The 111,324-nt window shown below is 74.5% G+C and carries 103 protein-coding genes, 4 tRNA genes, 1 pseudogene and 1 riboswitch (2 of these 109 only partly in view); of the genes and pseudogenes, 57 read left to right on the top strand and 51 right to left on the bottom strand.

The window, feature by feature from the left end; genetic code table 11:
- Both purQ and ACQP6G_RS17295 read left to right on the top strand, forming a co-directional pair.
- Window positions 1-468, top strand: partial view of a phosphoribosylformylglycinamidine synthase subunit PurQ gene (purQ, locus tag ACQP6G_RS17300; RefSeq protein WP_429766101.1) — the 3' portion only. 252 nt of this gene lie to the left of the window's left edge; the window shows 468 of its 720 coding nt (coding positions 253-720); its start codon lies beyond the left edge, outside the window; the stop codon is at window positions 466-468.
- On the top strand, window positions 465-989 hold the full coding sequence (locus ACQP6G_RS17295; protein ID WP_429766099.1) for a GNAT family N-acetyltransferase: 525 nt from the start codon (window positions 465-467) through the stop codon (window positions 987-989). The genes purQ and ACQP6G_RS17295 overlap by 4 nt, the downstream gene beginning before the upstream one ends.
- Window position 990: 1 nt before the next feature.
- Here ACQP6G_RS17295 and ACQP6G_RS17290 read toward each other — a convergent pair whose 3' ends face one another.
- From ACQP6G_RS17290 to ACQP6G_RS17245, 10 genes are all read right to left on the bottom strand, one after another.
- Window positions 991-1,374, bottom strand: coding sequence for a VOC family protein (locus ACQP6G_RS17290; protein WP_429766097.1), 384 nt, complete (start codon window positions 1,372-1,374; stop codon window positions 991-993).
- Between the two features lie 35 nt (window positions 1,375-1,409).
- The gene (locus ACQP6G_RS17285; RefSeq protein WP_429766096.1) at window positions 1,410-2,315 is read right to left on the bottom strand and encodes an LLM class flavin-dependent oxidoreductase; all 906 of its coding nucleotides are present in this window, start codon (window positions 2,313-2,315) and stop codon (window positions 1,410-1,412) included.
- 56 nt (window positions 2,316-2,371) lie between these two features.
- Entirely contained in the window at window positions 2,372-3,142 is a 771-nt protein-coding gene (locus ACQP6G_RS17280; RefSeq protein WP_429766094.1) for an MBL fold metallo-hydrolase, read from the bottom strand.
- Window positions 3,139-3,564, bottom strand: a complete 426-nt coding sequence (locus tag ACQP6G_RS17275) for a type II toxin-antitoxin system VapC family toxin (RefSeq protein ID WP_429766092.1) — start codon at window positions 3,562-3,564, stop codon at window positions 3,139-3,141. Before ACQP6G_RS17275 ends, ACQP6G_RS17280 begins: the two co-directional genes overlap by 4 nt.
- The gene (locus tag ACQP6G_RS17270) at window positions 3,561-3,821 is read right to left on the bottom strand and encodes a type II toxin-antitoxin system Phd/YefM family antitoxin (protein WP_429766091.1); all 261 of its coding nucleotides are present in this window, start codon (window positions 3,819-3,821) and stop codon (window positions 3,561-3,563) included. Before ACQP6G_RS17270 ends, ACQP6G_RS17275 begins: the two co-directional genes overlap by 4 nt.
- Window positions 3,822-3,923: 102 nt before the next feature.
- Window positions 3,924-4,997, bottom strand: coding sequence for an LLM class flavin-dependent oxidoreductase (locus ACQP6G_RS17265; RefSeq protein WP_429766089.1), 1,074 nt, complete (start codon window positions 4,995-4,997; stop codon window positions 3,924-3,926).
- Window positions 4,998-5,101: 104 nt separating this feature from the next.
- Entirely contained in the window at window positions 5,102-7,048 is a 1,947-nt protein-coding gene (gene recD / locus ACQP6G_RS17260; RefSeq protein ID WP_429766088.1) for an exodeoxyribonuclease V subunit alpha, read from the bottom strand.
- The gene (locus ACQP6G_RS17255; protein WP_429766086.1) at window positions 7,045-10,563 is read right to left on the bottom strand and encodes a UvrD-helicase domain-containing protein; all 3,519 of its coding nucleotides are present in this window, start codon (window positions 10,561-10,563) and stop codon (window positions 7,045-7,047) included. The genes recD and ACQP6G_RS17255 overlap by 4 nt, the downstream gene beginning before the upstream one ends.
- A complete protein-coding gene (gene recC, locus ACQP6G_RS17250; protein ID WP_429766084.1) occupies window positions 10,560-13,979 on the bottom strand; it encodes an exodeoxyribonuclease V subunit gamma in 3,420 nt (1,139 codons plus the stop codon). The genes ACQP6G_RS17255 and recC overlap by 4 nt, the downstream gene beginning before the upstream one ends.
- Before the next feature lie 104 nt (window positions 13,980-14,083).
- Window positions 14,084-14,617, bottom strand: coding sequence for a DnaJ family domain-containing protein (locus ACQP6G_RS17245; protein WP_429766082.1), 534 nt, complete (start codon window positions 14,615-14,617; stop codon window positions 14,084-14,086).
- Between the two features lie 71 nt (window positions 14,618-14,688).
- Here ACQP6G_RS17245 and ACQP6G_RS17240 point away from each other — a divergent pair, with 71 nt between their 5' ends.
- The 5 genes from ACQP6G_RS17240 (at window position 14,689) to ACQP6G_RS17220 (ending at window position 19,217) form a co-directional block, all read left to right on the top strand.
- The gene (locus ACQP6G_RS17240) at window positions 14,689-15,288 is read left to right on the top strand and encodes a TetR/AcrR family transcriptional regulator (RefSeq protein ID WP_429766080.1); all 600 of its coding nucleotides are present in this window, start codon (window positions 14,689-14,691) and stop codon (window positions 15,286-15,288) included.
- Window positions 15,289-15,455: 167 nt separating this feature from the next.
- A complete protein-coding gene (locus ACQP6G_RS17235; RefSeq protein WP_429766078.1) occupies window positions 15,456-16,172 on the top strand; it encodes an ABC transporter ATP-binding protein in 717 nt (238 codons plus the stop codon).
- A complete protein-coding gene (locus tag ACQP6G_RS17230; protein WP_429766076.1) occupies window positions 16,172-17,098 on the top strand; it encodes a hypothetical protein in 927 nt (308 codons plus the stop codon). The genes ACQP6G_RS17235 and ACQP6G_RS17230 overlap by 1 nt, the downstream gene beginning before the upstream one ends.
- Before the next feature lie 140 nt (window positions 17,099-17,238).
- Window positions 17,239-18,561 carry a sensor histidine kinase gene (locus ACQP6G_RS17225; RefSeq protein WP_429766075.1) on the top strand — a complete coding sequence of 441 codons (1,323 nt, stop codon included), beginning with the start codon at window positions 17,239-17,241 and terminating at the stop codon, window positions 18,559-18,561.
- A complete protein-coding gene (locus ACQP6G_RS17220; RefSeq protein WP_429766074.1) occupies window positions 18,558-19,217 on the top strand; it encodes a response regulator in 660 nt (219 codons plus the stop codon). Before ACQP6G_RS17225 ends, ACQP6G_RS17220 begins: the two co-directional genes overlap by 4 nt.
- Window positions 19,218-19,288: 71 nt before the next feature.
- On the opposite strand, the gene ACQP6G_RS17215 is transcribed toward ACQP6G_RS17220, so the two are convergent.
- Window positions 19,289-19,867, bottom strand: coding sequence for a TetR/AcrR family transcriptional regulator (locus ACQP6G_RS17215; protein ID WP_429766073.1), 579 nt, complete (start codon window positions 19,865-19,867; stop codon window positions 19,289-19,291).
- Window positions 19,868-19,966: 99 nt separating this feature from the next.
- Here ACQP6G_RS17215 and ACQP6G_RS17210 point away from each other — a divergent pair, with 99 nt between their 5' ends.
- Complete coding sequence (locus ACQP6G_RS17210; RefSeq protein WP_429766072.1) at window positions 19,967-20,353, top strand: DUF1304 domain-containing protein; 387 nt, start codon at window positions 19,967-19,969, stop codon at window positions 20,351-20,353.
- Between the two features lie 32 nt (window positions 20,354-20,385).
- The gene (locus ACQP6G_RS17205) at window positions 20,386-21,402 is read left to right on the top strand and encodes an NADP-dependent oxidoreductase (protein ID WP_429766070.1); all 1,017 of its coding nucleotides are present in this window, start codon (window positions 20,386-20,388) and stop codon (window positions 21,400-21,402) included.
- 7 nt (window positions 21,403-21,409) lie between these two features.
- Here ACQP6G_RS17205 and ACQP6G_RS17200 read toward each other — a convergent pair whose 3' ends face one another.
- The 3 genes from ACQP6G_RS17200 to ACQP6G_RS17190 form a co-directional block, all read right to left on the bottom strand.
- Complete coding sequence (locus ACQP6G_RS17200) at window positions 21,410-22,366, bottom strand: class I SAM-dependent methyltransferase (RefSeq protein ID WP_429766068.1); 957 nt, start codon at window positions 22,364-22,366, stop codon at window positions 21,410-21,412.
- Window positions 22,367-22,430: 64 nt separating this feature from the next.
- Complete coding sequence (locus ACQP6G_RS17195) at window positions 22,431-23,696, bottom strand: O-succinylhomoserine sulfhydrylase (RefSeq protein WP_429766066.1); 1,266 nt, start codon at window positions 23,694-23,696, stop codon at window positions 22,431-22,433.
- A complete protein-coding gene (locus tag ACQP6G_RS17190) occupies window positions 23,693-24,184 on the bottom strand; it encodes a rhodanese-like domain-containing protein (RefSeq protein ID WP_429766064.1) in 492 nt (163 codons plus the stop codon). The genes ACQP6G_RS17195 and ACQP6G_RS17190 overlap by 4 nt, the downstream gene beginning before the upstream one ends.
- A 302-nt stretch (window positions 24,185-24,486) precedes the next feature.
- Window positions 24,487-24,603: riboswitch (SAM riboswitch) on the top strand.
- A gap of 34 nt (window positions 24,604-24,637) precedes the next feature.
- Here ACQP6G_RS17190 and ACQP6G_RS17185 point away from each other — a divergent pair.
- Window positions 24,638-26,080: an aminotransferase class V-fold PLP-dependent enzyme gene (locus ACQP6G_RS17185; protein WP_429766063.1), complete on the top strand. Its 1,443-nt coding sequence runs from the start codon at window positions 24,638-24,640 to the stop codon at window positions 26,078-26,080.
- A gap of 73 nt (window positions 26,081-26,153) precedes the next feature.
- On the opposite strand, the gene ACQP6G_RS17180 is transcribed toward ACQP6G_RS17185, so the two are convergent.
- From ACQP6G_RS17180 to ACQP6G_RS17170, 3 genes and pseudogenes are all read right to left on the bottom strand, one after another.
- Entirely contained in the window at window positions 26,154-26,327 is a 174-nt protein-coding gene (locus tag ACQP6G_RS17180) for a CsbD family protein (protein WP_429766061.1), read from the bottom strand.
- Between the two features lie 110 nt (window positions 26,328-26,437).
- Window positions 26,438-26,821, bottom strand: coding sequence for an imine reductase family protein (locus ACQP6G_RS17175; RefSeq protein WP_429766292.1), 384 nt, complete (start codon window positions 26,819-26,821; stop codon window positions 26,438-26,440).
- 27 nt (window positions 26,822-26,848) lie between these two features.
- Window positions 26,849-27,250, bottom strand: a pseudogene (locus ACQP6G_RS17170) (NAD(P)-binding domain-containing protein); the annotation flags it as partial.
- 20 nt (window positions 27,251-27,270) lie between these two features.
- Here ACQP6G_RS17170 and ACQP6G_RS17165 point away from each other — a divergent pair.
- Window positions 27,271-27,678 (top strand): MerR family transcriptional regulator, encoded by a 408-nt coding sequence (locus tag ACQP6G_RS17165; protein ID WP_429766059.1) that lies wholly within the window; start codon window positions 27,271-27,273, stop codon window positions 27,676-27,678.
- Here ACQP6G_RS17165 and ACQP6G_RS17160 read toward each other — a convergent pair whose 3' ends face one another.
- Window positions 27,679-29,157 carry an amidase gene (locus ACQP6G_RS17160; protein ID WP_429766058.1) on the bottom strand — a complete coding sequence of 493 codons (1,479 nt, stop codon included), beginning with the start codon at window positions 29,155-29,157 and terminating at the stop codon, window positions 27,679-27,681.
- Between the two features lie 86 nt (window positions 29,158-29,243).
- Between ACQP6G_RS17160 and ACQP6G_RS17155 the strand changes: the two genes are divergently transcribed.
- From ACQP6G_RS17155 to ACQP6G_RS17145, 3 genes are all read left to right on the top strand, one after another.
- Window positions 29,244-29,816, top strand: coding sequence for a GNAT family N-acetyltransferase (locus tag ACQP6G_RS17155; protein ID WP_429766056.1), 573 nt, complete (start codon window positions 29,244-29,246; stop codon window positions 29,814-29,816).
- Window positions 29,817-29,949: 133 nt separating this feature from the next.
- A complete protein-coding gene (locus ACQP6G_RS17150) occupies window positions 29,950-31,449 on the top strand; it encodes a peptide MFS transporter (protein WP_429766055.1) in 1,500 nt (499 codons plus the stop codon).
- Window positions 31,450-31,477: 28 nt separating this feature from the next.
- On the top strand, window positions 31,478-33,592 hold the full coding sequence (locus ACQP6G_RS17145) for a CocE/NonD family hydrolase (protein WP_429766053.1): 2,115 nt from the start codon (window positions 31,478-31,480) through the stop codon (window positions 33,590-33,592).
- Window positions 33,593-33,595: 3 nt separating this feature from the next.
- Here ACQP6G_RS17145 and ACQP6G_RS17140 read toward each other — a convergent pair whose 3' ends face one another.
- The 4 genes from ACQP6G_RS17140 to ACQP6G_RS17125 all read right to left on the bottom strand — a co-directional run bounded on the left by ACQP6G_RS17140 (window position 33,596) and on the right by ACQP6G_RS17125 (window position 38,431).
- Window positions 33,596-34,516 (bottom strand): LLM class flavin-dependent oxidoreductase, encoded by a 921-nt coding sequence (locus tag ACQP6G_RS17140; protein WP_429766052.1) that lies wholly within the window; start codon window positions 34,514-34,516, stop codon window positions 33,596-33,598.
- Between the two features lie 232 nt (window positions 34,517-34,748).
- Complete coding sequence (locus tag ACQP6G_RS17135) at window positions 34,749-35,771, bottom strand: MaoC family dehydratase (protein WP_429766051.1); 1,023 nt, start codon at window positions 35,769-35,771, stop codon at window positions 34,749-34,751.
- Window positions 35,768-37,123, bottom strand: a complete 1,356-nt coding sequence (locus ACQP6G_RS17130) for a 3-oxoacyl-ACP reductase (protein WP_429766049.1) — start codon at window positions 37,121-37,123, stop codon at window positions 35,768-35,770. Before ACQP6G_RS17130 ends, ACQP6G_RS17135 begins: the two co-directional genes overlap by 4 nt.
- Before the next feature lie 9 nt (window positions 37,124-37,132).
- On the bottom strand, window positions 37,133-38,431 hold the full coding sequence (locus ACQP6G_RS17125; RefSeq protein ID WP_429766290.1) for an acetyl-CoA C-acetyltransferase: 1,299 nt from the start codon (window positions 38,429-38,431) through the stop codon (window positions 37,133-37,135).
- Between the two features lie 157 nt (window positions 38,432-38,588).
- Between ACQP6G_RS17125 and ACQP6G_RS17120 the strand changes: the two genes are divergently transcribed.
- Both ACQP6G_RS17120 and ACQP6G_RS17115 read left to right on the top strand, forming a co-directional pair.
- Window positions 38,589-39,368, top strand: coding sequence for a TetR/AcrR family transcriptional regulator (locus tag ACQP6G_RS17120; protein WP_429766047.1), 780 nt, complete (start codon window positions 38,589-38,591; stop codon window positions 39,366-39,368).
- Window positions 39,365-41,452: an acyl-CoA dehydrogenase family protein gene (locus tag ACQP6G_RS17115; protein WP_429766045.1), complete on the top strand. Its 2,088-nt coding sequence runs from the start codon at window positions 39,365-39,367 to the stop codon at window positions 41,450-41,452. The genes ACQP6G_RS17120 and ACQP6G_RS17115 overlap by 4 nt, the downstream gene beginning before the upstream one ends.
- Before the next feature lie 88 nt (window positions 41,453-41,540).
- Here the strand turns inward: ACQP6G_RS17115 and ACQP6G_RS17110 are convergent, their stop codons facing one another.
- Together ACQP6G_RS17110 and ACQP6G_RS17105 are read right to left on the bottom strand one after the other, a co-directional pair.
- Window positions 41,541-41,885 carry a hypothetical protein gene (locus ACQP6G_RS17110; protein WP_429766044.1) on the bottom strand — a complete coding sequence of 115 codons (345 nt, stop codon included), beginning with the start codon at window positions 41,883-41,885 and terminating at the stop codon, window positions 41,541-41,543.
- A 98-nt stretch (window positions 41,886-41,983) separates the two neighbouring features.
- Window positions 41,984-42,505, bottom strand: coding sequence for a hypothetical protein (locus ACQP6G_RS17105; protein WP_429766042.1), 522 nt, complete (start codon window positions 42,503-42,505; stop codon window positions 41,984-41,986).
- A gap of 264 nt (window positions 42,506-42,769) precedes the next feature.
- On the opposite strand from ACQP6G_RS17105, the gene ACQP6G_RS17100 reads away from it, so the two are divergent.
- Window positions 42,770-43,387 carry a hypothetical protein gene (locus tag ACQP6G_RS17100; protein WP_429766040.1) on the top strand — a complete coding sequence of 206 codons (618 nt, stop codon included), beginning with the start codon at window positions 42,770-42,772 and terminating at the stop codon, window positions 43,385-43,387.
- 13 nt (window positions 43,388-43,400) lie between these two features.
- On the opposite strand, the gene ACQP6G_RS17095 is transcribed toward ACQP6G_RS17100, so the two are convergent.
- Window positions 43,401-44,423 carry a LacI family DNA-binding transcriptional regulator gene (locus ACQP6G_RS17095; RefSeq protein WP_429766038.1) on the bottom strand — a complete coding sequence of 341 codons (1,023 nt, stop codon included), beginning with the start codon at window positions 44,421-44,423 and terminating at the stop codon, window positions 43,401-43,403.
- 157 nt (window positions 44,424-44,580) lie between these two features.
- Between ACQP6G_RS17095 and ACQP6G_RS17090 the strand changes: the two genes are divergently transcribed.
- The 4 genes from ACQP6G_RS17090 (at window position 44,581) to ACQP6G_RS17075 (ending at window position 49,800) form a co-directional block, all read left to right on the top strand.
- A complete protein-coding gene (locus ACQP6G_RS17090; protein WP_429766036.1) occupies window positions 44,581-46,503 on the top strand; it encodes a glycoside hydrolase family 127 protein in 1,923 nt (640 codons plus the stop codon).
- A gap of 114 nt (window positions 46,504-46,617) precedes the next feature.
- Window positions 46,618-47,940, top strand: a complete 1,323-nt coding sequence (locus tag ACQP6G_RS17085; RefSeq protein ID WP_429766035.1) for an ABC transporter substrate-binding protein — start codon at window positions 46,618-46,620, stop codon at window positions 47,938-47,940.
- A complete protein-coding gene (locus ACQP6G_RS17080) occupies window positions 47,937-48,845 on the top strand; it encodes a carbohydrate ABC transporter permease (RefSeq protein WP_429766033.1) in 909 nt (302 codons plus the stop codon). The genes ACQP6G_RS17085 and ACQP6G_RS17080 overlap by 4 nt, the downstream gene beginning before the upstream one ends.
- Window position 48,846: 1 nt before the next feature.
- Complete coding sequence (locus tag ACQP6G_RS17075; RefSeq protein ID WP_429766031.1) at window positions 48,847-49,800, top strand: carbohydrate ABC transporter permease; 954 nt, start codon at window positions 48,847-48,849, stop codon at window positions 49,798-49,800.
- A 19-nt stretch (window positions 49,801-49,819) separates the two neighbouring features.
- On the opposite strand, the gene ACQP6G_RS17070 is transcribed toward ACQP6G_RS17075, so the two are convergent.
- On the bottom strand, window positions 49,820-50,338 hold the full coding sequence (locus ACQP6G_RS17070) for a putative immunity protein (protein ID WP_429766030.1): 519 nt from the start codon (window positions 50,336-50,338) through the stop codon (window positions 49,820-49,822).
- 350 nt (window positions 50,339-50,688) lie between these two features.
- On the opposite strand from ACQP6G_RS17070, the gene purL reads away from it, so the two are divergent.
- On the top strand, window positions 50,689-53,040 hold the full coding sequence (purL, locus tag ACQP6G_RS17065; protein ID WP_429766028.1) for a phosphoribosylformylglycinamidine synthase subunit PurL: 2,352 nt from the start codon (window positions 50,689-50,691) through the stop codon (window positions 53,038-53,040).
- A gap of 191 nt (window positions 53,041-53,231) precedes the next feature.
- Window positions 53,232-54,569 (top strand): NADP-specific glutamate dehydrogenase, encoded by a 1,338-nt coding sequence (gene gdhA, locus ACQP6G_RS17060; protein ID WP_429766027.1) that lies wholly within the window; start codon window positions 53,232-53,234, stop codon window positions 54,567-54,569.
- Window positions 54,570-54,681: 112 nt separating this feature from the next.
- Here gdhA and ACQP6G_RS17055 read toward each other — a convergent pair whose 3' ends face one another.
- Both ACQP6G_RS17055 and ACQP6G_RS17050 read right to left on the bottom strand, forming a co-directional pair.
- Window positions 54,682-55,167, bottom strand: a complete 486-nt coding sequence (locus ACQP6G_RS17055; RefSeq protein ID WP_429766026.1) for a Dps family protein — start codon at window positions 55,165-55,167, stop codon at window positions 54,682-54,684.
- 101 nt (window positions 55,168-55,268) lie between these two features.
- On the bottom strand, window positions 55,269-56,204 hold the full coding sequence (locus ACQP6G_RS17050) for a CE1 family esterase (RefSeq protein WP_429766024.1): 936 nt from the start codon (window positions 56,202-56,204) through the stop codon (window positions 55,269-55,271).
- A gap of 66 nt (window positions 56,205-56,270) precedes the next feature.
- Between ACQP6G_RS17050 and ACQP6G_RS17045 the strand changes: the two genes are divergently transcribed.
- Window positions 56,271-56,669, top strand: coding sequence for a hypothetical protein (locus ACQP6G_RS17045; RefSeq protein ID WP_429766023.1), 399 nt, complete (start codon window positions 56,271-56,273; stop codon window positions 56,667-56,669).
- 110 nt (window positions 56,670-56,779) lie between these two features.
- On the opposite strand, the gene ACQP6G_RS17040 is transcribed toward ACQP6G_RS17045, so the two are convergent.
- Window positions 56,780-59,011, bottom strand: coding sequence for an NADP-dependent isocitrate dehydrogenase (locus tag ACQP6G_RS17040; RefSeq protein WP_429766021.1), 2,232 nt, complete (start codon window positions 59,009-59,011; stop codon window positions 56,780-56,782).
- 164 nt (window positions 59,012-59,175) lie between these two features.
- Between ACQP6G_RS17040 and ACQP6G_RS17035 the strand changes: the two genes are divergently transcribed.
- Window positions 59,176-60,681: an RNB domain-containing ribonuclease gene (locus ACQP6G_RS17035; RefSeq protein WP_429766019.1), complete on the top strand. Its 1,506-nt coding sequence runs from the start codon at window positions 59,176-59,178 to the stop codon at window positions 60,679-60,681.
- Between the two features lie 32 nt (window positions 60,682-60,713).
- Here the strand turns inward: ACQP6G_RS17035 and ACQP6G_RS17030 are convergent, their stop codons facing one another.
- A complete protein-coding gene (locus ACQP6G_RS17030; protein ID WP_429766017.1) occupies window positions 60,714-61,151 on the bottom strand; it encodes a YybH family protein in 438 nt (145 codons plus the stop codon).
- A gap of 296 nt (window positions 61,152-61,447) precedes the next feature.
- Between ACQP6G_RS17030 and ACQP6G_RS17025 the strand changes: the two genes are divergently transcribed.
- From ACQP6G_RS17025 to purM, 10 genes are all read left to right on the top strand, one after another.
- Window positions 61,448-63,196 (top strand): ABC transporter substrate-binding protein, encoded by a 1,749-nt coding sequence (locus ACQP6G_RS17025; RefSeq protein WP_429766016.1) that lies wholly within the window; start codon window positions 61,448-61,450, stop codon window positions 63,194-63,196.
- A 130-nt stretch (window positions 63,197-63,326) separates the two neighbouring features.
- Window positions 63,327-64,319 carry an ABC transporter permease gene (locus ACQP6G_RS17020; RefSeq protein ID WP_429766014.1) on the top strand — a complete coding sequence of 331 codons (993 nt, stop codon included), beginning with the start codon at window positions 63,327-63,329 and terminating at the stop codon, window positions 64,317-64,319.
- The gene (locus ACQP6G_RS17015; protein ID WP_429766013.1) at window positions 64,312-65,337 is read left to right on the top strand and encodes an ABC transporter permease; all 1,026 of its coding nucleotides are present in this window, start codon (window positions 64,312-64,314) and stop codon (window positions 65,335-65,337) included. The genes ACQP6G_RS17020 and ACQP6G_RS17015 overlap by 8 nt, the downstream gene beginning before the upstream one ends.
- Window positions 65,334-66,254: an ABC transporter ATP-binding protein gene (locus ACQP6G_RS17010; RefSeq protein WP_429766011.1), complete on the top strand. Its 921-nt coding sequence runs from the start codon at window positions 65,334-65,336 to the stop codon at window positions 66,252-66,254. Before ACQP6G_RS17015 ends, ACQP6G_RS17010 begins: the two co-directional genes overlap by 4 nt.
- Window positions 66,251-67,078: an ATP-binding cassette domain-containing protein gene (locus ACQP6G_RS17005; protein WP_429766010.1), complete on the top strand. Its 828-nt coding sequence runs from the start codon at window positions 66,251-66,253 to the stop codon at window positions 67,076-67,078. Before ACQP6G_RS17010 ends, ACQP6G_RS17005 begins: the two co-directional genes overlap by 4 nt.
- Window positions 67,079-67,152: 74 nt before the next feature.
- Window positions 67,153-67,527 (top strand): sterol carrier family protein, encoded by a 375-nt coding sequence (locus ACQP6G_RS17000; RefSeq protein ID WP_429766008.1) that lies wholly within the window; start codon window positions 67,153-67,155, stop codon window positions 67,525-67,527.
- Window positions 67,528-67,775: 248 nt separating this feature from the next.
- Entirely contained in the window at window positions 67,776-70,583 is a 2,808-nt protein-coding gene (locus ACQP6G_RS16995) for an ExeM/NucH family extracellular endonuclease (RefSeq protein ID WP_429766007.1), read from the top strand.
- Window positions 70,584-70,625: 42 nt separating this feature from the next.
- Window positions 70,626-71,075 (top strand): hypothetical protein, encoded by a 450-nt coding sequence (locus tag ACQP6G_RS16990; protein ID WP_429766005.1) that lies wholly within the window; start codon window positions 70,626-70,628, stop codon window positions 71,073-71,075.
- Window positions 71,076-71,123: 48 nt separating this feature from the next.
- The gene (gene purF, locus ACQP6G_RS16985; protein ID WP_429766003.1) at window positions 71,124-72,671 is read left to right on the top strand and encodes an amidophosphoribosyltransferase; all 1,548 of its coding nucleotides are present in this window, start codon (window positions 71,124-71,126) and stop codon (window positions 72,669-72,671) included.
- A 58-nt stretch (window positions 72,672-72,729) separates the two neighbouring features.
- On the top strand, window positions 72,730-73,836 hold the full coding sequence (gene purM, locus ACQP6G_RS16980; RefSeq protein ID WP_429766001.1) for a phosphoribosylformylglycinamidine cyclo-ligase: 1,107 nt from the start codon (window positions 72,730-72,732) through the stop codon (window positions 73,834-73,836).
- Between the two features lie 131 nt (window positions 73,837-73,967).
- Here the strand turns inward: purM and ACQP6G_RS16975 are convergent, their stop codons facing one another.
- Window positions 73,968-74,168, bottom strand: coding sequence for a DUF3073 domain-containing protein (locus tag ACQP6G_RS16975; RefSeq protein ID WP_429765999.1), 201 nt, complete (start codon window positions 74,166-74,168; stop codon window positions 73,968-73,970).
- A 398-nt stretch (window positions 74,169-74,566) separates the two neighbouring features.
- On the opposite strand from ACQP6G_RS16975, the gene ACQP6G_RS16970 reads away from it, so the two are divergent.
- The gene (locus ACQP6G_RS16970) at window positions 74,567-74,773 is read left to right on the top strand and encodes a BldC family transcriptional regulator (RefSeq protein WP_079575713.1); all 207 of its coding nucleotides are present in this window, start codon (window positions 74,567-74,569) and stop codon (window positions 74,771-74,773) included.
- A gap of 44 nt (window positions 74,774-74,817) precedes the next feature.
- Here the strand turns inward: ACQP6G_RS16970 and ACQP6G_RS16965 are convergent, their stop codons facing one another.
- The 5 genes from ACQP6G_RS16965 to ACQP6G_RS16945 form a co-directional block, all read right to left on the bottom strand.
- Window positions 74,818-75,135, bottom strand: coding sequence for a DUF3618 domain-containing protein (locus ACQP6G_RS16965; protein WP_429765998.1), 318 nt, complete (start codon window positions 75,133-75,135; stop codon window positions 74,818-74,820).
- Complete coding sequence (locus ACQP6G_RS16960) at window positions 75,132-75,548, bottom strand: phage holin family protein (protein WP_429765996.1); 417 nt, start codon at window positions 75,546-75,548, stop codon at window positions 75,132-75,134. Before ACQP6G_RS16960 ends, ACQP6G_RS16965 begins: the two co-directional genes overlap by 4 nt.
- Before the next feature lie 124 nt (window positions 75,549-75,672).
- Window positions 75,673-75,748: transfer RNA gene (locus tag ACQP6G_RS16955), tRNA-Phe, on the bottom strand.
- 50 nt (window positions 75,749-75,798) lie between these two features.
- Window positions 75,799-75,872: transfer RNA gene (locus tag ACQP6G_RS16950), tRNA-Asp, on the bottom strand.
- 148 nt (window positions 75,873-76,020) lie between these two features.
- Window positions 76,021-76,093: transfer RNA gene (locus ACQP6G_RS16945), tRNA-Glu, on the bottom strand.
- 58 nt (window positions 76,094-76,151) lie between these two features.
- Between ACQP6G_RS16945 and ACQP6G_RS16940 the strand changes: the two genes are divergently transcribed.
- Window positions 76,152-76,514: a metallopeptidase family protein gene (locus ACQP6G_RS16940; RefSeq protein ID WP_429765994.1), complete on the top strand. Its 363-nt coding sequence runs from the start codon at window positions 76,152-76,154 to the stop codon at window positions 76,512-76,514.
- An 84-nt stretch (window positions 76,515-76,598) separates the two neighbouring features.
- Here the strand turns inward: ACQP6G_RS16940 and ACQP6G_RS16935 are convergent, their stop codons facing one another.
- Window positions 76,599-77,822 carry a M15 family metallopeptidase gene (locus tag ACQP6G_RS16935; RefSeq protein ID WP_429765992.1) on the bottom strand — a complete coding sequence of 408 codons (1,224 nt, stop codon included), beginning with the start codon at window positions 77,820-77,822 and terminating at the stop codon, window positions 76,599-76,601.
- 269 nt (window positions 77,823-78,091) lie between these two features.
- Here ACQP6G_RS16935 and ACQP6G_RS16930 point away from each other — a divergent pair, with 269 nt between their 5' ends.
- Window positions 78,092-78,667, top strand: coding sequence for an antibiotic biosynthesis monooxygenase (locus tag ACQP6G_RS16930; protein ID WP_429765990.1), 576 nt, complete (start codon window positions 78,092-78,094; stop codon window positions 78,665-78,667).
- A 17-nt stretch (window positions 78,668-78,684) separates the two neighbouring features.
- Here ACQP6G_RS16930 and ACQP6G_RS16925 read toward each other — a convergent pair whose 3' ends face one another.
- A complete protein-coding gene (locus ACQP6G_RS16925; protein ID WP_429765988.1) occupies window positions 78,685-79,449 on the bottom strand; it encodes a glycerophosphodiester phosphodiesterase in 765 nt (254 codons plus the stop codon).
- Between the two features lie 46 nt (window positions 79,450-79,495).
- Window positions 79,496-79,568 (bottom strand) — tRNA-Lys (locus ACQP6G_RS16920).
- 271 nt (window positions 79,569-79,839) lie between these two features.
- Here ACQP6G_RS16920 and ACQP6G_RS16915 point away from each other — a divergent pair.
- A complete protein-coding gene (locus ACQP6G_RS16915; RefSeq protein ID WP_429765986.1) occupies window positions 79,840-80,124 on the top strand; it encodes an iron-sulfur cluster biosynthesis family protein in 285 nt (94 codons plus the stop codon).
- Between the two features lie 194 nt (window positions 80,125-80,318).
- A complete protein-coding gene (locus ACQP6G_RS16910; protein ID WP_429765984.1) occupies window positions 80,319-81,134 on the top strand; it encodes a DUF1206 domain-containing protein in 816 nt (271 codons plus the stop codon).
- 21 nt (window positions 81,135-81,155) lie between these two features.
- Here ACQP6G_RS16910 and ACQP6G_RS16905 read toward each other — a convergent pair whose 3' ends face one another.
- Window positions 81,156-81,902 (bottom strand): M50 family metallopeptidase, encoded by a 747-nt coding sequence (locus ACQP6G_RS16905; RefSeq protein ID WP_429765982.1) that lies wholly within the window; start codon window positions 81,900-81,902, stop codon window positions 81,156-81,158.
- A gap of 171 nt (window positions 81,903-82,073) precedes the next feature.
- On the opposite strand from ACQP6G_RS16905, the gene ACQP6G_RS16900 reads away from it, so the two are divergent.
- The 3 genes from ACQP6G_RS16900 (at window position 82,074) to ACQP6G_RS16890 (ending at window position 84,858) form a co-directional block, all read left to right on the top strand.
- Complete coding sequence (locus tag ACQP6G_RS16900; protein WP_429765980.1) at window positions 82,074-83,555, top strand: DEAD/DEAH box helicase; 1,482 nt, start codon at window positions 82,074-82,076, stop codon at window positions 83,553-83,555.
- Between the two features lie 60 nt (window positions 83,556-83,615).
- Window positions 83,616-84,020: a peptide-methionine (R)-S-oxide reductase MsrB gene (msrB, locus tag ACQP6G_RS16895; protein ID WP_429765979.1), complete on the top strand. Its 405-nt coding sequence runs from the start codon at window positions 83,616-83,618 to the stop codon at window positions 84,018-84,020.
- Between the two features lie 61 nt (window positions 84,021-84,081).
- Entirely contained in the window at window positions 84,082-84,858 is a 777-nt protein-coding gene (locus tag ACQP6G_RS16890; protein ID WP_429765977.1) for a tyrosine-protein phosphatase, read from the top strand.
- Window positions 84,859-84,940: 82 nt separating this feature from the next.
- Here the strand turns inward: ACQP6G_RS16890 and ACQP6G_RS16885 are convergent, their stop codons facing one another.
- From ACQP6G_RS16885 to ACQP6G_RS16870, 4 genes are all read right to left on the bottom strand, one after another.
- A complete protein-coding gene (locus tag ACQP6G_RS16885) occupies window positions 84,941-85,426 on the bottom strand; it encodes a MarR family winged helix-turn-helix transcriptional regulator (protein ID WP_429765975.1) in 486 nt (161 codons plus the stop codon).
- Between the two features lie 112 nt (window positions 85,427-85,538).
- Window positions 85,539-87,164: an MDR family MFS transporter gene (locus ACQP6G_RS16880; protein ID WP_429765973.1), complete on the bottom strand. Its 1,626-nt coding sequence runs from the start codon at window positions 87,162-87,164 to the stop codon at window positions 85,539-85,541.
- Window positions 87,161-87,637, bottom strand: coding sequence for a MarR family winged helix-turn-helix transcriptional regulator (locus tag ACQP6G_RS16875; RefSeq protein WP_429765971.1), 477 nt, complete (start codon window positions 87,635-87,637; stop codon window positions 87,161-87,163). Before ACQP6G_RS16875 ends, ACQP6G_RS16880 begins: the two co-directional genes overlap by 4 nt.
- A gap of 221 nt (window positions 87,638-87,858) precedes the next feature.
- Window positions 87,859-89,298, bottom strand: a complete 1,440-nt coding sequence (locus tag ACQP6G_RS16870; protein WP_429765969.1) for a sugar porter family MFS transporter — start codon at window positions 89,296-89,298, stop codon at window positions 87,859-87,861.
- A 185-nt stretch (window positions 89,299-89,483) separates the two neighbouring features.
- Between ACQP6G_RS16870 and ACQP6G_RS16865 the strand changes: the two genes are divergently transcribed.
- The 3 genes from ACQP6G_RS16865 (at window position 89,484) to ACQP6G_RS16855 (ending at window position 91,993) form a co-directional block, all read left to right on the top strand.
- Complete coding sequence (locus ACQP6G_RS16865; RefSeq protein WP_429766289.1) at window positions 89,484-90,083, top strand: hypothetical protein; 600 nt, start codon at window positions 89,484-89,486, stop codon at window positions 90,081-90,083.
- A 282-nt stretch (window positions 90,084-90,365) separates the two neighbouring features.
- Window positions 90,366-90,986 (top strand): DUF47 domain-containing protein, encoded by a 621-nt coding sequence (locus ACQP6G_RS16860; RefSeq protein WP_429765967.1) that lies wholly within the window; start codon window positions 90,366-90,368, stop codon window positions 90,984-90,986.
- Window positions 90,987-90,988: 2 nt separating this feature from the next.
- Entirely contained in the window at window positions 90,989-91,993 is a 1,005-nt protein-coding gene (locus ACQP6G_RS16855) for an inorganic phosphate transporter (protein WP_429765965.1), read from the top strand.
- Window positions 91,994-92,009: 16 nt separating this feature from the next.
- Here the strand turns inward: ACQP6G_RS16855 and ACQP6G_RS16850 are convergent, their stop codons facing one another.
- The 5 genes from ACQP6G_RS16850 to ACQP6G_RS16830 form a co-directional block, all read right to left on the bottom strand.
- Window positions 92,010-93,005 (bottom strand): NUDIX hydrolase, encoded by a 996-nt coding sequence (locus tag ACQP6G_RS16850; RefSeq protein ID WP_429766288.1) that lies wholly within the window; start codon window positions 93,003-93,005, stop codon window positions 92,010-92,012.
- Between the two features lie 58 nt (window positions 93,006-93,063).
- On the bottom strand, window positions 93,064-95,439 hold the full coding sequence (locus ACQP6G_RS16845; RefSeq protein WP_429765963.1) for an RNA degradosome polyphosphate kinase: 2,376 nt from the start codon (window positions 95,437-95,439) through the stop codon (window positions 93,064-93,066).
- A 49-nt stretch (window positions 95,440-95,488) separates the two neighbouring features.
- On the bottom strand, window positions 95,489-96,484 hold the full coding sequence (mshD, locus tag ACQP6G_RS16840) for a mycothiol synthase (protein WP_429765962.1): 996 nt from the start codon (window positions 96,482-96,484) through the stop codon (window positions 95,489-95,491).
- A 332-nt stretch (window positions 96,485-96,816) separates the two neighbouring features.
- Window positions 96,817-98,832 (bottom strand): acetate--CoA ligase, encoded by a 2,016-nt coding sequence (gene acs, locus ACQP6G_RS16835; RefSeq protein WP_429765960.1) that lies wholly within the window; start codon window positions 98,830-98,832, stop codon window positions 96,817-96,819.
- Window positions 98,833-99,356: 524 nt separating this feature from the next.
- On the bottom strand, window positions 99,357-100,193 hold the full coding sequence (locus tag ACQP6G_RS16830) for an HAD family hydrolase (RefSeq protein ID WP_429765959.1): 837 nt from the start codon (window positions 100,191-100,193) through the stop codon (window positions 99,357-99,359).
- Between the two features lie 105 nt (window positions 100,194-100,298).
- Between ACQP6G_RS16830 and ACQP6G_RS16825 the strand changes: the two genes are divergently transcribed.
- The 9 genes from ACQP6G_RS16825 to ACQP6G_RS16785 all read left to right on the top strand — a co-directional run bounded on the left by ACQP6G_RS16825 (window position 100,299) and on the right by ACQP6G_RS16785 (window position 106,966).
- Window positions 100,299-100,946 (top strand): winged helix-turn-helix domain-containing protein, encoded by a 648-nt coding sequence (locus ACQP6G_RS16825; protein ID WP_429765958.1) that lies wholly within the window; start codon window positions 100,299-100,301, stop codon window positions 100,944-100,946.
- Window positions 100,943-102,265: an MFS transporter gene (locus tag ACQP6G_RS16820; RefSeq protein WP_429765957.1), complete on the top strand. Its 1,323-nt coding sequence runs from the start codon at window positions 100,943-100,945 to the stop codon at window positions 102,263-102,265. The genes ACQP6G_RS16825 and ACQP6G_RS16820 overlap by 4 nt, the downstream gene beginning before the upstream one ends.
- Window positions 102,266-102,355: 90 nt before the next feature.
- Window positions 102,356-103,171, top strand: a complete 816-nt coding sequence (locus tag ACQP6G_RS16815) for a P-loop NTPase (RefSeq protein ID WP_429765955.1) — start codon at window positions 102,356-102,358, stop codon at window positions 103,169-103,171.
- Window positions 103,168-104,328, top strand: a complete 1,161-nt coding sequence (locus tag ACQP6G_RS16810; RefSeq protein ID WP_429765954.1) for a TadA family conjugal transfer-associated ATPase — start codon at window positions 103,168-103,170, stop codon at window positions 104,326-104,328. Before ACQP6G_RS16815 ends, ACQP6G_RS16810 begins: the two co-directional genes overlap by 4 nt.
- Complete coding sequence (locus ACQP6G_RS16805; RefSeq protein WP_429765952.1) at window positions 104,316-105,023, top strand: type II secretion system F family protein; 708 nt, start codon at window positions 104,316-104,318, stop codon at window positions 105,021-105,023. Before ACQP6G_RS16810 ends, ACQP6G_RS16805 begins: the two co-directional genes overlap by 13 nt.
- Complete coding sequence (locus ACQP6G_RS16800; RefSeq protein WP_429765950.1) at window positions 105,020-105,673, top strand: type II secretion system F family protein; 654 nt, start codon at window positions 105,020-105,022, stop codon at window positions 105,671-105,673. The genes ACQP6G_RS16805 and ACQP6G_RS16800 overlap by 4 nt, the downstream gene beginning before the upstream one ends.
- A gap of 146 nt (window positions 105,674-105,819) precedes the next feature.
- Window positions 105,820-106,086, top strand: coding sequence for a DUF4244 domain-containing protein (locus ACQP6G_RS16795; protein WP_429765948.1), 267 nt, complete (start codon window positions 105,820-105,822; stop codon window positions 106,084-106,086).
- A gap of 83 nt (window positions 106,087-106,169) precedes the next feature.
- Window positions 106,170-106,487: a TadE family type IV pilus minor pilin gene (locus ACQP6G_RS16790; protein WP_429765946.1), complete on the top strand. Its 318-nt coding sequence runs from the start codon at window positions 106,170-106,172 to the stop codon at window positions 106,485-106,487.
- Window positions 106,484-106,966 carry an Rv3654c family TadE-like protein gene (locus ACQP6G_RS16785; RefSeq protein ID WP_429765944.1) on the top strand — a complete coding sequence of 161 codons (483 nt, stop codon included), beginning with the start codon at window positions 106,484-106,486 and terminating at the stop codon, window positions 106,964-106,966. Before ACQP6G_RS16790 ends, ACQP6G_RS16785 begins: the two co-directional genes overlap by 4 nt.
- A gap of 29 nt (window positions 106,967-106,995) precedes the next feature.
- Here ACQP6G_RS16785 and ACQP6G_RS16780 read toward each other — a convergent pair whose 3' ends face one another.
- Entirely contained in the window at window positions 106,996-107,865 is an 870-nt protein-coding gene (locus ACQP6G_RS16780) for an HpcH/HpaI aldolase/citrate lyase family protein (protein WP_429765942.1), read from the bottom strand.
- Window positions 107,862-110,456 (bottom strand): DEAD/DEAH box helicase, encoded by a 2,595-nt coding sequence (locus ACQP6G_RS16775; protein WP_429765940.1) that lies wholly within the window; start codon window positions 110,454-110,456, stop codon window positions 107,862-107,864. The genes ACQP6G_RS16780 and ACQP6G_RS16775 overlap by 4 nt, the downstream gene beginning before the upstream one ends.
- Before the next feature lie 323 nt (window positions 110,457-110,779).
- On the opposite strand from ACQP6G_RS16775, the gene ACQP6G_RS16770 reads away from it, so the two are divergent.
- Together ACQP6G_RS16770 and ACQP6G_RS16765 are read left to right on the top strand one after the other, a co-directional pair.
- Window positions 110,780-111,037, top strand: coding sequence for an LPXTG cell wall anchor domain-containing protein (locus ACQP6G_RS16770; RefSeq protein ID WP_429765938.1), 258 nt, complete (start codon window positions 110,780-110,782; stop codon window positions 111,035-111,037).
- A 154-nt stretch (window positions 111,038-111,191) separates the two neighbouring features.
- On the top strand, window positions 111,192-111,324 hold the 5' portion of the coding sequence (locus ACQP6G_RS16765) for a transglycosylase family protein (RefSeq protein ID WP_429765936.1). It continues 659 nt past the right edge of the window; 133 of the gene's 792 nt are visible here — the first part of the coding sequence; it begins with the start codon at window positions 111,192-111,194; its stop codon lies beyond the right edge, outside the window.

Genomic DNA, 111,324 nt, shown 5'->3' with positions numbered 1-111,324 from the left:
GGCGGCATGCCGGTGCTCGGTATCTGCAACGGCTTCCAGGTGCTGACCGAGGCGCACCTGCTGCCCGGTTCGATGGTGAAGAACGACCACCTGCACTTCGTGTGCCGCGAGCAGGTGCTGTCGGTCGAGAACACGTCGACGGCCTGGACCAACCAGTACCGACCCGGTCAGCACATCACCATCCCGCTGAAGAACCAGGACGGCCAGTTCGTGGCCGACGACCGCACCCTCGACGAGCTCGAGGGCGAGGGCCGCGTCGTGTTCCGCTACCAGGGCTGGAACCCGAACGGCTCGCGTCGTGACATCGCGGGCATCACCAACGAGCGCGGCAACGTGGTCGGCCTCATGCCGCACCCGGAGCACGCCGTCGAGGCCGGGTTCGGTCCGGACGGCGAGGCCGGCCCGCGCTCCGGCACGGACGGCCTCGGCTTCTTCACGTCGGTGCTGGCCTCGCTCGTCTCGGCATGACCGCCACCACGGTCCTCCCGTCGACCGTCGGGCCCGAGGGCCTGACGGTCGACGCCGTGGCGTGGGACGACCCCGCTGCCGCGGGGCTGCGCGCCGCGCAGGAGGCCGAGATGGCCGTGCGGTACGGCGGCGAGGACGAGGCGCCGACGATCGACCCGCGGTCGATCGTCGTCACGCTCGTCGCCCGGCTGGACGGCCGCCCCGTCGGTACCGCCGCGGTGCGCGACGTCTCCGGCACGGACGACCGGCGCGGCCGCGGCACGGCGCACCCGGCCGCGACCGGTGAGGTCAAGCGCCTGTACGTGGACGGCGACGCCCGCGGGCGCGGCGTCGCGCGGCGGCTGATGGCCGAGCTGGAGCGCGCCGCCCGTCAGGTCGGCTTCCGCCGGTTCGTGCTCGAGACCGGCACCGCGCAGCCCGAGGCGATCGCGCTGTACGAGGCCATCGGCTACGAGCCGATCGAGTCGTTCGGCGACCACGCCGGGTTAGAGCAGCAGCGCTGCTACGGCAAGCGGCTCTGACTCAGCCCGCGTTCGCGGACCACGCGGGCAGCTGCTGCAGCGTCCAGGAGTTGCCGTCCGGGTCGGCGAACGTGACGAACCGGCCCCACGGCTGGTCGTCCACCCCCTGTGCCTCGATCCCGGCGCCGCGCAGGTGTGCCAGCGCCTCGTCCGCGTCGGGCACCACCACCTGGATCGCGTCCAGCTGGCCCGGCTGCAGCGAGCCGCCCAGCCCCGTGCCGAACGCGATGGAGCACGCCGAGCCTGGCGGCGTCATCTGCACGAACCGCAGGTCGTCGTTCACCACCTGGTCGTGGTCGGGGTGGAAGCCGACGCGCTCGTAGAACTCCTTCGCCCGGTCCACGTCGCTCACGGGCACGTGGATCAGCTCGATCTTCCAGTCCATGGTCTGCTCCTCGGGTGGGTCCTGCCCTGGGTGGGTCATGCCTGGTCGAGCAGTGGCCGCACCTCGCGGCCGAGCAGCTCGACGAAACCGGCGAGGTCGGGTTCGTCGGCCGTGGGTTGCACGGAGACGGCGGAGGCGCCGGCGGCGGCGAGCCGGAGCACGGCGTCGGCGATGGTGCGGGCGTCGCCGGCCGCGCCGACACCGGCCCCGGGCGCCGCGCCCCACAGGGGGAGCTCCGCGTCGAGCCGCTGCTGCGCGCGGTCGCCCGTCGCGGCGATGAGTGTCGCGTACATGCCCGGCGCGGGCCGGCCCGCGGCCTGCGCGGCGGCGCCGGCGGTCTCCGCGGCGGCGCGCACGTCGTCGGGCGTGAGCGCGTTGGCGAGGATCACGCCGTCGCCCAGCTCGCCCGCCAGGGCGAGGGAGCGGGGCCCGACGCCACCGAGCACCAGCGGGACCTCCGGCGCGGGCCAGTCGAGACGGACCTGGTCGAGGGTCACGTAGCGCCCCGACGTCGTCACCTCCTCGCCGGCGAGCAGGGCACGGAGCGCCTCGGTGTGCTCGCGCAGCAGGGTGAGCGGCGACTTCGCCCGTACCCCGGCCCGCTCCATCCACTCCTGCACGCCGTGGCCGACGGCCGGCACGAACCGGCCGGGGAACATGCGCCCGAGCGTGGCGACCTCCATCGCCGTGACCGCCGTGCTGCGCAGCGGCGCGGGCATCAGGCCGATCCCGACCCGGACCCGCTCGGTCCAGGCGAGCGCGGCCGCGGCCGACGCGACGCCGCTCTGCTTGAAGCAGTCCTCCCACACCCACAGGTCGTCCAGGCCGGCGGCCTCGACGGAGGTGGCGAGGGACCGCAGCGACTCGGGCTTCATCGTCGGGACGAAGGCGACGCCGAGGCGGACGGCGGGGCGGGCTTCCGGGGCAGGCGTGACCGTCATCACGCCATCGTGCCGCGGGACACCGACACCCGCCCGGTCCCGCCGGGCCGCACCGGTCAGGCGGGATCGTCCTGCAGGTACGCGAGCTGCGCGACGACGGACTGCCGCGCCGCGCGGCGCACCGACGGGTCCACGTCGGCGTACACGTGCGCCACGACCGCGTCGGCGTCCGCCGTCGGGCCGAGCGTCGCGAGCGCGGACCGCGCCTGGTCCAGCCGCTCCAGGCGGTGACGCCGGTAGACCCGCACGGCGTCGCCAAGATCCTCGATCCCGGGTCCGTGCCCCGGCAGGCCGACCCGGCCGTCGCCCACCCGTTCCAGCGCGTCCAGGCTGGCGAGGTAGTCCCGCAGGGACCCGTCCGGCTCGGCGATCACCGTGGTGCCCTGCCCGAGCACCGTGTCGCCCGTGAGCACCACGGGCTCGCTCGTCCCGGACGGGCCCGGCGCCGCCACGACGAACGACACGGAGTCGGCGGTGTGCCCCGGCGTCGCGAGGACGTCGACCCGGAGGCCGGCCGCGTCGATCGTCTCGCCGCCGCGCAGCGGCTCGCCGCCGTGGCAGTGCTGCGGGTCGACGGCGCGGACCGGGGCGCCGGTCAGCGCGCGCAGGCGCGCCGAGCCGGCCGTGTGGTCGGCGTGCCGGTGCGTGACCAGCACCAGGTCCACCGGGCCCGCCTCGGCCAGGGTGGCGAGGTGCCGCTCGTCGTCAGGGCCCGGGTCCACGACCACGCACGACGACGAGCCCGGCGCGCGCAGCACGTACGAGCGCGTGCCGTCCAGCGTCATCGGGCCGGGGTTGTCCGCGCGGACGACGGTGACGTGGGTCATCGGGCGGGTCCTCTCTCGGGTCCGTCCGCGCGGCGACCGACGTGGCGGACGGGCCCCTGGTACGCCGCGACGGTGGCGTCGCTGGTGAGCAGGGTCGAGCCCGTCATGATCGCCTGCGCCACCAGCATCCGGTCGAACGGGTCCCGGTGGACGGCGGGCAGGCGTGCCGCCGTCACGGCGTGGGCCCCGTCGACGGCGAGCTCCACGAAGCCGAGAGCCAGGGTGGTCGCGCGGGCGACGTGGGGGTCGAGGTCGAAGTCGGCGCGGCCCAGGGCGGACTTGATGCCGATCTCCCAGATGTTGACGGCGCTGAACCAGATCTCCGGCTCCGGGTCCGCGAGGATCTCCGCGACGTCGTCGGGCAGCCGCTCGGGGAAGCCGAGCGTCCACACGAGGACGTTGGTGTCGAGCAGGTACCTCACCGGGCGCCGCCGGCCGTGTCGTCACCCTCGAACAGAGCGGCCACCTCGTCCTGCGCCCAGTGGTCGAGGTCGTTGGGCATCGTGAACCGGCCGCGCAGCGGGCCGAGCTCTCGCCGGGGACGAGCCGCGGGGTCGGTGCCGACCAGGCGGGCGATCGGGTGGCCCGCGCGCGCGATCACGACTTCCTCGCCCGCCTCGACCTCCGCGAGGAGGCGGGAGAGGTGGGTCTTGGCCTCGTGCACGTTGACGGTCTTCACAGAGATCCTCCTGGACCAGGGTGGACTAAGTCCAGGGTAGTCCGACGCGGCCGCGGACTCCACCTCTGTCTGGTTCGAACGAGCCGTGACGGCCGTCCCGTGTCAGGCGGCGAGCGCCTCGGCGAGCAGCTCGAGGGTGCGGACCCGGCCGGGCGTGGCGTCCAGCGGCTCGGACTCGTAGGAGCCGGCCACGGGAACGACCATGACCTCGTCCACGCCGTGCCGGGCGGCGAGCTCGCGGAGCTGGGCGGCGGCCTGGTGGGGCTCGCCGACGACCCAGCGGGCGCGCATGTCGGCGACGATCTGCTCCGCCATGGGGTCGAGCGGCTCGGCGGCGGCCTGCTCGACGGTCTCCGCGCGGCCCATCGGCTTGCCGGTGCGCAGCCGGGCCATCGACCGGAGCTGCGGCAGGGCGCGCTCGTGCGCCTCGACGGCGGTGGGCGCGACGACGACGTTCGCCGTGAGGAACGTCTGCGGCTCCGGGTGGGCGGGGCTGGGGCGGTAGCCGTCGCGGTAGAGCGCGAGCACCTGGTCGACGCCCGCGCCCGAGAAGTGGTTCGCGAACACGTACGGCAGGCCGAGCTCGGCGGCGAGGCGGGCGGAATAGTCGCTGGAGCCGAGCAGCCACACCGTCGGCGTGCCGTCGGCGGCGGGGGTGGCGTGCACGTCGTAGAGGTTGCCGTCGCCGAGGCGCAGGGCCGCGCCGTCGGGGCTCATGAGGGAGAGGATGTCGCGCACGTGCTGCGGGAACCGCTCGACGTCGGACGTCGGGCCGGACTGGCGCAGCAGCGCGGTGACCACCGGGTCGGAACCGGGTGCGCGGCCGAGGCCGAGGTCCACCCGTCCGGGTGCCAGCGCCTCGAGCGCGGCGAACTGCTCCGCCACGACGAGCGGCGCGTGGTTGGGCAGCATGACCCCGCCCGAGCCGACGCGGATGCGCTCCGTGACGGCGGCGGCCGCCGCGATCATGACGGGCGGCGTCGAGGCCGCCACGGCGGGCATGTTGTGGTGCTCGGCGAACCAGTACCGCTCGAAGCCCAGCTCGTCCGCCCGGCGCACGAGCGCGAGCGAGGCGGCCAGCGCCTGCGGGCTGGACTGGCCCGTGCGGACCGGGACCAAGTCCAGCACGGACAGTCGGGGGGACGTGGGCGCGGGGGCGGGGGCGTCGGCGTTCATCGCCTGGGACAACCCGCGCGACCCGGGGCCCTATTCCGTGACGTGGTGGGCGCTCGTTCGGCGCTCTCCGTGGAGCGAACAGCGCCACAGGAGCGCCCACCACGTCAGGGGAGGGGGTCGCGCAGCCCGCTCGCGCGGCGGACGGGGTGCGCGACCGCCGCGCGCACGGCGTCGGCGGTGCCGACGACGCGCACGAACTCCTGGGCGCGGGTGACCGCCGTGTACAGCAGCTCGCGGGTGAGCAGCGGCGACGTGGGCGGCGGCAGCACCAGGGAGACGCGGCGGAACTGGCTGCCCTGCGCGCGGTGCACCGTCATGGCGTGCACGGTCTCCACGGGCGGCAGCCGGTGGGTGCGCACGCGCAGCGGGGATCGGGGATCGCCGAACGCCGCGACCACCGCACCGTCGGCCGGGTCGCCCTCTGCGACGAGCACGCCGGTGTCGCCGTTGTAGAGGCCGACGTCGGCGTCGTTGGTCGTGACGAGCAGCGGGCGGCCGACGACCCACGGCGAGCCGGGGACCGTCGGCGGCAGGGTGCCGTCCGCCGTCGCCTCCTCGACCCAGGCCTCGACCTGCGCCGCCCAGCGAGCGACGCCGACCGGCCCGCGCCGGTGCGCCACCATGACCCGGTGCGCGCCCAGCGCCTCCAGCGCGCGCGCCGCGTCGCCGGCCCGCGCCGCGGCCACGAGCCGTCGGCCGGCGTCGATCGCGTCCTCGTGCAGGCCCTCCACGGCGGCCTCGTCGAGGCGCTCGGTGTCCGCCTCGACGAGCTCGACGCCGCCCGTGCCGGCGCGCAGGACGTCGAGCACCGCGTCGGCGTCGCCGTCCCGGATGGCGGCCGCCAGGGGCAGGATCGCGGAGTCCTCGTCCTGGCGGTGCACGGTCACGAGCCGGACGACGCCGTTGGCGAGGGTCTCGTCCTCGACGGGCTCCACCACGGCCCGGGTGGTGGTGACGTGCTCGGCAAGGTCCTCGACGACCGCCGGCCGCGCGACGAGGTCGCCGAGCACGGCCCCCGCCTCGACCGACGCGAGCTGGTCCGGGTCGCCGACGAGGACGAGCCGCGCGTCCGGGCGCAGCGCCTCCAGCAGCCGCGCCATGAGGGACAGCGGCACCATCGACGTCTCGTCGACCACGACGACGTCGTGCGGCAGGTGGTGCCCGGCGTGGTGCCGGAACCGGGTGGCGCTGCGGTAGCCGAGCAGGCGGTGGACGGTCGTGGCCTCGGGCCGGCCGGTGCGCTCGCGGTCCTCAGGCGGCAGGGCGCCGACGACGTCGCGGACCGCCTCCTGCAGCCGGGCGGCCGCCTTGCCCGTCGGGGCGGCGAGCGCGACCCGCAGGGCGGGCTCGCCGGCGACGTCCTGCAGCACGGCCAGCAGCCTCGCCACCGTCGTCGTCTTGCCCGTGCCCGGCCCGCCGGTGAGCACCGTGAGCCTGCGGCCGGCGGCGTGCGCGGCGGCGAGCCGCTGCCGCACATCACCCGCCTCCGGGAACAGCCGCGCGAGCGCCGACTCCAGCCGGGCCGCGCCCGCGGGCACCAGGGGAGCTGCCTCCAGCCGGGCGTCGACCAGCCGCCGCACCGTGAGCTCGTCCCGCCAGTACCGGTCGAGGTACAGCCGGCCGCCCACCCAGCGCGCGGGCCGGTCCTCGGGGCCGCCCGCGCCGACGGCCACCAGGGGGCTGGCCTCGATGGCTCGGACCCACGCCGCGTGCTCCGGCCACGGGGGCGGAGTGGCCGCGCCGGGGCTGTCGGCGGCGTCGCCCCGGTCGGCGTCCTCGGGCAGCGCGAGGGTGGCGAGCTCGTCCGGGTCGTCGAGCCGCACGCAGACGGACCCGCCGCGCAGCGCCCGGACGGCGAGCGCGACGGCGAGCAGCACCGTCGCGTCGTCCTCGCCCGTCAGCCGCCCGAGCCGCGTCGCGACGTGCACGTCCGTCGCGGCCACGAGGCCGGCCGCGTTGAACTCCCGCAGCAGCTCGGGCGCCGCGGCGGCGAAGCGGACGTCGCCGGAGGTCGCGACCGGTCCGCCCGGGAACGTGGTGGTGTCGGTCATGCGTCGCCTCCGTCGAGCAGCGCGGACAGCGCCGGCACCAGCCCGCGCGGCGGCACCCACGACACGACGCCGTACGGGGCGCCGTCGGGCCCGGTGGGGGTGCCCGGCCCGCACATGCCGCGCACGAACAGGTAGAGCCCGCCGCCGAGGTGGACGTCCGGGTCGTAGCCCGGCAGCCGCCACGCCAGGTAGCGGTGCAGCGCCACGAGGTAGAGCACGAGCTGCAGCGGGTAGTGGGCGTGCAGCATCGCGTCGACCGTGGCCTCGGGCCGGTAGTCGTGCGCCGTGAGCGGGGCGTCGAACGCGCCGAGGCGGTTCGTCTTGTAGTCGACGACGAGGAAGCGCGGTTCGCCGTCCTCCCCGGGCGCCCGCAGCACCGCGTCGATCGACCCGGTGAGGTAGCCGCGCAGGGGGCGGGCGGTGGGGTCTGCGGCCGCGAGCTCGGCCAGCGCGGCGGGATAGGCGGCGAACGCGTCGTCGTCGCCGAGGTAGCGGCCCAGCAGCGCGGCGATCCCGGCCAGGGTGGCGCCCTCGAGGCCGGGCCCGCCGGCGCCCGTGTCGCCGCCGGCGAGCGGGAGCTCGAACTCCAGCTCGGCGAGACGGTCGCGAGGGACGACGTCCGCGAGCGTGCGACCGCCCGCGAGCGGCCCGAGCGGGGTGCGCGCGACGACGCCCAGCGCGGCGGCGAGCTCGGCCGGGTCGGTACCCGGCACCCGCGTCGTCGCGGCGGCGGCGCACCGGGCGAGCAGCTCGGCGTCGAGGTCGGGGGCCGCGGTGTCCGCGTACTCCAGCACCTCGTGCACGAGGGTGCCGAATCCCGTCCCGGCCGGCAGCCCCGACATCGGGGACGGCAGGTCGGCGCCGGGCACGTCGCCGGTCGCGGCGTCGGCCGGACCGCCCGGCCGGACCGCGGTCGGTGCGGCCTCGGCCGGCTCGTCCTGCAGGCCACCGCCCTCCGGCTCGGACTCGACACCGCCCGGGGCGGGCTCGGCCGTGCCCGGCGCGGGCGTCAGTCCGCCCGGGCGACCGGCGTGCGCCCCGGCGGTGAGCGCGGAGTACGACGCGCGCCGCCACGTCGGGTCCGGCACCCGGTCGAGGTGCGCGACCTCCAGCGCAGGCTCGTCCTGGGCGGGCGGCCGCCAGCGCTCGGCGGACGGCGTGCCCGGCACCTCCTCGACGGCGATCGTGCCGCCGGAACCCTGGGCGAGCGTGCCGAGCGACGCCCGGACGGCGTCGTCGCGCATGGCCTGCTGGGGCGCGTGCGGCGCGGGCTCGCCGCCGAGCGTGCGGTCCCCCAGCACGACGCGGGTCAGGCCCGCCTTCGCGGAGTTCGCCTTCGACGGCGCCCAGTGCGCCACCACCTGGTGCCGGGCGCGGGTCAGCGCCACGTACAGCAGGCGCAGGTCCTCGCCGCCCTCCTCCCGGCGGTGGCGTTCCAGGGCGGCGTCGTACCCGAACGAGCCGGGGCCGCCCACGTGCAGGATGCGGCGCCCGTCGCCGGCGTGGAACCGCAGCACGTCGGGCTGGCGCGGCTCGAACCGGTCCCAGGCGAACGGCACGTACACGACGCCGAACTCCAGGCCCTTGCTGGCGTGCACGGTGACGACCTGCACCGCTGCCGCGTCCGTCTCCAGGCGGCGGCTGCGCTCCTCGTCGTAGTCCTGGGCGGCCTCGCGGATGCGCCGCCGCAGCCACGCCGTGAGCGCCGAGGCACCCAGGCCCTCCGTGACCGCCGCGGCGTGCAGCACCTCGCCCACGTGCCGCAGGTCGGTGAGGTGGCGCTCGCCGGTGCTGGTGCGCATGAGCCGCTCCGCCAGGCCGTCGCGGGTCACCGCCTCCTGCAGCGCGGCGACCCCCCGCGACCACAGCAGCCGCGACCAGCGCCGCACCGTGTCGGCGAGCGCGTCGTGCGCGGCGTCGTCCGCGGTCGCGAGCCGCTCGGCGTCCCAGCCGACGAACGGCGTCAGCGCCAGGGCGGCGGCCCGCCCGTGGGCGCCCGGCTGCTCCAGCGCGGCGAGCAGGGTGAGCCAGTCGCGCGCGGACAGCGTCGCGAACACGCTCGACAGCCCCGAGACGACGGCCGGCACGCCGCGCTTCGTCAGCTCGGACCGGACCGCCTCGGCCTGCGCGTTCGTGCGGGTCAGCACCGCGACGTCGCGCGGCTCGAGCGGACGCCACGCGCCGTCCTCGGCCCCGGTGTCCCGGTCCACCAGCCGGTCGCGGCCCAGGCGTGCGGCGATGTCGGCCGCGACGTCCGCGGCGACGAGCTGGCGCGGCGGACCGACCGGCGGCGTCTCGCCCGGCGACATCCCGAGCGCGGCACGCGTCACCTGCCGCAGCCGCAGCGGTGCGCCGCCGTCGAAGCGCGACCCGCGGCGCGCGGCGTCCACCGGCCGCACGACGATCCGCTCGTCGCCCAGCGCCGCCCCGCCCAGCAGGGTGTCGAGCGCACCAAGGAGCGGCTCGTCGCTGCGCCAGCTGGTGCCGAGCGTGGCGACGGCGGTCGCGTCCTGCTGCGCGTCGAGGTAGGCGACGACGTCGGCGCCGCGGAAGGCGTAGATCGCCTGCTTGGGGTCGCCGATGAGCACCAGGGTGCGGTGCCCGTGGAATGCGGTGCGGAGGATCTCCCACTGCACGGGGTCGGTGTCCTGGAACTCGTCGACCATCACCACGCGGAAGCGGGAGCGCACGCGCTCGGCGGCGACCGGGCCGTGCACCGGGTCGGCGAGCGCGTCGCGCAGCATGACCAGGAGGTCGTCGTAGTCCAGGAGGTGCTGCGCCCGCTTGCGGCGCAGCGTCTCGTCGCGGGTCTCCTGGGCCACGGCCCGGCGCAGCGCGCCCGGGGAGGAGGGTGCGCCCCCGCCCGGTTCTGCGGGCTCGACGACGGCCTGGTGGTCGCTCACGGCGGCGCGGCCCAGGTCGGCGGCCATCGACGGGGTGAGCGCGGGGTGCGCCTCGTCGGAGAAGCGGCGCACGTACAGGTCGTCGGACACCTCGCGCACGAGGTCGGCGACGTCGGCCACGAACGTCGCCGCGGGGTCCACGTCGGCCGCGATGCCGAGCGACGTGAGCATCTGCTGGCAGAAGCCGTGCGTCGTCGTGATCGTCGCGGCGTCGAGCTGCGACAGCGCGGCCGCGAGGCGGGCGCGGCGGCGGTCCAGCTCGGCGGCGTCGACGTCGGCGAGCAGCGCCACGATCGGGTCGTCGCTGGTCGCCGGGTCCGGGCCGCGCAGCGCGCGCTCGGCGCTCACGAGCCGCTCGCGGACGCGGTCGCGCAGCTCCGACGTCGCGGCCCGGCCGAACGTCACGAGCATGAGCTCGCGCAGCTCGGCGCGGCCCTCGGCGACGAACCGCGTCGCGAGCGCCGCGATCGTGAACGTCTTGCCCGTGCCGGCGCTCGCCTCGAGCACCGTGGTGCCGTCCGGCAGCGGCCCGCACACGTCGAAGACCGGGCGCTCGGGGACTCCCGCCAGACCCCCGGTCGCGTCGGTGCCGAAGCCCGTCCCCGCCGTCATGAGGTGCCCTTCTGCTCGTGCGCCAGCAACGGGTCCCACACCCGCCGGGCGAGCGCGCCCAGCCGCGAGGGCTCGTCGGGGAACCGGCGCCGGTCGTCCTCGTCCGGCACGCCGGCGATCGCGTCGAACGACGCCCCGTCCCCCCAGACCATCAGGTGGTAGGCGTCGGACTTCTCGAAGCCGCCGTTCCAGGTGAAGCGGGCCTCGCTGGTCGCCTGGCCGGGGTCGCCCGTGCCGCCGCCGCGGGAGACGGCGTACGCGTGCGACGCGTCCGGCGGCAGGGGGAGCGGAGCGCGGGTCGCCTCGGCACGCAGCGCGACCAGGTCGTCGAGCAGCCGGGCGGCGTCGGCCGGGTCGGGCGACTGGATCAGGCTCCACGCCGCCTTCGCGCCGCGGCCCGGTGCGCGCCCGACCGTCCCCGCGTGCCACCGCTGCCCCTCGGGCAGCCCGCCGTCGCCGCCCGACGCCGCGAGCGCGAGGGTCTGGACCCAGGCGCGGAGCCGGTGCTTCGGGCCGAGCTTCGAGTACTCGGCGCGCACGACGCGGCCGCCGTGCACGCCGGGGACGGTGCCGGTGACGAGGACGCCCGAGGGGAGCGCGGCGGACACGTCGACGGCGCGCGCCGCCTGGTCGGCGCGGACCTGCCGCGCCATCGTCTCCACCGGCTGCACCCGCTCGACGACGTCGCGCAGCGCGGTGCGGCCCAGCTCGCGCGGCGGGGCCTGGCCGCGCCGCCACTCCGCCTGGAACGCCCGGCCGGGGTCGGTGCCCCCGAGCACGGCCGTGAGGATGCGGTCGCCCGCGCCCCACGCCGCGAGCGGCGCCATCGTCAGGGGCAGGCGGTCGTCGACCTCGTCCTCGTCCTGCGCCACGCGCACGTCGAGCGTGGTCCGCAGGAACCACCGGACCGGGTGCTCGAGCATCGCGACGAGGTCGTCGAGGTCCACCTCCGCCGGGGGCGAGGCCTCGAGGGCGAGCGGCTCGGGCACGAGCAGCCCCGGCTCGACGCGCGCCCCGCGCCCGGCCTCCGCGCCCCGGAACGCCGCCGTGTCGAAGCTGAACGGGCCTGGGGCGCCGAGCGCGCCGGCCTCGAAGTTGCGCTCGCCCACCACCTGCAGCGGGTGCCGCACCACGACCTGCCGCCGCACCGACCCGCCGTCCGACGCCTCGCCGACCCGGTCGAGAGCGTCCAGCAGCTCGGCGACGGGCACGGCGGGCGGGCGGGCGGCGCCGGTGCGCTCGTCGGCGCCGGAGTGCAGCACCACCAGGTGCTCGCGCGCGGCGGTGAGCGCGTCGAGGAAGATCTGCCGGTCCTCGCTGCGCCGGTCGCGCTCGCCCAGCAGCGGGTCGCGGGCGAGGAGGTCGTCGCCGTCGGGCGTCGCGGACCGGGGGAACGCGCCGTCCTCCATGCCCAGCAGGCACACCACGCGGTGCGGGACGGCACGCATGGGCTCCAACGAGCACACGGTGAGCGCGCCGGTGCGGAAGCCCGCGCGCGTGGGGCGCCCGGCCAGCCGGTCGGCGAGCAGGGCACGCACGTCCTCCAGCCGCAGCCCGTCGCCCGCGGTGGCCCGGCCAGCGCCCGCGGCCCGCACGTCGCCGAGCACGCGGTGCGCCTGCAGCGACTGCCATGCGTCGTCCGGCGCCGGGTCCGCGAGCAGCGTGACGGCCCGGTCCAGGGTGTCGAGCCAGTGCTCCAGCGGGTGGGTGCCGTCGAGGTCGGCGAGCAGCCCGGTCAGGCGGGAGACCAGCTCGGCGAACCGGCCCGCGACGTCCACGTCGGTGGAACCGACGTCGTCGAGCGGCAGCGCCGGGCCCACGAACCGCGAGTCCTCCTCGGCCATCGCGACGCCCAGCAGCACCCGGTCCAGGGCCGCGTCCCAGGTGCCCTGCCGCACCCGCGGGTCGATGCCGAAACGCTCCCGCCGGGACCCGTCCTCGCCCCAGCGCACCCCGACCTCGACGGCCCAGTCGCGCCAGCGGTCGAGGTCGTCGTCGGAGAGGCGGAAGCGGCGGCGCACGGGCTCGGTCGTGGCGAGGTCGAGCACCTCCGACGCCGTGACGCGCCCGTCGGCCAGCCGCAGCAGGGTCGCCAGCACGCCGAGCACGGGGTTGATGACGCCGGGCCCCCGGTCGGCGAGGCTGACCCGCAGCCGCTGGCCGGGGTGCACCTGGGTGACGCCGTCGGGCGCGGCGCCGAACGTGGCCGTCACGAGCGGGGCGAACGACTCGACGTCGGGACACATGACGATGACGTCGCGCGCCTCCAGCGTGGGGTCGGCGGCGAACAGCCCGGTGAGCACCTCGCGCAGCACCTCGACCTGGCGCGCGCGGCCGTGGCAGGCGTGCACCTGGACGCTGCGGTCGTCGGGGGCGACCTGCACGGGCGCGGCGTCGGGGTCGTCCGCGCGCAGGGCTGCCTGGAGCGCGCCCAGCAGCGTCCCCGGGGGCGGCGGCGCCGGGTGGGAGGAGACATGGACCTCGGGGGCTCCGTCGTCGTCGGCGTCGAGGGCGCCGGAGAGCCTGAGCTGCAGCTCGACCGAGTCGCGCGCGGTCGAGGCCAGCAGGGCGTGGCGTGCGGCCGGGGGCAGGTCGTCACGACGCGCCCCGGCGACGGCGCCCTCGGCGACCAGGCCTTCGACCGACTGCCACAGCGCGGGTGACGGGTGCGGCAGCCACAGGTGGACGTCGCGGTGCAGCGCGAGCGCGGCGAGCACCTCCCGCTGGTCTTCCGGCAGCCGGGTGGGGCCGAAGACGGACAGCCGGGCGGGGAGGTCGACCGCGCCCGGGTCGGTGCGCAGCACGCCGACCGCCTCCGTCAGCACCTCCGCGGGCCCGGGCGCGTCCACCCGCTCGCGTATCCGCCGCCACAGCCGCGGTTGCCACGCGAGGTCGTCAGGGACGGGCGCGCCGGCGCCGTCGTCGTCACGGCCGTCGAGCCAGGCGGCGAGCAGGGCGGGCCGCTGCTGCGCGTACGCGGCGAACAGCTCCGCCACGCGCTGCGCGAGCGCGACGCGGCGCGAGCGCCGCACGCCGTCGCCGTCCTCCCCGACGTACCGCGCGAGCGGCGCGGCCCAGCCCTCGTCGAGGGACGCGTCGATCGTCTCCAGCACCGGCCACACGAGCCGGGCGCGGCGCCACGGGTCGTCGTCGGGGTCGACGCCGGTGACCGCCGTCACCGCGGAGGCGACCAACCGCGACGGCGAGGAGAAGTCCACGTTGGCGCAGATGCCCGCGCCCGAGCCCCCGGGGACCCCGAGCCGGTGCGACAGCCGTTGCGCCAGCCAGCGCTCGATCCCGCGCGTGGGCACGGCGACGACGTCGGGCGTGAACGGGTCGTCCGGCGGCACGGCGAGCACGTCGGCGAGGGGAGCGACCAGCGCGTCGGAGCGCTCGGACCGGTGGACGTGCAGCACGTCGGCCAGGTTACGGGCCCGCGCCGACACGGGCCGCCGTTCCTCCACAGGGCGTCGCCACGGACCCGGCGCACGCCCGACGATCGCCGGGCCGGGCGCCGTCGTCAGCGAGATCGTCGTCGGCGAGCCCGTCGACGGGACCGACGACGGCCGTCCTCGGCCTCCGCCTCGGCCCGCGCCTGCTCGCGCGCCTGGGCGGCCCGCGCCTCGCGGCGGTCCGCCCAGGCGGTGACCGTCGCCTCGACGTCGCGCGGCATGGTGACCAGCGGCGGCCCGGCCGCCGGCTGGTAGCGGCCGCGCAGGACCCGTCGGTTGAACTCCTCGACCTCCTCGCGCACGTCGTCCTCGCTCCACAGCTCGTCGAGGAGCCCGTCCAGCGCGGCGTCGTCCTTGCGCAGCTGGATCGAGGGCGGCAGCACCACGAGCTTCTCGCGGCGCATGAAGGCCTTCAGCCACCAGTCCGGGTCGTGGAGGTCCTGCAGGTCGAGCGGCTTGCCGCTGCCGGGCAGGTCGTCGAAGTCGCCGCGCTCGATCGCCTTCCTGAGGTGCATCTCGGCGAGCAGCGCGATCGCCACCTCGTCGTCGATGGCGACCGCGTACGGGTCGAAGAACGCCGCCGGCGGCTGCGCGTCGGTCATCAGGGCTCCCGTCCTGGCCGTTTTCAGTCAACTGTATTATGTCGAGCGTACGACAACCCGGGAGGGGCACGATGCCGAAGCTGGTGGACCACCAGGAGCGCCGCGAGGAGATCGCGCACGCGCTGTGGCGCGTCGTCGATCAGCACGGGTGCACCAGGGCGACCCTGCGGGAGGTCGCCCGCGAGGCCGGGGTCTCGCTGGGGCAGCTGCAGCACTACTTCGCCTCGCGCGCGGCGATGCTGACCTTCGCGATGGAGTTCGCCGCCGAGCGCACCGCCGACCGGGTCGCGCGGGGGCTCGCCACGCTCGAGGAACCGCCGCACCCCCGGGACGTGCTGCGCCTGGTGCTCACCGAGATGCTGCCCCTGCACCCCGACGCCCGCGCGTCCAGCCGCATGAGCGCCGCCTACGTCCTCGAGGCGCTGCACGACCCGGTGCTGCGCGAACAGGCGGGCCTCGGGCTCCGCGACGGCCGCGCGACGGTCGAGCGCCTCGTCCGCCAGGCGATCGCGCAGGGCCGGATCGCCCCGGACCGGGACCCCGACGTCGAGACGGACCTCCTCCTGGCACTGACCGGGTTCACGCCCCTGCTCGAGCTCGGCGTCATCGAGCCGGAGGCCGCGCTGGCGGCCGTCGACCAGCACCTGGAGCGCCTCTTCGCCGCGGCGTGACCCCGATCCCTCTCCGTCGCCCGGTCGGGCGCCGGGACGCACGGCCTCCCCCGAGAGGCGCAACCGAGGTTCCGCCCTCCGCCCCAAGACCCGGCCACCCCCTCCCCGGAAGGCTCGGGGTACCGGCACGGCGAACGACGGCCGCCGGACGACGAGGGAGGGGACGGATGACCACCATCCGGATCGAGGGGCTGCACAAGTCCTACGGCGGCTTCGAGGCCGTGCACGACGTGGGTTTCACCGCCGAGCCGGGGCGGGTCGTGGGCCTGCTGGGCCCGAACGGCGCGGGCAAGAGCACGACCCTGCACGTGCTGCTCGGACTGGCCCGGGCGGACGCCGGCACGGCGACGTTCGACGGCCGGCGCTACGCCGACCTGGAGCGCCCGGCGCTGGTGGTCGGGGCGCTGCTGGACGCGGGCGGGCTGCACCCGGGGCGCACCGGCCGTGACCACCTGCGGGTGCTCGCCGCGGCGTCGCGCCTCCCGGCCCGCCGGGTCGACGAGGTGCTCGCCGCCGTCGGCATGATCCCCGCCGCCGACCGCCGCGTGCGCACCTACTCGCTCGGCATGAGGCAGCGCCTCGGCATCGCCGCCGCGCTGCTCGGCCATCCCGACGTCCTGGTGCTCGACGAGCCCGCCAACGGCCTCGACCCGGCCGGGATGCGGTGGCTGCGCGAGCTGCTGCGCACCTTCGCCGACGACGGCGGCACGGTGCTGCTGGCCAGCCACGTGCTGGGCGAGGTGGCGCAGGTCGCGGACGACCTGGTCGTCGTCGGCCAGGGCCGCGTCGTCGCCGCGGGCACGCTGCGCGAGCTCGTCACCACCGACCGGAGCCTCGAGGACGTGTACCTCGACCTCACCGCCGCCACCGAAGGAGTCCGCTGATGTCTCTCGCCGTGTTCAGGGCCGAGCTGCTCAAGCTGCGCAGCACCCGGACGCCCTGGGTCATCGGGATCGTCGCCGTCGCGGGCATGCTCCTCGCGCAGACCCTCACGCTCGTGCTGCCGCGCACGCTGCGCACCCTCGAGGCGCTGGGCGGAGCGGACGCCGGGTTCCACGTCGGGCCGCAGATGTCCCCGGCGGACACCAGCGAGCTCCTGTCCGGTCTCGCCGCCGCCACGGATCTCGGGTCCGCCGCCGCCCAGCGGTCGCTGCTCGACCTCATGGGCAACGGGCCCGCCGGGTCCGGCTCCAGCGGCGTCACCGCGCTGTGCGTGCTGCTGCTCGGCGCGCTCGCGGCCACGACGGACTTCCGCACCGGCGGCATCGTGCCCACGGCGCTGGCCGTGCCGGACCGGCTGCGGATCCTCGCCGGCAAGGCGGGCGCGACGGCGACGGCCGCGCTCGCGATCGGGGTGGCGCTCGCGCTGGTCACGGCCGTCGGGCTGGTCCTCGCGGTCGCGACGACGCCCGGCGCGAGCCTGGCGATCGGGCCCGGCGAGGCGCTCGGCGTCTGGGGGCGAGGCCTCACGGCGATGGTCCTGCTCTCGTGGCTGGGGCTCGCCGTCGGTACCCTCGTGCGGGGGCAGGTCGCGGCGATCGTCGTGGTCGTGGCGCTCGCCCTCGTGGAACCGATGATCCAGGCCGCCGCGCTCGTCCTCACGGGCGGCGCGACGACGGCGACGTCGTGGCTGCCGATCACCCTCGGGTCCCTCGCGTCGGCGGGTCAGGGCGCCGCCCAGCTCTTCGGGGCGACGACGGGCGCCGGCCCGGCGCTCGGTGCCGCCGCGGCGCTGGCGGGGCTGGTCGCCTGGGCGGCCGTGCTGCTCGTCACCGCGGGCGCCGTCCTCCGCCGTCGTGACCTCGCCTGATATCCGATCGATATCCGCCTGACCAGCGACGACGGGTCGTGCCCGGCCCCGGACGGCGTACCGTGGGCCGGGCTCGACGGTCACCCCGAGATCGTCCAGAGAAGCATCCAGACAGCCATCCCGACACCGACGGAGGACCTGTGCTCGACGCGCTGCGACGGAGGCTCGACGCTTTCGGCGTCCGGACCGCCACGGGACGCGACGCGCTGCTCGGCGCCGTCATCGCGGCGCTGTCGGTCGCGTTGCTCCTGACGCTGCTGCAGGTGGTGTCGTCGAGCCTCGGAGAGTCGTTCGGGGCCCAGGCGTCGGTGGACGGGATGAGCACCGGTGCACAGGTGACGGCATGCGTCGTCCTCGTCGGGCAGGCGATGGCGCTCACGCTGCGGCGCCGGTTCCCGATGCTGTGCCTCGCGCTCGTGCTGCTCGGGCAGCTCGCGCTGGCACCGCTGCTGCCGCCGTTCGTGAGCTTCCAGGCGCCGGCGACCCTGGTCGCCGCCTACTCGGTGGGCGTGCAGGCCCCGCGACGGCCGGCCCTCGGCGCGGCGGCGGGCGCCGCCGTCGTGCAGGTGCTGCTCGGGTACGTGCTGGGCGGCCCCGCGACGGTGGCGGAGCTCGGCGTGACCGTCGGCACCCAGCTGTGGGGCGGGCTGGTGTCCGCGCTGGTGGTCTACCTCGGCGCGGTCCTCGTCGGCGCGTACGTCGGCACCCGGCGCGAGCTGCTGGCTCAGCTGCGGGCGCGCGTGGCGCAGGCCGAGCGGGAGCGCGAGGCGCTCGCCGCCCAGGCCGTCCTCGCGGAGCGGGGCCGCATGGCCCGCGAGCTGCACGACGTCGCGGCGCACCACCTGTCCGGCATCGTCGTGCAGGCGGCCGCCGCGGAGCGGCTCGTCACGGGAGACCCCGAGCGGGCGAAGGAGTCGCTGCGCTGGATCCGCGGGCAGGGGCGGGAGACGCTCGACAACCTGCGCCTCGTCGTCGGCATCCTCCGCGACACCGGCGAGGGCGACGACGTACCGTCGGCCCCGCAGCCGACCCTCGCCGACGTGCCCGCGCTGATCGACCTCGCCCGCAGCACGGGCACGCGGGTGCAGGAGACGCGGCGGGGCGAGCCCTACGGCCTCCCGCCCACCGTGCAGCTCACCGTGTACCGGGTGCTGCAGGAGTCGCTCGCCAACGCCCGCCGGCACGCGCCGGGCAGCGCCGTCGACGTCGAGACCATGTACGACGAGGACGAGCTGGCGGTCACCGTGCGCAACGGCCCGGCCGACCGGTCGGCGTCGACCGCGTCGCCGCAGGAGGCGGGCCCGGGGCACGGCGTCATCGGCATGACCGAGCGCGCGGAGCTCGTGGGCGGCCGGCTCACCGCCCGGCGCACGTCCGGCGGCGGCTGGCTGGTGCGGCTCGTCGTGCCGCGCCCCGCGGGCGCCGAGGACCGGTCGGTGCGTGTCGGGCAGGGCGCCCGATGACGCGCGTCGTGCTCGTGGACGACCAGGCGGTGGTGCGCGCCGGGTTCACCGTGATCCTGCAGAGCGAGGGCCTCGAGGTCGTGGGGGAGGCGTCGAACGGCGCCGACGCCGTCCGCGTGGCCCGCCGCGAGCGGCCCGACGTCGTGTGCATGGACGTGCGCATGCCCGGCGGCGACGGCATCGCCGCGACGCGGGAGCTCGCCGGGCCGGGCGTCGTCGACCCGGTGCCCGTGCTCGTGGTCAGCACGTTCGACCTCGACGACTACGTGTTCGGCGCGCTGGAGGCCGGCGCGTCCGGCTTCCTGCTCAAGGACGCCGAGCCCGAGGTGCTCGTCGACGCCGTGCGCCGGGTCGCCGCGGGGGACGGGCTGGTGGACCAGACTCTGACGCGGCGCGTCATCGACGAGTTCGCGCGGCGCCGCGGCCCCGTCGTGCCCGACCCGGCCGCGACCGGGCTGCTCACCGCGCGCGAGCGGGAGATCGTCGCGCTGCTGTGCCGGGGGTCGTCCAACGCGGAGATCGCCGCGGCGCTGTTCCTCGAGCCCAGCACGGTGAAGTCGCACCTCAGCCGGATCATGACCAAGACCGGTGCGCGCGACCGCGTGCAGCTCGTGGTGTGGGCGTACGACACCGGGCTCGTGGTCCCGGGCGGCTGACCGTCGGGTCAGCGATTCCCGGCCGCCGCGACGCACCACCCGTCGACAGCCGGGTGGTCGCGCGTGCGGCGTCAGTGGTCGAGCACGTCGACGGCGGTGTCCAGGCAGTGCAGCGCGCTCGGCGGGTCCACGCGCACCAGGGTGAAGGCGCTGATGACGAGGGCCGTGCAGACGTCGGCGAGCCGGTCGGCGTCGGCGGGTGTCGCGTCCGGTCGTCGCGCGACCACCCCGCGCCGCAGGGCGGCGCGCAGCTCGGCGCGGTAGTCGGCGACGGTGCGGCGCACGGCGTCGTCGGCCGCGATGGGGGAGCCCGACGTGTTGACCAGCAGGCAGCCCGAGGTGCCCTGGACCTCGTCCGCGCGGGCGAGCGCCGCGCGCAGGCCGGTGAGGTACTCGACGAGCGCTCCGGGGGCGACGTCGTCGGCCACGAGCGGGCGCAGCCGCGGCCGCACGACCTCGTCCAGGTAGCTCTGCACGGCGGCGTCGAAGAGCCCGCGCTTGGAGCCGAAGGCGTGGTAGATGCTCGACCGGTTCAGCCCGGTGGCGCGTTCGAGCGCGGGGACGGACGCCTCCGCGTACCCGTCGCGCCAGAACACCTCGCGCGCCGCCCGGACCGCCTGCTCGGTCTCGAACCCCTGCGCCCTGCCCATCGTTCCTCCAAGTTGTGTAACGCTCGTTGCAGTATATACAGTGGACCGACCGTTACAGAATCGACCGGCGGGTGCGCCGGCAGGCAGCAGGGAGAACCGATGGTCGTCGCAGGGCTCGTCCTGGCCGGGATCGCCGCGGCGCTCCACGTGGTCATCTTCTGGCTCGAGTCGGTCGCGTGGACCACCCCCCGGGCGCGCGCCACGTTCGGCACGACCGAGCAGGAGGCCGCCGCCACGCGCGAGCTGGCCTTCAACCAGGGCTTCTACAACCTGTTCCTCGCCGTCGTGACCGCGATCGGCATCGTGCTCGTCGCCGCCGGCACCACCGGTGCCGGCGCGGCCCTCGTGCTGGCCGGCACCGGCAGCATGCTCGCCGCCGCCCTCGTCCTGTTCCTCTCCTCGCCCGACAAGCGCCGGGCCGCCGTCACGCAGGGCGCCGCGCCGCTGCTCGCGGTCGTCGCGCTCGTCGTCGGCCTCGCATCCTGATCATCGACCCCGGAAGTAGGCACCACACCCGCATGTCCTCCATCGTCAGCACCCAGGTCCAGCTCGCCGCCCGCCCCACCGGGTGGCCCGCGCCCGACGACTTCCGCACGGTCCAGGTCACCTACGGCGACCTCGAGCCGGGCCAGGTCCGCGTGGCCAACGAGTTCGTCTCCGTCGACCCGTACATGCGCGGGCGCATGAACGACGTGAAGAGCTACACCCCGCCCTTCGCGCTGGGGGAGACCATGACGGGCGGCGCGATCGGGCGCGTCGTCGAGTCGGCGTCCGACGACGTCCCGGTGGGCGCGGTGGTGCTGCACCAGCACGGCTGGCGCGACGTCGCGCAGGAGGACGCGCGCGGCTTCCGCGTCGTGCCCGAGCTCCCCGGGGTGCCGCTGTCCCTCCACCTGGGCATCCTCGGCATGACGGGGCTCACGGCCTACGTCGGCCTCACCGCGATCGCGGGCATGAAGCCCGGCGACACGGTGTTCGTCTCGGGCGCGGCGGGCGCCGTCGGCACCGCGGCCGGCCAGATCGCGCGCCTGCTCGGCGCGGAGCGGGTCGTCGGGTCGGCCGGGTCGGCCGAGAAGGTCGAGCTGCTCACCTCGAAGTACGGCTACGACGCCGCCCTCAACTACAAGGACGCCCCGGTCCGCGAGCAGCTCCCCGCGCTGGTGCCGGGCGGCGTCGACGTCTTCTTCGACAACGTCGGCGGCGACCACCTCACCGCGGCGCTCGACGTGATGAACGACGGCGGCCGGGTCGCGCTGTGCGGGGCCATCGCCGGCTACAACGCCACCGACCGCCTGCCCGGCCCGGACAACATGGCGAACCTCATCACCAGGGGCCTCCGGCTCGAGGGCTTCACGCTGGGCGGCTACCTCCACCACGGCGCCGAGTTCCGCGAGCTCATGACCGGGTGGTTCGCGGACGGGAAGATCGCCTACGACGAGACCGTGGTCGACGGCATCGAGAACGCCCCGCAGGCGTTCCTCGACATGATGGCCGGCGCCAACACCGGGAAGATGGTCGTCCGCACGGCGCGCTGAGACCGCGTCAGCCGCGCTCGACCGCCCGGGCGACGAAGACCCACTCCAGCCCGGGCCGGTCGGGCGCGTCGTGCACCTGCTCGACGACGTAGCCGGCAGTCTCGAGCGACGCCGCCAGCTCGTCGTGCTCCCGGAACCGGAGGGTCGAGTCCGAGCGCAGGACCCGTCCGTCGGCCAGGACGAACGTGCCGCGGAACGTCACGAGCGGCAGCGAGACGTCGACCAGGTCCGTCCACGTCTCGACGACGCCGAACCCCGCCACGTCGGTGCGCCGGTGCGTGCGCTCGCGCGTCCAGCGCTCCCAGGACCGCCGCGCCGGGTCGCGGGTCTCGAACGCGAGGCGACCGCCCGGGAGGAGCGCGGCGTGCACGCCCCCGAGTGTCGCCGCCCAGTTGTCGTCGGTGAGGAAGACCTGCGCGACGTTCCCGGTCATCGTGGCGAGGTCCACCTGCAACGGCGGCAGCGTGGTGGCGTCGCCGTGCAGCCAGCGCACGCGCCCGGCGCCGGGCTTGCCGCGGGCCACGTCGAGCGACGCGCCCGCCGGGTCGAGGCCGACGACGTCGATGCCCTCCGCCGCGAGCAGCACGGCGAGCGCGCCCGTGCCGCAGCCGACGTCGAGCACCTGGCGCGCGCCCAGCTCGCGGGCGAGGGCCAGGTACGGATCGAGGTCGCGGCGGTCCGGGTCGAGCGGGTCGTACAGCCGGGCCAGCGTGGGGTCGGCGAAGATCGGGTCGGGCACGGGGCGACCGTAGGCACGGCCGCGGCGGGCGGCCCAGGGAATTCCGCGGGTGCCGGACGTGTCGTCCGCGTTCCCGAGGCCGTCGAGGATCTGCCCGGCGACGGCCTCGGTGTCGAACTCGGTCCAGGTGCCCGTCGTCGAACCCGGGGCCAGGGGTTCGGTCCAGCGGCGATGACGGACGCGCCACGCGCCGAACAGGAAGTCGACGTCGTGCCGTGTCCCCACAGGTCCTCCTCGTCGGGCGTGCCGGGCCCGAGCATGGCAGGGGCCTCCGACACGTCGCGGGAGCTCAGGCGCGCAGCGCCTGCTCGACGTCCTCCACGATGTCCCGCGGGTCCTCGAGGCCGATCGACAGCCGCACGGTGGTCTCGGCGATGCCGACCTTGGCGCGGCCCTCCGGGCCGAGCTTGCGGTGCGTCGTCGTGGCGGGGTGCGTGATGATCGACTTCGCGTCGCCGAGGTTGTTGGAGATGTCGACGACCTGCAGGGCGTCGAGGAACGCGAACGTCCGCTTCTTCGCCTCCGCCGGCTCGGTGCCCTCGGGCACCGCGAGGTCGAACGTCACGACCGTGCCGCCGCCCGACTGCTGCGCCTTGGCGAGCTCGTGCTGCGGGTGCGAGGGCAGGAACGGGTAGCGCACGCCGGTCACACCGTCGAGCTCCTCGAGCGCGGTCGCGACCTGCAGGGCTGCCGCGTTCTGGGCGCGCACGCGCACGTCGAGCGTCTCCAGGCCCTTGAGCAGCACCCACGCGTTGAACGGGCTCAGCGACGGTCCGGTGTTGCGCACGAACGTCTGCACCGGCCCGGTGAGGAACTCCTCCGAGCCGAGGATCGCGCCGCCGAGCACGCGCCCCTGTCCGTCGATGTGCTTGGTGGCCGAGTACACGACGACATCGGCGCCGAGCTCCAGCGGCTTCTGCAGGACCGGCGTCGCGAACACGTTGTCCACCACGACCACGGCACCCGCGGCGTGCGCGAGCTCCGCCACCCGCCGCACGTCGACGAGGTCCTGCATGGGGTTGGACGGCGACTCGAAGAACACGACGTCGGCCGGCGTGGCGAGGGCCTCCTCCCACTGCGAGGTCACGTGCCCGTCGACCAGGTCGACGCGCACCCCCCACTTGGCGAGGATCTCGTCGTAGATGACGTTCGTGGACCCGAACAGCGCCCGCGCCGACACGATGCGCGAACCGCTGGAGACCAGCGCGGCGAGGGCGTTGAACACCGCCGACATGCCCGACGCCGTGGCGTAGCAGGCCTCGGCACCCTCGATGAGGCGCAGCCGCTCCTCGAACGTGTGCACCGTCGGGTTGCCGTACCGCGAGTACAGGAACTGGGACCGCTCGCCGGCGAACGCCGCCTCCGCGTCCGCAGCCGAGCCGTAGGTGTACCCCTGGGTGAGGAACAGGCCCTCGGACATCTCCTGGAAGTCCGAGCGGCGGTGCCCGCCGCGCACGGCGAGCGTCGCGGGCCGGACCGTGGCGGGCAGCGGGCGCGAGCCGCCGAAGGTCGTGGGGTCGGCGCCGGGGCCGGTCGGGACCTGCGCGTCGCTCATCGGGCCTGCTCCGAGTCCTGCTGGGCTGCCCGCGTCGCGGCGGCGTCGTCGAACGCGCCCCACGGCAGGCCGCGCACCTTCCAGCCCTCGCGGTCGCGGACGCCGTCGAAGCCGGGGCCGCCCTCGAACCCCTCGAGCACGTTGTACGCCGGGCCCAGGCCGGACGCCGTCGCGAGGCGCGCCGCGCCGATCGAGCGCTGACCGGAGCGGCACAGGAAGACGATCGGGCTGTCGGCGGTCACGCCCGCGGCGGCCAGCTCGGCGAGGAAGCCGGCGTTGGGGCGACCGCCCGCCTGCACCCACTCGACGAAGAGGGGGGCCTTGCCGGCGGTGGCGGTGTCCGGCACGCCGATCGCGCGCCACTCGCCCTCGGTGCGCACGTCCACGAGGACGGCGTCGGGGTCGCCGGCGAGCAGGTCCCACGCCTGCTGCGGGGTGAGGTCGCCGGCGTAGCCCTCGGCGGGGCGGGGATCGATCTGGGTGCTCATCGCAGTCCTCCCATCGGTCGTGGCGGTAGCACCCTCGTCCGGTACGGCCGCCGTCGCCGACGACCGGCCCGCGGGTTGCTGCGGCGTCGACGTGCCACGTCACTCGGCCGCTCGGGATGGTCGTGGCGATCGTACGCCCGCCGTCCGCGTGCTGGTCACCCCGTCTCGCGACGCGAACGCCGCGCGTCCCCCGGGTCGCGCGCCGGCGACGCCGAACCCGAGGTGGCCACCCTCGACCGCATCGTGAGAAGGACGCCGGATCCGCTTGACCGCGAGGTGCCGCGCACGCACGATGGGCGGCAGGTCAAGAGCGCCAGCGCGAAGCCCCGGCTCGCTGGCCGGCAACCCTCCTCTCGCGGCGGGGTGCCCCGGGTGACGACCTGGCCCCGCGCCGTCCGGCGTGCGGGCAAGCGCGGGGAGCCACCTCCCCGGCACGACCGAGGAGGACCACGCATGACCACGCTCACCACTGCGCCTGCGGTGCCCGCCGCGCGCGCCGCCGCCGTGCACGACGTCGCCCCCGTGCTGCCCGTCGTCGGCGGCGACACGCTCGTGCCGCTCGTCGACGGCCGCCAGGTGCCGTACGCCAACCTCGACGTCGCGGCGTCGGCGCCGGCCCTGCAGGCCGTGGCGGACCGGGTCGCGCGCGTGCTGCCGCTGTACGCCAGCGTGCACCGCGGCGCCGGCTACCTGTCCCAGGTCTCGACCGCCCTGTACGAGACGGCGCGCCGCACGATCGGCGCGTTCGTCGGCGCCCGCGAGGACGACCTCACGATCGTCACCCGCAACACCACGGACTCGCTCAACCTGCTCGCGGGCTGCGTGCCCGCCGACCCGGCCACCGGCGAGCCGGGCCGCGTCCTCGTGCTCGACATCGAGCACCACGCCAACCTGCTGCCCTGGCAGCGCGTCACCGACGCGACCGTCGTCACCGGCGGGCCGTCCGTGTCCGCCACCCTCGCGGAGATCGAGGAGGAGCTGAGCTCCGCCGCCGCGGCGGGCCGCCCCTACGCCCTGCTGGCGCTCACCGGCGCGTCGAACGTGACCGGCGAGGCGCTGCCCGTGGCCGACGTCGTCGCCGCGGCGCACGGCGCGGGCGCGCGCGTCGTGCTCGACGGCGCCCAGCTGGTGCCGCACCGCCGCTTCTCGCTCGCGGAGACGGGCGTCGACTACGTCGCCTTCTCGGGCCACAAGACGTACGCGCCCTTCGGCGCGGGCGCCCTGGTCGGACGCCGCGACTGGCTCGACGCCGGCACCCCGTACCTCGCCGGCGGCGGCGCCGTGCGCCGGGTCCGCACCACCACCACCGAGTGGCACGAGGGCCCCGCCAGGCACGAGGCCGGCTCGCCCAACGTCGTGGGCGCGGTGGCGCTCGCGGCCGCGTGCGACGAGCTCGCCGCGCTCGACCCGTGGGTCGCCGGCGAGCACGAGGACGCCCTGCGGCGCCGCCTCGTGGACGGGCTGGGCGAGGTCGAGCGCGTCGAGGTCGTGCACGTGTGGGACGACGCCGTCGACCCGGTGGGGGTCGTGACGTTCACGGTCTCCGGGTACGACCCGGGCCTCGTCGCCGCGTACCTGTCCGCCGAGCACGGCATCGGGGTGCGCGACGGCCGGTTCTGCGCCCACCCGCTGCTCGGCCGCCTCGGGTTCGATGCCGGGGCCGTCCGTGCGTCGGTGGGTCTCGGCACGGCGGGCGAGGAGGTCGAGCGGCTCGTCGCCGCCGTCCGCTCGCTCGTGGCCGAGGGGCCGCAGGCGCGGTACGACGTCGTGGACGGGCTGTGGGTCGTCGTCGACGACCCTCGCCCCGTGCCCGAGGGCTCCGGCCTCGAGGGGCTGCTCGCCACCGCCGCGCTGGGCGCCGACGAGGCCTTCGGCTGCCTGCCCGACGACCTCTGAGCCGTCGGTCCCGCCCCGGGCGGACATGACGACGGGGCGCCACCGTGCGGTGGCGCCCCGTCGTGTCAGCGGGTCAGCCCTTGAACGCGTCCTTGACGTCGTCGCCCGCCTGCTTGAGGTTCGCGCTGGCCTGCTGGGCCTTGCCCTCGGCCTCTTTGCTCTCGTCGTCGGTGAGCTTGCCCGTGGCCTCCTTGGCCTTGCCTTCGGCCTCTTCCGCCAGGTGCTTGGCCTTGTCTCCCAGTCCCATCGGGGCTCCTTCCGTCAGACGAACGACCTCGAAGACCGACCGTAGGCGCGTGCCCGCCGGCTCGCACGCCGACGTCTCAGGCCGTGGTCCTCCGGCCGGCGACCGGCAGGTCAGGGCGTCGGGCGGCCGAACTCCTCGATCAGCACCGGGTACTGCTCGTGACCGTGGCCCGCGGCGACGCCACGGTCGGCCACGGCCTTGAGCAGTCTCGGCAGCTCGGTGCTCACGCCCAGCGCCTCGCTCTCCTCGACGAGGTGCGCCATCGCACGCGCGTCCGTCTCGAGGGCCGAGGCCTCGGCCGGGAACCGGCCGCGGTCGACCTGCTCCGCGTAACCGGGCAGCCACGCGGCCACGCCCTCCGCGATCTGCCGGGCGAACGGCGCGAAGGCGGCGGCGTCCACCCCGGCCGTCCGGAGCATGGCGGTGCCGTGCAGCCACGCGTCGAGGACGCTCCACATCATCGTGAGGCCGGCCGCGTCGTAGAGGGACGCCAGCCCGGGGTCCTCGCCGAGGTGGGTGACGGTGCCGAGCGCCGCGAGCGTGGCCGCGTGCGCGTCGAAGTCGGTCCGGGGCCCGCTGTGCAGGACGACCGCGTCCGCCGTCCCGATCGCGGAGGGCACGGCCATGATCGCGCCGTCGAGGTATCGCGCGCCGCGTCGGGCGGTCCACCGGGCGGTCTCCCTGGCCTGCGAGGAGCTGCTGGACGTGAGGTTGACCAGCGTGGCGCCGGCGACGTCGACGCCGTCCTGGCCGATCAGCTCGCGCACGGCGTCGTCGTCGGTGAGGCAGACGACCGTCAGGCCGTCGGGGCGGAGCGCCGCGGCCGCCGAGGGCGCCAGGTGCGCGCCGTCCGCCACCAGCGCGTCGGCCTTGGCGGGGGTGCGGTTCCACACGGTGGTGGGGTGCCCGGCCCTGAGGAACGCGCCGGCGAAGGGGGAGCGGGATGCGGATCGGGGAGCTGAGCCGCCGCACGGGCGTGCGGACGCACCAGCTGCGCTACTACGAGGCCCAGGGCCTGCTGGACGTCGCCCGGCGCTCGAACGGCTACCGCGAGTTCGACGAGGGGGCCGTGCTGCGGGTGCGGCAGATCCGGCACCTGCTCGACGCGGGCCTGTCGTCCGAGGACATCGCCTCCGTGCTGCCGTGCGCGGTCGGCGAGGAGCCGCAGCTGCCCGGCTGTGTCGAGCTCCTGACCGCGATGCGCTCCCGCCTGCGGCGCCTGGAGGACCAGATGGCGAGGCTCGCCCGCTCGCGCTCGGCCCTGGCCGGGTACATCGCGGCGGCGGAGCGGGTGGGCGGCGAGAGCTACCCGCCCCTCGACGGCGCGACGGCGGAGCGGGTTCCCGCCTGATCACCAGGCCGGCGGGTGCCGGTCCGCCCAGAGCAGCCGGTCCTCGAGCTGTGCGGCGAGGGCGAGGAGCGTCGTCTCCCCGCCCGGCCGCCCGATCAGCTGCACGCCCATCGGCAGCCCGTCGTCGGTCCACCGCGTGGGCACGGTGATCGCGGGCAGGCCGGCCACGTTGAGCATCGACGTCCACGGCGTGTACTGGCACTGCTGCTCGAAGTTGCGCTCGGGGTCCTCGGGGTCGAACCAGCCGAGCGGGCGGGGCGTCATCGCGAGGGCGGGGGTGACGACGGCGTCGAACCGCGACACCTGCGCGACCAGCCGGCGCTCGAAGGCGGTGAGGGCGCGCAACGCCTCGGCGAGCTCGCGGGCGGGCACCTGGCGGCCGCGGCCGACGAGCCACCGGGTGAGCGGCTCGAGGCGGTCGAGGCGTGCGGCGTCGTCGATCGGCACCACGGACGCGCCCGCCATCCACAGGGTGCGGAACGCGGGGCCGTACGCCGGGTCGGGTTCGAGGGACAGGCCGTCCACCTCGTGCCCGAGCCCGGTGAGCGTCGCCACGCCGGTGTCGAGCGCGGCGCGCGCCTCGTCCGACGTCGAGATCGCGTAGAAGTCGTCCCAGGCGGAGTCGGTCGTGACGGCGATCCGGAAGCGGCCCCGCACGTCCTCGCCGCCCTCTCCCGCCACCTCGCCGCGGCGGGCCGCGGCCAGGTACTCCCCGGCCCGGGCCGACGGCGCGCGCAGCGTCAGCGGGTGCGCCACCCGCCCGTCGGGCGTCCGGGTGAGCATCCCTTCGAGCAGCAGCGCGGTGTCCTCCGTGGTGCGGGCGAGAGGCCCGTCCACGACCAGACCGCCGAGCGACTCCTGCCCCGACCCCGCGGGGACGAGGCCGCGGCTCGGCTTGAGCCCGACGACGCCGCACGCCGCCGCGGGGATGCGCACCGAGCCGCCGCCGTCCGACCCGGGCGCGCACGGCAGCAGGCCCGCGGCGACGGCGACGGCGGCGCCGCCGCTCGACCCGCCCGCCCCGAGCGCCGGGTCCCACGGGTTGCGCGCCACCGGCCCGGCCAGCGGCTCCGTGTACGCGGGGAAGCCGAGCTCGGGCGCCGTCGTGCGGCCGAGGCTCACCATGCCGGCGGCGTCGAGGACGTCGACGATCTCGTCGCTCACCGGAACCACCACGGCGTCGTCGCCGGCGAAGGCGCGGGAGCCGAACCCGGCGGGCACGCCGGCCCGCAGCCACAGGTCCTTGTCCCCGCCGGGCAGCCCCCACAGCACGCCCCGGGCCTTCGCGCCGTCGCGCTCGAGGCGCGCCGCCCGCTCGCGCGCGGCCTCGGGGGTGACGCTGACGAAGGCCCCCAGGGCGGGGTTGGCGCGCTCGATCCGGGCCAGGAAGTGGTCGGCCACCTCGGTCGGCGTGAGCTCGCCCGCGCGCAGCAGGTCACGCAGCCGGGCGGCGGTCATCTCGTGCAGGGCGTCGTCCATGACCCCCATCCTGCGCCGAGCATGCAGATGTGCTCGGCATGCGGCGCGAGAACGTGCCCAGGTGCAGGGTCGGCGAGGATGGGTGCGTGACCCACGACCTCGTCCTCGCCGGCCACGGCGTGCGCCTGGAGCCCCTCGGCCCGCAGCACGCCGCGGCGCTGCTCCCCCTCGTCGACGCCGACCTCTGGTTCGGCATGACCTCGCCCGTCCCGACGACCGTCGCGGACCTCGAGGCGTGGATCGACGCCGGGGTCGCCACGCCCGGCACGATGGCGTTCGCCGTCGTGGGCGACGACGGCGCGGTCCGCGGGTCCACGCGCTTCTACGAGCTGGCCCCCGGGCCGCGCCGCGTGGAGATCGGCACCACGTTCTACGGGCGCGACTGGTGGGGCGGCACGACCAACCCCGCGTGCAAGCTCCTGCTGCTGCGGCACGCCTTCGAGGAGTGGGGGATGCGCCGCGTCGCGCTGCGCGCCGACTCGCGCAACACGCGCTCGTGCGCGGCCATCCAGCGCCTCGGCGCGAAGCCCGAGGGCGTGCTGCGCAAGCACCGCGTCGCCGCCGACGGCACGGTGGGGGACACCGCGTACTTCTCGATCGTCGACGACGAGTGGCCGGACGTCCGCGACGGGTTGCGGCGCCGGCTCGCGGCGGCCTGACGGTTCGACGGGTCCCACCGGCCGGGCGGTGAGACCCTGGCGGGAGCACGACAGGTAGGGTCGACGGCCGGCCCGGGCCAGGCGTGACGTGGCCGGCTCGCGGCCAGACCTGTCCCCGAACCCTGGAGAGCCTGTGACCACCGAGGACGCCGCCGCCGTCGAACCGACACCCGAGCGCGAGCCGCACGACAGGTCGTTCTTCGGCCACCCGCGCGGCCTGGCCACGCTGTTCAGCCTCGAGGTCTGGGAGCGGTTCTCGTTCCTCGGGATGCAGGCCATCCTCGTCCTGTACTTCACCGCCTCGGTCGCGGACGACGGGCTCGCGATGGAGGCCGGCAACGCGGCGTCGATCGCGGCCGGCTACGGCACGATGGTCTATCTGGTGTCCGTGGGCGGCGGCTGGATCGCGGACCGGGTCCTCGGCTCCTACCGGAGCGTGCTGTGGGGCGGCATCCTCATCGCCGCGGGCCACTACACGATGGCGATCCCGGCGGAGTTCTCCACGTGGGTCGGCCTGGTGCTCATCAGCCTCGGCACCGGGCTGCTCAAGCCCAACGTGTCGACGCTCGTGGGCAAGCTCTACCGGACCGACGACGAGCGGCGCGACGCCGGGTTCGCGCTCTACTACATGGGCATCAACGTGGGGGCGTTCTTCGGCCCGCTGGTCACCGGGTGGCTGGGCGCGGAGGTCGGCTGGCACTGGGGCTTCTCCGCCGCCGCGATCGGCATGACGGCCGGGCTGATCCAGTACGTCGTGGGCCGACGCGGCATCCCCGGCTACGGCCGCGGGGCCGAGGCGGCGCTGCCGCCCGACGTCGCGCGCCGCACGCGCTGGATCCTCGGCGGCTCGGCGGCCGCCGTGGTCGTCGTCCTCGTCGTCCTCGCCCTCGTCGGACGGCTCAGCGTGGACGGCGTCGTCGACGCCCTCACCGTGATCGCGATGGTCGCGCCGATCGTCTACTTCACCGTGATGTTCCGCAGCCCCCGCGTGACGGGCGAGGAGCGTGGGCGGCTGCGTCCGTTCCTCGTGCTGTGGATCGCGTCGGTCGCGTTCAACTTCGTGCTCTTCCAGGCGTACTCGGTGCTCATCCTGCTGGCCGAGGACCACGTGGACCGCACGATCTTCGGCTGGGACGTGCCCTCGTCGTGGTTCAGCTCCTACCTCGGCGCGGCGGAGGTGCTGGTCGCCCCGCTCGTCGCCGCGCTGTGGACCTGGCTCGGGCCGCGGCAGCCGCACGCCTCGAAGAAGGTCGCGTTCGGCGCCCTGCTCGGCGGCCTGTCCTACCTGGTCCTCGTCCCCGCCGTGAGCGGGCAGTCCGGCGACTGGCGGATCGCCGTCTGGTGGATGCTCGTCTCGCTGCTCCTGCTCGGCCTGGGCGACGTGCTGCTGCAGACCACCGGCCTGTCCGCCACCACGAAGCTCGCACCGCTCGCGTTCTCCAGCCAGTCGATGGCGGTGTGGTTCCTGTCCGTCGCGCTGGCCAACGGCATCCAGGCGCAGACGGTCCGCTTCTACGGCGAGGTCCCCGACGGGGTCTACTTCGCCGTCAACGGCGCGGTGCCCGTGATCGTCGCCGTCGTCGTCCTCGCCCTGTCGCCGTGGATGAAGCGCACCATGCACCCCGTCCACTGAGCCCGACCGCGACCTCCCGGAGGACACCATGCGATACGTCACCGACCTGCCTCACGAGACCCGCGTCGAGGACCACTGGATCCCCCTGGCGGACGGCACGCGCCTCGCGGCCCGCGTCTGGCGGCCCGTCGACCCCACGCCCGTCCCGGCGATCCTGGAGTACCTGCCCTACCGGCTGTCCGACTGGACCGCCCCCCGCGACGCCCAGCGCCACCCGTACTACGCCGGGCACGGCTACGCGTCGGTGCGGGTCGACATCCGTGGCAGCGGCAACTCCGACGGTTTCCAGGACGACGAGTACTCGCCCACGGAGCTCGCGGACGGGGTGGCCGTCGTGGAGTGGCTGGCGGCGCAGGACTGGTGCGACGGCTCGGTCGGCATGTTCGGCATCTCGTGGGGCGGCTTCAACTCGCTCCAGATCGCGGCACTCGCCCCCGAGCCGCTCAAGGCGATCGTCACGGTGTGCTCCACCGACGACCGCTACGACAACGACGTGCACTACACGGGCGGCTCCGTGCTGGCCGTCGACATGCACGCGTGGGCTGCCACGATGCTCGCGTTCTGCTCGCGCCCGCCGGACCCGGCGTACGTGGGGGAGGGCTGGCGCGCGCAGTGGCTCGAGCGGCTCGAGCGCACGGAGCCGTTCGTCCACACCTGGCTGGACCACCAGACCCGCGACGACTACTGGCGGCACGGCAGCGTCATCGAGGACTACTCGACGATCTCGGCCGCGGTCCTCGCCGTCGGCGGCTGGAACGACCCGTACCGCGACACGGTGCTGCGGCTCGCCGCGGCGGGGGACGACGGCGCGCTGCGCGCCCCGGTGCGCGGCATCCTCGGCCCGTGGTCGCACCAGTACCCCGACCGCGGCCTGCCGCCCGGGCCGGCCATCGGCTTCCTGCAGGAGACGCTGCGCTGGTGGGACCACTGGCTCAAGGGCGCCGACCGCGGCGTCCTCGACGACCCGCCGCTGCGCGCGTGGATCAGCGAGTCCGTGCCGCCCGCCACCGTCTACGACGAGCTGCCCGGCCGGTGGGTGGGCGAGCCGACGTGGCCGTCGCCGCACGTGTTCGCCCGCGAGCTGCCGCTCGTGGCCGCGGGCGCCGACGACCCTCCCGAGGGCGGCCTGCGGACGACGGCGCCGACGGTCGGGGCGCTCGCCGACGGGCACCCCGTCCCGACGTCGTGGCTGGTGGACTCGCCGCCGCACACGGGCGTGGACGCGGGCCGGTTCTTCCCGTTCGGCAACGACGCCGACCTGCCGCCCGACCAGCGGGAGGAGGACGGGCGGTCCCTCTGTTTCGACTCCGACCCGCTGACCGCCCCGCTGGAGATCCTCGGCCGGGCGCGCGTGCGGCTGCGGCTCACGTGCTCGGCGGCGAAGGGGCAGGTCGTGGCGCGGCTGTGCGACGTCGGGCCCGACGGCGCGTCGACGCTGGTCACGCGCGGCGTGCTCAACCTCTCCGCCCGGCACGGCCGCGACCGGGCCGTGCCGTGGACGCCGGGCGCCACCGAGGAGGTGACGTTCGAGCTCACCGGGACCGGCTACGCGCTGGCGCCCGGCCACCGGCTCCGTCTGGCGGTGTCCTCCGCCTACTGGCCGTGGGTCTGGCCGCAGCCGGGTGACGCCGTGCTCGCCGTCGCGGTCGGCGACGGCGCGCTCGAGCTGCCCGTGCACGACCGCGCGTCGTCGCACCCGCTCGTCGTCTTCGAGGAGCCGGAGCAGACGCCGCCGCTCGGCGTCGTCTTCGGCGAGGCGGACGAGGCCCGCCCGGAGCGCCGTGTGGTGCGCGACGTCGCCGAGGGCCGGTGGCTGCTCGAGGTCGACCCGCGCTACGGCGGCACCCGCACCTACCCCGACGGGCTCGAGTTCACCGAGGACGCGCTCGAGCGGTACTGGATCGGCAGGGAGGCCACGAGCGCGCGGACGCGCTCGGACTGGACCGTGCGGCTGCGCCGCGGCGCCGGCGACCCGCTGCCCGCGGGGATGACCGACGGCTGGGACGCGAGCGTCGTCACCCGGTCGGAGATCACCTGCGACGAGCACGCCTTCCACACCCAGAACGAGGTGGTGGCGCGCGACGGCGACGAGGTCGTCTTCGAGCGGCGGTGGACGCGGACGATCCCGCGCACCGCCGGCTGACGCCTACCGCAGCAGGGGCGCGACCTCCTCGCCGAGGAACGCCGCGAAGCCGTCGAGGTCCGGCTCGTCCAGGGTCGGCTGCGCGACGACGGTCGTGGCGCCGAGCGCGACGTAGCGGCGCAGCCCGTCGGCGACCTCCTCCGCGGACCCCCAGCTGGCGTGGTCGGCGAGCGCCTCGTCCGACGACGCGTCGACGTCCCACCGCGCGAGGGACCGGCGCAGGCGGTCGGCCGCGCCGTCCCCGGTGGCGACCTGGGCGAACGCGACCGTCCGGAACGGGTGCTCGCCCTCGGGCGCGGACTCGGCGACCGGCGGCAGGCCGGCGGCCGCGCGCCCCTCGTCCACGAGCACGACCGCCTGACGGGCTCCGGAGACGCCCGTGTCGCCGTCGATGACCACGCCCTGGGCGACCTCGCCCACCAGCCGCAGCGTCTTGGGCCCCTTCGCCGCCGCGACCACGAGGGGCGCGACGGCGGGCGGCCAGTCGAGCGCGACGTCGTCGAGCGTCACGTAGCGGCCGGACGTCGTGACCCGCTCGCCGGCGAGCAGCGCGCGCAGGGCGCCGACCTGCTCGCGCATGAGCGTCAGCGGCGACGCCACCCGGGCGCCGACCTGGCCCATCCAGCTCTGCACGCCGTGCCCGACGCCCGGCACGAACCGGCCGGGGAACATGCCGTCGATCGTCGCCGTCTCCATCGCCGTGAGGGCCACGTTGCGCAGCGGCAGCGGCATGACACCGATCCCGACGCGCAGGCGTTCGGTGGCGCTCAGCATCGCCGCGGCCGCGGACGGGCCGGACTCGAGGAAGCAGTCCTCCCACAGCCACACCTCGTCGAGGCCCGCGGCCTCGGCGGTGCGGGCGAACGGGACGAACCGCGAGGGCGGGTTGCCGTAGGGCGCGAGGATGCAGCCGAGGGTCACCATGACCCGATCCTGCACCAGCCCCGCGCGCCGAGGTAGTACCGGACCCCGCGAGGTAGTACGGATGCTGCCGAGGTAGTCCCCGATCAGCGACGGCGGACGCGCAGGACGGCGGAGTCAACGCGCCGCGGTGGCCGCACGGCTTGTCCGCCCGGGACGCCGGACAGGCGGTCAACACCTCGGGCCTCGTCGGGCCCGAGGTGTCGACCGCCTGTGCGGCAGCCACGGCGCCCGGTCAGAGCGGGGTGACCGTGCCCCGGAAGTGCTGGCGGCGTCGGCCGCCGTTCCAGCCGACGTACGCGAAGCCGTCGTCGTCCGGGGTCACGGCCACGTCCACAGTGCCGGGCAGCAGGACGGGGGAGGCGAACTCGACCGTCCAGCGATAGGCATCGCCGCGCGCGTGGCCGACGTCGGCCAGGGCGCGCGCCGCCGTGTACATGCCGTGCGCGATGGCGCGCGGGAAGCCGAACGCCTTCGCGGACAGCGCCGACAGGTGGATCGGGTTCCGGTCGCCCGAGACGGCGCCGTACGCGCGGCCGGTGCCCGGCCCGAGCGCCCACCGGCCGGTGGGCAGCGGCGGGGTCCACGTACCTGCGGGGGCGCGGTCCTCGGCGTCGGCGTCCGCCGGCTCGTCCCGCGGGGCGTCCGCCTCGTCGGACCAGGGCAGGTGGAAGCCCTTGGCGAGGTAGGTCGACACGCCCCGCCACACGGGGCCGGCGTCCGGGTCGGCCTGCGGGCGCACCTCGGCGACGAGGTCCACCTGCACGCCCCGCTTGTGCGGGCGCAGGTTCTCGGCCCAGGCGCGCACCTCGAGCACGTCGCCCACGACGACGGGCCCGCGCAGCTCGACGTCGTTCGCGAGGTGCACCATCCCGAGCAGCGGCAGCGGGAAGTCGCCGCGCACCATGACCGCGGTCGCCAGCGGGAACGCCAGCACGTGCAGGTACCCCGCGGGCAGCACGTCGGTGACCGGCTCGTGCAGCAGCCGCTGGTAGTCGTGCAGGTGGTGGGCGAGCTCCGCCGTCGGCACGCGGGTGACGCGGTACGCGACGTCGGGCAGCGTCAGGGGTGCGGGCTCGCCGTCTCCCTCCGACCGGCCCTGGCCGATCACGGGCAGGCCCGGCATCGCGCGCCCCGCCGCGATGCGCCCCGAGGCGGCGGCGCCGCGCGCGTAGAGACTGCCGAGGCCCGGCAGGGTGGGCAGGGTCTCGACGCGCAGCGGCTCGCCGGCGCTGGTGGCCGGCGCGGCCGCCGTCACCGCCCCACCAGGTTCTGGCCGCACACGCGCAGCACCTGCCCGTTGACCCCGGCGGACGCCGGCGACGCGAGGAAGACGATCGCCTCGGCGACGTCGACCGGCCGGCCGCCCTGCTGCAGCGAGTTGAGGCGCCGGGCCACCTCGCGGGTGGCGAAGGGGATCGACGCCGTCATCTCGGTCTCGATGAAACCGGGCGCGACGGCGTTCGCGGTGCCGCCGCGCGCGGCGACCAGCGGGGCCGTGGCACGGGTGTGCCCGATGACGCCGGCCTTGGAGTAGCCGTAGTTCGTCTGGCCCTTGTTGCCCGCGATGCCGGAGGTCGACGCGAGCGACACGATGCGGAGCCCGTCCACGCCCTCGCCCCCGTCGAGGCCGAGCAGCTGGTCGTTGATCCGCAGCTGGGCCTCGAGGTTGACGGCGATGACGGCGTCCCACTGGGCGGGCTTCATGTTGGCCAGCAGCTTGTCGCGCAGGATTCCCGCGTTGTGCACCACGACGTCGAGGCCGCCGTGGCGGGTGCGCGCGTGCTCGAGGATGCGTCGTCCGGCGTCGTCGGACGTGACGTCGAGCTGGAGCGCCGTGCCGCCCACCGCGTTGGCGGTGCGCGCCAGGCCCTCGCCGGCGGCGGGGACGTCCACGCACACGACGGTGGCGCCGTCGCGGGCGAGGGTCTTCGCGATGGCGGCGCCGATGCCCCGGGCCGCACCGGTGACGACGGCGACCTTCCCGGCCAGCGGCCGGTCCCAGTCGGCGGGGGCCGCGGCGTCGGCCGGGCCGACCGGCAGCAGCTGGCCGTCCACGTACGCGGACCGAGCGGACAGGAAGAACCGCAACGTGGCGAGGACGGACGTCGAGTCGACGGCGGCGCCCCCGGTGAGCACGATCCCGTTGCCGGTGGCGCCGGCGCGCAGCTCCTTGGCGAGCGAGCGCAGGAAGCCGTCGACGCCGTTGCGCGCCGCGGCGAGCGCCGGGGCGTCGCCGTCGGCGGCGGCGCGCGAGACGGTGACGACGCGCCCGTTGGTGGCGAGCCGGCGCAGGACCGAGCCCGTGGCCAGCACGGCCGCGGAGACGTCCGTCGGGCGCCGGGTCTCGGTGAGCACGAGCAGGACGGCGCCCCAGCGGGCGTCGTCGCTGGGCTGGCGGCGCACGTCGAGGCCCCAGCCGAGCAGCACCTGGGCGATCCTGTCCGCGTCGCCGGTGGAGGCGTCGTCGGAGACGACGAGCACCGGCCCGACGGTGAGCGGGTCACCCGCGCGGAAGCGGCGCAGGATCGCGGGGCGGGGCAGGCCCAGCTTCTTCGCGAGCGTCTTGGTGAAGCCGGAGTTGACGGCCTTGGTGTAGGAGTCGGTCACGGGTTCCTCTCAGACGGACTCGACGACGGCGGTGGCCCCGAGGCCGCCCGCGGCGCAGATGGAGATCAGGGCACGCGCCGGCCGGCCGGTCTCGGCGGCCTTGGCCGCGACGAGCTTGGCGGCCGTGGCGAGGATGCGGCCGCCCGTCGCGGCGAACGGGTGGCCGGCGGCGAGCGAGGAGCCGTTGACGTTGAGCTTCTCCCGGTCCACGCTGCCGAGCGGCGCCTCGAGGCCGAGCTCCGCCTTGCAGTAGTCGGCGTCCTCCCAGGCGGCGAGCGTCGTGAGGACGGTCGACGCGAACGCCTCGTGGATCTCGAAGAAGTCGAAGTCGTCGAGGGTCAGGCCGTTGCGGGCCAGCAGACGCGGCACCGCGTGCACGGGCGCCATGAGGAGTCCGTCGTGGCCGTGCACGAAGTCGACGGCGGCGGTCTCGGCGTCGACGAGCCGCGCGAGCACCGGCAGGTCGCGCTCGGCGGCCCACGCGGCCGACGACAGCAGCACGGTGGAGGCGCCGTCGGTCAGCGGCGTGGAGTTGCCGGCCGTCATCGTGGGCTCGGCGGGCTCGGCGAGGCCGCGGCCGAACACCGGCTTGAGCTTCGCGAGCTTCTCCAGCGAGGTGTCCGCGCGCAGGTTGTCGTCACGGGTCAGGCCGCGGAACGGCGTGACCAGGTCGTCGAAGAACCCGGCGTCCCACGCGGCGGCGAGGTGCTCGTGGCTGGCGAGCGCGACCTCGTCCTGCGCGGCACGGGAGATGCCCCAGCGCGCGGTGGTGACGGCCTGGTGCTCGCCCATCGACAGGCCGGTGCGCGGCTCGTCGGTGGCGGGCGTGAGGGGCTTCAGGTCGGCCGGGCGGATCTTCGCGAAGGCCTTGAGGCGCGCCTGGAGCGTCTTGGCGTGCGACGCGTCGAGCAGCGCGCGGCGCAGGCCCTCGCTCACGGCGACGGGGGCGTCCGAGATGGTGTCGGAGCCGCCGGCGACGCCGGACTCGATCTGGCCGAGCCGGATCTTGTTCGCGACGGTGATCGCGGCCTCGAGGCCGGTCGCGCACGCCTGCTGCAGGTCGAAGGCGGGGGTCTGGGGCGACAGCGAGGAGCCGAGCACCGACTCGCGGACCAGGTTGAAGTCGCGCGAGTGCTTGAGGACGGCCCCGCCCACGACCTCGCCGAGGCGCTCCCCCTGCAGGCCGTACCGGGCGACGAGCCCTTCGAGCGCCGCGGTGAACATCTCCTGATTGGAGGCGTCGGCGTACTTCTTGCCGGCGCGTGAGAACGGGATGCGGTTGCCGCCCACGATCACGGCGTCGCGCACTCCGGCGGGGGCGGACGGGTTCGCTTCGCGGGTGTTCCGGGAGGTGCCGGACGGCTTGCGTGTAGCCACAGGGGTAGATCCTTCACTCCGTCGGTCAGGTAGGACTCACAGTACCTGATACTCTCAGTCTCGTGAGACGAGTCACAAGGTGCGGCCGATGACGGCCGCGGAACAGCTCGACGCCCGTTCGGCTCCGGATGCTCGTTCGGCCCTCGACGGTCGTTCGACACGGTGGGACGACCATCGTGCCGCGCGCCGGGCGCAGCTCGTGAACGCCGCGCGCAAGGCCGTGCACCGCGCCGGGCCAGGGGTCTCGATGGACGAGATCGCGGGCGAGGCGGGCACGTCCAAGTCGATCGTCTACCGGTACTTCGAGGACAAGGCGGGCCTGCGCCTCGCCGTGGCCGCGCACGTCGTCGCGACGATGCACGACGCCCTCCGCGAGGCCGCCGAGGCCGCGCCCACCCCGCACGCGGCCCTGCGCGCGATGGTCCGGGTGTACCTCGAGATGATCGAGCACTCGCCCAACGTCTACTGGTTCGTCACCCGCACCGCCATCGGCGGCAACGAGCCCGCGCCCGGCACCGCCGGGACGGGACAGGTCGAGGCGCTCGGCGCCTACCTCGACTCGGTGATCGAGCTGGTGGCCGAACCGTTCGCCAAGGCCGTCCAGGTGCCCCCGGCGCTCGCCGCCGCCTGGGCCGCGGGGGCCGTCGGCTTCGTGCGCGGCGCCGGCGAGTGGTGGCTCGGCCACGCCGCGGACGAGGGCGGTCCCGACCGGCTCACCCGGGAGGACCTCACCGAGAAGGTGACGCTCTGGCTGTGGACCGGTCCCGTCGGCGTCCTCCACCACGAGGAGTCCGCGCCCTTCGACCTCGCCGGGTCCTCCCACCCCTTCGAGACCTCCAACCCCGCACAACCGCAGGAGAACCGATGACCACGACGTCCGACCGTCCCGCGACGACGCAGGCCGCGCCCGCCCCCAAGGCGACCCCGCGCGTCGACGTCGCCGGCCTGTCCGAGCAGCTGCTCGGCCGGTGGCCGGAGTGGCGCCGCCACGCCCGCGCGCGCTCGACCGACCCGACCTTCTGGAAGGACGAGTCGCTCTCGATGGCGGAGCACCGTGAGCGGGTGCTCGAGCAGATGAAGCTGCTCGCGACCGACCCGAAGCACCAGGTGTGGCTCGGGTACCCGACGCGCCTCGGCGGGGCGGACTCCCCGGGCGCGAACCTGGCGGGCTTCGAGGAGCTCGCCGTCGCCGACCCGTCGCTGCAGATCAAGGCGGGCGTCCAGTGGGGCCTGTTCGGCTCGGCCATCCTGCACCTGGGCACGCCCGAGCAGCAGGACCGCCTGCTGCCGGGGGCGATGGACCTGTCCGTGCCCGGCGCGTTCGCGATGACGGAGATCGGGCACGGCTCGGACGTCGCGTCGGTGGCCACCACGGCCACCTACGACCCGGAGACGGAGGAGTTCGAGATCCACACGCCGTTCCGCGCGGCGTGGAAGGAGTTCCTCGGCAACGCGGCGGTGCACGCCACGGCGGCCACCGTCTTCGCGCAGCTGATCACGAACGGCGTCAACCACGGCGTGCACTGCTTCTACGTGCCGGTGCGCGACCCGGAGACCATGGAGTTCCTGCCCGGGATCAGCGGGCACGACGACGGGCTCAAGGGCGGCCTGCGCGGCGTCGACAACGGGCGGCTCGCCTTCGACCACGTGCGCATCCCGCGCGCCGACCTGCTCGCCCGCTACGGCGCGGTCGCCGCCGACGGCACGTACTCGTCGTCGATCGACAGCCCGGGCCGCCGCTTCTTCACCATGCTCGGCTCGCTGGTGCAGGGCCGGGTGTCGCTGGACGGTGCCGCGTCGACGGCGTCCAAGCTGGGCCTCGCCATCGCCGTGAAGTACGGCGCCGAGCGCCGCCAGTTCACCTCGTCGTCGCCGATCGAGGAGACGGTGCTGCTGGACTACGCGACCCACCGCCGCCGCCTGTTCCCGCGCATCGCCGAGACGTACGCGACGCACTTCGCGCACGACCGCCTCCTCGACCTGTTCGACGACGTCTTCTCCGGGGAGAAGGACACCCCGGAGAACCGCGAGGACCTCGAGACGATGGCGGCGGCGCTCAAGGCGACGTCGACCACGTTCGTGCTCGAGACGCTGCAGGAGGCCCGCGTGGCCTGCGGCGGCGCCGGCTTCATCACCGAGAACCGCATCACGAGCCTGCACCACGACATGGACGTGTACGCCACGTTCGAGGGCGACAACACGGTGCTGCTGCAGCTCGTCGCCAAGCGTCTCGTGGGCGACTACGCCAAGGCCCTCAAGGGCGCGACGTCGACGCCGGCCGGCATCGCCCGGTTCGTCGTCGACCGTGCCGCGGACGCCGCGCTGCACCGCACCGGCCTGCGCCGGGCCGGCCAGGCCCTCGCCGACGCGGGCGACCCGCGCCGCGCCGCCGGGCACCTGCGCGACGCCGAGACGCAGCGCGAACTGCTGGCCGACCGCGTCGCGACCATGGTCGAGGAGGTCGCGATGGCCCTGCGTCCCGCGCAGAAGGCGGACCCCGTGACGGCTGCGCGGATCTTCGACGAGAACCAGGTGCAGCTCGTCGAGGCAGCCAGGGCGCACGCGGACCTGCTGCGCTGGTCGGCGTTCACCGACGCGCTCGAGCAGATCGACGACCCGGGCACCCGCCGCGTCATGACGTGGGTGCGCGACGTCTTCGGGCTCACCCTCATCGAGCGCAACCTCGCCTGGTACCTCATCAACGGGCGGCTCTCCGCGCAGCGCGCGCGCACCGTGACGTCGTACGTGGACCGCCTGCTCGACCGCCTGCGTCCGCACGCCGTCGACCTGGTCGACGCGTGGGGCTACGGGCCCGACCACCTGCGGGCGGTCATCGCGTCGGGTATCGAGGCGGAGCGGCAGGACGAGGCCCGGGCGTACTACGCCCGGCAGCGCGCCGACGGCACCGCGCCGATCAGCGAGAAGGCGCTGAAGAAGCAGAAGCGCGCCTGACACGGTGAGAAGCCCGGGCCGGGCCGCACCTGCTGCGGTCCCGTCCGGGCTTCTCTGTGTCTCGCGGACCCGCCTTCTCGGCGTCCCGTCAGGCGGCGGCGGGGGTCGGCTGGGCCGCGCGCACCGGCTGCGGGTAGTCCTCGACGACGGCGGGCGGGGTCTCGACCGTGCCCGCCGTCGTGCCCGGCACCGGGGCGGGCACGACGGCCGCCTCCTCGGCCGCCCGCTCGTCACGCAACGGCAGGCCGAGCGTGACGGTGGCCGGTCGTGCGACGCGGGCCGGCGGGACGGACATCGCCACCACGGCCGCACCCCCGAGCCCGGCCAGGAGGGCGGCCCACGCCACCCACGTCCAACCGAGCGCCGCCGACGCGCCCAGCAACGCCCCGTCCATGACCCCCACGACGAGTCCGACGACGAGCACCCGTCTCATGCCTACCTCCCACGGTCCGCCTCATCCGTGCCTTTCCAGGAGACGACACGACGGCCGGTCGTGCATCTGCTGGGCGGACCGTGCAGGTCACAGGTGGGTCACGGTCGCCGGTCGTGCCCTGCCGTGTCCCAGGCGAGGGCGGTCGCGGACATCCGGGGGTCGGCGTGCCCGAGCAGCAGGGGGGACGGCGACGGGTCCAGCGTGGTGCGCAGCTGGTGGTGCATCTCCCCGGTGAGCCGCAGCGCCAGCTCGAACCTCAGCGGTGCCACGTGGTCGGCATGGAGCCGGCCGCCGATCGCCGGGTGCGGGGAGAAGGCGAGCACCTCGTCGGGTCGCGGGTGGATGCCGGCGTCGAGCACCTCCCGGCACAGGTCCTCCAGCAGGAGGTCCGCGCGCCCGTCCGCCGAGTCGAGCTCGGTGTACATCTCGACGGCGGTGGCCCAGCGGAGCTCGAGCGTCCCCTCGATCGTGTCGAGGAACCACCAGCCCTCCAGGGACTCGAGGAAGACGTCGCCGAAGACGGTCGTGAAGCGGGGCGTCTTGCCGTGGACCCCCAGCCACGACCAGGACGCCAACCCGTACGCGAACGCGCCGGGAGCAAAGGTTCTGAGCAGTTCCACGTGCGCATCAAACCACCTTGTGGTAAACGGCGAAACCCCGACTCTGCCGGGGCGCCGCGTGGCCCCGCTCACGCAGAATCATCACCTGGTGATGATGTCGGTCAAGGATCCGAGCGTGCAGGTCAAGAAACGGTCATCCATGCAGGTCGGCGTCGCGCCGGCCCGGAGTCGCGGAACTCTGCCCCGGTGTCGCCCGTTGACCCACGGGTGGCCCGAGGACCTCGGCGTCGCCGTCGCACGAGCCCCCGACCCGGAGGTGGACCCATGGAGACGCCCGCCGCGCGCAGGCGAGTCGACGCCCGGAGCGTCGCGATCACCGGACTCACGACGCTCGCCTGGTACGCCGTGCCCGACGTCGTCGACCCCCGCTGGGCGCGCGCCCTCGCCAAGGCGGGCGTGCTGGCCGGCGGGCTCGGCCTGGGGATGGCCCTCACCGCCGAGGGCCGCTCCGCCGTCGACGGCGTGCGCGAGGCGCGCGACGAGGTCCGCGACCTGCGCGACCTCGCCCGGCGCGTGGAGGCGCCGCCCGAGGGCGACGACGGCGACCTCGGCGACGCGGGCCTCGACGATGCCGGGGTGGCCGACGCCGATCTCGAGGACAACGTCCTCCTGGGCGACGCGGAGCTCGCGGACGCCGACCCGCTGCCGGACCCGGCCGTCGCGGGAGCGGCCGCGGCGGCCGCGGTCGCCCTCGCGGTGACGGTCGCCGTGGCGGGGGAGAAGTGGGCCTACCGGCGCGGCGAGCGGTGGCGCGCCCAGGGGCGGCGGCTGCCGCACACGCGGGTCGGGCTCGTCCTCGGGGCGCTCGCGGCCGTGGCGACCGCCCTCGACCCGTCGATCTCCATGGTCCGGCCGGCCGAGGGCGAGACGCCCGCGAGCTGACGCCGCCCCGGGCTCAGGAGTCCCCGGCCGTCGAGCCCCGCACGACGAGGCGTGGGGGTGAGAGCTCCGTGCCGTGCGCGGGGCGACCGTCGATCGCGGCGAGCAGGAGCTCGGCGGCCCGCTGCCCCAGCCGGTCGAGCTGCGGGTCCACGGTGGTCAGCGGCGGCCTGCTGGCGAGGGCCATGACCTCCCAGTCGTCGTAGCCGGTCACGGCCACGTCCTCGGGCACCCGCACGCCGCGGTCGCGCAGGCGGTCGCAGCCGCCCCTGGCGAGCTGGTCGGAGGCGAACACGATGGCGTCGACCGGCAACGGGTCGCCGGCCCGGTGGTCGCCGAGCACGACGTCGACCGCGAGACGGCCCCAGCGCTCGGACCACTCGCCGAACTGCGGCTCGCCGACGATCCTGGCGCCGTGCGCCGCGAGGGCGGCGGCCAGGGCGGCGTGCCGCTGCACGGAGGCCGCCTGGTCGCCGCGACCGCCGACGTAGGCGACCCGGGTGCGGCCGAGGGAGAGCAGGTGCTCCGCGACGGCGGTCATGCCGGCCGCGTCGTCGGGCACGACGGACGCGTCGTCCGGGTCCTGCGACGGTGCGAAGGCGTAGACGACCGGCATCGGCACCCGGATGGGCGGCCGGGGGTCGGTGGTGCGGCCCGTGACGATGATCCCGTCCACGCGCCGCGCGACGAGGCTGCGGACGTGGTGCTGCTCACGGACGGCGTCGTGCCGGGCCGTGGCCAGCAGCGCCGAGATCTGACCCCCGACGAGCGCGTTCTCGGCGCCGAGCACCACCGGCAGCGAGAACCGGCCGGCCGAGTCCGTGCTCAGCAGGCCGACGGTGAAGCTGCGCCGCGCCGACAGCGACCGTGCCTGCGCGTCGGGGACGAAGCCCAGCCGTTCCGCCGCCTCGCGCACGCGGGCCCGGGTCGCGGGTCGCAGGGAGCCGGTGTCGTTGAGCGCCTTCGACACCGTGCTGGGGGACACTCCCGCCAGCGCGGCGACGTCCGTGATCCGCACGACGCCCGGAGTCTCCGCCATGAGGCCTCCTCGAGGATTCCTGCCGTTCCGCAGGATGGCGGGCGGCGCTGCCGATGGTACGCGATTCCGCCTGTCGGGCAGGTGCTTGACGACTCGCGCAACGCTCCCTACCGTGAGGAAAACGGATTCCTAGTTTCCTTCCTCGAGGGAGAGGTGCATGACGACGACGACGCTCCGGACCGCTCGCGGCCCGGCCGAGCCCACAGATTCGGCGATCAGCAGCCTGCGGCCGCTGCCGCCGGGCAGCGCGACCCTCCATGGCGGGCTGTGGGGCCACCGGCTCCGCGTCAACCGCGACGCCTCGGTGCCCGAGGGCCTCGGGCACCTGCGCGAGTACGGGAACCTGCGCAACCTCGAGATCGCCGCCGGGCTGGCCGAGGGCGAGGCGCAGGGGCCGATCTTCGCGGACTCCGACGTGCACAAGTGGCTCGAGGCCGCGGCCTGGGAGTACGGGCGCGAGCCCGACGAGGCGCTGCTCGCCGACATCCTCGAGGTCACCCGGGCCGTCGCCGGCGCCCAGGCGCCGGACGGGTACCTCGACTCGGTGCCGCAGCTGCGCGGCGTCGAGCGCTACTCCGACCTGCCGTGGAGCCACGAGCACTACTGCGCGGGCCACCTCATGCAGGCCGCGGTGGCGCAGGTGCGGGCGACCGGCCGGCGCGAGCTGCTCGACGTCGCCGTCCGCCTGGCCGACCACCTCGTCGAGACGTTCGGCGACGGCGAGGGACGGCGGCGCGAGGTCGACGGGCACCCGGTGATCGAGACCGCGCTCGTGGAGCTCTTCCGGGAGACGGGGACGCGGGCGTACCTGGACCTGGCGTCGTGGTTCGTCGAGGCCCGCGGCACGGGGATCATCGCGGCCCACGGCAAGCAGCCCACCTACTTCTCGGACCGGGTGCGCGTCCGCGAGGCGACGACGGTCGAGGGGCACGCCGTGCGCGCCGTCTACCTCGGCGCGGGCGCCACCGACGTCGCGGTCGAGACGGGCGACCGCGAGCTCCTCTCGGCGCTCGAGGCGCAGTACGCGGCGATGGTCGACGGCAAGCAGTACCTCACGGGCGGGCTCGGCTCCCGCTGGGACGGCGAGGCGTTCGGCGACGCGCACGAGCTGCCGAACGACCGGGCGTACGCGGAGACGTGCGCGGCCATCGGCGCCGTGCAGTGGGCCTGGCGCCTGCTGCTCGCCACGGGCGACGCACGCTACGCCGACCAGATCGAGCGGATGCTGCTCAACGGCTTCCTCTCCGGGCTCTCCCTGGGCGGCACCGAGTACTTCTACGTCAACCCGCTGCAGGTGCGCACGGGCGCCCACGCGGAGGAGGAGCGGAACCCCGCCGCCGGACGACGGCCGTGGTTCGGCTGCGCCTGCTGCCCGCCCAACATCATGCGGACGCTGTCGAGCCTCGAGGGGTACCTCGCGACGGTCGCCGACGACGCGCTCCAGGTGCACCAGTACGCACCCGGCACGATCGCCGCCGACCTGCCCGGCGGCGTGCTGCGCGTGCGTGTCGAGACGGGGTACCCGTACGCCGGCCGCGTGACGCTGCACGTCGAGGAGGCGCACACGGGAGCCGGGCTCGCGCTGCGGGTGCCGGGCTGGGCCGAGGGCGCCACGCTCGACGGCGCCCCCGTCGCGGCCGGTGGCTACGCCACCGTGGACCGGGCGCTCGCGGCCGGGGACGTCGTCGTGCTGGAGCTGCCCGTGGCGCCCCGCCTCACGGCCGCGGACCCGCGCGTCGACGACTCCCGTGGCTGCGTCGCGATCGAGCGCGGCCCGCTCGTGTACGCGCTGGAGCAGGAGGACCAGGACGCGGGCGCCGTCGTGGACGACGTCCTGATCGACGTCGCCGGGCCCCTGGGCGAGGAGGACCGTCCCGACCTGCTCGGCGGGACGGTCGTGGTGACGGCGACCGGGTCCGTGCGGTCCCGGCCCGCGTCGCCCGCGGGCGACGGCCCGTACCGGCCGGCGGAGACGCCCGCCCCGCCCGTGACCGGCGCGGTGACGCTGCGGGCGGTCCCGTACCACCTGTGGGCCAACCGCGGCCCCCAGGCCATGCGGGTCTGGATCCCCGTGGCCTGACCGGCAGCACCTCACGCGGGGCGCCCGACGCGGGCGCCCCGCCCCCCGCAGGCACCGCCGCCCGCGGGCAGGACACGGAGGACACGGCGCCCGAGGGCGCGGAGGAGGAGAGCGATGGAGCTCACCAGACGGCAGCTGCTCGCGCTGCTCGGCGCGGGCGGCGCCGCCGCCGCCGGCGTGGGACTGGCCGGCTGCGCGACGCCGGCCACCGCCGTCGACGTCGGCGCCCCCGGGTTCGGGGACGGCGCGCGCGGCACGGTGGAGATGTGGTGCCGCTCGGACACGGTCAACGGCGTCCAGGCCGTGGTCGACGCGTTCCACACGGCGCAGGACCGCGTCCGGGTGCGGCTCACGCCGATCCAGAACGGTCAGTACGTCACCAAGGTCGCCACGGCGATCCGCGGCGGCCGGGTGCCCGACGTCATCGACATCGACGACATCTACTCGACGATGTTCGCCTTCCGCGACGTGTTCACCGACCTCACGCCGCTGGTGGAGGACCTGGCCCTCGGTGACGCCCTCAGTCCCGGCCACCTGGCCCTCGCCACCAAGGACGGCAAGCACTACGGGGTGCCCTTCCTCGGCGACTTCTCGGTCCTGTTCTGCAACACCGAGCTGTTCGACCGCGCCGGCCTGGACGTCGACGAGCACACCGCGTCGTTCGAGGGGATCCTCGAGGCCGCCCGCGCGATCGCGGGGCTCGGGGACGACACGTACGGCTGGTCGTTCCCCGGCAACGCGTCCGGTGCGCTGGGGTTCACCGTGCAGCCGCACGTATGGGCCACGGGCGCCGACCTCATCGCCGGCGACGTCGGCGACCAGCGGGGGAACGTCGCCGGCAACGACGCGCTGCGCCGCACGCTCGACCTCGAGCGCACGCTGTGGGAGGAGCAGCTGGTGCCGCCCGGCTGCTTCGCCGACGACGCGTCGCGCTGGTCGGCCGACTACGTCGCCGGGAAGCTCGGGATGTTCCCCGCCGGGTACGGCGTCGTCGCCCCCAACGCGTCGCCCGAGCTCCTGGAGCGCAGCCGCGTCGTGCTGCTGCCCGGGCCGGACGGCGGCCGCGCGTTCTTCGACGGCGGCGACAACCTGTGCATGCCCGCGGGCGGGAAGAACCCGGAGGGGGCGGCCGAGCTCATCCGCTTCGCCGTCGCCCTGGAGCAGCAGGCACGCATGCCCGACGGGTTCTACTCGCCGATCCGTTCCGACGTCGTGACGCCGGAGTTCGCCCGCGAGCACCCGCTCGTCACGCCCACGCTCGAGCAGCTCGACTCGGGGTACGCCCCCACCACGCTCGCCTACAACCTCATCTACAACCAGCAGGACGGGCCCTGGCTGCGCATGTTCCGCAGGGCCGTCTTCGACGGGGAGGTCGACGCCGCCATGGACGAGGCCCAGACCACGTACGACCGCATCCTGCGGCAGGCCCAGGCATGAGCGCCCCGGCCGTCGCCCGGCCCGCACGACGTCACGGCACCCTCACGCATCCCGCCCGCACGGGGGTGCTGCTCGTCACGCCGGCGGTGGCGTTCGTCGTCGTCTTCGTGCTGGTGCCGCTCGTCTCCGCCGTGGGGATCTCGTTCACGAACCTCCCGCTCATCGGGACGTGGCGGTTCGTCGGCCTGGAGAACTACGCGTCCGTGCTCACGGATCCCACGTTCTCGCGGGCCGTCGGCTACACGCTGCTCTACACCGCGATCGTCACGCTGCCGATCCTCGTGCTCGGCTACACGCTGGCGGTGGTCGTGCGGTCCAACCGCCGCGGCGCCACGGTGCTGCGCACGATCTTCTTCGTCCCGTACGTCATCGGCCTCACGACGCTCAGCTTCCTCATGCTGCTCGAGGCGCAGCCGAACAGCGGCATGGTGAACGTGGTGCTCAAGGCCCTCGGGATCACCGACGGCTCGACGGCGTGGCTCGTCGACGGGCCGCTCGCCACCGGGCTGCTGTGCGTCATGGTGATCTGGGCGGTGTCCGGGCTCACCATGGTGCTGCTCATGTCGGGGATGCAGGGCATCCCGCGCGAGGTCTACGAGTCGGCCGAGCTCGACGGCGCCTCGTGGTGGGTGCGCGAACGATCGATCACGATCCCCATGCTGCGGCGCACCATCGCGATGACCGTCGTGCTGTCGGTCATCGGGTCGCTGCTCGCGTTCACGCAGTTCTACATCCTGACCCAGGGCGGCCCCGGCTCCGACACCACCACCGTGGTGATGGCGATCTACCGCCGGGCGTTCGTGCAGCTGCAGCTGGGCGCGGCGACGGCGATGTCGCTCGTGCTGGTCGTCATCACCGGACTGGTCACCGCGGCGCAGTTCTGGCTGCTGCGGGAGAGGAGCTGACATGGCGGTCACGACGAGCGCACCGGGCACGACCGGGCTGGGCGCACCGGGCGGGAGCTCTCGCGGCACGAGCCCGGGCCGCGGGTCCTCGCCCGGGGCGGCGGGGCCGGCGTCGGGCCCCGAGCGCGACACGCGCGTGCGCCGCACGCTGTACGCCGTGGGCGGCATCCTCGCCGCCCTCGTCTTCCTCGTGCCCCTGGCGCTGGCGCTGGTGCGGTCCGGGCAGCCCGGCGACGTCGTCGTGGCCGCCCCGGACGGGCGCTTCCTCGACCTGTCGTGGGTCAACTTCCGGCTGATCCTCGACCAGCCGGAGATCTGGCGCGGCATCGTGAACTCGGTCGTCGTGTCCGTGGCGACGGCCGTGCTCACCGCGGTCCTCGCGACCCTCGCCGGGTACGGGTTCGCCAAGTTCGGCTTCCGCGGCCGGGGCCTGCTGTTCGGGCTGGTGCTGGTGACCCTCATGGTGCCGTTCCAGGCGATCCTCACCCCGCTGTACCTGCAGATGAACGCCATGCGGCTCACGGACAGCCTGTTCGGCCTCGTGCTCTTCTACACGACCGTGAACCTGCCGTTCTGCGTGTTCGTCATGCGCAACGCGTTCGAGTCGGTGCCCGGCGAGATCGAGGACTCCGCGCACGTGGACGGCGCGGGGACCGTGCGCATGATCGTGTCGGTGCTCCGGCCGCTCGTGCTGCCCGGTGCCGCGACCGCAGCCCTGTACGCGTTCCTCGCCTCGTGGACGGAGTTCCTCGGTGCGCTGACGTTCCTCACCGACTCGTCGCTCTACACGCTGCCCGTGTCGCTGGTGAACCTGCAGCAGGGGGCGTACGGGCAGGTGAACTTCGGGCTCCTGGCCGCCGGGTCCGTGGTCGCGATGATCCCGTGCGTCGTGCTGTACGTGGCCCTGCAGCGGTACTACGTGGCAGGGCTCGCGTCGGGGTCGGTGAAGGGCTGACGGTGCGCGCCCGACCGGGCTAGTCGTCGAAGACGTCCCAGCAGATCGCGGAGCGCGCCCGCTGGTCGTCGAGGACCAGGGCGAGCAGCTCGGCGGGCACCCGTTCCCGTTGCCAGTCCCGCTCGGCGAGCCGGGCGGCCTCGGCCCGGCCGGCGGGGGCCGCGGCGCTCGCGGCGCGGATCGCGTAGGCGGCGGCGCCCAGGTCGTGCGCGGCGACGTGGGCCACGGCGACCGCCTGGCCGGCCGCGAGCGCCGCGAACCGGGCGGGGTCGGGACGGCCCTTGCCGGCGGCGTTCGCGACGAACGCGGTGCGGTGCGCCTCGCGCATCGGCACCTCGCCCCGGATCCACCCGCGGGCGACCTCGAGCGCCTGCCGGGGGCGGTCGTCGTCCGGCGCCTCGCGCTCGAAGAAGGGCAGCACGTGGTCGGCGCAGGCCACCGCCCACCCGGCCAGCATCCGGTGGTGGTCGTCGGTGAGGGTCCCGCCCCGGCGGACGGTGATCAGCCGGGGGTCGCGATCGGTCGGCAGGATCGGCACGGCACCATCCTGCCCGCATCCGCGCCTGGCCGGGAGGTCACGACCTGCGCGTCAGCGCGACGACGCCGACGACGGCCACCCCGACGCCCCGTCCCGGCAGGCCGGCGGCCGTCAGCGAGCGCTCCTGCGGCCAGGAACAGCACCGCCTGCACGACGAGCCGCCACGGCTGGCGCGGTCGTGCGCGCACCCTGGCGGCGTCGTCGGGAGAAGCGGCGCGCGCCGGTAGACTGGCGGCGCGCCGCAAGGCGCCCCCGCACGGACCGACGCCGGATGCCGGCACCCCGCGGTGCGGTGATCACCCGGTCCGAGCCCTGAGCTCTGCAGTACTCGCGCGACCCGAGGGAAGTTGATGACCGCCGCTGCCGACCGTGCCGAAGCCGTGTCCGCCCCCCGCCCCCAGCTGGACACCGTCGAGACCGCCGCGTCCACGCCGGACGAGGTCCAGCCGTACGCCGAGCTCGGCCTCAAGCCGGACGAGTACCAGCGCATCCGCGACCTGCTCGGGCGCCGCCCGACGGCCGCCGAGCTGGCCATGTACTCGGTGATGTGGTCCGAGCACTGCTCGTACAAGTCGTCCAAGGTGCACCTGAAGAAGTTCGGCGACCGGGTCACCGAGGAGATGAAGGAGCACCTGCTCGTCGGCATCGGCGAGAACGCGGGCGTCGTCGACGTCGGCGACGGCTGGGCGGTCACCTTCAAGGTCGAGTCGCACAACCACCCGTCGTTCGTGGAGCCGTACCAGGGCGCCGCGACCGGCGTCGGCGGCATCGTCCGCGACATCATCTCGATGGGCGCGCGCCCCGTGGCCGTGATGGACCAGCTGCGGTTCGGCGCCGTCGACCACCCGGACACCGCACGCGTGGTGCACGGGGTCGTGAGCGGCGTCGGCGGCTACGGGAACTCGCTCGGCCTGCCCAACATCGGCGGCGAGCTCGTCTTCGACGGTTCCTACCAGGGCAACCCGCTCGTCAACGCGCTGTGCCTCGGGGTGCTCCGACACGAGGACATCCACCTCGCGAACGCTTCCGGGGTGGGCAACAAGGTGGTCCTGTTCGGCGCCCGCACGGGCGGCGACGGCATCGGCGGTGCCTCGATCCTCGCGTCCGAGACGTTCGAGGACGGCGTGCCGGCCAAGCGGCCGAGCGTCCAGGTGGGCGACCCCTTCATGGAGAAGGTGCTCATCGAGTGCTGCCTCGAGCTCTACGCCGCGCAGGTCGTGGAGGGCATCCAGGACCTCGGCGCCGCGGGCATCTCCTGCGCCACGAGCGAGTTGGCGTCCAACGGCGACGGCGGCATGCACGTCTGGCTCGACGACGTGCTGCTGCGCGACCCCACGCTCAACGCCGGCGAGATCCTCATGTCGGAGTCGCAGGAGCGCATGATGGCGGTGGTCACGCCCGAGAAGCTCGAGCAGTTCCTCGCGATCACCGGCAAGTGGGACGTCGAGACCGCCGTCATCGGTGAGGTCAACGACTCCGGCCGACTCACCATCGACCACCACGGCCAGCGCATCGTCGACGTCGACCCGAAGACGGTCGCGCACGAGGGCCCCGTCTACGAGCGCCCCTACGCCCGCCCGGCGTGGCAGGACGGCCTGCAGGCCGACACCACGGTCGCCGCGGGCCTGGCCCGCCCGACGTCGGCCGACGACCTGCGCGCCACCGCGCTGCGCCTGCTGGCGTCGCCGAACCTCGCGTCCAAGGCCTGGGTGACGAACCAGTACGACCGCTTCGTCCAGGGCAACACCGCGCTCGCGCAGCCCGACGACGGCGGCGTGGTCCGCGTCGACGAGGCCACCGGCCGCGGCGTCGCCCTCGCCACCGACGCCAACGGCCGCTACGGCAAGCTCGACCCGCGCACGGGCGCCCAGCTCGCGCTCGCGGAAGCGTACCGGAACGTCGCGACGGCCGGCGCGAAGCCGCTCGCCGTGACGGACTGCCTCAACTTCGGCTCGCCCGAGCACCCGGACTCGATGTGGCAGCTCGTCGAGGCGATCGAAGGCCTCGCGGACGCGTGCCAGGAGCTCGGCGTCCCGGTCACGGGCGGCAACGTCTCGCTCTACAACGGCACCGGCGAGCCCGGGCAGATCGACTCCTCGATCCACCCGACGCCCGTCGTCGGCGTCCTCGGCGTCATCGACGACGTGCGCACCGCGGTGCCGTCGGGCTGGCGCGCCGAGGGCCTGTCGATCCTGCTGCTGGGCCGCACGGCCGACGAGCTCGACGGCTCCGCGTGGGCCGACGTCGAGCACGGGCACCTGGGCGGCCTGCCGCCGCGCGTGGACCTGGCGGCCGAGCGCGCGCTCGCCTCGGCGCTGGTCGAGGCGCGCGAGCAGGGCCTGGTCGCCGCCGCGCACGACCTGTCCGAGGGCGGCCTCGCCCAGGGGCTGCTGGAGGCGTCGCTGCGCTACGGAGTCGGCGCCGACGTCGCGCTCGACGGCGTCACCGGCCGCGACGGCGTGACGCCGTTCGCCGCCCTGTTCAGCGAGTCCACCGCGCGCGCCCTGGTGGCCGTGGACCCGGAGCACGAGTCCGAGCTCGTCGCGGTGGCCGAGGCCGCCGGTGTGCCGGTGCTGCGTCTCGGCCGCACCGGCGGCGAGGAGCTGGCCGTGGCCGGCGGCTTCGACGGCGAGACCTTCACGGTGCCGCTCGCCGAGGCCCGCGAGGCGCACGAGGGCACCCTGCCGCGCATCTTCGGCTGACAGGAGGGGCGCAGGACAGCACCGGTCCCGCGCCCCACCGTGCCGCACCGGGTGACGCACGGCGCACGCCGGTGACCGTCTCGACGCGTGAGATCACGTCTCGCGGACACATACCCTGCAAGGGACGTGCGTGTGCCGTGCCGCCCTCCGGGCCTTGCGGGCGCGCTCCCCACCAACCGGGAGGAGCCCCGATGGAAGACCGTCTGCAGCCTGTGTTCGCCGAGGTGCTGCGCCGCAATCCGGGCGAGGTGGAGTTCCACCAGGCCGTGCGCGAGGTCTTCGAGTCGCTGGGCCCGGTGCTGCGCAAGAACCCGCAGTACGTCGAGGCCGCAGTGCTCGAGCGCATCTGCGAGCCCGAGCGGCAGATCATCTTCCGCGTGCCGTGGGTCGACGACACGGGCCGCGTGCGGATCAACCGCGGCTTCCGCGTCGAGTACAACTCGGCCCTCGGCCCGTACAAGGGCGGCCTGCGCTTCCACCCCTCGGTGTACCTGGGGATCGTGAAGTTCCTCGGCTTCGAGCAGATCTTCAAGAACGCCCTCACGGGGCTGCCGATCGGCGGCGGCAAGGGCGGCTCCGACTTCGACCCCCGCGGCCGGTCCGACGGCGAGGTCATGCGGTTCTGCCAGTCGTTCATGACCGAGCTGTACCGCCACATCGGCGAGTACACGGACGTGCCCGCCGGCGACATCGGCGTGGGCGCCCGCGAGGTCGGCTACCTGTTCGGCCAGTACAAGCGGATCACCAACCGCTACGAGTCCGGCGTGCTCACCGGCAAGGGCCTCACCTGGGGCGGCTCGCTCGTGCGCAAGGAGGCCACGGGTTACGGCGCCGTCCTCTTCGCGCAGAGCATGCTCGGCACCCAGGGCGAGAGCTTCGACGGCCGTCGCGTCTCCGTGTCCGGCTCGGGCAACGTCGCGATCTACGCGGCGGAGAAGGCGCAGCAGCTCGGCGGCCGCGTGATCACGTTCTCGGACTCGTCGGGCTACGTCGTCGACGAGGCCGGCATCGACCTCGACCTGCTCAAGGAGGTCAAGGAGGTCCGGCGCGGACGCGTGGCCGACTACGTCGACCTGCGTCCCGGCGCCCGACTGGTGTCCGACGGCAGCATCTGGGACGTCCCCACCGACGTCGCGCTGCCCTGCGCCACCCAGAACGAGCTCTCCGAGGCCGACGCCAAGCAGCTCGTCGCGAACGGCGTGCGCGCCGTCGCGGAGGGCGCCAACATGCCGACCACCCCGGAGGCGGTCGCCCTCCTGCGCGAGGCCGGCGTGCTGTTCGGCCCGGGCAAGGCCGCGAACGCGGGCGGCGTCGCGACGTCGGCGCTGGAGATGCAGCAGAACGCGTCGCGCGACTCGTGGAGCTTCGACCACACCGAGTCCCGCCTCGCCGAGATCATGACCGGCATCCACGACAGCTGCCTCGCCACGGCGGAGGAGTACGAGGCACCCGGTGACTACGTCGTCGGCGCCAACGTCGCCGGCTTCACCAAGGTCGCCGACGCGATGATCGCCTTCGGCGTCATCTGACGGCCGCAGCACGCACGACGACGGCGCGGCCCCCCGCTGGGGGACCGCGCCGTCGTCGTCAGCAGGCGACCGGACCTCGGCTCCTGAGGTAGGGCCGAGCCTGCGCCCCGGCTCAGACCTCGGTGTTCTCCGACGAGATCATCCAGGCCTGCTTCTCGAGGTCGGTGATGATCTCGTGCAGCAGGTCGGCGCTGGTCGGGTCCTCGGCGTCGACGTCGTCGTGCACCTCGCGCGCGACCTCGACGGTCTGCGCGACGCGCTCGACGATCGCGTCGACCGTGTCCTCCACCGACACCAGGCCGGCGGGGTAGGGCGACAGGTCGGTCGTGGTGGCGACGGTCTCGGTGCGGCCGTCGGGCACGGCCTGGAGCGCGCGGAGGCGCTCGGCGACGGTGTCGCTGTGCTCGCGGGCGACGTCGACGAGCTCGTCGAGCTGGAGGTGCAGGTCGCGGAAGCCGCGGCCGGTGACGTTCCAGTGGGCCTGCTTGCCCTGGACGTGCAGGTCGACCAGCGCGACGAGCACGCGCTGCAGGTGAGCGCGGAGCTTGTCGGAGGCCTCGGCGCGGGGAGTGTTGCGCTTCATCGTGGGAGTGGTCATGGGTGAACCTTCCTTCCGGTGACGATCGCTCTCTTGAACCATTCCAGGTTAAGGAGCCTTCCCGGGCGCCGCCAGCAAGGGCAGGCGAGCCTTGGTCGTCGTCAGCGCGCGCCCGTGACGAGGTCGAGCAGCGCCGTCGCGAACGCCGGGGCGAGCGAGGGGGAGTGGTCCGCGCCCGCGATCGACCACAGCTCGACCTCGGCGCCGCCCGTACACCCGCCCCACGTCGTCACCCTGGTCTCGGCGCCGGGCACCGCGCTGTCGAGGTCGCGCCGGTCGGGAGCGGTGACGGGGGCCGCCGCGCAGCCGTCGTGACGCGCCCAGGCGGCGGCCGACTCCGCCGCCGCCGGGTAGGCGTGCCCGTCGCGGACCCCGCCGCCCGCGCGGATCACGGGGTCGTCCGCGCCGTGCGCCTGCACCACGGTCACCGGGCGCGACGGGCGGCAGGCGCCGTCGTCCGCCGGCATCGCGCCCGCGAGCGACACCACGACGGACACGAGGTCGGCGTGGTCGCACGCCGTGCGATAGGCCATGAAGCCGCCGTTGGAGTACCCGACCACCGCGACCCGCGCGGGGTCCACGGCGTAGGTGGCCGCGAGCGTGCGGATCACCTGTGCCAGGTACGCGGAGTCGTCGACGCCCGCGCGGTCGGCGCCGCAGCAGGCGTCGGTCGCGTTCCAGAACCGGCGCCCGTCGGGCCCTTCGGTGCCCTCGGGGAGGGCGTAGAGCACGCCGCGAGCGAGGGCCTGGTCCCGCAGCCCGAGCATGGCGTCCGCGCGCGCCGCGTCGGACCCGAAGCCGTGCAGGACGACGAGGAGCGGGGCGGGGAGGTCGGGCTGGTACGCGGGCGGCACGTGGAGCTGGACGGGCCGGCCGCCGACGTCGACGACGCCCGTCGTGCCCGCCGGCATCGCCTCGGCGGCCGCGAGCACCAGGGGCTGCTCGTCGGCCTGCGGAGGCGCGGCGGAGCCGCAGGCCGTGAGCAGCAGGGTGACCAGCGCGACGAGGGTCGCCAGGATCGGGCGGTGCGCCGGCATGCCGTCGATTGTCGCGTGCGAGCAGCGCCCGGCATAGGCTGAAAACGGTGCGGAGGTGGTGCTCCGATGACGTGGCAGCTGGCGCTCCTGACGGCGGCGTTCGCGCTGGTCGCGACGGTCGCCGCCCGGTCGTGGGCGCGTTCCGACGCGCACCGCGACGCCGTCACCCGCCGAGCGCTCCGTCGTCGTGCCCCCGCCGCCGACCCGCTGCTGACGCTGACCGTCCAGGTGCGCCTGGGGGAGCTGGCCCGCGAGCTGCGCGCCATCGACGACGACCCGCAGGTCTTCGCCCGCGCCCACCACGCGCGCGCCGCGCAGGGCGCCTACGACGCCCTGCTGCGCGAGGCGTGCCGCCTCGCCGGGCTGAGCGTCGTCGACCTGCCCATGCGCGCCGGCGAGCGTGCCGAGTCCGCCGAACGGCTGCGCGAGGAGCTGGAGCTCAGCTCCCGCGGCTGGTCCTGGTAGCTGCCGAGAGAGAAGGCGAACCCGCGAGATAGAGAAGCCCGGACGGGCCGCAGCCGGTGCGGCCCCTCCGGGCTTCTCTATCTCGCGGGTTCGCCTTCTCTATCTCGGCGTCAGAGGGCCTCGAGCGCCGTGTTGAAGGTGGCGGACGGGCGCATCACCGCGGCGGCCTTGGCGGCGTCGGGGCGGTAGTAGCCGCCGATGTCGGCGGGCGAGCCCTGGACGCCGACGAGCTCGTCGACGATCGTCCGCTCCTGCTCGGCGAGGGACGCCGCGAGCGGGCCGAACGCGGCGGCCAGCTCGGCGTCGTCCGACTGCGCGGCGAGCTCCTGCGCCCAGTACAGGGCGAGGTAGAAGTGCGAGCCGCGGTTGTCGATGCCGCCGACGCGGCGCGTCGGCGACTTGTCCTGGTCGAGGAACGTGCCCGTGGCGCGGTCGAGCGTGTCCGCGAGCACCTGGGCGCGCGCGTTGCCGGTGACGGTCGCCAGGTGCTCGAACGACGCGGCCAGCGCGAAGAACTCGCCCAGCGAGTCCCAGCGCAGGTAGTTCTCCGCGAGGAGCTGCTGCACGTGCTTCGGGGCGGAGCCGCCGGCGCCGGTCTCGAAGAGGCCGCCACCGTTCATCAGCGGCACGACCGACAGCATCTTGGCCGACGTCCCCAGCTCGAGGATCGGGAACAGGTCCGTGTTGTAGTCGCGCAGCACGTTGCCCGTCACCGAGATGGTGTCGAGGCCCTGGCGGATGCGCGCGAGGGAGAACGCCGTCGCCTCGGCCGGCGCCATCACGTGGATGTCGAGGCCGTCGGTGTCGTGGTCGCCCAGGTACTCCTCGACCTTGGCGATGAGCTGTGCGTCGTGGCCGCGCTGCGCGTCGAGCCAGAACACGGCGGGGGAGCCGGTGGCGCGGGCGCGGTTGACGGCGAGCTTGACCCAGTCGCGGATCGCGACGTCCTTGGTGGTGCAGGCGCGCCAGATGTCGCCGGCCTGGACGTCGTGGCTCAGCAGCACGTCGCCGGCCGCGTCGACGACCTCGACGGTGCCGTCGGCGGGGATCTCGAACGTCTTGTCGTGCGAGCCGTACTCCTCGGCCTTCTTGGCCATGAGGCCCACGTTGGGCACGGAGCCCATGGTGGCCGGGTCGAGGGCGCCGTTCGCGCGGCAGTCGTCGATGACGGTCTGGTAGACGCCGGCGTACGACGAGTCGGGGATGACGGCGAGCGTGTCGTGCTCCTTGCCGTCGGGGCCCCACATGTGACCGCCGCCGCGGATCATCGCGGGCATGGAGGCGTCGATGATGACGTCGGACGGCACGTGCAGGTTGGTGATGCCGCGGTCCGAGTCGACCATCGCGAGGGCCGGGCCGTCGGCGAGGCCCTGCTCGACGGCGGCGCGGATCTCGGCGCCGTGGGGCAGCGTGTCGACCGTGGACAGCAGGTAGCCGAGGCCGTCGTTGGGGGAGATGCCCGCGGCCTTGAGCTCGTCGCCGTACTTCTCGAACAGGGCGGGGAAGAACGCCTGCACCACGTGGCCGAAGATGATCGGGTCGGAGACCTTCATCATCGTGGCCTTGAGGTGCGCGGAGAACAGCACGCCCTCGGCCTTGGCGCGGGCGACCTGCTCGGCGAGGAAGGTGTTCAGCGCCGCGACGGACATGAAGGTCGCGTCGACGACCTCGCCGGCCTCGACCTTCAGGCCGTCCTTGAGGACGGTGGTGCCGGCCGGGGTGACCAGGCGGATCGTCAGGGTGTCGTCGGCGGGGACCACGACGGACTTCTCGTTGGAGAAGAAGTCGTTCTCGCCCATCGTCGCGACGTTCGTCCTCGAGTCGGCCGACCAGGCGCCCATGCGGTGCGGGTGCGCCTTCGCGTAGTTCTTCACCGAGGCGGGGGCGCGGCGGTCCGAGTTGCCCTCGCGCAGCACCGGGTTCACGGCCGAGCCCTTGACCTTGTCGTACCGGGCGCGCACGTCCTTCTCGGCGTCGGTCTGCGGGTCCTCGGGGTAGCTCGGGACGTCGTAGCCCTGGGCCTGCAGCTCGGCGACGGCGGCCTTGAGCTGCGGCACGGACGCCGAGATGTTCGGCAGCTTGATGATGTTGGCGCCGGGGGTGGTGGCCAGCGCGCCCAGCTCGGCGAGCGCGTCGCCGATGCGCTGGTCGTCGGTGAGCCGCTCCGGGAACTGGGCGAGGATGCGGCCCGCGAGGGAGATGTCGCGCGTCTCGAGCGTGACCCCGGCCTGGGCGGCGTACGCCTCGACGATCGGGAGGAACGAGTACGTCGCGAGCAGCGGCGCCTCGTCGGTGTGCGTGTAGATGATCGTGGCGGCCTCGGGCCGGGACTCGGTGGTCATGCGGCGATGCTCCCTAGGCAGGGCAGTGGTGGACGAGAGATTGTTTGACATCAAGATATCTGGCCGCGGCGGAGCCTGTCGAAACCCCGGGCGACCGCCGTGCCGTGCCTCACGGTCGGGTCCCTCGCCGCGCGGCCCCCGGCGTGCGCCGTTACGGTCGAGCGGTGCCGACGCGTCAGCTCCATCTCGCCCAGGCGGGCCCGGCCGAGGTCGCCGACGCCCTCGCCGCGCTCCGCGCCGAGGTCGGCCTGCCCGCGATGTTCCCCGCCCAGGTGCGGGACGAGGCGGAGAAGTCCGCCGCGGACGGCGGGTCGGCCCTCGGGGGCACGGGAAGGCAGGGACGTCAGGACCGCCGCGACGTCGAGCTCGTGACCATCGACCCGCCCGGCTCGATGGACCTCGACCAGGCGGTGCACGTCGCGTCGTCGGGCCGCGGGTACATCGTCCGGTACGCCATCGCGGACGTCGCCGCGTTCGTCCGGCCGGGCGGCCCGCTCGACGCCGAGACCCACCGTCGCGGCACGACCGTCTACGGCCCGGACGTGCGCACCCCGCTGCACCCGCCCGTCCTCTCCGAGGGCGCCGCGAGCCTGCTGCCCGACGAGGACCGTCCGGCCGTCCTGTGGACGATCGGGCTCGACGCGGACGGCGAGATCACGAGCAGCTCCGTGACCCGCGCGACCGTGCGGTCGCGCGCCCGCCTCACCTACGGCGAGGTCCAGGGCCAGCTCGACGCGGGGACGGCGTCGGACTCCCTGTCCCTGCTCGCAGACGTGGGCCGCCTGCGGCAGGAGCGCGAGCGGGACCGCGGCGGGGTGTCGCTGGAGGTCCCCGAGCAGGAGATCGCGTCCGGGCCCGACGGGTCGTTCACGCTCGAGCTGCGGCGCACCCTTCCCGTCGAGGGCTGGAACGCGCAGATCTCGCTGCTCACCGGCATTGCCGCGGCGGCCATGATGCGCGAGGCGGGCGTCGGCCTGCTGCGCACGCTGCCCCCGGCGGACGACCGCGACGTCGTGCGCCTGCGCCGGACCGCCGCGGCCCTCGGCATCGACTGGCCCGAGGAGGTCTCGTACGCGCAGCTCGTCCCGACGCTCGAGTCCCGTCGTCCCACCCACGCGGCCTTCCTCGCCGAGGCGACGTCGCTCTTCCGGGGCGCGGGCTACCTGGCGTTCGGCGTGCCGGGGCCCGACGGCGGGCCGCCGGTCGCGCTGCCCGCGGACGCCCGGCACGCGGCGATCGCGGCCGAGTACGCCCACGTGACGGCGCCGCTGCGGCGGCTCGCCGACCGCTACGCCACGGAGGTGTGCCTCGCCCACGCCGCCGGCAAGGAGCCGCCCGCCTGGGTGACCGAGGCGCTCCCCAGCCTGCCCGAGACGATGGCGGCTGCCTCCCGCACGGCGGGCGCGTTCGAGCGCGGCTGCGTGGACGTCGTCGAGGCGGCGCTGCTCGCCGGCCGCGAGGGGCAGGCCTTCGACGGCGTCGTCGTCGACGTGCGCGGCGACGACGAGGACGGCACGGCGGACAACCCGCAGCGCGGCGAGGTCATGCTCGAGGCGCCGGCCGTGCGGGCGCGCATCGAGGGCGCCGGGCTGCCGCTGGGCGAGCGCGTCCGCGCGACGTTGGCCGAGGCGTCGGTGCCCGACCGGCGGGTGCTCTTCACGCTGGGCTGACGACGCGGCCGTGCCGGCCCGGCTCTCCCGGGTCAGGGCTCGAGGTCGACGGCCGCGGCTCCGATGCGCACGTCCACGGGGACGGACACCTGGTCGTGCGCGACCAGCCAGCGCTCACCGTCGCGACGCAGGCCGAACGTGCCGCGGACCCACGTCCCGGGCACGGGCGTGCCGTCGGCGAGGGTGCCGCTGAGCCGGCCGAAGGCGTGCCCGAAGGCGACGTGCTCGTCGACGGTCAGGGCGAGGTCGCGCAGCTCGTAGTCGACGGTCGCGAAGGCGTCGAACACCTGCACCCAGTTCCGCAGCTTGGCGTCGATCCCGACGTGCTGCAGCGGGGGCTCGACGTCGAACGAGACGACGTCGCGTGCGTAGATCTCGCGCACCGCGTCGAGGTCCTTGGCGCGCAGGGCGCCGACGAGCGACCCCAGCAGCTGCCGGATCGCGTGCTCGTGGTCGTGGGTCGCGGACATGGTCGCTCCTCGGGGTCGGGGGCAGGGGGCAGGGGTCTCGGTCGAGGCGAGGATCGGCCTCACCCCGACCGACGACGGTGGCTGCGGGGACGTGACGGTCCGCGCCCTGCCGTGGCCGGCTCCGTCCACGCGGAGCCCGGCTCCCCGGGCAGGAGCCCCAGGTGACGTTTTGATAACACTCCTGCCTTATAACGATTCAAGGTCTAGCGCCGGCCCTGTGACTATTCGTTAAGGTTCCTTCCCTAAGCGTGAGCGATCGCGGCGTGAGGGTGCGCTGCCGACTGGAAGGACCAACGATGATCCGAGGGAAGATCCGCGGACGGTGGCTCGCAGCCGCCGCCGCCCTGACCAGCGTGACCCTCTTGGCCGCCGGGTGCTCCGGTTCCGCCGAGGGCAACGACGGCGGCGACGGCACCAGCGCCCCCGCGGCCGAGGGCCAGGCCACCGACCAGGAGCTCGTGATCTGGGCGGGCTCGCAGACCCCGATCACCCCCAACTTCAACCCCTACGCGGTGGGCGTGCTGCACCTCGCCAACGGCGGCATCTACGAGTCGCTGTTCGCGTACAACAAGCTCCAGGACGTGGACCCCACGCCGATGCTCGCCGAGTCGTTCGAGTGGAACGAGGACGGCACCGAGCTCACGGTGACGCTCCGTAGCGGGGTGCAGTGGAACGACGGCCAGCCGTTCACCGCGGACGACGTCGTGTACTCGTTCACGAACGACACCGCCAAGCCCGTCTACCTCAAGGACGCGGTCGCGCAGGACGAGTCCACCGTGGTGTTCTCCTTCGACGAGCCGGCGTTCGCGAACGAGTTCGCGATCCTCGGCAGCACGTACATCGTGCCGAAGCACGTGTTCTCCGAGCACGAGAAGGACTCCGGCGAGGACGCCGAGGGCAACGCCCTCACCGGGCTCGTGGCGTGGGACAACGCGGAGTCCCCGGTCGGCACAGGCCCGTACATGCTCGACACGGCGTCCAACGCCGCGTACACCGCGAAGGCCAACCCCGACTACTGGGGCGGGGCGCCGAAGGTCGCCTCCCTGCGCTACGTCGGCATCGACGCCAACCAGTCCGCGGAGGACCTGCTCACGACCGGGCAGATCGACTGGACCACGATGTTCGTGCCGGATCCCGAGCGGATCACCTCGACCGGCGGTTTCGGGTACGTCAACACGCCCGTCGACCCCGTCGTGCTGTACACGTGCTCCAACACCGACCTGGGCTGCAAGGGCGCCCAGACGGACGTCGCCGTCCGCCAGGCGCTCGACGCCGCCATCGACCGCTCCGCGATCACCGAGAAGGCGTTCGTCGGGCTCGCCAAGCCGATCTCGCCGACGTTCGCGCTGCTCGGCCGCGACGACAAGTGGATCGCGGACGGCATGCCGAAGGAGTCGCCGCAGAGCGCCGACGCCGCGGCCGCGGGGAAGATCCTCGAGGAGGCCGGCTACACCAAGGACGCCGACGGCTTCTACGGCAAGGACGGCACGCCGATCGACCTGACGCTGACCTCCGTCGACGGGTGGTCGGACTTCAACAACGCCGCCAAGCTCATCGAGGAGCAGGCCAAGGCCGCGGGCCTCAAGGTCACCGCGTCCACGATCTCCTGGAACGAGTTCGCCGACGCGCGCGTCTCCGGCGAGTTCGAGCTGATCATGGGCGGCGTCGTCGGCACCTCGCTGGCCGACCCGTTCCAGATCTACCGCGAGTGGTTCACCGGCGACTACACCCAGAAGGTCGGCACCGCGCTCGAGCCGGGCGAGTGGAACATCTCCCGCTACGACGACGACGAGGTGAACGCCGCCGTCGAGGCCGCGTCCCAGACGAACGACGAGGCCGCCAAGAAGGAGGCCTACGCCACCGTCCAGGAGAACATCGTCGAGGACCTGCCGTACATCCCGATCGTCGTGAACGGCACGCAGACGTTCTTCAACACGACGAAGTTCGCCGGCTGGCCCACGGAGGACGACATGTACATGTTCCCGCCGTCGTGGCAGGGCCCGTCCTCGGGCGTCATCCTCGGCAAGCTCGGCGGCGCCCAGTAACGCGCTCCCGGCCCGGTGACCGGCGGGCTCCCCAGCCCGCCGGTCACCCGCACGACCCGCACCACGACGCAGTGACGCACCGAGCGAGGAGGAGCCGCATGCCCGCGACACCGAAGGGCGGCCCGACCCCATGAAGTTCTACGCCAGGCGGATCGCCTTCTATGCGGTGACCCTGTGGGCCGCGATCTCGCTGAACTTCTTCATCCCGCGCATGCTGCCGGGCGACCCGTTCTCGATCCTCATGGCGAAGCTGCAGCGCGCCGGAGGCATCCCGGCGGGCACCGAGAACAGCATCCGGCTCCTCCTCGGTGCGGCCGAGGACCAGTCCCTGTGGGAGCAGTACGTCACGTACTGGAAGAACGTCCTCACGGGGAACCTGGGCGTCTCGGTGACGAACTTCCCGACGCCGGTGACCGAGCTCATCGGCGACGCGATCCCGTGGACCCTCGGCCTCGTCGGCACGGCGACGATCATCTCGTTCGTCCTCGGGATCGGGCTGGGCGCGCTCGCCGGCTGGAAGCGCGGCACCTGGGTGGACAGCCTCGTGCCGAGCACCACCATGCTGCAGTCGCTGCCCTACTTCTGGGTGGCCCTCGTGCTCATCTTCGTGTTCGCCGTGAGCCTCCAGTGGTTCCCCATCATCGGCGCGTACGACGTCTTCCACTTCAACGGACCGGAGTGGAGCTGGGCCTTCGTCGGCTCGGTGCTCTACCACGCGTTCCTCCCGGCCGTCACGATCGTCATCTCGTCGGTCGGCGGCTGGCTGCTCGGGATGCGCAACATGATGGTCTCCACGCTGTCGGAGGACTACGTCACGACCGCCGAGGCCAAGGGCCTGCGCCCGCGCCGCGTGTTCACCACCTACGCGATGCGCAACGCCGCGCTGCCGTCCCTCGCCGGGTTCGGCGTGTCCCTCGGGTTCGTCGTGGCCGGCTCCCTCGTCATGGAGCAGGTCTTCACGTACCCGGGCGTGGGCAAGCTCATGATCACGGCGGTACGCAACAACGACTACGCGCTGATGCAGGGCGTCTTCCTCGTCATCACGCTCGCGGTCCTGGCAGCACTGTTCCTCATGGACCTCATCTACGGCTTCCTGGACCCGAGGACGCGCCACAATGACTGACACCGACACCACCGCACCCGCCACCACGCCGGACACCGAGCCGGCCACGCCTCCTACGCCGCCGGGCAAGAAGTCCGGCGTGCGACAGATGCTGCCCTCCATGTCGGGCAAGCTCCTCGCCGGGCTCATCCTCATCGGCGGGATCGTGCTGTTCGCGATCGTGGGCCCCTTCGTCACGCAGGATCCCCGCAGCTCCGCCAACGACCCGCTGCTGCCGCCGCAGCCCGGCCACTGGCTCGGCACGACCAGCCTCGGCTACGACGTGCTCGCCCAGCTCGCCGAGGGCGCCCGCGGCTCGCTGGTCGTCGGCGTGACCGCGGGCCTCGTCGCGATCGTCCTCGCGCTGTTCTTCGGCGTCGTCGCCGGGTACCTGCGCGGCTGGACCGACGAGTTCCTCTCGCTGGTCACCGGCATCATGCTCGTCATCCCCGGCCTGCCGCTGATGATCGTCGTCGCCAGCTACCTGCAGGTGCGCAGCCTGTGGGTCGTCGCGCTCATCCTGGGCGTCACCGCCTTCGCGGGGCCCGCCGTCGTGCTGCGGTCCCAGGCCCGGTCGCTGCGGGTGCGCGACTACGTCTCCGCGGCCCGCGTCGCCGGGGAGAGGACGCCGCGCATCATCGGCGTCGAGGTGCTGCCCAACCTGCTGCCGCTGCTGGCGTCCCAGTTCCTCTTCGCGATCGTGCTCGCCATCCTCGGCGAGGCCGGCCTGTCCTACCTGGGCCTGGGGCCCAACGGGTCGATCACCTGGGGCACGATGCTCAACGAGGCGCAGGGCGGCGGCGCGCTGACCCGCGGCGCCTGGTGGTGGTTCGTCCCCCCGGGGCTGATGATCGCCCTGTTCGGCACCGGGCTCTCCCTCGTCAACTTCGCCATCGACGAGATCGTCAACCCGAAGCTGCGGCTCGCGCCCGCCGCCGCCAAGAGCGTCCGCGAGGCGCGCAAGGCGGGCAAGGACAAGCTCGGCCGCCGAGCCGCGGCCGAGACCGTCGCCGCCGACAAGGAGAGGGTCGACGCATGACCGCCACCACCACCGGCCCGCTGTCGTCGCCGACGCACGACGACCACGTGGCCCGCCTCGAGCCGGTCCTCACCGCCCGGAACGTGTCCATCGAGTACCAGGTGGACCCGCCCGTCCGCGCCGTGGACGACGTCTCCCTCACGCTGCACCGCGGCGAGATCCTCGGGCTCGCCGGCGAGTCGGGGTGCGGCAAGACGACGCTCGCCTACGGACTCAACCGGCTCCTCAAGCCCCCGGCCATCCTCCGCTCCGGCGACGTGACGTTCCACGACGCGAACGGCACCGACATCGACGTCGTCAGCCTCACCGGTGACGCGCTGCGTGCCTTCCGCTGGGACAAGGTGTCCATGGTCTTCCAGGGGGCGATGAACTCGCTCAACCCGGTGATCAGCGTGCGCAAGCAGCTCGGCGACGTCCTCACCACCCACAGGCCGCAGATGGGCACGAAGGAGCGCGCCGCGCGTTCCGCCGAGCTCCTCGAGCTCGTGGGGGTCGACCCGACGCGCCTCGACAGCTTCGCCCACGAGCTGTCCGGCGGCATGCGCCAGCGCGTCATGATCGCCATGGCCATGGCGCTCAACCCGCAGGTCATGATCATGGACGAGCCGACCACCGCGCTCGACGTCGTCGTCCAGCGCGGCATCCTGCGCGAGATCATGCGGCTGCGCGAGCGGTTCAACTTCGCCGTCGTGTTCATCACCCACGACCTGCCGCTCCTGCTCGAGATCAGCGACCGGATCGCCGTCATGCGCGCCGGCCGGATCGTCGAGCTCGACACCTCGGAGTCCATCTACGCGCGGGCCCAGCACCCGTACACGCGGCAGCTCCTGGACTCCTTCCCGAGCCTCACGGGCGACCGTGGCTCGTTCGTCCGCACCGGCGTCACCCGCGACGCCGCCGAGGAGGAGGCGTCATGAGCAGCCTCGAGGTCCGCAACCTCGTCAAGGAGTTCAAGGTCCGCAGCGGGCTGCGCAGCGGCACCCTGCGTGCCGTGAACGACGTGTCGTTCACGCTCGAGCCCGGCAAGACCCTCGCTCTCGTCGGCGAGTCCGGGTCCGGCAAGTCGACCGTGGCCAAGATGATCTCCCAGCTGGAGACCCCGACGAGCGGCGAGATCCTGCTCGACGGCAGGCCCATCGGGCGCCGCGGCCGCGCGCTGTCGAACTACCGCCACCAGGTGCAGATGGTCTTCCAGGACCCGTTCGCGTCGCTCAACCCGTACCACACGGTGGCGCACCACCTGGAGCGTCCGTTGAAGCTCCACGGTGTCGCGAGCGGCGACGCCCTCGGGCCCGCGGTCCACGACCTGCTGGAGCGCGTCAACCTCACACCGGCCGAGCTCTACGCGGTCAAGCGGCCGCACGAGATGTCCGGCGGTCAGCGGCAGCGGGTCGCCATCGCCCGGGCCCTCGCACCCGGCGCGAGGTTCCTCGTCGCCGACGAGCCCGTCTCGATGCTCGACGTCTCCATCCGGCTCGGGGTGCTCAACCTGCTCGCAAGGCTGCAGCGCGAGGAGAACCTCGGCGTCCTGTACATCACCCACGACCTCGCCACGGCGCGGCACTTCAGCGACGAGATCATCGTGATGTTCCGGGGGGACATCGTGGAGCGTGGGCCGTCCGACGAGGTCATCCTCGACCCGCAGCACGAGTACACGAAGACGCTGCTCGCCGCCGCCCCCGAGCCGTCACGGCACGGGCGGCTGCGGGAGGAGGTCCGGGCGGAGCTGGCTGCTTCCTAGCCGCTGTTCCGCGTCGGTGCGGTCGCGCGGAGCGACGCCGTCGGACGGTGGGTGGAGAGGCTTAAGGTGCTGGCGTGCCTGCGCGACGACGGACCGAACCTGCTGCCGGACGGGCGGCCGTGGCCGCGTGGCTGGGCGGCGACACCTCGCGGCCCGTCATGACGACGGCGGTGCGGTTCACGCTGGAGGAGCTGGCCGACGTCGCGCCCGGGAACTCGGTGGAGGTGCGGGTGCCGCCCGCCGGGGCCGTGCAGGCCGTGGCGGGGCCGCGGCACACGCGCGGGACGCCGCCGAACGTGGTGGAGACCGACGTCGAGACCTGGCTCGCGCTCGCCACCGGCCGGCTCTCGTGGGCCGACGCCGTCGCGTCCGGGCGGGTGAGCGCGTCGGGGGAGCGGGCCGACCTGTCCGCGCTCCTGCCGCTGCAGGCAGCACGCCCGCGCCCCTGACGAGCTCCGCCGAGGTAGCACGCATCCCCGCGAGGTAGTACCGATCCCCGCGAGGTAGTACGTGAGGCGCCGAGGTAGTACCTGATCCGGCGGGCGCGCGGGTGTCGGCCGGTTCCGCTACGTTCGGCGCACCGGGCAGGCACGCATCCCGACGGCCGGACGACGACGTCCGGTGACGTGGGGTTCAACAACGGTTCACGCGGGTCTGCTGAGGTGACGTCACCCACGTCCGCCGCGAAGGAGCCACCGTGAGCCCCACCCGTCCCTCCCGCCGTCGAGCACCGCTCGCCGCCACCGCGGCCGCGCTCGTCCTGCCCGTCGGCGCCGCCCTGGCCGTCCCCGCGACGGCCGCCGTCTCGCCCGACGCCCCCGTCGTCATCGACGAGCTGTACGGGGGCGGCGGCAACAGCGGCGCCGCGTTCAACCAGGACTTCGTCGAGCTGTACAACCCGACGGACCAGCCGGTGTCCCTCGAGGGCTGGTCGGTGCAGTACGCGTCCGCGACCGGCACCTGGGCCAACGGGGCCCAGACGAACCTCGCGGGGTCGATCCCGGCGGGCGGGTCGTTCCTCGTCGCGGAGGCGCTGGGCGGGAACACGTCGCTGCCCGCGCTGCCGGCCCCCGACGTCACCGGCACCATCGCGATGTCCGGCACGGGCGCGAAGGCGGCGCTGGTGCGCTCGACGGACCGCCTGACGTGCGCGGGCGCGGACTGCGCGGCGGCCGAGGCCGTCGTCGACCTCGTCGGCTGGGGCCCGACCGCCAGCGCCTTCGCGGGCTCGGGGCCGGCGCCGGCGACGACGAACGCCACGTCGGTCGCACGCCGCGACCACGCGCACACCGCCGACAACGCCGCGGACTTCACGGCCGGTGCGCCGACGCCGACCGCGAGCGGCACCGACCCCGGCACGGACCCGGGCCCGGCAGAGGACGCGACGATCGCCGAGATCCAGGGCACCGGCGCCGCGTCGCCGCTGGTCGGGAAGACGGTGACGACCACCGGCGTCGTGACCGCGACCTACCCCACGGGCGGCTTCGACGGCCTCTACCTCCAGACGTCAGGTACGGGCGGCGACCCCGCCTCCGACGCCACCCCCGGCGCCTCCGACGCCGTCTTCGTGTTCTCCCGCGCCGCGGCCGCCGAGCTCGAGGTGGGCGACCACGTGGAGGTCACCGGCGAGGTCAGCGAGTACTCCGGCCTCACGGAGCTCACCGCGGACTCCTGGACCGCGCTGGACGAGCGCGGCGCCGTCGAGCCGCTGGCCACGACCTGGCCCGCGACCGACGCCGAGCGCGAGGCGCTCGAGGGCATGCTGCTCGCGCCGCAGGGCGACTTCACCGTCACCGACAACTACGACACGAACTTCTACGGCACGATCGGGCTCGCCACGGGCGACGCGCCGCTCGTGCAGCCCACCACGGCCGGCCGGCCCGGCTCGGTGGAGGCGAAGCAGCAGGCTGAGGACAACGCGGCCCGGGCCGTCCTGCTGGACGACGGCGCGTCGACGAACTACGGCTCGGCCGCCAACTCGTCGCAGCCGCTGCCGTGGCTGACGGGCGGCGACCCCGTGCGGGTCGGCGCCGCCGTGACCTTCACGCGGCCCGTCGTGCTCGACTACCGGTACGACGCCTGGGGGCTGCAGCCGCAGCACCGGCTCACGCCCGACGTGGCCGACGCCGTGCAGCCCGCCACGTTCGAGAACACGCGCGAGGCCTCGCCGCAGGACGTCGGCGGCACGCTGCAGGTGGGCACCTTCAACGTGCTCAACTACTTCACCACCACGGGCGACCAGCTCGACGGGTGCACCTACTACACGGACCGCGCCGGCGACCCGGTCACGGTGCGCGGCGGCTGCGACGCCCGCGGCGCGGCCGAGGCCGAGGACCTCGAGCGGCAGCAGACCAAGATCGTCGCGGCGATCTCGGCGCTGGGGGCCGACGTCGTCGGCCTCGAGGAGATCGAGAACTCCGCCGCGTTCGGCAAGGACCGCGACCAGGCCCTGGCCGACCTGGTCGACGCGCTCGACGCGCACGACGGCGCGGGCACCTGGGCGTACGTCGCGTCCCCGGCCGACCTCCCGGAGAGCGAGGACGTGATCCGCACGGCGTTCGTCTACCGGACCGCGGGCGCCGAGCCCGTCGGGACCTCGCGGATCCTCGACGACCCGGAGGCGTTCGGCAACGCACGCCAGCCGCTGGCGCAGGTGTTCCAGCCGGCCGGCGGGGTCGACGCCGACCCGGGCGACGACGTCGTGGTGATCACCAACCACTTCAAGTCGAAGGGGTCGGCGGGCCCGTGGCCCGGGGACGAGGACACGGGCGACGGCCAGGGCGCCTCCAACGAGTCGCGCGTGCGCCAGGCGACCGCGCTGGTGGCCTTCGCCGACGACGTGGCCGCCGACGCCGGGACCGACGCGGTGCTGCTCGTGGGCGACCTCAACTCCTACGAGCAGGAGGACCCGGTCGTCGTCCTCACCGACGCGGGCTACACGGACCTCGGGCCCACCACGGGCGAGTACACGTACGCGTTCGACGGCGCGGTCGGCTCGCTCGACCACGCGCTCGCGTCGTCGGGTCTGATCGCCCGGGTGACCGGCACGGACATCTGGAACGTCAACGCGTACGAGCCGGTGGCGAACGAGTACAGCCGCTACAACTACAACGCGACGATCCTCTACGACGAGACGCCGTTCCGGTCGTCGGACCACGACCCGCTGCTCGTCGGGCTCGACCTCACGCCGTCCGCACCCGCGTGGGACGCGAAGGACACCTACGGCAAGGGGGACCGGGTCGCCTTCGAGGGCGGGCTCTTCGAGGCGCTGTGGTGGTCGCGCGGCGACCGGCCCGGGGCGTCGGCGTACGGGCCCTGGGCCGAGGTCGGGGCTCCGGTCGCCACGTCGGCCGGGACCTTCTCCGCCTGGACCCGCACCTGGGTGTACGGGAAGGGTGACGTCGTCGTGCACGACGGGCACCGCTGGCGGGCCCAGTGGTACTCCCGGAACGACGAGCCCGGCGCGACGCCGTGGGGCCCCTGGAAGGACCTGGGAGCCGCCTGACGAGCGGCGGTCGGGTGCCGGCGGGTGGCTTAGGCTCGAGGGGTGAGCAGCTCGACCCCCGACCAGGACACCCCGGCACCCGACGGCACCGCGCCCGACGCCACGCCGCCCGCCGGCGAGGCGCCGGCGGAGACCGTCGAGTCCGCCGCCGGCACCGACGCCACCCCGGACGGCGCCTCGGACGATGCCGCGGACGAGGCGTCGGACAAGGTCGAGGCGCCGCAGGACGTGACGCTGCTGGTCGACCCCGAGCGGGTGCGTCGCGCCCCCAAGTTCCCGGTGTTCCTGTGGATGGGCGCGCTGGTCGGCGGTGTCGTCGGGCTGATCTTCTCGACCTGGCTCATCGACGCCGCCGATCCGGAGGTCGCTGCGGCCCTGCTGAAGCCGGGCGTCTACGTGTCGGTGATGATCCTCGGCGGGATCGCCCTCGGCCTGGGCGTCGGCGGGCTGGTCGCCGTGATCTCCGACCGGCGCAGCCTGCGTCGTCGCTGACGCGTCCGGGCAGGTCGACGCACCGGGGCCCTGTGGGATACTCGAGGCATGCCCTTGCGCCCTGACGGCCGCCTGAACCATGACCTCATGCCCGGCGAGAAGGGCCCCCAGGACGCGTGCGGCGTCTTCGGGGTCTGGGCCCCCGGCGAGGAGGTCGCCAAGCTCGCCTACTTCGGCCTGTACGCCCTGCAGCACCGCGGACAGGAGTCCGCGGGCATCGCCACCAGCAACGGTGAGCAGATCCTCGTGTACAAGGACATGGGCCTCGTGTCCCAGGTCTTCGACGAGACGGCGCTCGACGCCCTCACCGGCCACCTCGCGGTGGGCCACTGCCGGTACTCCACCACCGGCGGCGTGACCTGGGAGAACGCCCAGCCGACCCTCGGCGCGACCGCGGGCGGCACCGTCGCCCTCGGGCACAACGGCAACCTCACCAACTCCGCCGAGCTGGTCAACCTCGTGGCCGAGCGCTACGGCGCGCAGCGCCGCGGCGAGCTCGCACGCGGCAACACCACCGACACGGCGCTCATCACGGCCCTGCTGGCCGGCGACGCCGACCACACCCTCGCCCAGACGGCGCTCGAGGTGCTCCCGAAGCTGCGCGGCGCGTTCTCCCTCGTCTTCATGGACGAGGGCACCCTCTACGCCGCCCGCGACCCGCAGGGCGTGCGCCCGCTGGTCCTGGGCCGCCTGCAGCGCGGCTGGGTGGTCGCGTCGGAGACGCCGGCCCTCGACATCGTCGGCGCGTCGTACGTGCGCGACGTCGAGCCGGGCGAGCTCCTCACCATCGACGCCGACGGCCTGCGCTCCGAGAAGTTCGCCGAGCCGGAGCGCGCGGGCTGCGTCTTCGAGTACGTCTACCTCGCCCGCCCCGACAACACCATCAACGGCCGCTCCGTGCACGCGTCACGCGTCGAGATGGGCCGCACGCTGGCCCGCGAGCACCCCGTCGAGGCGGACCTCGTCATCCCGACGCCGGAGTCCGGCACGCCGGCCGCCGTCGGGTACGCCGCGGAGTCGGGCATCCCGTTCGGGCAGGGCCTCACCAAGAACGCCTACGTGGGACGCACGTTCATCCAGCCGTCCGACACGCTGCGCCAGCTCGGCATCCGCCTCAAGCTCAACCCGCTCAAGGAAGTGATCCGCGGCAAGCGCCTCGTCGTCGTCGACGACTCGATCGTGCGCGGCAACACCCAGCGGGCCCTGATCCGCATGCTCCGCGAGGCGGGCGCGGCCGAGGTGCACGTGCGCATCTCGTCGCCGCCGGTGAAGTGGCCGTGCTTCTACGGCATCGACTTCGCGTCGCGGGCCGAGCTCATCGCCAACGGCCTCAGCCCGGACGAGATCGGCCAGTCCCTGGGCGCCGACTCCCTCGGCTACATCTCGACCGAGGGCATGATCGCGGCCACCGAGCAGCCGGCGTCCCAGCTGTGCGCCGCCTGCTTCACGGGCAAGTACCCGATCGAGCTCCCCACCGCCGATCAGCTCGGCAAGCACCTGCTGGAGCAGGCCGAGCTGCCGCTCGGCGCCCCCGAGGACGGGCTCCGCACGGTCTCCGTGGGGGCCGGTGGCGGCACCGCGCTCGACCACCCGTGACTGACAGCCGACCCCGCCTGACAGCCGACCGACACAGCCGACGAACGGTGAGCCCCACGTGACGAACGAACCCCTGACCTACGCCGCGGCCGGCGTCGACACCGAGGCCGGCGACAAGGCCGTCGAGCTGATGAAGGACGCCGTGCGCCGCACGCACGGGCCCGCCGTCCTCGGGGGCGTGGGCGGCTTCGCGGGGCTCTTCGACCTGTCCGCGATCCGCGAGTACCGCAAGCCGCTCCTCGCGACGTCGACGGACGGTGTCGGCACCAAGGTCGCGATCGCGCAGGCGCTCGACAAGCACGACACGATCGGCTTCGACCTCGTCGGGATGGTCGTGGACGACATCGTCGTGGTCGGCGCCGAGCCGCTGTTCATGACGGACTACATCGCCACCGGCAAGGTCGTCCCCGAGCGCGTGGCCGACATCGTGCGTGGCATCGCGCAGGCCTGCGAGGTGGCCGGCACGGCCCTCGTCGGCGGCGAGACGGCCGAGCACCCGGGCCTCCTCGCCCCCGACGAGTACGACGTCGCGGGCGCGGCCACGGGCATCGTCGAGGCGGACGCCGTCCTGGGCCCCGAGCGCGTGCGCGCCGGCGACGTGCTCGTCGCGATGGGATCGAGCGGCCTGCACTCCAACGGCTACTCGCTGGTGCGCGCGGTCGTGAAGCACGCCGGCTGGTCGCTGGACCGCCATGTCGAGGAGTTCGGCCGCACCCTGGGTGAGGAGCTCCTGGAGCCCACCCGCGTGTACGCGCGGGACGTGCTCGCGCTCGCCGAGGACCCGGCCGCGCAGGTGCACGCAGTCACGCACGTGACGGGCGGCGGGCTCGCGGCGAACCTCGCGCGCGTGCTGCCCGCCGGCACGGTGGCGACGGTCGACCGGGGCTCGTGGGAGGTGCCAGCCGTCTTCCGCACGGTGCGCGAGCTCGGCTCGGTGCCGCGGCGGGACCTGGAGAACACGCTCAACCTCGGTGTCGGCATGGTGGCCGTCGTGGGCGCGGACGGCGTCGACGCGGCGCTGGCGACCCTCGCGGCTCGCGGCGTGCCGGCGTGGGTGCTGGGCTCGGTCGAGGACCTTGACCCGGGCGTGCCGGCCGAGGACCTGGTCGCCGGGACGAAGGGTGTGCAGGGCGGCGCGGTCCGCCTCACGGGCGACTACCGCTGACGTCCTGCGCGGGGGAGCGGACCTCCCCCGCGCCCGACCTCGCGCATGACGAAGGGCCGGACGGCTGCTGCCGTCCGGCCCTTCGCGCGCGGCGTCGGAACCCGTGGGTCACGGGGTCCGACGCTGGGGACTCAGCGCTCGTCGCCCCAGGAGTTGTATCGGTTGTCGTACTCGTCGTCGTCGGAGAAACGATCCTCCGTGGCGACATCCGTGCGACCGCCCTCGCTGCCCTTGAGCTCCTGCTCGAGCGCGTGGTAGTTCGTCTCGGGGCTGTAGTACTTCAGCTCGCGAGCGACCTTAGTCTGCTTTGCCTTCTGACGGCCGCGGCCCATGGCTGAGACCCCCTCAACGTAGGAGCGGGGCTTGCGCCGTCCGTGACGGCGGCCCCGTGCGTAAGTAGTCTGTTCAGACCCCAACGGTACATGCTCGCGCGCCATTCCCTCCACTCCGCGACACGTGCCGTATGCATCGACGGACGTGGGAGCGGGTGATCCTCGTCCGATGGTGTCTCAGGTCACGAGACCGATCGGTGCGCGGAGCGGTCCGGAGGCGCCTGACGCCCCGGCAGAACGGACGCACGCGTACGACTCGGTCCATGCCAGGACGATCCGGACGATTTCATCCGGCTCCCAAGTCGCCTCAATCCCGCTTTCTGCACACAATGGATGAGCGAGACCGTGTCCGCACACCGGGCGCCGCCCGGGCCGGTCCGTACCAGGAGGTGCAGGGGATGTCGCTCCACGGAGACTCCGAGGTTCTGCTGACGCCTGCCGAGGTGGCCAGCCTGTTCCGCGTCGACCCGAAGACCGTGACCCGCTGGGCGAAGGCGGGGAAGCTCTCGTCGATCCGTACGCTCGGTGGTCACCGCCGCTACAAGGAGTCGGAGGTGCGCGCGCTGCTCGGCGCCGCCTCCGAGGAGGCGACGCCGGACAAGTAGAGCGCCCCAGGGGGCGCCGCGGCGCCGCTCGAGCGCGGGGGCGCTCAGTGGCGCCGCGCTCGCACGACGACCATCACGACCAGCGCCAGCCCCGCCGCCGCGGCGCCGAGGAGCACCTGCGCGTTGCGCTTGCGGCGGGGGTCGGTGGCGGGGAGCCCGCCTCCCGTGACGAACGTGCCGGCGTCGCCGGCGGCCTGCTTGGTCGCCCGGGCGAGCTGGTTCGCCTGGTACTTCGGCGAGAGGCGCGTCGCGAGCTGGTCGAGTGTCGCGGCGAGCTCCGCGCGGGTGCGGGCCACCTCGTCCTCGAGCTCGCGGGCCGTGGGGGCCGGGGTCCTGTTCTCGGGCGTCGTGGGCTCGGTCACCGGCGCACCCCCTTCTTGATCGTCTCCACGTCCTCCTTGACCCGGTCGATCGTCTCGGGCCGCCGGGCCGCCTTCTTGAGCTGGCGCACCGCGATCGCGACGGCGAGGCCGGCGACGAGCAGCATGGCGACCCCGACGACGAGCGCGGAGAGCCACAGCGGCCAGACCGTTGCGAGGCCCGTGATCCCGGCCCAGATAAGGACGCCCACCGCGTAGAGCACGACGACGAGGGCTGCGGCGATGAGCCCGATCCCGATGCCGGAACGCTTCGCCTTCTCCGTCAGCTCGGCCTTGGCGAGCGCGACCTCTGCGCGCACGAGCCGCGTCGTCTGTTCCGACAGCTGCTCCACGAGCCGCCCCATGGAGGGTGGCTGCTCGGCGGGCGGGGTGCGCCCGTCGTCCCAGTCCGTCATCGGCTGCTCCGATCCTGCGTGAGGTGATCGTCCGTGCGGTCCCACTCAACCCGTCCCTGCTGGTCCAGGCAATTCCTGGCGGAAAGACGACGAGACCCCCACGCCCGGGGCGTGGGGGTCTCGATGGTGGCTCCGACCGGCGTCGATCCGGTGACCTTTCGATTTTCAGTCGAACGCTCTACCAACTGAGCTACAGAGCCTGGACACGAACGCCCGGGCGCCGTTTCCGACGAACCGGGCGCATCATGCGCGACCCTGACGGGACTTGAACCCGCGACCTCCGCCGTGACAGGGCGGCGCGCTAACCAACTGCGCTACAGGGCCAAGGTGGGGAGTGGACTCCCACCGAGGAAGCTCGTTTCGAGCCGAGAAGAAGCGTACCCCATGCTCGCCGGGATCTTGAAATCGGATCCTGACCAGCAAGGACGCGCCGTTTCGCGGGGCTGCCGACGCTGCCGGCGTCCCCGCGGAGTACCCCCAACGGGATTCGAACCCGTGCTACCGCCGTGAAAGGGCGGGGTCCTAGGCCGCTAGACGATGGGGGCTGGACCCGGCAAGCATACCCAGCCGGCAGGGACGGCCCTCGCCCGTCCGTGGGCGAGGATGGGACCCGTGGTGGAGATGACGCGCGAGGAGTTCGAGGAGGCCGTCCGGGACGGCCTCGACCAGGTCCCGGCCGACCTGGCGGCGATGATGGACAACGTCGTCGTCCTCGTCGAGGACGACGCCCCCGCCGACGACCCCGAGCTCCTGGGGCTGTACGAGGGCGTGCCGCTCACCGAGCGCGGGCAGTTCTGGGCCGCGGGCTCGCTGCCCGACCGGATCACCGTGTACCGCAACCCGACCCTGGCCATCTGCGACACGCGTGACGACGTCGTCGAGGAGGTCGCCATCACCGTGGTGCACGAGATCGCCCACCACTTCGGGATCGACGACGAGCGGCTGCACGAGCTCGGCTGGGCCTGAGCCGCGCTCCGGACCGACGACGACGGACCCGTGACGCACGGGGCGTCACGGGTCCGTCGGGGTCGTGCTGCGGGGCGTGGAGCCTCAGGACGGGCGGTACTCCCAGTGCCACGCCTCCGGCTTGCGGCCGTCCGCCTGCGCCCAGGCGGGGTTGCGCCACCCGAACTTCGCGGCGTTCGCGACCAGCCACTGGTGCTGGGCGCTCGAGCGCTCCTCGACGCCGCCGTTGATGTCGACGGCGATGCCCCAGCCGTGGTCGGAGTAGCCGGGCACGGCGGCGAGGTAGCCGCGGCTCGCCTTGACGGACACCTGCGACTCGTAGGAGCGGTAGGAGTCACGGATCTGCAGGTGCTCGCCGAAGCGCGCCTGGTAGGCGGCGTCGAGGCGCTCGAGCTGCTCGGCCGCGTCGCGACGCAGGGACTCGCCCGACGCGAAGGACAGGCCCTCGAGGTCGGCGGACGCGAGGCGACCGTTCCCGTACCCCGCGGTGTCGTCCGCGAACTTCTTGAGGGAGGGGGCGGCCTTGCGGGCCGCCGCGGCCTGCGCGTGGAGGATCTCGGCCGGCGTCGCGGGTGCGGGCGTGATGCTGATCGCCGTGGTGTCGGTCTTCTCGATCAGGGTGGTGAGGTCCTCGGTCGCGTCGGCGACGTCGGCCGCGTCCTGCCCGCGGACGTCGAGCGCGGTGCGCTCGCCGGCGCGCGACGCCGCCTCTCCTCCGGCGCGGTCGGTCACGACGTCGCGCAGGTGCGCCGCGCTCTTCGCGACGGCCTTGCGCTGCTTGGCGGGGATCCCGATCGTCTCGGTCGTCACCTGGTCGGCGCGGGCCAGGGCCTCCTGGGCGGCGGTGAGCGCCTCGTCGCCCGACGGGGCGGCGCTCTTCGCGGCGCCCTTCGACGACGCCTGCTCGGTGTCGGCCTTCGCCGTGCCCGTGCTCGCGGTGCCCGAGCCGACGGCGCCCGACGTCGCGCCCGCGGCGCCGGACAGCGCGGGCCGCACGATCGCCGTCGTGGCCGAGGCGGTCGGGGAGACGGTGCCGAACGTGCCGGTCTCGATGGTGCCCACGGACGACGAGCCCGCGTCGGTCGACGCGGCGGTCCGCGTCTCCCCGGACGCGGTGGAGTTGCCGGTGAGGACCACCCCGGTCGTCAGCGCCATCACGGTCAGCGCGACGGGGACGCCGGCGCGCACGGTGCGGCGCCCGAGGCGCGGCGTCGTGGGACGGGCGGCGTGGACGTCGGCGCGGCGCTGCCGGGACGGGTGGTGGATGTCGCGGCGCCGGGGCAGCGGCGCAGGGGCGTGCTCGGTCACGTGGGGAAGTCCTCGGGGTAGGGAAGGCGGGGAGCTCGAACCTCTCGGGAGCTCGCACCGGTCGGAAGCTCATTCCATCTTCAACCGTTTCGACGGGTGCTCCGGGCCAACGAGGCGACCAGACGACACGAATCCCGTGCGGGGCGTAGGGACGAGATGTGAAGGCCGGGACATCCCGGCGATCCTCGGGCGCCCGGATCGTGGGACGCGTCGTCCCGCCGGGCCGTGGGCGAGGGGCGCGACACCGGGACGCGGCCCAGGATGCTCGGATGACTTCCGCACCCGTGACCGTCGCGGTCCACCGCGCCGTCAGCCCCGACCGCGTCCCGGAGGTCACCGCCTGGGTGCAGTCCGGCGTCCGGCTCGCGAACCGCTGGGACGGCTTCCTCGGCTCGGGCTGGATCCGCGCCTCCGAGGGCGCCGCGGACTGGATCATGCTCTACCGCTTCGCCGACGCCGCCCGCCTCGAGGCATGGGAGGAGTCGCCCGAGCGCCGGCGCTGGCTCGCCGCCGGGGAGGGGCTCGTGGAGGAGCGGCGGGTGGAGAGGCGCACCGGCATCGAGGGCTGGTTCGACCCGCCGGTGCGGCAGGACGAGCCCACCGGGCCGCCGCTGCTGGCCGCGCCGCCGCGGTGGAAGCAGTCCGTGGCCATCTGGCTCGGCTTCTTCCCCGTGAACCTCGCCTTCACTGTGCTGGTGGGGTGGCTCGTGCCGCCCTTCGCGGAGCTGCACGTGCTGCTGCGGGTGCTCGTCTCGACGCTGGTGCTCACGCCGATCATGTCGTTCTGGGTGCTGCCCTGGGTGACGGGGCGCCTCTCGGGCTGGCTGCACGCGCCGCGGCGCTGAGCGGGCGCCCGGCCCGGTCAGCCCTGGGCGGGGGACGCCGTCGACCCGAGCCAGTCGCGCAGGGCCGCCGGACGGTCGGTGATGATGCCGTCCACGCCCGCGTCGACGAGCGTGCGCCACGCGGGCTCGTCGTTCGCCGTCCAGCCGAAGACCCGCAGCCCCGCGGCGTGCGCCGTCGGGACGAGGTCCGGGTCGTCGGCGATCAGCGCGACCCCGGGGCTGACGGCGGCCGCGTGGAGCGCGGCGAGAAGGGCGGGCAGGCCCTCGCGGGGGTGCTCCACCAGCAGGGAGCGCGGCACCTGCGGCGCGACGTCGCGCAGGGCCGCGACCGTCTCCGGGTCGAAGCCCTGCACGATGAGCCGGCCGTCCAGTCCCGGGTCGTCGAGCACGCGCATCGTCACCGCGACGTCGTCGGCGCTCCAGCGGCCCTTGTACTCGCACAGGACGCCGAGGCCCGGGTGCCGTGCGACGACGTCCAGCACCTCCGCCAGCGTAGGGATGCGCTGCCCGGCGAACTCCGGGCCGAACCACGAGCCGGCGTCGAGGCCCTGCAGCTCGTCCCGGGTGCGGCTCCGCACCTCGCCCGTACCGTCCGTCGTGGCGTCGACCGTCCCGTCGTGGATGACCACCGGGACGCCGTCGGCGCTGAGGTGGACGTCGATCTCGACCATCGCGGCGCCCACCTCCCCGGCGAGGTCGATCGCGGCCAGCGTGTTCTGCGGGGCGTCGGCGGACGCGCCGCGGTGGGCGACGACGGCGGGGGCCTGGACGCGGACGGGCACGGGGCTCCTTCGGGCGGCGACGGCCTGCGACGGTGTCGTGCAGGAGTGGGCCCCGTGGGGATCGAACCCACAACCCGCGGATTAAAAGTCCGCTGCTCTGCCAGTTGAGCTAGAGGCCCGCCGTCGTCCGCCCGGAGGTCGGTCGCCGGCTGCGGACAGCGTACGCGGGGCTGCGGGCGGCCCGTGCGCACCGGGTCCCGGCAACGCCCGTGACGCCGCCCGCAAGGTCACGATCCGGTCACGGAGGGCAACCTATCGACGCGCCGGCACGGCTGTCACGCGGGGTCTCACCCACCGGGAGATCTCGTCCCGATCGCGTCTCATCGTTGCGTCGGGCCCCAGGTCCTGTTTCGGTGGACGGGTTCGCAAGGACCGACGAGAGGAGCGTCCATGCTCACCGTGACCGACAACGCCCGTACCGCCGTCCAGGACCTCGCCCAGCAGGCGGGGGTGCCCGACGAGGGCGGGCTGCGGATCGCGCAGTCCGCCGGCCAGCCCGGCAACTTCGAGCTCGCGCTCGTCCCGGCGCCCCAGCCCGACGACCAGGTCGTCGACGAGGAGGGAGCCACGCACGTGTTCGTCGAGGCGCAGGCCGCGCCCGCCCTCGACACCCTGACCCTCGACACCGACCCTGCCGCGCAGGGTCCCGGGTTCGTGCTCACGCCGCAGGCGTGACGTCCGGGCGGGGACGCGGCGCCTCCTGAGGGCGCACCGCCCCCGCCTGACCGGTCCTCCGACGGCCGGGTACGGAGATCGCTCCGTGCCCGGCCGTCGTCGTGCCGGGAGCGGGCGCGGCGCGGGTGGCGTCCAAGGCCCGGTTGCGCCATCGTGTGGTGCCGCGACCCGCGCGGCACCGACGGAGGTGACCTGTGTCCGACCCCGCCCGCGCCGCCCGACGCTCCTCGCGCAGCGCGAACGACAGCACCGCACTGCAGGCGCTCGCGCGTGCCGGCTACGTCGCGTCCGGCGTGCTGCACCTGCTCCTCGGCTGGTTGGCCGTCCGCCTGGCCTTCGGGTCCTCAGGGGGGAACGCCGACCAGCAGGGCGCCCTGCGTGAGCTGGCCGACGCCCCGGGCGGCGCGCTGCTCCTGTGGCTGACGGCGGTGGGCTTCGCCGGCCTCGCCGTGTGGCAGCTCACCGAGGCGGTGGCGGGCGTGCCCGGGACGGACAAGGCGAAGCAGGTCGGTGCCCGGGCCAAGGCCGCGGCGAAGGCCGTCCTGTACGGGGTGCTCGCCGGCACCGCGGTGCGGGTCGCGACCGGGTCGTCCGGCGGCGGCTCCGAGGAGGGGCTCACCGCCGACCTCATGCGCGCCCCCGCGGGCCGGTGGCTCGTCGCGGTGGTCGGCCTCGTGATCGTCGGGGTGGGCGTCTTCCACGTCGTCAAGGGGTGGCGGAAGTCGTTCCGCGACGACCTGCGCGCGACCGGGGGCGGCGCCGTCGGGCAGGCGGTCGTGCGGCTCGGCCAGGTCGGCTACGTGGCCAAGGGGATCGCGCTCGGCGTCCTCGGGGGCCTCTTCGTGGCGGCCGCCGTCACGGCCGACCCCGAGAGGGCGGGCGGTCTGGACGACGCCCTGCGCACGATCCGGGAGCAGCCGTTCGGGGTGGTGCTGCTCGTGGCGACGGGCCTGGGCATCGCGGCCTACGGCGTGTACTCGTTCGCGCGGGCCCGGTACGCGCGGCTCTGACGCGCCGGCGGGGAGCCGTCGTCAGGTCGCGGGCTCCACGATCCACGTCGCGCCGAGCAGCAGGCAGCCGACGGTGACCAGCAGGAAGACCACGACCCACAGGATGCCCGTCGTGCGGGTCAGCGCCGCGAGCTGGTCGGCGTCCGACCGTCGCGCGCGCCCCCGGGAGCGCTGGGCCTGGAGCTCGAGCACGGGCCGCACGGACCCGATCAGCAGGAACCACGTCACCGCGTAGGCGACGGTCGCCTGTGCGGCGGGCTCGAGCCACCACGAGACGGCGACGAGGGCGGCGCCGGAGACGAGGATCGACCAGAGGCCGAACCAGTTGCGGATCTTCAGCAGCAGGAGCGCGAGCAGCAGCACCAGCAGCCACAGCAGCCCGACGGCGTAGCCGTGCCGCAGCAGCCAGGCGGCGCCGAGCCCCGTGAGGCCGGGGCCGACGTACCCGGCGAACGCCGTGACGATCATCCCGAAGCCGCGTGGGCGCCCGGCGGACACCGTGAGCCCGGAGGTGTCGGAGTGCAGCCGGATGGCGTCCAGGCGTCGCCCGGTGAGCATGGCGGCGACGGCGTGCGCGCCCTCGTGCGCGATCGTCACGACGTGCCGTGCCACCCGCCACACGGGGGTCACCAGCACGACGGCGAGCGCGGCGAGGCCCGCGGCCAGTACCACCGGCTGCGCCGGCGGCGGCACGGGGGTGGTGGCGGCCGTCCAGATCTGGGTCAGCACGTCGCCGACGGTGGTGAGGAAGTCGTCCACGGCGGCCATTCCACCACGGGCCCCTGAGAGGCCGGTCGGTCGACCCGGGCGCCGGTCGTGAGAGAATGGGGGCAGGTGGCTGCGCGTTGCGCGCCCCGCGTCGTGGAGATCCCCCCGGATTGCGTGCGGCGGACCCCGACCTCGACGTCCGAGACGTCCCTGCCCGAGAGGCCCTTTTCCTTGACTACCTTTGCCGACTTCGGCCTGCCTGCCCCTGTCGTCCGTCAGCTGACGGACCAGGGCATCACCACCCCCTTCCCGATCCAGACGGCGTCGCTGCCGGACACGATGGCCGGCACCGACGTGCTCGGCCGAGGCCGCACCGGCTCCGGCAAGACCCTGGCGTTCTCGCTGCCCGTCGTGACGCGGCTCGCGACGTCGGCGGCGAAGGCCGCGGCCGCCGGCCGCCCGCGCCGTCGTCCCGGCCGCCCGCGGGCGCTCGTGCTCTGCCCGACCCGCGAGCTCGCCAACCAGATCAACGCCACGATGGAGCCGCTCGCGAAGGCCCTCGGCCTCGTGACGACCACCGTCTTCGGCGGCGTCGCGCAGTCCCGCCAGGTCAACGCCCTGAACGCCGGCGTCGACGTGCTCATCGCGTGCCCCGGCCGCCTCGAGGACCTGCTCGGCCAGAAGCACCTCACCCTGGACGACGTCGAGATCACGGTGCTCGACGAGGCCGACCACATGGCCGACCTCGGATTCCTGCCCGGCGTGAAGCGGATCATGGACCGCACGCCCACCGTGGGCCAGCGCCTGCTCTTCTCGGCGACGCTGGACAACGGCGTCGACGTGCTCGTGAAGCGCTACCTCAAGAACCCGGTGACGCACTCCGTGGACGAGGCCGCCGCCCCGCCGCCGCAGATGACGCACCACATCCTCGCCGTGGCGGACGCCGACGCGAAGAAGCACGTGGTGCACGCGCTCGCCTCCGGCACCGGCCGCCGCGTGCTGTTCACGCGCACCAAGCACCAGGCGAAGAAGCTCGCCAAGCAGCTCACGGGCGCGGGCGTGCCCGCGGTCGACCTGCACGGCAACCTCGGCCAGGGCGCGCGTGAGCGCAACCTCGCGGCGTTCTCCTCCGGGGACGTCAAGGTGCTCGTCGCCACCGACATCGCCGCGCGCGGCATCCACGTCGACGACGTCGAGCTCGTCGTGCACGTCGACCCGCCCGCCGAGCACAAGGCGTACCTGCACCGCTCGGGCCGCACGGCACGCGCCGGGTCCGGCGGTGACGTCGTCACCGTGATGCTGCCCGAGCAGCGCGGCGACGTCCGCGACCTCACGCGCAAGGCGAAGATCGACGCCCGCCCGCAGCCCGTGGCCCCGGGCGACGCGACCGTCGCCGCGCTGGTCGGCGAGGTCGCGCCGTACGTGGCGCCCGCGCCGGCGGCGCCCCCGCAGCCGCAGCGCCGCAAGGGCGGCGGCCAGCAGCAGGGCGGCGGCCAGCGCGGCCGCACGTCGCACGGCCAGGCGCCGCGCGGCGAGGCACAGCGCGGGCAGGGGCAGCGCGGCCAGCAGGGCCAGCGCTCGCAGGCGCAGCCGGCGTCGTCCGGCGGCCACGCCCCGCAGGCGGTCCGGGCCGACGGGTCCGCACCCGCCCGCCGTCGTCGGCGTCGTGGCGGCCGCGGCCGCGGGCAGGGCGGCTCGGCACCCGCGGCCTGAGCCGCCGCAGGGCAGGAACAGTCGCACGCCGGTCCGGGTTGAGCACGACGGAGGTGTCAGATGACGTACGAAGTCACCAAGTCCGACCAGCAGTGGAAGGTCGAGCTGAACCCGCAGGAGTTCGCCGTGCTGCGGCAGGCGGGCACCGAGCGGCCCTGGACCGGCGAGCTGCTCGACGAGAAGCGCGTCGGCGTGTACCGGTGTCGCGCGTGCGGCAACGAGCTGTTCCGGAGCGAGACCAAGTTCGACTCGCACTGCGGCTGGCCGTCGTTCTACACGCCGCTCGCCGGCGACGCCGTCGAGCTGCTCGAGGACCGGTCGCACGGCATGGTCCGCACCGAGGTGCGCTGCGCCCGGTGCGGCTCGCACCTGGGGCACGTCTTCGACGACGCGCCGCAGACGCCCACGGGCGACCGGTTCTGCATGAACTCGCTCAGCCTGACGTTCGAGCCCGCCGAGGGCTGACCGCCCGGTCGTCGCGCCCTGCCCGCAGCGCTTCGGGCAGGGCGCGGCTAGGGTCGGTCGGGTGACCGACTCCGCGTCCTCTGCGCCCTCTGTGGCCGACGCCGCCACGGCCTGGACCGCCGCGCCGGCGTCCGTGCCCGACCATCTCGTCAACGTGCGCGACGTCGCGACGGCCGCCCCGGGCCTGGTGCCCGGGGCGTTGCTGCGTTCCGACGCGCCCCGGTCGGGCGACGTCGCCCCGTCCGACGTGGTGTGGCCGCCTCGCACGGTGCTCGACCTGCGCGACCCGGGGGAGAACGGCGAGCCGCACCCGCTGACGGGCGTCGCGCACGTCGTCCCGCTGCCCCTGCTGGACGGCACGGCGATGCAGGGCGCCACCGCGCCGGCGCCGGTGCCCGGCCTCGGGGAGCTGTACCTGCAGATGCTCGACGGCGTGGGCGCCGGGCACCTCGTGGAGGCGGTGCGGCTGATCGCGGTCGACGACGCGCCGGTGCTCGTGCACTGCACCGCCGGCAAGGACCGCACGGGGGTGACCGTCGCGCTGGTGCTGGCCCTGCTGGGCGTGGACCGTGCCGCGATCGTCGCCGACTACGAGCGGACCGGTCCCCACATGCGAGAGGTGCTGGCCCGCGCCGCCGTCACGGCGAACCTCGCCGTCCCTGACGCGCACGTGCTGGCGAAGCTGCCGTCCGAGCTCGTCACCGCTCCGGGCTGGGCGATCGAGACCGTGCTGGACCGGTTCGCCGAGCACGACGGCGGCGCACCGGGATGGTTCCGTGCGCACGGCGGCGGCACCGAGACGCTGGACGCCCTGCGGTCCCGTCTCCTCGAGGGCTGACCCGGCCCCGGACACGCGTCGAGCCTGCCGGGACGGGTCCCGACAGGCTCGACCGGCGACGCGGGCCCAGGCCCACGACGTCTCAGGAGCGCGTGTCGCGCCAGCGGACGAAGTCCTCCGAGTAGCGGTGCAGCAGCGTCGCGAGCTGCGCGACGTCCGCCTCGTCCCAGTCGCCGAACGCGTCCTTGTACATCTCGATGCGACGGTCGCGGGCCCGGGCGAAGCGCTGGGCGCCGTCGGCGGTCAGGGTGATCCGCTGGCCGCGGGTGTCCTCCGGGTCCACCTCGCGGTGCACGAGGCCGAGCTCCACCAGGCGGCTGAGCTGTCGGGACACGGTGGCACGGCCGACGCCGAAGTGTGCGGCGAGGTCGGAGCCGCGGATCCCGGGATGGGAGTCGATGTGCGCGAGGATCGGGTAGGCCGACGCCTCGAGCTCGGGGTGCACCCGCCGGGCGGTCTGGGCCGCCGACGACTGGGCGCGACGGATCAGGACCCGGATCTCGCGTTCGAGGGCACCGAACGGGTCGGTGGCCGGGTCGGGCAGGGGCTGGGCGGCGACGTCGTGCATGCGCCCATCATGAGGCTTCGCCGAGGCAAACGGGAGTGGCGTAGCAGGCGAACTTGCACCCGGACGGCGTCTCAGCGGGTGAAATCGACCCCGTCCGGGTGCTGGGCCGGTGTCAGGCCCGTTCGGCGACCGGAGCGGCGACGTCCTGCTCGGCCGACTTCTCCTCGTCGAGCACCTGCTCGATGCCGGAGCGCTGGCCCAGCGGGATCTCCTTCATGAAGAGCACCGCGATCAGCGAGACGACGGCCATCGGCACGGCGTACAGGAAGATCGTCGTGATGCCGTCGGCGTAGGCACCCTCGACCACCGTCTGCACGGGGGCGGGAAGGGCGGCCAGGTCCGGGACCGCGCCCGAGCCGGCACCCATCGCGTCCGAGGCGATGCCGAGCTTCGCCAGGCCGGTGGAGAGGTCCGTCTTGATCTGCGCGGCCATCACGGCGCCGAGCGCCGAGACGCCGATCGCGCCGCCCAGCGAGCGGAAGAACGCGACGCCGGAGGTACCGGCACCCATCTCGTGCACGTCGAGGGTGTTCTGCGTGGCGAGCACGAGGTTCTGCATCAGGGCGCCCACCGACAGGCCCAGGCCGAACAGGAAGACGGAGATGAGCACGAAGCTCGTGTCCACCTCGATGGTCGACAGGCCGAACAACGAACCGGTGAGGAGGACGGCGCCGCCCACCATGATCGCCTTGTACCGGCCGGTGTTCGAGATGATCCGGCCGAGCACGATGCCCGCGAGCATCGTGCCGATCACCATCGGGATGGTGAGCAGGCCGGACTCGGTCGGCGTCTTGCCGCGGGCGAGCTGGAAGTACTGGCTGAGGAAGACCGCGGTGCCGAACATGGCGACGCCGACGGACGCCGAGGCGACCACGGCGAGCACGAACGTGCGGTTCTTGAACAGGTGCAGCGGGATGATCGGCTCGGCGGCGTTCTTCTCGACGAAGCCGACGACGACGAGCGCCAGCAGGGCGCCGCCGACCATCGCGCCGGTCTGCCACGACAGCCACTCGAACTGGTCGCCGGCGAAGGTGACCCACAGGAGCAGCAGCGCGACGGCGACGGCGATGAGGCCGGCGCCGGCGTAGTCGATCTTCACCTCCCGCTTGGCCAGCGCGGGCAGGTGCAGCGTCTTCTGCAGCACGATGAACGCGGCGACGGCGAAGGGGACGCCGACGAAGAACGTCCAGCGCCAGCCGATCGAGTCGGTGAGCACGCCGCCGAGCAGCGGGCCGCCGATCTGCGCGACGGCCATGACGCCGCCCATGAGGCCCATGTACTTGCCGCGCTCGCGCGGGCTGATGATGTCGGCCATCAGGACCGTCGCGAGGGCGGTGAGGCCGCCGGCGCCGATGCCCTGCAGGGCGCGGAAGCCGATGAGCATCTCGATGTTCTGCGACAGGCCGGCAGCGGCGGCGGAGACCACCGTGATCGCGAGGGCGACCTGCATGAGCACCTTGCGGTTGGTCAGGTCGGCGAGCTTGCCCCACAGCGGGGTCGAGATCGTCATCGTCAGCAGCATCGCGGTGACGACCCAGGTGTAGGAGTGCTGGGAGCCGCCGAGCTCGCTGACGATCTTGGGCAGCGACGTCGAGACGATGGTGGTGGCCAGCAGCGAGACGAAGACGCCGAGGAGGATGCCCGAGAGGGCCTCGAGCACCTCGCGGCGGGTCATCGCCGGGGCCGGAGCGGCGGAGAGGTCCGGCGCGGTGGGCGCCGGGCTGGGGGACTGACTCATCGGGCGGGGATCTCCTCCTGCGCCGTGGCGCGGTCGTGGGTCGTGGTGAGTGCGGCCGCGACGCTGCGGATCCGGGAGATGGCGTCGGCGAGGTCGTTCTCCGACCAGTCGGAGAAGGACTCGGAGACGAGGTCGTCGATGCGTTCGAAGGAGGCCTCCGCGAACTCGCGGCCGGCGTCCGTCAGGGCGAGGTAGCGGGCGCGCCGGTCGTCGTCGTCCACCGTGCGCTCGACGAGACCGGCGTCGACGAGGGCGCTGATCTGGCGGCTCGCGACGGAGACGTCGACGCGGAGCTTCGCGGCGACGTCGGTGATCTGGACGCGCCCGCACCGCGTGAGCAGGTGCAGGGCCCCGAGGCCGGCCCGGGGGAGGTCCAGGTCGCGCGCCACGCGCATGGCGGCCTCGCGCTGGGCGCGGGAGAGCTCCTCGAGCGTCTCGACGAGCTCACGGGCCGCGGTGCGGTCAACGGGCATGGCAGGGCCTTTGCTGAAAGAGGGTGGGTGCTCGGGGCCGGACGGCCGGAGCGGTGCGGCCCGGGGCGCGGGCCGAGTTGTTGCAGGGTGCAAACATACGCCTGGTGCTTGCAGCAAGCAAGTGTCCTGGTGGGGGCCTCACCCGGCGCACGACGACGGCCCGTGACGCCCCGGGCGGAGCGTCACGGGCCGTCGTCGTGTCGGCGCGACTCGGGCGTGCGTCAGGCGCGCTTGTACGCCTCGCCCGCCATGTCCTCGAGCTCGACGCCCTTCGTCTCCGGGATCTTGCCGAGCACGAAGAAGAACGACAGCACCGCGAAGACGGCGTACATGAGGTAGGGGATCGCCGGGCCGAACGTGTCGAGCATCGGCGGGAACGTCAGCGTGATGACGAAGTTCGCGATCCAGTTGGCCGCGGCGCCGACACCGAGGGCGGCGGCGCGGATCCGGTTGGGGAACATCTCGCCCAGCAGCACCCACATCAGCGGGCCCCACGTGGCGCCGAAGAAGACCACGAAGGCGTTCGCGCTGACCAGCGCGATGATGCTCCACGGATCCGGGAGGCTGATCGAGTCGCCCGAACCCGTGGCCTGCGTGAAGCACACCGCCATCAGGCCCAGCGAGACCGCCATGCCGGCCGAGCCGATGAGCAGCAGCGGGCGCCGCCCCACCTTGTCGATGAGGGCGATGGCGATGAACGTCACGGCCACGTTGGTGACCGCCGTGATCGTCGAGACGAGGAACGCCTGGGACTCGTCGAAACCGACCGCCTGCCACAGCGTCGTCGAGTAGTAGAAGATCACGTTGATCCCGACGAACTGCTGGAAGATCGCCATCACGATGCCGACCCAGACGATGGGCTTGAGCCCGAACCGGTCGCCCTTGAGGCTGCCCAGCTCGGCGTTCTTCTCGTCGACGGCGATCGAGCGGCGGATCTCGCCGATCCGGTCGTCCGGGTGCTCGTCGGGGCCGAGCACGGACGCCAGGACGGACCGCGCCTCGTCGTCGCGTCCCTTCGTCACGAGATAGCGCGGGGACTCGGGCATCCGTAGCGCGAGGATGCCGTACACGGCCGCCGGGACCACGGCGACGAGGAACATCCAGCGCCACGCCTCCCAGCCGAACCACAGCTCGTTCGCGGCGCTGCCGGCCGCCGTCGCGAGGATCTGGTCGGACAGCAGGGCCGCGAAGATACCGACGGTGATCGCGAGCTGCTGCAGCGAGCCGAGGCGCCCGCGCATCGCGGCCGGGGCGATCTCCGCGATGTACGCGGGGGCGATCACGGACGCGATGCCGATGCCGACGCCCGCCATGAACCGCCAGACCGCCAGGTCCCAGGCGCTCCACGCGATCGCCGACAGGATCGACGAGACGAAGAACAGCACCGCGCCGAGCACCATCACGTGGGTGCGGCCCCAGCGGTCGGCGAGCTTGCCGCCCGACCACGCGCCCAGGGCGCAGCCGAGGAGGGCGATCGCCACGACGAGCCCCGTCACGGTGGAGTTGAGGTCGAACTGGCCCTCGATCGCGTCGACCGCGCCGTTGATCACCGACGAGTCGAAACCGAAGAGGAACCCGCCGACCGCCGCCGCGAAGGCGAGGGCCGTGGCCTTCCGGTGGGCGCTCTGCGCACCCGCCTGACCAGGTGTGGAGGTGGACATGTGTCTCCTAAGTCCGTGGTTGCTTCGATGCTAGGTCCGCGATCGTGTGTCGGCTCGGGGAGCGGCAGGCGCGGGAGACCTCGGGCGCCGGGTGGGCGTCGCCGGACGTGCCTGCAGGGCGCGGACCGCGGGAGACTGTACCTGTGAGCAACGAGCCGGAACCACGCAGGCACCGCCGACCGGCGATGCTCGACCCGCAGACCGCGGAGCAGATCCCCGGCTCCCTCGACCCCGCGCTGCGCGACGAGGTCGCGCACACCACCGCGCGCGCCGTCGTGCACCGGGCGCGGGCCGCGGAGGACCCGGAGGTCGTGGACCGCCTGGTGCGCCTCGTCGAGCGGGAGGGGCTCGACGTCGTCGCCGCCCTGTGGTCCGACGCCGCGCCCGCCTCGCTGCCCGGCGCGTTGTGGCGGCTGTACGTGCTGCGCGAGTGGGTGCGCCGCGACCCCCGCACCGTGGGGCTGCGCTACCGGCTCGGCGTCGACGCCGCCCCGGTGCACGAGGCGGTGGCCGGCGTGCCCCGCCCGCCCGCCCCCGAGGACCTGCGGACGCTCGCGGACGACGTCCTGTCCGGCGTCTACGCCGGCGACCTGGCCGTGGCGCTGGAGCGGGCCGCGTCGTTCTGCCGCATCCTCGCGACCGGTGCGGCGTTCGACGCCGACGCCCGCGAGGTCGCGGACCCCGACGGGGCCACGCGGATGACCCGCGGGGCCGCCGACCTCGTGCGCACCGCCGAGGAGCTGGAGCGCGCGGCCACGGGCTGGCGGGCGGGCACCCTCGACTGAGTCGCTCCGAGCCCGAACGGCGGCGCTGACCTGCGTGTTCGGAGCACGCCGACACCCGGGCTTACGATGTTCGGGCGACGTCGGGCCGCGGTAGCCCCGGGCTCCATCTTCAGCCGCTACGAGCGGCCACGCGCCGAGAGGCGCTCCCGGTCCGGCGTCGCACCTCACCCGAGTTTTCCCGCAGCCGCGAGGCGGATCGTTCAGCGCGCGTTCAACTGGTCGCGCCAGGATGGCCACCTCTAGTCTGTGAGAGTCTCAGCGTCCTCGATCCGGGAGCCACACGTGCGCCTGCGCCTGACACCGCGCGACACGACGTATTTCGACATGCTGGCGACGCTCGCGCAGCACAACGTCACGGGGGCCTCGCTCCTGGCGGAGCTGCTCGGGGCGTCCCGGCAGGAGCGGGAAGGGATCGTCCGCAGGCTCAACGAGGCCGAGCACGTGGCCGACGACGCCGCCCACTCGATCATGCGGCGCCTGAACCAGACGTTCGTCACCCCGTTCGACCGGGACGACATCTACGGCCTCGCGTCCGCGCTCGACGACTGCATGGACGCCATGGAGGAGGCCGGGGACCTCATCGTCCTGTACAAGGTCGACGAGCTGCCCCTGCGCGTGTCGGAGCAGGTGCAGGTGCTGCAGCGCTGCGCCGAGCTCACCGCCGAGGCCATGCCGCGCCTGCGCTCCATGGACCAGCTGTCCGACTACTGGGTCGAGATCAACCGCCTCGAGAACCAGGGCGACAAGCTGCACCGCGAGCTCATCGCGCAGCTCTTCGACGACACCACCGACCCGATCCTGCTCATCAAGCTCAAGGAGATCGTCGACATGCTCGAGGAGGGCGCCGACGCCTTCGAGCGGGTCGCGAACATGGTCGAGACCATCGCCCTCAAGGAGTCCTGACGGTGGAGGCGGCTCTCGTCGTCCTCGTCGTCGCGATCGCGCTCGGCTTCGACTACACCAACGGCTTCCACGACGCGGCCAACGCCATCGCCACCTCCGTCTCGACCCGTGCGCTGACGCCGCGGGTCGCGCTGCTGATGGCCGCCGTGATGAACTTCGTCGGCGCGCTGCTGGGCACGGAGGTCGCCGAGACCATCGCGACGTCGATCGTCGACCTGCAGGACGCCTCGAACCACACCGCGCTCGTCGTGGTGCTGTGCGCCCTCATCGGCGCCATCGCCTGGAACCTCATCACCTGGTGGTTCGGGCTGCCGTCATCGTCCACGCACTCGCTGATCGGCGGGCTGGTCGGGGCAGGCCTGGCGGCCGGGCTCCCGATCTACGGGCAGTCGATCATCGACAAGGTCGTGCTGCCGATGGTGTTCTCCCCGCTCATCGGCTTCGTCGGCGCCTACCTGGTGATGGTCGCGGTGCTGTGGATCTTCCGGAACGCGGCCCCGTCGCGGGTGACGCGCCGGTTCCGGCTCGCGCAGACCGCGTCGGCGGCCGCGATGGCCCTCGGCCACGGCCTGCAGGACGCGCAGAAGACCATGGGCGTCATCTACATGGCGCTCGTGACCGTGGGGTGGGCGGCCGCCGACGGCAGCATCCCGTTGTGGGTCAAGCTGGCCGCCGCGAGCGCGATCTCGCTCGGCACCTACTCCGGCGGCTGGCGCATCATGCGCACGCTGGGCCGCCGCATCATCGAGCTCGACCCGGCCCGCGGCTTCGTCGCCGAGTCCGTGTCGGCCCTGGTGCTCTACGCCAACGCGTTCATCCTGCACGCGCCCGTCTCCACGACGCACACGATCACCTCGGCGATCATGGGCGTCGGTGCGACGCGCAGGCTGTCCGCCGTCCGCTGGGGCGTGGCCAAGAACATCGGCGTGGCCTGGGTGCTCACCATCCCCGCCGCCGCCCTCGTCGCCGCGATCACGACCTGGATCCTGCACCCCTGGCTGACCTGACCACCAGCCGCGGCGGTCAGTAGACCGGGGGCGTGACCTTCTCCACGGCGACGACGCGCGGGCCCTTGCCGGTGGTCGCGACGTGGGCGACGAGCAGGTCGCCCGGCTCGAGGAACGGGTCGCGCGAGGGCAGGACGTTCGCGACGGCGCGGCGGGAGTGCTGGCCCAGCACGTCCAGCACGGTCGGCAGCACGGGGCGGTGCGTGCACAGCACCGACGACCGACCCGACTCGAGCAGGTCGAGCACCGTCGCGGCGACGCGGGACGGCGACCGCTCGTGCTCGGCCTCGCCCAGCTGGTCGCTGAGCTCCGGTCGGGCGCGCGCCGCCTGCACGTACGGCTCGATCGTCGCCGCGCAGCGCTCCCAACGGCTCGACACCACGGACGTCACGCCGTAGGCCGCGAGGACCGGGACGAGCGCCGCGCCCTGGGCGTGCCCCACCGGCGTCAGCGGCCGGTCGTGCTCGGCGCCGTGCCAGGCCGCCCGGGTGACGGCCTTGCCGTGCCGGACGATGACGACGGCGTGCGTGGCGAGCCGGCCCTGGCCGTGCGCCTCCACGAGGGCCTCGAGCGGCCCGCGGTCGGCGCGGCGCGTCAGGCGCGCGGCGGCGTCGTCGACGTCGAGCCACGCCTTCTTGTCGACCTCGTCCGTCGACGGCGGCTGCACGGGGGACCGTGCGGCCAGCGCCGCGGCGTCGTCGGACCGCGAGGCACGGCGTGCCGCCCAGTAGTGCACCCGCTTCACGCGGCCCTCGGGCGTCAGGTACTGCAGCCCCGGCAGGGGGACACCCAGCACCACGGGCTTGCCCGTCTCCTCCGCCACCTCGCGCGCGGCGGCCGTGTTCAGCGACTCGCCCGGCTCGAGCTTGCCCTTCGGCCAGGACCAGTCGTCGTAGCGCGGCCGGTGCACGAGCTGCACCTGCAGCCGCCCGTCCCGCTCGCGCCACACGAGCCCGCCCGCCGACTCGATCACCGGGGCGTGCTCCACCGACGTCGCCCCCAGCCTGTCCACGAGCGGCGACGCCGTGGTGCCCGCCGCCCGGCGCACCCGTGCCGCCCTCACCGCGCCCTCATCGAGCCCGCTCGGGCCGACGGCGGTGGCGGTCGACGAGCTGCGCCTGCAGGTCCACGAGGGGCACGCCGTCCCGCCCGACGGCGTGCCGCACCCAGGTGTCGTCCGGCTGCAGGTGCCACGTGGAGGTCTCGTCCGACATGGACGCGTCCATGAGGTCGAGGAGCTCCGCGACCTGGCCCTCGTCGGCGATCCGGACCAGGGCCTCGACGCGCCGGTCGAGGTTGCGGTGCATGAGGTCGGCCGAGCCGATGTACACCTCCGGGCCGGACTCCGGCCCCTCGCCGATGGCCGGGCCGGCCGCGTTGGCGAAGGCGTAGATCCGGGAGTGCTCCAGGAACCGGCCGAGGATGGAGCGAACGCGCACGTTCTCGCTCAGGCCCGGCACTCCCGGTCGCAGCGCGCAGATGCCGCGGACCACCAGGTCGACCTTCACCCCGGCCTGCGAGGCGCGGTACAGGGCGTCGATCGTGGCCTCGTCGACGGCGCTGTTCACCTTGATGCGCACCCAGGCGTCGTGCCCGGCACGGGCGGCGGCGGCCTCCCGCTCGATGCGCTCGACGAGGCCCGCGCGCACGGCGCGCGGCGCGACCAGCAGCCGGTGGAAGCGCGACTGCGGGGCGTACCCCGAGAGCTGGTTGAACAGGCGCGTGAGGTCCTGGCCGACGTCGCGGTCGCACGTGAGCAGCCCGTGGTCGGTGTACATGCGGGCCGTCTTCGGGTGGTAGTTGCCGGTGCCGACGTGGCAGTACCGGCGCAGCCCGTCCGCCTCCTGGCGCACCACGAGGGACAGCTTGGCGTGCGTCTTGAGGCCGACGATCCCGTACACGACGTGCACGCCCGCCTCCTCGAGCTTGCGCGCCCAGGAGATGTTGGCCTGCTCGTCGAACCGCGCCTTGATCTCGACGAGCGCGAGCACCTGCTTGCCCGCCTCGGCGGCGTCGATCAGGGCGTCCACGATCGGGGAGTCGCCCGACGTGCGGTACAGCGTCTGCTTGATCGCGAGGACCGCCGGGTCGGCGGCCGCCTGCTCGAGGAACGTCTGCACCGACGTCGAGAACGAGTCGTAGGGGTGGTGGAGCAGGATGTCCCGCTCGCGGATCGCGGCGAAGACGTCGCGCGCCGTGGCGGACTCCACCTCGGCGAGCTGGCGGTGCGTCGTCGGGACGAAGGGCGGGTAGTGCAGCGACGCGCGCTCGATGTCGGCGATGACGTTGAGACCGGTGAGGTCGAGCGGCGCGGGCAGCTCGTACACCTCCTCCTCGGCCACGTCGAGCTCGCGCACCAGCAGCTCGCGGATGCGCGGCGAGATGCCGTGCGCCAGCTCGAGCCGCACGGGCGGGCCGAACCGGCGGCGCAGCAGCTCCTTCTCCATCGCCTGCAGGAGGTTCTCGGCGTCGTCCTCCTCGACCTCCACGTCCTCGTTGCGCGTGACGCGGAACGTGTGGCTCTCGCGCACCTCCATGCCCGGGAAGAGGTGGTCGAGGTGCTGGGCGATGACCTCCTCCAGCGGCACGAACGACGTCTGCGTGCCGCCGCCCTGCGTGGGCGTGGGGGCCGACGGGCGGCCGCGGTCGTCGACGGCGATGAACCGCGGCAGCAGCGGCGGCACCTTGACGCGGGCGAAGTGCTCCTTGCCCGTGAGCGGGTTCGCGACGACGACCGCCAGGTTGAGCGACAGCCCTGAGATGTACGGGAACGGGTGCGCCGGGTCCACCGCGAGCGGCGTGAGCACGGGGAAGATCTGCTTGCGGAAGAACTTGTGCAGACGCTCCTGCTCGCGGACCTCGAGCTGGTCCCAGTGCACGATCGTGATGCCCTCGGCGTCGAGCGCCGGCTGCACGTCGGAGCGGAACACCTCCGCGTGCCTCGTCATGAGGCGGTGCGCGCCCTCGCCGATCGTCTCCAGCACCTGCCGCGGGCTCAAGCCCGACGCCGCGGTGACGGCGATGCCCGTGGCGATGCGCCGTTTCAGGCCCGCCACCCGCACCATGAAGAACTCGTCCAGGTTGGACGCGAAGATCGCGAGGAACCGGGTGCGCTCCAGCAGCGGCAGCGACGGGTCCTCGGCCAGCTCCAGCACCCGCTCGTTGAACGCGAGCCAGCTCAGCTCCCGCTCCGCGAACCGGTCGTCGGGCAGCGGCTCGAGCTCGACCGCGGCGGCGACGCCGTCGGACTCCGGCTCCTCGGCGATGTGCTCGGCGATGTGGGCCGCGAGCTGCGGGTCCAGGGGGCGGGACGGCGCGACGGCCGTGGAGCGCGGGCGGCTGTCCGTGACCTCGGCGGCCACGACGGCGGTGTCCGGCGCGGCGGAGGGGCCGCGTCCGTCGCGGGACCGGGACGTTCGGGGGCGCGACGCTGTCATGCCCCCCATCGTGGCACCGATAGGTGAACGGCGGGTGACGAAGTCCGCCGCCCCGTCGCTACGCACCCGTGGGTCGCGCGTACTGGACGTCCACGGCGGCGCGCTCGAAGCCGGCGCTCGCGTACGTGGCCAGCGCCGGCGCGTTGTCCCCGTCCACGTAGAGCACCGCACGGTCGCAGCCCACGCGCGCCAGGTGGCGCAGCCCGACGGCGGTGAGCGCGCGGCCCAGACCTCGGCCCTGCGCGTCGGGGGAGACGCCGACCGCATAGATCTCTCCGGAGCGGCTCTCTCCGTCCCGGGAATTGTCCGGCTGGTCGTTCTCGACCTTGGTCCACAGGAAGCCGAGCGGCTCGCTGCCCGGGCCGGCGGCGTCGTCGCCGGGCACGACGAGGAAGAAGCCGTCGGCGTCGAACCAGGGCTCGCGCCGCCGGTCGTGCAGGTCGTCGACCGTGAGGCGGCCCTGCTCCGGGTGGTCCGCGAACGCGCGCGCGTTCAGCCGCACCCACGCCTCGTCGTCGGCGTCGGGGCGGAACGTCCGCAGGGAGAGGCCGGGCAGGTCCGGCACGTCGCGCGCCGCGTCGTCGGGCCCGAGGGAGCGCGCGAGCACGAGCAGCTCGCGCGCGGCCTCGTAGCCGTGCGCCGCGGCGAACGCCCGCGCCGCGGACAGGTCGCCGTGCGCCCACACCCGCAGCGGCTTGCCGCGCTGGCCCGGGGCGCCCGAGAACATCGGCAGCCGCGCGTCGCGCTCGGCGGTGCGCAGCAGGACGCCCCCGACGCCCCGGCGCCGGTGGTCAGGGTGCACCACGAGCTCGGCGCTCGCGTCGTCGCCGCCGCGGTCCACCTGGAGGTAGCCGACGACGGCGCCCTCGTCGTCGCGCGCGACGACGTGCGTGAGCCAGTCGGCGTCCGTGCCCAGCCGCAGCAGCGGCTGCTCCGACAGCGGGGCGACGCCGTCGTGGGCGGACGCCGCCGCGGCGAGGGCGCGCACGGCGTCCTGCGCGGTCGCGTCGAGCGCGTCGAAGGACAGGGTGGGCTGGACGGGCGAGGTGGGCACGACCCCATTGTCGCCGAGGTGGCGCGGATCTTCGTGAGGTGGTGGACCGACCCCCCACGTCACGAGAATCCGTACTACCTGGCGGAGATCCGCACTACCTCGGCGGGGTGATGACTTCCGCGCCGCCGGGCGCGCCGTCGCACCGGGGGGAGTGGGCGGGTGGGGAGAGTGCGACAGGGTGGGACGTCCTCGTCTCTCGTGCGACTCGGCACGCGCTGCGCGTGCGGTCCCCGAGTGGTCGAGGCGTCGCCGCCGTTCCGAGGGCCGAAACGGCCAAGCCGAGCCTGCCGGGGTCGTGAGGACCCCGACAGGCCCGGCCCGTCGTACCGCTGTCAGTCCTCGTTCGCCGCCGACGGCTTCGCGAGACCCGCGGAGATGAGGTCCATCACCGAGGAGTCGGCGAGCGTGGTCGCGTCGCCCACGGTGCGGTTCTCGGCGACGTCGCGCAGCAGGCGGCGCATGATCTTGCCGGACCGGGTCTTGGGCAGCTCCGGCACGACGAGGATGCGGCGCGGCTTGGCGATCGGGCCGATCTCCTTGGCGACGTGGTTGCGCAGCTCCTGCTGGACCTCCTCCGCGCCCTCCGGCGTCGAGGCGCGGTCCGCGTGCTCGCCGCGCAGGATGACGAACGCGACGACCGCCTGGCCGGTGGTCTCGTCGTTGGCGCCGACGACGGCGGCCTCGGCCACGACGTCGTGCGAGACGAGTGCGGACTCGATCTCCGTGGTCGACAGGCGGTGGCCGGAGACATTCATGACGTCGTCCACGCGGCCGAGCAGCCAGATGTCGCCGTCCTCGTCCTTCTTCGCGCCGTCGCCGGCGAAGTAGAGGCCCTCGAACCGCGACCAGTACGTGTCCTTGAAGCGCTGCAGGTCGCCCCAGATACCGCGCAGCATGGACGGCCACGGCTCGGAGAGCACGAGGTACCCGCCGCCGCCGTCGGGCACGGAGCGGGCCTCGTCGTCGACGACGTCGGCCACGATGCCGGGCAGCGCGACCTGCGCCGAGCCGGGCTTGGTGGCGGTGACACCGGGCAGCGGGCTGATCATGATGGCGCCCGTCTCCGTCTGCCACCAGGTGTCGACGATCGGCGCGGTGTCGCCGCCGATGACGCGGCGGTACCACATCCACGCCTCGGGGTTGATGGGCTCGCCCACCGAGCCGAGCACGCGCAGGCTCGACAGGTCGAAGCCGGCGGGGATGTCCTCGCCCCACTTCATGCAGGTGCGGATCGCGGTCGGCGCGGTGTAGAGGATCGACACCTTGTACTTCTCGACGAGCTCCCACCAGCGGCCGCGGTGCGGGGTGTCCGGGGTGCCCTCGTACAGCACCTGGGTGGCGCCGTTGGTCAGCGGCCCGTAGACGACGTACGTGTGCCCGGTGACCCAGCCGATGTCGGCGGTGCACCAGTAGACGTCGCTCTCGGCCTTGAGGTCGAAGACGTTCTTGTGGGTGTACGCCGCCTGCGTGAGGTAGCCGCCCGTGGTGTGCAGGATGCCCTTCGGCTTCCCCGTCGTGCCCGAGGTGTACAGGATGAACAGCGGGTGCTCGGCGTCGACAGGGACCGGCTCGTGGAAGGTGTCCGCGCGCTCGAGGGCGTCGTGCCACCAGACGTCGCGGCCGTCGGTCCAGTCGACGTCCTGCTCGGTGCGACGGACGACCAGCACGTGCTCGACAGTCGTCGCCGGCTCCCCGTCCTTGGGGCCGATCGCCTCGTCGACGGCCGGCTTGAGGGCGGACGGCGCGCCCCGGCGGTAGCCGCCGTCGGCCGTGATGACCAGCTTGGCCTCGGCGTCGGCGATGCGGCTGCGCAGCGCGTCGGCGGAGAAACCGCCGAACACCACCGAGTGCGGGGCGCCGATGCGGGCGCACGCCAGCATCGCGACGACCGACTCGACGAGCATCGGCAGGTAGATGACGACACGGTCGCCCTTCGTGACGCCCAGCGACGTGAGCGCGTTCGCGGCCCGGGACACCTCGCGCTGCAGGTCCGCGTAGGTGACGGTGCGGGTGTCGCCCGGCTCGCCCTCGAAGTGGATGGCGACCCGGTCGCCGCGCCCGGCCTCGACGTGCCGGTCCACCGCGTTGTAGGCGGCGTTGAGCTGCCCGTCCGCGAACCACCTCGCCACGGGCGCCTCGGACCAGTCGAGGGTCTGGGTGAACGGCGTGGACCAGCTGACCAGCTCCCGAGCCTGGTCGGCCCAGAACCCGAGCCGGTCGGCCTTGGCCTCCTCGTACAGGGACGGCTGGGCGTTCGCCTGCGCCGCGAAGGCGGGGCTGGGCGGGAACGCTCGCGTCTCGTGCAGCAGGTTCTCGAGGCTGGGGGCGGTGGTCTCGTTCTCTGGCACGCTTACCTCCGGTGCGCATCGTCGCTGGTGCGTTCCCCGTCGGGACGACGGCGCGTCGCGACCCCGGGGACGGCGGCGCCCCGCGGGGCCCCGCCGTCGGGAGTCTAGACCTCGCGCGTGACCGTGGTCACGCTGTCCCACGGTTTGGCCGCACTCCTTGCAAAAGTGGTCCCCGGACCCCTCGTACGTCGCACCGCGACGTCGACCGGGTGCAGGCGTGGCACGACGAGCTGGGCTGGGTGGACGGGTACACGGACGCCGTCCTCGCCGACGAGTGGGCGGGTGCGCCTGAGCGGCAGCCCGCGGGCTGAGGCACCTGGCCCGGGCACGAGGACGGCGCCCGGGTTGCAGGACACCGAGCGCCGTTCTCGCCAGCCCGGACGCGGGTAGCAGGCGCTTGGTCCGATCACTGGGTGGGGTCGTTCCCACCGAGTGGGTCCTCAACCGGGGACTTCCTTAGCGTGGGTCCCGGCGTCCGGCTGTCTCCCTCCATGGAACGCCCGCCCGGGCGGGCGTGCAAGCGCTCAGGCGCGCCGACGCCGCCACCAGCGGCGGAGCAACCAGGCGGCCACGACGGCGACGACGACGCCGCCCGCGGCGAGAGCCACGGCGGGCGGGCGGATCGCGGAGCGGAGGGCCACGGGACGGGAGAACGTGAGCACGCCCCAGCCGTTCTCGGCGGCCACGCGGCGCAGCGTCTTGTCCGGGTTGACGGCGAAGCCGTGCCCGACGGCGCCCAGCATCGGCGCGTCCGTCACGGAGTCGGAGTAGGCGTAGCTGCGCTCGAGGTCGTAGCCGCGCCGGGCGGCGAGCTCGCGCACGGCCTCGGCCTTCTGCTCCCCGTACGCGTAGAACTCGATCTCGCCGGTGTACCTGCCGTCCTCGACCGCCATGCGGGTGGCGACGACGTGGTCCGCGCCCAGCACGGTGGCGATCGGCTCGACGAGCTCGGTGCCGGAGGCAGAGACGATGACGACGTCGTGACCGAGCTCGTGGTGCTCGGCGATGAGCTCCACGGCCTCGGCGTAGACGTACGGGTCGATGAGCTCGTGCACCGTCTCGGCGACGATCTGCTGCACCTTGCTCACCTCCCAGCCGGTGGCGAGCTCGGACAGGTGCTTGCGCATCCGCTCCGTCTGGTCGGCGTCGGCGTTGCCCGCGTAGAAGAGGAGGTGCGCGTACGCGCTGCGCAGCACGTCGCCGCGCGTGATGAGGCCCCCGGCGTAGAACGGCTTGGAGAACGCGGCCGACGAGCTGGTCGCGATGATCGTCTTGTCGAGGTCGAAGAACGCTGCGACGCGCGACCGCGACGTCGTCGTCGCGGGTGGTGACGTCTCGCGCGGTCCTGGTCGGTCGGTCACGGGCCAGAGCCTAGCCGGGAGGATCGCCGCGGTGTCCGGGGTCTCATGCACAACTCTTGTGCAGAGATCTTGTGCACAAGAGTTGTGCATGGTTATTCTGCACGCATGGAGCCGACGCCGGAGCGCCCGTACACCCACCTCGAGCTGACCGCCGAGGCCGCCAAGGTCCTTGCCCACCCGCTGCGCTCCCGGCTGCTCGGCGCGCTGCGTCGTGGCGGCCCGGCGTCGGCGACGGCGCTCGCGGCCGAGCTGTCCACCAACACCGGCGCCACCAGCTACCACCTCCGCAAGCTGGCGTCCGTCGGCCTCGTGACGGACACCGAGGAGGGGCGCGGCAAGGAGCGGCTCTGGGCGGCGGCCACGCAGAGCCACGGCTGGCGCGACTCCGACTTCGGCGGCGACGAGGACGCCCAGACCGCGCTCGGTTGGTTGGTGCGCGACTACCACCGGCAGTTCGACACGAACTACGCCCACTGGCTCGACGTGCAGGAGAGCTGGCCGAAGGAGTGGACCGACGTCGCCGGCATGACCGACACCTGGGTGGACGTCACGCCCGAGCAGGCGGCCGCGATGGCGGACGAGCTCGAGGCCGTCGTCAACAAATACCTGCGCGTCGGCACCGGCGACCCGCGCGCGCGGCGCCTGCACCTGTGGCGGTTCCTCTTCCCGCTCGACGCCGACGACGTGCCCGACGCCGACGCCAGGACCGCCGCCGTCGACGACGGGCCCGAGAGCGAGGACGACGAGTCATGAGCCCGCAGCGCGTCTTCCTCCTGCTCACGGCCACCCGGTGGTTCCCGGTCGGCCTGGTCGTCACGGTCACCACGCTGCTGCCGATCGAGCGCGGCCTCACCGTGGCCCAGACCCTCAGCCTCGCCTCGGTGATGGGCCTCGTCGTGTTCGCGCTCGAGCTCCCGACCGGCGGCACCGCCGACGCCGTCGGGCGGCGTCCCATGCTCGTCGCCTCCGCCGTGGTGCAGGTGCTGGCGGCCACCACGTTCCTGCTGGCGCAGTCCTTCTGGGCCTTCCTCGTCGCGTCGGCGCTCATGGGCATGTTCCGGGCGCTGGACTCCGGCCCGCTCGAGGCGTGGTTCGTCGACGCCGTGCACGCGAAGCACCCGGGCGCCGACGTCGACCGCACGCTCGCGCACCAGGGCACCGTGCTCGGGGTGTCGATCGCCCTCGGCGCGCTCGTGTCGGGCGGGCTGATCTGGTGGCACCCGTTCGCCGCGTGGTCGGCGCTCGCGCTCCCTTACGCCACGTACTGCGTCCTCGCCGTGGTGCACCTGGTGATGGTCACCCTGCTCGTCCGGGAGGCTCCGCGTCGCCCGGCCGACGCCGCCACGGTCGTGCCCGTCGGACGACGGCGGTGGCGCGCGGCGGTCCGGTCCACCGTCGCATCCGCGCGACAGATGCCCGCGGTCGTCGCCTCCGGTCTGCGGCTCGCCCGGGACAGCCGCGTGCTGCGCGGCCTGCTGCTGGTGGAGCTCTTCACGGCGACCGCCATGGTGGTGTTCGAGTCCCTGCAACCCGTCCGGATGGCGGAGCTGCTCGGGGGCGAGGCGCAGGCGGCGGCCGTCATGGGCCCCGTCGCCTCGGTCGGCTGGGGGACCTTCGCCCTCGGCGCCGCGCTGTGCGGACTCACCAGCCGCCGGTTCGGGGTGGCCCGCACGGCGATGGCGTCGCGGGTCCTCAACGGGCTCGGCGCGGTGTGGATGGGGCTGGCCGGCGGGCCCGGGATGCTCGTGGTCGCCTACCTCGTCACGTACGGGCTGCACGGCAGCTCGGGGCCGAGCTACAACGCGCTGCTGCACCGCGAGGCACGGCGGGACAACCGGTCCACCGTGCTGTCCCTGGCATCGATGGTGGGCTTCGCGTCCTACGCCGTCGCGTCGCCCGCACTCGGCTGGGTGGCGCAGACGGCGTCGACGTCGCTCGCGATGGTGCTCGGCGGGGCGTTCAGCGTCCTCGGCGTCCTGTGCTTCCTGCCGGCGCTGCGCGCGGAGCGGGAGCGGGGGCGGCGACCTGTCGACGAGGTGGACGACGTTCCGCAGGACGCCGCCGCGGCCTGACGCCGCACGGAGGCCGCCCCCAGGCGAGCGTCGTCCACAGATCCTCGCCCACCGCCCCGACGGGTGAGCGCTGCGGACCAGCCTGGGCGCATGGACGACGCACCCATCCGCACGCTGCCCCGGCCGACGGACACCAGGCCGACGACCGCCTGGCCCCCAGCCGGGCCTGCGGCCTGGCCACCGGGGCCAGCACGCCGCACGGTCGCCGTCGTCGGCGCGTGCGGCGGCGCCGGGGTGAGCGCCCTGGCGGCGGCCCTGGCCCAAGGGCTCCGGCGGGCGGGGGAGGGCGCGGTCCTCGTGGACCTCGACCTGCCGGGCCCCGGCGTCGACGTGCTGCTCGGCATCGAGGACGAGCCCGGGGCCCGCTGGCCCGAGCTCGCGGCCGCCCGAGGGGAGGTCGACGGCGTCGGCCTGGTCGCGGCGCTACCCCGCTGGCGCTCGGTGCCCGTGCTCTCCGGTGCCCGCCTGAGCCCCGCCCGCCCCGACGACGCGGTGGTCGTGGACGTCTGCACCGGCCTGCTGCGTAGCGGCGAGACCGTGGTGCTCGACCTGCCACGACCCGCGGCCTGGACCGCGGCCGCGCGGATGCTGGTGGCCTCCGCGGACGTGGTGGCGCTCGTGGCCCCCTGCACCGCTCCCGGTGTGGCCGGGGCGCTGGCGACCTGGGGCGAGCTCGTCGAGCTCGGCGTGCGGGACCCGTGGCTCGTCGCGCGGCGGCCTGCGCCCGGCCGCGTCGACGCGGCCGCCCTGGGCGACGCCGTCGGGCTCCCGGTGGCCGCGACCGTGCGCGCGGACGCCCGCCTCCCCGCCGCCGTCGACCGTGGCGACGGGCCGCCTGTCGGTCGGCGTACACCGCTCGGTCGTGCCGCGGCCTCGCTGGTGGCGGCGCTGGCGGGTGCGTCGTGACCGCCCGTGCGCTCGTCGACCGCGACCTGCTCGACGACGTGCGGGCCCGGGTCGGCACGTCCGGGACGGCGCTCGACGACGCCGCGGTCCGCGACGCCCTGCGGGCCACCGGGCGGGTGTTCGGGTCGGCGGCGCTGAGCGACCTCGCGCGCGCGGCGCGGGCCGAGCTCACCGGCGCCGGGCCGCTGCAGGAGCTGCTGGACGCGCCCGACGTCACCGACGTGCTCGTCAACGGCCCGCGCGACGTCTGGGTGGATCGCGGCGACGGGCTCCGGCGGGTGGACCTCGACCTCGGCACCCCCGACGCCGTGCGGGCGCTCGCCGTGCGGATGGCGGCCGTCGCCGGGCAGCGGCTCGACGACGCGGCCCCGACGGTGGACGCGCGCATGCCCGACGGGACCCGGCTTCATGCCGTCGTGGAACCCGTCGCACCGGCCGGCGCGGTGATCGCCCTGCGGGTGCTGCGGCAGGCGGCGCACTCCCTGGAGTCCCTGGTCGCCGGGGGCGGGCTGCCGCCGCAGTGGGAGGCCGTGCTGCGCGCGCTCGTCGCGGGCCGGGCCAACCTGCTCGTCACGGGCGGCACCGGCACCGGGAAGACCACGCTGCTCGCCGCGCTGCTGTCCCTGGTGCCGCCCGCCGAGCGGGTGCTCGTGGTCGAGGAAGCCCGCGAGCTCGCCCCCAGGCACCGGCACGTGGTGTCCCTCGCGGCCCGGCGCCCCAACGTCGAGGGCGTCGGGGAGGTCACGCTCACCGAGCTGGTGCGCGGCGCCCTGCGGATGCGGCCGGACCGGATCGTCGTCGGCGAGTGCCGGGGCGCCGAGGTCCGCGAGCTCCTCCTCGCCATGAACACCGGGCACGACGGCGGCATGGCCACCGTGCACGCCAACGCCGTCGAGCATGTGCCCGCTCGCCTGGAGGCGCTCGCGGCGCTCGCCGGGATGCCGCGAGACGCCGTCGCCGCGCAGGCGTCGGCCGCGCTCGACGTGGTGCTCCACCTGCGGCGGGGCGGCGGTCGTCGGCACCTGGCCGAGATCGGCCTCGTCGGGCGGGACGACGACGGCCGGCTGTCGGTCCGTCGTGCCGCCGTGTGGGCGCCGGGCACGGACCCGCGACCCGACGGCGCGTGGGAGGAGCTCGTGCGGCGGTGGGCGTCGTGACAGGGCTCGGGGCGGGGGCCGGCGCGGGGATCGCGGCGGGGCCGGCGGCCGTCGGGCTCTGGGTGGCGCTCGCCGCGTGGCTGGTGCTGGCCCGTGGCGGGCGCCGCGCGGAAATCCTCGCTCGCCCCACGGTCGCGCGCCGCACCTGGTCGAGGGCGCTGCGGCGCCGGGGACGGGACGCGTCGACGGGGGCGGACGCGGTGCGGGTCGCCGTCGCGCAGGTGGTGGCGCTGCTGCGGGCCGGGGCGCCGCCGGCAGCGGCCTGGTCGCGCGCGCTCGCGGTGCCCGTCGACGCCACCGGGGTGCCCGACCCGGCGGCTCTGGCACCGATGGTCGGCGGGGCCGGCCACGCTCGGTCGGTCGTGGCCGCCGCGGTGCTCTCCCGGGATGTCGGGGCTCCGCTCGCGTCCGTGCTCGACGCCGTGTCCGGGGCGCTCGTGGCCGAGGCGGAGGCCCGCGGGGAGCGGGAAGCGTCGTTGGCCGGGCCGCGAGCCACGGCGCGCGTCCTGATGTGGCTGCCCCTGCTGGGCGCCGCGCTCGGCTGGGTGCTCGGCGCCGACCCGCTGGCGACGGCGCTCGACGGCGGCGTCGGCTCCGTCGCGGTGTGCCTGGGGCTCCTGCTGCTCGCCGCCGGGTGGGCGTGGACCCGCCGGCTGGTCGCGGCCGCGCGGGCGGCGGGGGAGGAGGCGGCATGAGCTCGCTCGCCGACGGTGCCGGCGCGGTCACCGTCGCGGGGGCCGCGTTGACGGTCGTGGTGACCGTGCTGCTCGGCGCAGGGCCGTGGTGGCTGGCGCGCGGTGCCGCCGACCGGCGGGTGGCGCGCCTGGCCCTGGACGGTCGTGCACCCACCCGCGCCGACGGGCCCGCGGCGGATCCCGTGGACGTGCCCGTCGTGCTGGAGCTCCTCGGAGCGGCGCTCCGCGCGGGAGCCGGCGTCCCGCGGGCCCTCGAGGCGACGGGCGCGGCGCTCGCCGGCGCGACGTCGCCGGGGGCCTCCGGGGTGTCCGGCTCGAGCTCGGCCGACGGCGTGGCCCTGCGAGCGGCGGCGGACGCGCTGCGGCTCGGCGCGGACTGGGACGGCGCGTGGCGCGACGCCCCCGGCCGGCTCGGCCCGGCACACCGGGCGCTGCGCGGGGCCTGGACCGACGGAGCGTCCCCGACAGGCGCGCTACGGGCAGCGGGGGAGGAGCTGCTGCGTGCCCGTCGGTCCGCCGCGCGCACGGCCGCGGCCAGCCTCGCCGTGCGGCTCGTGCTGCCGCTCGGCGCCTGCTACCTGCCCGCGTTCGTGCTGATCGGCCTCGTGCCCGTGCTGCTCGCGCTGGGCGTCGACCTGCTGTCCGGGTGACCGTGCCCGGCCCACGACGACCCGGGCGCCGCCCGGGTCCGCCGCGCCCGCCCGGCCGGGCGGACGCGGCACGACCCGCCCGGACCGTCCGGCGCAGGTCGCGAGAAGGACACCGCAAGGAACGACCGAAGGAACACGGAGGAGCCATGACGAACGAGGACGACGGCCGCGTGGCGGCCGAGCGCGAGCGGGAGCCAGGGACGGCACCGGACGGTGGCGTGATCGCTGGTCCGGACACGGGAGCGGGGTCGGAGCCCGCGCCCCTGGACCCGGAGGCCGGGCTGGCCACCGCGGAGTACGCCGTCGCCACCGTGGCGGCGGTCGGGTTCGCCGGCCTGCTCATCGCGGTGCTTAAGAGCGACACCGTCCGAGGCCTGCTGGAGAACATCATCAGCTCGGCGCTGTCCGTCTGATGCGCCCGCACCGCAGCAGGGGCACCCGCACGACGCGGGCCCCCGGGGAACGGTCACGGGGGGCCGACGGAGAGCGTGGCGCGGTGACGGCCGAGCTCGCCGTCGGGCTGCCGGTGGTGGTCCTCCTGCTGGTCGCGGTGCTCAGCCTCGCGGCCGCGTCCACGGCGCAGATGCGCGCCCTGGACGCGGCCCGGGCCGGGGCGCGCGCCTACGCCATCGGGGAGGACGACGCGGCGGCGCGCCGGGCTGTCGCGCAGGTCGGCGGCGACGACGCGGAGCTGACCGTCACCCGGGACGGCACGTGGGTGCGGGTCTCGGTGACCCGGCCGGTGGTGGGCGGGTGGTTCGCGGACGCGCCCGTGCGGGCGTCCGGGGACGCGACGGCGTGGGTGGAGCCGTGAGCGCCGCGTGCGGCGGGGTGCACGAGTCCCGGCCGGACCCGCGCGAGAGCTCCGTGAGCCGGGAGCGGGGCGCGGGGACCGTCGTCGTGCTCGCGCTCGCGGCGGTGGTCGTGCTGCTCGCGCTGGCCGTCGGCGCGCTGGGCGCCGCGCAGCGGGCACGAGGGGCGGCCCAGGCCGCGGCGGACCTGGGCGCGCTCGCCGCCGCGACCGCATGGCGGCAGGGCGCCGACCCGTGCGCGACGGCGACCGAGGCCGTGCGCCGCAACGGCGGGCGGGTGGTGGCGTGCGTCCCAGAGGACGGCGGCACCGTCGGCGTCCGGGCGACGCGCGCCGCGCTCGGCCCGGAGGTGGGGCCGTGGGTGGGCTCGCTCGGCGACGCCGCCGCGCACGCCCGCGCGGGGCCACGGCCCGGTCCTGCTCCTGGGCCCGCGCGGCAGCCCGAGGCCGAGCCGCCATCCCGACCCGGACCGTCGCCGTGAGGCGCGCCCGGGCCGGACGGCGGCGGGGATCAGGAGGGGTTGACGTTGAACAGCGCGGCGCGCTCGCTGATCTTGCGGGCGCGTGCCAGGCGGGGCTTGTCCGAGCCGTCCCGGATCACGGAGCCCGACGCCTCGAAGTCGGCCAAGAAGTCGATCGCCCACGCGACGTCCGCGCTGGACGGACTGAACGACTCGTTGATGACAGCCGGCGTCTCCAGGTCCAGGCAGAGCTTGCCGGTGAGGCCGAGGGCCACGCCGTCCGCCGACTGCTCGCGCAGCAGCGAGTGGCTGGTGCCGACGGTGGGGCCGTCGATCGGCCCGGGCAGCCCGCCGATCCGGCTGGCGGTGACGAGGCGCGAGCGCGGGTACGCCATCGCGAGCGACTCGTTGGCGGTGCCGGTGTCGCGACGGTAGTCGCCGGAGCCGAACGCCAGGCGGAAGGCCCCGGGCGCGCGAGCGATGCTCACGGCGTCCTCGATGCCGAGCGCGGACTCGACCAGCGGGATCACCGGCACGCTGCCGCCGAGCCGCTGGGCCGTGTCGATCACCTGGTCGGGCGACTCGGTCTTGGCGAGCATGACGCCGCGCAGGCCCTTCGAGTCCCACAGCGCGCGGACGTCGTCGGCCCAGGCCTGCGAGCCGCGCTCGTTGATGCGCACCCAGGCGCGACCGCCCGCAGAGAACCAGTCGAGCACCTTCTGGCGTGCCTCGTCCTTGCGGCTGTCGTCGACCGCGTCCTCGCAGTCGAGGATCACCTGGTCGGCGCGGGAGAGCTGGGCGGCGTCGAACATGTCGTCGCGCAGGGCCGACAGCAGCAGCCACGAGCGGGAGTTGGCTGGGTCGACGCGCGTGTCCTCGCGGGAACGGCGGCGTTCGGCGAGGTCGATCTCGGTAGTCACCTCACGATGGTAGGTTCCGCCGGCGCGTGGCTCAGCACGGCATCCAACAAGCGCAGGGCCGCGGACTTGTCGAGGGGCGCGTTGTCGCTGCCGCACTTGGGCGACTGGACGCACCCCGGGCAGCCCTCCGCGCAGGCGCACGCGGCGATCGCGTCCCGCGTGGCGCGCAGCCAGCGGGCGCCCAGCTCGTACCCGCGCTCGGCGAAGCCGGCGCCGCCCGGGTACGCGTCGTACACGAAGACGGTGGCCTCCCCGGTGTCGGGGTGCACCTCGGTGGAGACGCCACCCAGGTCCCACCGGTCGCACGTCGCCAGCAGCGGCAGCAGGCCGATCGACGCGTGCTCGGCCGCGTGCAGGGCGCCCGGCGTCTCGTCGGGGGAGACGCCCGCCGCCCGCAGCACGAAGTCCGGCACCGACCACCAGACGGCGGTCGTCGCGAGCGTGCGCGACGGCAGGTCGAGCGCCTCCGTGCCGAGCACCTGCATGTCCGGCAGGCGGCGGCGCTGGAAGCTCACCACCTGGCTCGTCACCTCCACCGGGCCGAGGCCCCACCGCACCGGGCCCCAGTCGCGGCCCTCCACCGGCCGGTGCCCCTCCTCGTCGATCGCGATCTCCATGACCTCGTGCGACCAGGTGCCGTGCTCCACGTCCTTGCGCACCACGAGGGCCACGTGCTCGGCGAGGTCCAGGTGGTCCACGACGAACGTCGCGCCCTGGTGCACGTACACCGCGCCGTCGTGCACCTGCCCGTCCGCCGAGCCGGCGTCCACCGTGCCGAGCATCCGGCCCGTCGTCGCCTCGACGACCCGTACGGGCCGTCCTCCGGAACCGCGCAGGTCGGCCATCGACGACGCAGGCTGCGCGTGCGTCCAGTACCAGCCCGACGGCCGGCGCCGCAGCGCGCCGCGCGCGACGAGCACGTCGAGCACCTCGCGCACCGCCCGCGGGTCGCCGAACGCGGCGAGGTCCTCGGCGCGCAGCGGCACCTCCTGCGCGGCGGCGCAGAGCTGGGGCGCGAGCACGTGCGGGTTGGCCGGGTCGAAGACGGTGGCCTCGAGCGCGGCGTCGAACACCGCCTCGGGGTGGGTCACGAGGTACGTGTCGAGCGGGTCCTCGCGCGCGACGAACGCGACCAGGCCCTCGGCGCCCGCGCGGCCGGCCCGCCCGGCTTGCTGCCAGAGGGACACGCGCGTCCCCGGCCACCCGGCGACGAGCACGGCGTCCAGACCGGAGATGTCGACGCCCAGCTCGAGCGCGTTGGTCGTGGCCAGCCCGCGCAGCTCGCCGGTGCGCAGGGCCTGTTCGAGCTCGCGCCGCTCCTCCGGCAGGTACCCGCCCCGGTAGCTCGCCACCCGGGACTCCAGCCCCGCGGCCACCGGCCGCAGGTGGTCGCGCGCCTGCTGCGCCACCGACTCCGCACCCCGCCGCGACCGGGTGAACGCGAGCGTGCGCGCGCCGTGCGCCGTGAGGTCGGCGAGCAGGTCGGCCGCCTCGGCGGTGGCCGACCGGCGCGGGTGCTCCGCGGCGCCGCGGGTCGTGAGCACGGCCTCGGCCTCGTGCTCGGTGTGCGTCGCGTCGAGCGGGTCGGGCAGCGCCCAGGGGTCGTCGTCGTGCGTCGGCGTCTCCCCGGTGGCCCGCGACCGGTCGAACCCCGCCACCTCCGGCGGCTGCCACAGCGCAAAGGTGCGTCGTCCGGCGGGCGACGCGTCCGCCGTGACCGCGACGACCTCCTCGGGCGCCACCCCCACCAGCCGCGCCGTGCTCGCCGCGGGCTCCGCCGTCGTCGCGCTGGCCACCACGAACACCGGCGACGTGCCAGACCGTGAACGCACCCCGGTGAGCTGGGCGTCTGGCAGGTCCGGAGCGTCGGGCGGCGTGTCAGACGGACGGAGCACCCCGGCGAGCTGAGCGTCTGACAGGGGACGGTAGTGGGCGGCCAGCCGGGTGAGCCGCCGCAGCACCAGCGACACGTGCGCCCCGAAGACGCCGCGGTAGGCGTGCCCCTCGTCGACGACGACGTACCGCAGCCCGCGCAGCAGCCGCGCCCAGCGCCGGTGGCCGGGCAGCAGCGAGAAGTGCAGGAAGTCGGGGTTCGTGAGCACCACGTCGGCGTGCTCGGTCACCCAGCGGCGCTCCTCGGTGGGGGTGTCGCCGTCGCAGGTCGCGACGCGGGGGCGGGCCCCGGGCATCCCCGCGACCAGCCGCTCCAGGCCGGCGAGCTGGTCGGCCGCCAGCGCCTTGGTGGGGGAGAGGTAGAGCACGGTGGCGGGCTCGGCACCGCGCACCGCAGTGAGCGCGGGCAGCCAGAACGCGAGGGACTTGCCCGAACCCGTCGACGTCGCGAGCGCGACGTGCCGCCCGGACCGGGCGGCGTCGGCGGCCTCGACCTGGTGCGCCCAGGGTCGGTCGACGCCGAGCGCGCGGTAGCCGTCGACCACGCCCGGGTCCGCCCAGGCCGGCCAGTCCGTCGTCACGCCGGCGCGCGCCGGGAAGGTGCGCACGTGCGTGAGCCGGTCCGCCCGCGCGCCGTGCGCGGTGAGCACGTCGAGCAGCGGGTGCTGCTCGGGCTCGAGGGCAGGGACGGCGGGCACGGCCGACAGTCTTGCACCGCGCGGAGGCCGTGCGTCTCGTGCGTACGAAGGCTCCGCCGTGGGGAATCTGTGTCCTGACATCAGGGTGAAATCACCCGAAAGCAGTATTTCTCCGCACCATCGATCGAGGATCTCCCGCGCTGCCGGCACCTCCGTCCCCCGGAGCCGGGCCGCGCTCCCGACGCCGACGAAGGACGCCTCGATGCGCCATGCCACCGTGGCGGCGACCGCCGCTGCTCTCCTCCTGATCTCGGCCGACCCGGCCGTCGCGGGCGGACGACGAGCCGCCCTACCAGGTCACCCAGGTCACCCCGGTGCACCCGGTGGCGACGCCGGCCACGCCCGACGCCGAGGAGCCCGCCCCCGAGACCTCGTCCCCGGCGACGCCCTCGGGGGAGGAGACGACCGACACCCCTGCCCGTGTCCCGGGCGACGAGACAGGGACGCCGGCCGCCGGCGCGGCTACCGCCGTCGAGCAGCTGCCGCGCACGGGCGCGGCGGTGGCGGGTCTGGTCGTCCCCGCGGCGGCGCTCCTCGGCGCGGGGGCGGCGCTGCTCGTGCGCCGTCGACGCCGCGCCTGAGGCTCAGATCGGGCATGTCGGGCCTGGCCTGAAGCGCGCGGAACCGGCGGGATATCGCGGTTCGGCACGGAATGGCGTCGGCATCCGGTGAAGAGGGTGTGACCATCCCCGCACCGGTTTTGTTATCCGATCGTGACATTGTTCCCTGGTACGCATGCCTCTTTCCATCGCCCGTCGTTCCGTCGTGGCCGCGGTCGCCGGCGCGCTCGTCACCTCCGCCCTGGTGGTGCCGGCCGCGGCCTCCGCGAGCCCTGCCTCCGCGGCCCCCGCGTCCGCCGTCACGCAGT

The sequence above is a fragment of the Isoptericola nanjingensis genome, from assembly GCF_050311635.1.
Lineage (GTDB): Bacteria > Actinomycetota > Actinomycetes > Actinomycetales > Cellulomonadaceae > Isoptericola > Isoptericola nanjingensis.
The sequence above is the reverse complement of the archived record's forward strand: the minus strand, read 5'-3'. Positions and strand labels throughout refer to the sequence as shown.

Excerpts from the sequence above, each read along its gene's own strand:
- ACQP6G_RS17050 (WP_429766024.1), bottom strand. The coding sequence starts at position 56,204 with ATGCCGGCGCACCGCCCGATCCTGGCGACCCTCGTCGCGCTGGTCACC.
- gdhA (WP_429766027.1), top strand. The coding sequence starts at position 53,232 with ATGGAAGACCGTCTGCAGCCTGTGTTCGCCGAGGTGCTGCGCCGCAAT.
- purL (WP_429766028.1), top strand. The coding sequence starts at position 50,689 with ATGACCGCCGCTGCCGACCGTGCCGAAGCCGTGTCCGCCCCCCGCCCC.
- ACQP6G_RS17075 (WP_429766031.1), top strand. The coding sequence starts at position 48,847 with ATGGCGGTCACGACGAGCGCACCGGGCACGACCGGGCTGGGCGCACCG.
- ACQP6G_RS17240 (WP_429766080.1), top strand. The coding sequence starts at position 14,689 with ATGCCGAAGCTGGTGGACCACCAGGAGCGCCGCGAGGAGATCGCGCAC.
- ACQP6G_RS17230 (WP_429766076.1), top strand. The coding sequence starts at position 16,172 with ATGTCTCTCGCCGTGTTCAGGGCCGAGCTGCTCAAGCTGCGCAGCACC.
- ACQP6G_RS17220 (WP_429766074.1), top strand. The coding sequence starts at position 18,558 with ATGACGCGCGTCGTGCTCGTGGACGACCAGGCGGTGGTGCGCGCCGGG.
- ACQP6G_RS17140 (WP_429766052.1), bottom strand. The coding sequence starts at position 34,516 with ATGGTGACCCTCGGCTGCATCCTCGCGCCCTACGGCAACCCGCCCTCG.
- ACQP6G_RS17235 (WP_429766078.1), top strand. The coding sequence starts at position 15,456 with ATGACCACCATCCGGATCGAGGGGCTGCACAAGTCCTACGGCGGCTTC.
- ACQP6G_RS17110 (WP_429766044.1), bottom strand. The coding sequence starts at position 41,885 with ATGAGACGGGTGCTCGTCGTCGGACTCGTCGTGGGGGTCATGGACGGG.
- recD (WP_429766088.1), bottom strand. The coding sequence starts at position 7,048 with ATGACCGACACCACCACGTTCCCGGGCGGACCGGTCGCGACCTCCGGC.
- ACQP6G_RS17005 (WP_429766010.1), top strand. The coding sequence starts at position 66,251 with ATGAGCAGCCTCGAGGTCCGCAACCTCGTCAAGGAGTTCAAGGTCCGC.
- ACQP6G_RS16825 (WP_429765958.1), top strand. The coding sequence starts at position 100,299 with ATGGAGCCGACGCCGGAGCGCCCGTACACCCACCTCGAGCTGACCGCC.
- ACQP6G_RS17080 (WP_429766033.1), top strand. The coding sequence starts at position 47,937 with ATGAGCGCCCCGGCCGTCGCCCGGCCCGCACGACGTCACGGCACCCTC.
- ACQP6G_RS16795 (WP_429765948.1), top strand. The coding sequence starts at position 105,820 with ATGACGAACGAGGACGACGGCCGCGTGGCGGCCGAGCGCGAGCGGGAG.
- ACQP6G_RS16915 (WP_429765986.1), top strand. The coding sequence starts at position 79,840 with ATGCTCACCGTGACCGACAACGCCCGTACCGCCGTCCAGGACCTCGCC.
- ACQP6G_RS17090 (WP_429766036.1), top strand. The coding sequence starts at position 44,581 with ATGACGACGACGACGCTCCGGACCGCTCGCGGCCCGGCCGAGCCCACA.
- ACQP6G_RS16905 (WP_429765982.1), bottom strand. The coding sequence starts at position 81,902 with ATGGCCGCCGTGGACGACTTCCTCACCACCGTCGGCGACGTGCTGACC.
- ACQP6G_RS16940 (WP_429765994.1), top strand. The coding sequence starts at position 76,152 with ATGGGACCCGTGGTGGAGATGACGCGCGAGGAGTTCGAGGAGGCCGTC.
- ACQP6G_RS17185 (WP_429766063.1), top strand. The coding sequence starts at position 24,638 with ATGACCACGCTCACCACTGCGCCTGCGGTGCCCGCCGCGCGCGCCGCC.
- ACQP6G_RS17280 (WP_429766094.1), bottom strand. The coding sequence starts at position 3,142 with ATGACCCACGTCACCGTCGTCCGCGCGGACAACCCCGGCCCGATGACG.
- ACQP6G_RS16820 (WP_429765957.1), top strand. The coding sequence starts at position 100,943 with ATGAGCCCGCAGCGCGTCTTCCTCCTGCTCACGGCCACCCGGTGGTTC.
- ACQP6G_RS16960 (WP_429765996.1), bottom strand. The coding sequence starts at position 75,548 with ATGACGGACTGGGACGACGGGCGCACCCCGCCCGCCGAGCAGCCACCC.
- ACQP6G_RS17205 (WP_429766070.1), top strand. The coding sequence starts at position 20,386 with ATGTCCTCCATCGTCAGCACCCAGGTCCAGCTCGCCGCCCGCCCCACC.
- ACQP6G_RS17100 (WP_429766040.1), top strand. The coding sequence starts at position 42,770 with ATGGAGACGCCCGCCGCGCGCAGGCGAGTCGACGCCCGGAGCGTCGCG.
- ACQP6G_RS17245 (WP_429766082.1), bottom strand. The coding sequence starts at position 14,617 with ATGACCGACGCGCAGCCGCCGGCGGCGTTCTTCGACCCGTACGCGGTC.
- ACQP6G_RS16875 (WP_429765971.1), bottom strand. The coding sequence starts at position 87,637 with ATGCCCGTTGACCGCACCGCGGCCCGTGAGCTCGTCGAGACGCTCGAG.
- ACQP6G_RS17210 (WP_429766072.1), top strand. The coding sequence starts at position 19,967 with ATGGTCGTCGCAGGGCTCGTCCTGGCCGGGATCGCCGCGGCGCTCCAC.
- ACQP6G_RS17055 (WP_429766026.1), bottom strand. The coding sequence starts at position 55,167 with ATGACCACTCCCACGATGAAGCGCAACACTCCCCGCGCCGAGGCCTCC.
- ACQP6G_RS16970 (WP_079575713.1), top strand. The coding sequence starts at position 74,567 with ATGTCGCTCCACGGAGACTCCGAGGTTCTGCTGACGCCTGCCGAGGTG.
- ACQP6G_RS17160 (WP_429766058.1), bottom strand. The coding sequence starts at position 29,157 with ATGGACGACGCCCTGCACGAGATGACCGCCGCCCGGCTGCGTGACCTG.
- ACQP6G_RS17180 (WP_429766061.1), bottom strand. The coding sequence starts at position 26,327 with ATGGGACTGGGAGACAAGGCCAAGCACCTGGCGGAAGAGGCCGAAGGC.
- ACQP6G_RS17290 (WP_429766097.1), bottom strand. The coding sequence starts at position 1,374 with ATGGACTGGAAGATCGAGCTGATCCACGTGCCCGTGAGCGACGTGGAC.
- ACQP6G_RS17085 (WP_429766035.1), top strand. The coding sequence starts at position 46,618 with ATGGAGCTCACCAGACGGCAGCTGCTCGCGCTGCTCGGCGCGGGCGGC.
- ACQP6G_RS17195 (WP_429766066.1), bottom strand. The coding sequence starts at position 23,696 with ATGAGCGACGCGCAGGTCCCGACCGGCCCCGGCGCCGACCCCACGACC.
- ACQP6G_RS17215 (WP_429766073.1), bottom strand. The coding sequence starts at position 19,867 with ATGGGCAGGGCGCAGGGGTTCGAGACCGAGCAGGCGGTCCGGGCGGCG.
- ACQP6G_RS17190 (WP_429766064.1), bottom strand. The coding sequence starts at position 24,184 with ATGAGCACCCAGATCGATCCCCGCCCCGCCGAGGGCTACGCCGGCGAC.
- ACQP6G_RS17165 (WP_429766059.1), top strand. The coding sequence starts at position 27,271 with ATGCGGATCGGGGAGCTGAGCCGCCGCACGGGCGTGCGGACGCACCAG.
- ACQP6G_RS17025 (WP_429766016.1), top strand. The coding sequence starts at position 61,448 with ATGATCCGAGGGAAGATCCGCGGACGGTGGCTCGCAGCCGCCGCCGCC.
- ACQP6G_RS16870 (WP_429765969.1), bottom strand. The coding sequence starts at position 89,298 with ATGTCCACCTCCACACCTGGTCAGGCGGGTGCGCAGAGCGCCCACCGG.
- ACQP6G_RS16975 (WP_429765999.1), bottom strand. The coding sequence starts at position 74,168 with ATGGGCCGCGGCCGTCAGAAGGCAAAGCAGACTAAGGTCGCTCGCGAG.
- ACQP6G_RS17030 (WP_429766017.1), bottom strand. The coding sequence starts at position 61,151 with ATGTCCGCGACCCACGACCACGAGCACGCGATCCGGCAGCTGCTGGGG.
- ACQP6G_RS16865 (WP_429766289.1), top strand. The coding sequence starts at position 89,484 with ATGCTCGACCCGCAGACCGCGGAGCAGATCCCCGGCTCCCTCGACCCC.
- ACQP6G_RS17045 (WP_429766023.1), top strand. The coding sequence starts at position 56,271 with ATGACGTGGCAGCTGGCGCTCCTGACGGCGGCGTTCGCGCTGGTCGCG.
- ACQP6G_RS16885 (WP_429765975.1), bottom strand. The coding sequence starts at position 85,426 with ATGCACGACGTCGCCGCCCAGCCCCTGCCCGACCCGGCCACCGACCCG.
- purF (WP_429766003.1), top strand. The coding sequence starts at position 71,124 with ATGCCCTTGCGCCCTGACGGCCGCCTGAACCATGACCTCATGCCCGGC.
- ACQP6G_RS17040 (WP_429766021.1), bottom strand. The coding sequence starts at position 59,011 with ATGACCACCGAGTCCCGGCCCGAGGCCGCCACGATCATCTACACGCAC.
- ACQP6G_RS17285 (WP_429766096.1), bottom strand. The coding sequence starts at position 2,315 with ATGACGGTCACGCCTGCCCCGGAAGCCCGCCCCGCCGTCCGCCTCGGC.
- ACQP6G_RS16815 (WP_429765955.1), top strand. The coding sequence starts at position 102,356 with ATGGACGACGCACCCATCCGCACGCTGCCCCGGCCGACGGACACCAGG.
- ACQP6G_RS17145 (WP_429766053.1), top strand. The coding sequence starts at position 31,478 with ATGCGATACGTCACCGACCTGCCTCACGAGACCCGCGTCGAGGACCAC.
- ACQP6G_RS17295 (WP_429766099.1), top strand. The coding sequence starts at position 465 with ATGACCGCCACCACGGTCCTCCCGTCGACCGTCGGGCCCGAGGGCCTG.
- ACQP6G_RS16880 (WP_429765973.1), bottom strand. The coding sequence starts at position 87,164 with ATGAGTCAGTCCCCCAGCCCGGCGCCCACCGCGCCGGACCTCTCCGCC.
- ACQP6G_RS17115 (WP_429766045.1), top strand. The coding sequence starts at position 39,365 with ATGACCACGACGTCCGACCGTCCCGCGACGACGCAGGCCGCGCCCGCC.
- ACQP6G_RS17010 (WP_429766011.1), top strand. The coding sequence starts at position 65,334 with ATGACCGCCACCACCACCGGCCCGCTGTCGTCGCCGACGCACGACGAC.
- ACQP6G_RS16930 (WP_429765990.1), top strand. The coding sequence starts at position 78,092 with ATGACTTCCGCACCCGTGACCGTCGCGGTCCACCGCGCCGTCAGCCCC.
- ACQP6G_RS17015 (WP_429766013.1), top strand. The coding sequence starts at position 64,312 with ATGACTGACACCGACACCACCGCACCCGCCACCACGCCGGACACCGAG.
- ACQP6G_RS17120 (WP_429766047.1), top strand. The coding sequence starts at position 38,589 with ATGACGGCCGCGGAACAGCTCGACGCCCGTTCGGCTCCGGATGCTCGT.
- ACQP6G_RS16845 (WP_429765963.1), bottom strand. The coding sequence starts at position 95,439 with ATGGGGGGCATGACAGCGTCGCGCCCCCGAACGTCCCGGTCCCGCGAC.
- ACQP6G_RS16800 (WP_429765950.1), top strand. The coding sequence starts at position 105,020 with ATGAGCTCGCTCGCCGACGGTGCCGGCGCGGTCACCGTCGCGGGGGCC.
- msrB (WP_429765979.1), top strand. The coding sequence starts at position 83,616 with ATGACGTACGAAGTCACCAAGTCCGACCAGCAGTGGAAGGTCGAGCTG.
- ACQP6G_RS17265 (WP_429766089.1), bottom strand. The coding sequence starts at position 4,997 with ATGAACGCCGACGCCCCCGCCCCCGCGCCCACGTCCCCCCGACTGTCC.
- ACQP6G_RS17020 (WP_429766014.1), top strand. The coding sequence starts at position 63,327 with ATGAAGTTCTACGCCAGGCGGATCGCCTTCTATGCGGTGACCCTGTGG.
- ACQP6G_RS17255 (WP_429766086.1), bottom strand. The coding sequence starts at position 10,563 with ATGACGGCGGGGACGGGCTTCGGCACCGACGCGACCGGGGGTCTGGCG.
- ACQP6G_RS17095 (WP_429766038.1), bottom strand. The coding sequence starts at position 44,423 with ATGGCGGAGACTCCGGGCGTCGTGCGGATCACGGACGTCGCCGCGCTG.